The 115,343-nt window shown below is 37.2% G+C and carries 104 protein-coding genes, 1 other RNA gene, 3 pseudogenes and 1 riboswitch (2 of these 109 cut by a window edge); of the genes and pseudogenes, 43 read left to right on the top strand and 65 right to left on the bottom strand.

All coding sequences use genetic code 11. From position 1 onward, the window contains the following. The 7 genes and pseudogenes from ptsP to RFX69_RS02910 form a co-directional block, all read left to right on the top strand. A protein-coding gene (gene ptsP, locus RFX69_RS02880; RefSeq protein WP_289332571.1) for a phosphoenolpyruvate--protein phosphotransferase crosses the window boundary here: on the top strand, positions 1-723 show its end. The gene continues 2,136 nt to the left of window position 1, outside the view; only the last 723 of its 2,859 coding nucleotides appear in the window; the start codon falls outside the window, past its left edge; the stop codon is at positions 721-723. Positions 724-737: 14 nt separating this feature from the next. Continuing rightward, positions 738-1,685 (top strand): 1-phosphofructokinase, encoded by a 948-nt coding sequence (gene pfkB / locus RFX69_RS02885; protein ID WP_001062803.1) that lies wholly within the window; start codon positions 738-740, stop codon positions 1,683-1,685. Beyond that, positions 1,672-3,390: a fructose-specific PTS transporter subunit EIIC gene (locus RFX69_RS02890; protein ID WP_289332570.1), complete on the top strand. Its 1,719-nt coding sequence runs from the start codon at positions 1,672-1,674 to the stop codon at positions 3,388-3,390. Before pfkB ends, RFX69_RS02890 begins: the two co-directional genes overlap by 14 nt. Positions 3,391-4,055: 665 nt before the next feature. After that, positions 4,056-4,520, top strand: coding sequence for a MarR family winged helix-turn-helix transcriptional regulator (locus tag RFX69_RS02895; RefSeq protein WP_000163427.1), 465 nt, complete (start codon positions 4,056-4,058; stop codon positions 4,518-4,520). A 191-nt stretch (positions 4,521-4,711) separates the two neighbouring features. Further along, on the top strand, positions 4,712-4,927 hold the full coding sequence (locus RFX69_RS02900) for a hypothetical protein (protein WP_001129188.1): 216 nt from the start codon (positions 4,712-4,714) through the stop codon (positions 4,925-4,927). A 606-nt stretch (positions 4,928-5,533) separates the two neighbouring features. After that, positions 5,534-7,626, top strand: a pseudogene (locus tag RFX69_RS02905) (EAL domain-containing protein). A gap of 125 nt (positions 7,627-7,751) precedes the next feature. Continuing rightward, positions 7,752-8,195, top strand: a complete 444-nt coding sequence (locus tag RFX69_RS02910; RefSeq protein WP_000120225.1) for a universal stress protein — start codon at positions 7,752-7,754, stop codon at positions 8,193-8,195. Positions 8,196-8,249: 54 nt separating this feature from the next. On the opposite strand, the gene RFX69_RS02915 is transcribed toward RFX69_RS02910, so the two are convergent. Then, positions 8,250-9,692, bottom strand: coding sequence for a glucose/sorbosone family PQQ-dependent dehydrogenase (locus tag RFX69_RS02915; RefSeq protein WP_289332569.1), 1,443 nt, complete (start codon positions 9,690-9,692; stop codon positions 8,250-8,252). A gap of 354 nt (positions 9,693-10,046) precedes the next feature. Here RFX69_RS02915 and RFX69_RS02920 point away from each other — a divergent pair, with 354 nt between their 5' ends. Both RFX69_RS02920 and RFX69_RS02925 read left to right on the top strand, forming a co-directional pair. Continuing rightward, positions 10,047-10,676, top strand: a complete 630-nt coding sequence (locus RFX69_RS02920; RefSeq protein WP_163048024.1) for an SOS response-associated peptidase family protein — start codon at positions 10,047-10,049, stop codon at positions 10,674-10,676. Positions 10,677-10,922: 246 nt separating this feature from the next. Continuing rightward, on the top strand, positions 10,923-12,377 hold the full coding sequence (locus RFX69_RS02925; RefSeq protein ID WP_289332568.1) for a SulP family inorganic anion transporter: 1,455 nt from the start codon (positions 10,923-10,925) through the stop codon (positions 12,375-12,377). 47 nt (positions 12,378-12,424) lie between these two features. Here the strand turns inward: RFX69_RS02925 and RFX69_RS02930 are convergent, their stop codons facing one another. The 5 genes from RFX69_RS02930 to kynU form a co-directional block, all read right to left on the bottom strand. Then, a complete protein-coding gene (locus tag RFX69_RS02930) occupies positions 12,425-13,603 on the bottom strand; it encodes a S8 family peptidase (RefSeq protein WP_005128506.1) in 1,179 nt (392 codons plus the stop codon). 231 nt (positions 13,604-13,834) lie between these two features. After that, positions 13,835-13,948 (bottom strand): hypothetical protein, encoded by a 114-nt coding sequence (locus RFX69_RS02935; RefSeq protein ID WP_085916944.1) that lies wholly within the window; start codon positions 13,946-13,948, stop codon positions 13,835-13,837. Between the two features lie 870 nt (positions 13,949-14,818). Continuing rightward, on the bottom strand, positions 14,819-15,565 hold the full coding sequence (locus RFX69_RS02940; protein ID WP_005128505.1) for an alpha/beta hydrolase: 747 nt from the start codon (positions 15,563-15,565) through the stop codon (positions 14,819-14,821). A gap of 7 nt (positions 15,566-15,572) precedes the next feature. After that, entirely contained in the window at positions 15,573-16,979 is a 1,407-nt protein-coding gene (locus RFX69_RS02945) for an amino acid permease (protein ID WP_271055695.1), read from the bottom strand. Positions 16,980-17,019: 40 nt separating this feature from the next. Next, entirely contained in the window at positions 17,020-18,270 is a 1,251-nt protein-coding gene (kynU, locus tag RFX69_RS02950) for a kynureninase (protein WP_271055696.1), read from the bottom strand. A gap of 146 nt (positions 18,271-18,416) precedes the next feature. Here kynU and gigD point away from each other — a divergent pair, with 146 nt between their 5' ends. Together gigD and RFX69_RS02960 are read left to right on the top strand one after the other, a co-directional pair. Continuing rightward, positions 18,417-18,866 carry an Lrp/AsnC family transcriptional regulator GigD gene (gigD, locus tag RFX69_RS02955; protein ID WP_001099948.1) on the top strand — a complete coding sequence of 150 codons (450 nt, stop codon included), beginning with the start codon at positions 18,417-18,419 and terminating at the stop codon, positions 18,864-18,866. A gap of 46 nt (positions 18,867-18,912) precedes the next feature. Next, entirely contained in the window at positions 18,913-19,449 is a 537-nt protein-coding gene (locus RFX69_RS02960; RefSeq protein WP_000573225.1) for a GNAT family N-acetyltransferase, read from the top strand. Positions 19,450-19,500: 51 nt separating this feature from the next. Here the strand turns inward: RFX69_RS02960 and RFX69_RS02965 are convergent, their stop codons facing one another. The 3 genes from RFX69_RS02965 to RFX69_RS02975 form a co-directional block, all read right to left on the bottom strand. Next, the gene (locus RFX69_RS02965) at positions 19,501-19,794 is read right to left on the bottom strand and encodes a hypothetical protein (protein WP_000689660.1); all 294 of its coding nucleotides are present in this window, start codon (positions 19,792-19,794) and stop codon (positions 19,501-19,503) included. 114 nt (positions 19,795-19,908) lie between these two features. Next, positions 19,909-20,145 carry a hypothetical protein gene (locus tag RFX69_RS02970; protein ID WP_000525041.1) on the bottom strand — a complete coding sequence of 79 codons (237 nt, stop codon included), beginning with the start codon at positions 20,143-20,145 and terminating at the stop codon, positions 19,909-19,911. A 99-nt stretch (positions 20,146-20,244) separates the two neighbouring features. Further along, positions 20,245-20,604 carry a YcgJ family protein gene (locus RFX69_RS02975; RefSeq protein ID WP_199968925.1) on the bottom strand — a complete coding sequence of 120 codons (360 nt, stop codon included), beginning with the start codon at positions 20,602-20,604 and terminating at the stop codon, positions 20,245-20,247. A 171-nt stretch (positions 20,605-20,775) separates the two neighbouring features. Here RFX69_RS02975 and RFX69_RS02980 point away from each other — a divergent pair, with 171 nt between their 5' ends. The 4 genes from RFX69_RS02980 to RFX69_RS02995 all read left to right on the top strand — a co-directional run bounded on the left by RFX69_RS02980 (position 20,776) and on the right by RFX69_RS02995 (position 23,617). Continuing rightward, complete coding sequence (locus RFX69_RS02980; RefSeq protein ID WP_289332567.1) at positions 20,776-21,462, top strand: HAD-IA family hydrolase; 687 nt, start codon at positions 20,776-20,778, stop codon at positions 21,460-21,462. Next, positions 21,446-21,886 (top strand): RNA-binding S4 domain-containing protein, encoded by a 441-nt coding sequence (locus RFX69_RS02985; protein ID WP_000040963.1) that lies wholly within the window; start codon positions 21,446-21,448, stop codon positions 21,884-21,886. The genes RFX69_RS02980 and RFX69_RS02985 overlap by 17 nt, the downstream gene beginning before the upstream one ends. 145 nt (positions 21,887-22,031) lie before the next feature. Next, positions 22,032-23,081, top strand: coding sequence for a recombinase RecA (gene recA, locus RFX69_RS02990; RefSeq protein ID WP_000344169.1), 1,050 nt, complete (start codon positions 22,032-22,034; stop codon positions 23,079-23,081). Positions 23,082-23,134: 53 nt separating this feature from the next. Further along, positions 23,135-23,617, top strand: a complete 483-nt coding sequence (locus RFX69_RS02995) for a regulatory protein RecX (protein ID WP_005128499.1) — start codon at positions 23,135-23,137, stop codon at positions 23,615-23,617. A gap of 14 nt (positions 23,618-23,631) precedes the next feature. On the opposite strand, the gene ffs is transcribed toward RFX69_RS02995, so the two are convergent. Then, positions 23,632-23,728: signal recognition particle sRNA small type (ffs, locus tag RFX69_RS03000), an RNA gene on the bottom strand. A 316-nt stretch (positions 23,729-24,044) separates the two neighbouring features. Here ffs and RFX69_RS03005 point away from each other — a divergent pair. Further along, entirely contained in the window at positions 24,045-24,929 is an 885-nt protein-coding gene (locus tag RFX69_RS03005; protein ID WP_005128498.1) for a YbgF trimerization domain-containing protein, read from the top strand. A gap of 54 nt (positions 24,930-24,983) precedes the next feature. On the opposite strand, the gene lpxA is transcribed toward RFX69_RS03005, so the two are convergent. The 12 genes from lpxA to rimO all read right to left on the bottom strand — a co-directional run bounded on the left by lpxA (position 24,984) and on the right by rimO (position 37,328). Next, complete coding sequence (gene lpxA, locus RFX69_RS03010; RefSeq protein WP_000064875.1) at positions 24,984-25,772, bottom strand: acyl-ACP--UDP-N-acetylglucosamine O-acyltransferase; 789 nt, start codon at positions 25,770-25,772, stop codon at positions 24,984-24,986. Next, positions 25,769-26,254, bottom strand: a complete 486-nt coding sequence (gene fabZ, locus RFX69_RS03015; protein ID WP_000140523.1) for a 3-hydroxyacyl-ACP dehydratase FabZ — start codon at positions 26,252-26,254, stop codon at positions 25,769-25,771. The genes lpxA and fabZ overlap by 4 nt, the downstream gene beginning before the upstream one ends. Before the next feature lie 6 nt (positions 26,255-26,260). Further along, on the bottom strand, positions 26,261-27,331 hold the full coding sequence (gene lpxD, locus RFX69_RS03020) for a UDP-3-O-(3-hydroxymyristoyl)glucosamine N-acyltransferase (protein WP_000647296.1): 1,071 nt from the start codon (positions 27,329-27,331) through the stop codon (positions 26,261-26,263). 4 nt (positions 27,332-27,335) lie between these two features. After that, positions 27,336-27,839, bottom strand: a complete 504-nt coding sequence (locus tag RFX69_RS03025; RefSeq protein ID WP_001037943.1) for an OmpH family outer membrane protein — start codon at positions 27,837-27,839, stop codon at positions 27,336-27,338. A 41-nt stretch (positions 27,840-27,880) separates the two neighbouring features. Next, positions 27,881-30,391 (bottom strand): outer membrane protein assembly factor BamA, encoded by a 2,511-nt coding sequence (bamA, locus tag RFX69_RS03030; RefSeq protein WP_005128497.1) that lies wholly within the window; start codon positions 30,389-30,391, stop codon positions 27,881-27,883. Between the two features lie 37 nt (positions 30,392-30,428). Beyond that, on the bottom strand, positions 30,429-31,784 hold the full coding sequence (gene rseP / locus RFX69_RS03035; RefSeq protein ID WP_000992586.1) for an RIP metalloprotease RseP: 1,356 nt from the start codon (positions 31,782-31,784) through the stop codon (positions 30,429-30,431). A 1-nt stretch (position 31,785) separates the two neighbouring features. Next, entirely contained in the window at positions 31,786-32,982 is a 1,197-nt protein-coding gene (gene ispC, locus RFX69_RS03040) for a 1-deoxy-D-xylulose-5-phosphate reductoisomerase (protein WP_271055697.1), read from the bottom strand. Next, entirely contained in the window at positions 32,983-33,807 is an 825-nt protein-coding gene (locus tag RFX69_RS03045) for a phosphatidate cytidylyltransferase (RefSeq protein WP_000893489.1), read from the bottom strand. It abuts the gene before it with no gap. After that, positions 33,807-34,559 carry a polyprenyl diphosphate synthase gene (uppS, locus tag RFX69_RS03050; RefSeq protein WP_271055698.1) on the bottom strand — a complete coding sequence of 251 codons (753 nt, stop codon included), beginning with the start codon at positions 34,557-34,559 and terminating at the stop codon, positions 33,807-33,809. Before uppS ends, RFX69_RS03045 begins: the two co-directional genes overlap by 1 nt. A gap of 5 nt (positions 34,560-34,564) precedes the next feature. Beyond that, on the bottom strand, positions 34,565-35,119 hold the full coding sequence (frr, locus tag RFX69_RS03055) for a ribosome recycling factor (protein ID WP_000606428.1): 555 nt from the start codon (positions 35,117-35,119) through the stop codon (positions 34,565-34,567). Positions 35,120-35,204: 85 nt separating this feature from the next. Continuing rightward, complete coding sequence (gene pyrH / locus RFX69_RS03060) at positions 35,205-35,933, bottom strand: UMP kinase (RefSeq protein WP_000852257.1); 729 nt, start codon at positions 35,931-35,933, stop codon at positions 35,205-35,207. 51 nt (positions 35,934-35,984) lie between these two features. After that, a complete protein-coding gene (gene rimO, locus RFX69_RS03065) occupies positions 35,985-37,328 on the bottom strand; it encodes a 30S ribosomal protein S12 methylthiotransferase RimO (RefSeq protein ID WP_000856678.1) in 1,344 nt (447 codons plus the stop codon). Positions 37,329-37,669: 341 nt separating this feature from the next. On the opposite strand from rimO, the gene glnL reads away from it, so the two are divergent. The 5 genes from glnL (at position 37,670) to RFX69_RS03090 (ending at position 42,939) form a co-directional block, all read left to right on the top strand. Continuing rightward, on the top strand, positions 37,670-38,779 hold the full coding sequence (gene glnL / locus RFX69_RS03070) for a nitrogen regulation protein NR(II) (protein ID WP_032059358.1): 1,110 nt from the start codon (positions 37,670-37,672) through the stop codon (positions 38,777-38,779). After that, entirely contained in the window at positions 38,766-40,259 is a 1,494-nt protein-coding gene (gene glnG, locus RFX69_RS03075) for a nitrogen regulation protein NR(I) (protein WP_000089273.1), read from the top strand. The genes glnL and glnG overlap by 14 nt, the downstream gene beginning before the upstream one ends. A 275-nt stretch (positions 40,260-40,534) precedes the next feature. After that, a complete protein-coding gene (gene adeN, locus RFX69_RS03080; RefSeq protein WP_000543879.1) occupies positions 40,535-41,188 on the top strand; it encodes a multidrug efflux transcriptional repressor AdeN in 654 nt (217 codons plus the stop codon). Between the two features lie 112 nt (positions 41,189-41,300). Beyond that, complete coding sequence (gene argF / locus RFX69_RS03085; RefSeq protein WP_001207985.1) at positions 41,301-42,221, top strand: ornithine carbamoyltransferase; 921 nt, start codon at positions 41,301-41,303, stop codon at positions 42,219-42,221. Positions 42,222-42,414: 193 nt separating this feature from the next. Then, entirely contained in the window at positions 42,415-42,939 is a 525-nt protein-coding gene (locus tag RFX69_RS03090) for a protein tyrosine phosphatase family protein (protein ID WP_000209136.1), read from the top strand. On the opposite strand, the gene ispF is transcribed toward RFX69_RS03090, so the two are convergent. Continuing rightward, positions 42,936-43,418 (bottom strand): 2-C-methyl-D-erythritol 2,4-cyclodiphosphate synthase, encoded by a 483-nt coding sequence (gene ispF, locus RFX69_RS03095; RefSeq protein WP_000226512.1) that lies wholly within the window; start codon positions 43,416-43,418, stop codon positions 42,936-42,938. The genes RFX69_RS03090 and ispF overlap by 4 nt on opposite strands. A gap of 103 nt (positions 43,419-43,521) precedes the next feature. Between ispF and RFX69_RS03100 the strand changes: the two genes are divergently transcribed. Beyond that, positions 43,522-44,166, top strand: a complete 645-nt coding sequence (locus RFX69_RS03100; RefSeq protein ID WP_001139838.1) for a hypothetical protein — start codon at positions 43,522-43,524, stop codon at positions 44,164-44,166. A gap of 44 nt (positions 44,167-44,210) precedes the next feature. On the opposite strand, the gene RFX69_RS03105 is transcribed toward RFX69_RS03100, so the two are convergent. After that, entirely contained in the window at positions 44,211-45,455 is a 1,245-nt protein-coding gene (locus RFX69_RS03105) for a D-amino acid dehydrogenase (RefSeq protein ID WP_375143705.1), read from the bottom strand. Between the two features lie 177 nt (positions 45,456-45,632). Then, positions 45,633-45,720: riboswitch (glycine riboswitch) on the bottom strand. A 145-nt stretch (positions 45,721-45,865) separates the two neighbouring features. Further along, positions 45,866-46,357, bottom strand: coding sequence for a hypothetical protein (locus RFX69_RS03110; protein WP_000949167.1), 492 nt, complete (start codon positions 46,355-46,357; stop codon positions 45,866-45,868). A 312-nt stretch (positions 46,358-46,669) separates the two neighbouring features. On the opposite strand from RFX69_RS03110, the gene RFX69_RS03115 reads away from it, so the two are divergent. Further along, a complete protein-coding gene (locus RFX69_RS03115; RefSeq protein ID WP_001081041.1) occupies positions 46,670-47,131 on the top strand; it encodes a hypothetical protein in 462 nt (153 codons plus the stop codon). Positions 47,132-47,312: 181 nt separating this feature from the next. Further along, positions 47,313-47,609, top strand: coding sequence for a hypothetical protein (locus RFX69_RS03120; protein WP_000701848.1), 297 nt, complete (start codon positions 47,313-47,315; stop codon positions 47,607-47,609). A 133-nt stretch (positions 47,610-47,742) separates the two neighbouring features. On the opposite strand, the gene fumC is transcribed toward RFX69_RS03120, so the two are convergent. Together fumC and RFX69_RS03130 are read right to left on the bottom strand one after the other, a co-directional pair. Further along, complete coding sequence (fumC, locus tag RFX69_RS03125; protein WP_289332565.1) at positions 47,743-49,137, bottom strand: class II fumarate hydratase; 1,395 nt, start codon at positions 49,135-49,137, stop codon at positions 47,743-47,745. Positions 49,138-49,251: 114 nt separating this feature from the next. Further along, positions 49,252-50,259, bottom strand: a complete 1,008-nt coding sequence (locus RFX69_RS03130; RefSeq protein WP_000604789.1) for a UDP-glucose 4-epimerase — start codon at positions 50,257-50,259, stop codon at positions 49,252-49,254. A gap of 65 nt (positions 50,260-50,324) precedes the next feature. On the opposite strand from RFX69_RS03130, the gene tusD reads away from it, so the two are divergent. From tusD to RFX69_RS03150, 4 genes are read left to right on the top strand one after another with little or no spacing between them, the layout of a single operon-like run. Then, positions 50,325-50,693, top strand: a complete 369-nt coding sequence (gene tusD / locus RFX69_RS03135; RefSeq protein ID WP_000105719.1) for a sulfurtransferase complex subunit TusD — start codon at positions 50,325-50,327, stop codon at positions 50,691-50,693. A gap of 44 nt (positions 50,694-50,737) precedes the next feature. Further along, complete coding sequence (locus tag RFX69_RS03140; protein ID WP_000859779.1) at positions 50,738-51,088, top strand: hypothetical protein; 351 nt, start codon at positions 50,738-50,740, stop codon at positions 51,086-51,088. 17 nt (positions 51,089-51,105) lie between these two features. Next, positions 51,106-51,390, top strand: coding sequence for a hypothetical protein (locus RFX69_RS03145; RefSeq protein WP_000194628.1), 285 nt, complete (start codon positions 51,106-51,108; stop codon positions 51,388-51,390). Positions 51,391-51,409: 19 nt separating this feature from the next. Next, on the top strand, positions 51,410-51,721 hold the full coding sequence (locus RFX69_RS03150) for a TusE/DsrC/DsvC family sulfur relay protein (protein WP_271055704.1): 312 nt from the start codon (positions 51,410-51,412) through the stop codon (positions 51,719-51,721). Positions 51,722-51,725: 4 nt separating this feature from the next. On the opposite strand, the gene RFX69_RS03155 is transcribed toward RFX69_RS03150, so the two are convergent. After that, positions 51,726-52,589, bottom strand: coding sequence for a DMT family transporter (locus RFX69_RS03155; RefSeq protein WP_001168995.1), 864 nt, complete (start codon positions 52,587-52,589; stop codon positions 51,726-51,728). Positions 52,590-52,711: 122 nt separating this feature from the next. Between RFX69_RS03155 and RFX69_RS03160 the strand changes: the two genes are divergently transcribed. Further along, positions 52,712-54,115 (top strand): PLP-dependent aminotransferase family protein, encoded by a 1,404-nt coding sequence (locus RFX69_RS03160; RefSeq protein WP_119047974.1) that lies wholly within the window; start codon positions 52,712-52,714, stop codon positions 54,113-54,115. Here RFX69_RS03160 and RFX69_RS03165 read toward each other — a convergent pair. The 12 genes from RFX69_RS03165 to RFX69_RS03220 form a co-directional block, all read right to left on the bottom strand. Beyond that, positions 54,112-54,594, bottom strand: a complete 483-nt coding sequence (locus RFX69_RS03165) for a helix-turn-helix domain-containing protein (protein WP_000870671.1) — start codon at positions 54,592-54,594, stop codon at positions 54,112-54,114. The two genes, RFX69_RS03160 and RFX69_RS03165, sit on opposite strands and share 4 nt — an antisense overlap. Before the next feature lie 208 nt (positions 54,595-54,802). Further along, positions 54,803-56,038 carry a molybdopterin molybdotransferase MoeA gene (locus RFX69_RS03170; RefSeq protein WP_289332564.1) on the bottom strand — a complete coding sequence of 412 codons (1,236 nt, stop codon included), beginning with the start codon at positions 56,036-56,038 and terminating at the stop codon, positions 54,803-54,805. Next, positions 56,038-56,961: a bifunctional molybdenum cofactor biosynthesis protein MoaC/MoaB gene (gene moaCB, locus RFX69_RS03175; RefSeq protein WP_000799981.1), complete on the bottom strand. Its 924-nt coding sequence runs from the start codon at positions 56,959-56,961 to the stop codon at positions 56,038-56,040. Before moaCB ends, RFX69_RS03170 begins: the two co-directional genes overlap by 1 nt. Before the next feature lie 23 nt (positions 56,962-56,984). Then, a complete protein-coding gene (locus tag RFX69_RS03180) occupies positions 56,985-57,473 on the bottom strand; it encodes a molybdenum cofactor biosynthesis protein MoaE (protein ID WP_000657206.1) in 489 nt (162 codons plus the stop codon). A gap of 3 nt (positions 57,474-57,476) precedes the next feature. After that, a complete protein-coding gene (locus RFX69_RS03185) occupies positions 57,477-57,731 on the bottom strand; it encodes a MoaD/ThiS family protein (protein ID WP_001187658.1) in 255 nt (84 codons plus the stop codon). Beyond that, positions 57,732-58,772 carry a GTP 3',8-cyclase MoaA gene (moaA, locus tag RFX69_RS03190; RefSeq protein WP_289332563.1) on the bottom strand — a complete coding sequence of 347 codons (1,041 nt, stop codon included), beginning with the start codon at positions 58,770-58,772 and terminating at the stop codon, positions 57,732-57,734. It abuts the gene before it with no gap. A gap of 226 nt (positions 58,773-58,998) precedes the next feature. Next, a complete protein-coding gene (locus tag RFX69_RS03195; protein WP_289332562.1) occupies positions 58,999-61,272 on the bottom strand; it encodes a molybdopterin-dependent oxidoreductase in 2,274 nt (757 codons plus the stop codon). A gap of 149 nt (positions 61,273-61,421) precedes the next feature. Continuing rightward, on the bottom strand, positions 61,422-62,051 hold the full coding sequence (locus RFX69_RS03200) for a molybdenum cofactor guanylyltransferase (protein ID WP_001032655.1): 630 nt from the start codon (positions 62,049-62,051) through the stop codon (positions 61,422-61,424). Beyond that, positions 62,048-64,828, bottom strand: a complete 2,781-nt coding sequence (locus RFX69_RS03205) for a nitrate reductase (protein ID WP_289332561.1) — start codon at positions 64,826-64,828, stop codon at positions 62,048-62,050. Before RFX69_RS03205 ends, RFX69_RS03200 begins: the two co-directional genes overlap by 4 nt. Positions 64,829-64,846: 18 nt before the next feature. Next, positions 64,847-66,469, bottom strand: a complete 1,623-nt coding sequence (gene nirD / locus RFX69_RS03210; protein WP_001028494.1) for a nitrite reductase small subunit NirD — start codon at positions 66,467-66,469, stop codon at positions 64,847-64,849. A gap of 12 nt (positions 66,470-66,481) precedes the next feature. Further along, positions 66,482-69,028 carry a nitrite reductase large subunit NirB gene (nirB, locus tag RFX69_RS03215; RefSeq protein WP_000780165.1) on the bottom strand — a complete coding sequence of 849 codons (2,547 nt, stop codon included), beginning with the start codon at positions 69,026-69,028 and terminating at the stop codon, positions 66,482-66,484. Between the two features lie 11 nt (positions 69,029-69,039). Beyond that, positions 69,040-69,381 carry a hypothetical protein gene (locus RFX69_RS03220; protein WP_000114559.1) on the bottom strand — a complete coding sequence of 114 codons (342 nt, stop codon included), beginning with the start codon at positions 69,379-69,381 and terminating at the stop codon, positions 69,040-69,042. A gap of 384 nt (positions 69,382-69,765) precedes the next feature. Between RFX69_RS03220 and RFX69_RS03225 the strand changes: the two genes are divergently transcribed. Together RFX69_RS03225 and RFX69_RS03230 are read left to right on the top strand one after the other, a co-directional pair. Next, positions 69,766-70,356 (top strand): ANTAR domain-containing response regulator, encoded by a 591-nt coding sequence (locus tag RFX69_RS03225; RefSeq protein ID WP_001125253.1) that lies wholly within the window; start codon positions 69,766-69,768, stop codon positions 70,354-70,356. Further along, complete coding sequence (locus RFX69_RS03230) at positions 70,357-71,367, top strand: ABC transporter substrate-binding protein (RefSeq protein WP_289332560.1); 1,011 nt, start codon at positions 70,357-70,359, stop codon at positions 71,365-71,367. It begins immediately after the preceding gene. Between the two features lie 21 nt (positions 71,368-71,388). On the opposite strand, the pseudogene RFX69_RS03235 reads toward RFX69_RS03230, so the two are convergent. After that, positions 71,389-71,483 (bottom strand): annotated as a pseudogene (locus RFX69_RS03235) (hypothetical protein); the annotation flags it as partial. A gap of 216 nt (positions 71,484-71,699) precedes the next feature. Here RFX69_RS03235 and RFX69_RS03240 point away from each other — a divergent pair. The 4 genes from RFX69_RS03240 to accC all read left to right on the top strand — a co-directional run bounded on the left by RFX69_RS03240 (position 71,700) and on the right by accC (position 75,543). Further along, complete coding sequence (locus RFX69_RS03240) at positions 71,700-73,028, top strand: Y-family DNA polymerase (protein ID WP_000652014.1); 1,329 nt, start codon at positions 71,700-71,702, stop codon at positions 73,026-73,028. A gap of 235 nt (positions 73,029-73,263) precedes the next feature. After that, on the top strand, positions 73,264-73,719 hold the full coding sequence (gene aroQ / locus RFX69_RS03245; protein ID WP_000099412.1) for a type II 3-dehydroquinate dehydratase: 456 nt from the start codon (positions 73,264-73,266) through the stop codon (positions 73,717-73,719). A 17-nt stretch (positions 73,720-73,736) separates the two neighbouring features. Continuing rightward, entirely contained in the window at positions 73,737-74,156 is a 420-nt protein-coding gene (gene accB, locus RFX69_RS03250) for an acetyl-CoA carboxylase biotin carboxyl carrier protein (RefSeq protein ID WP_000354611.1), read from the top strand. Between the two features lie 16 nt (positions 74,157-74,172). Then, positions 74,173-75,543, top strand: coding sequence for an acetyl-CoA carboxylase biotin carboxylase subunit (gene accC / locus RFX69_RS03255; protein WP_000939648.1), 1,371 nt, complete (start codon positions 74,173-74,175; stop codon positions 75,541-75,543). Positions 75,544-75,597: 54 nt separating this feature from the next. Here accC and RFX69_RS03260 read toward each other — a convergent pair whose 3' ends face one another. Together RFX69_RS03260 and RFX69_RS03265 are read right to left on the bottom strand one after the other, a co-directional pair. Next, on the bottom strand, positions 75,598-76,101 hold the full coding sequence (locus RFX69_RS03260; RefSeq protein WP_001238660.1) for a hypothetical protein: 504 nt from the start codon (positions 76,099-76,101) through the stop codon (positions 75,598-75,600). Between the two features lie 147 nt (positions 76,102-76,248). Then, entirely contained in the window at positions 76,249-77,412 is a 1,164-nt protein-coding gene (locus RFX69_RS03265) for an MFS transporter (protein ID WP_270899835.1), read from the bottom strand. A gap of 503 nt (positions 77,413-77,915) precedes the next feature. Here RFX69_RS03265 and RFX69_RS03270 point away from each other — a divergent pair. The 6 genes and pseudogenes from RFX69_RS03270 to RFX69_RS03295 all read left to right on the top strand — a co-directional run bounded on the left by RFX69_RS03270 (position 77,916) and on the right by RFX69_RS03295 (position 83,378). Next, the gene (locus RFX69_RS03270; protein ID WP_001268518.1) at positions 77,916-78,632 is read left to right on the top strand and encodes a hypothetical protein; all 717 of its coding nucleotides are present in this window, start codon (positions 77,916-77,918) and stop codon (positions 78,630-78,632) included. 23 nt (positions 78,633-78,655) lie between these two features. Continuing rightward, positions 78,656-79,299, top strand: a pseudogene (locus RFX69_RS03275) (SOS response-associated peptidase). A 109-nt stretch (positions 79,300-79,408) separates the two neighbouring features. Beyond that, positions 79,409-79,909: a LexA family transcriptional regulator gene (locus RFX69_RS03280; protein ID WP_000022554.1), complete on the top strand. Its 501-nt coding sequence runs from the start codon at positions 79,409-79,411 to the stop codon at positions 79,907-79,909. Next, complete coding sequence (locus RFX69_RS03285; protein WP_270899836.1) at positions 79,906-81,204, top strand: Y-family DNA polymerase; 1,299 nt, start codon at positions 79,906-79,908, stop codon at positions 81,202-81,204. Before RFX69_RS03280 ends, RFX69_RS03285 begins: the two co-directional genes overlap by 4 nt. Positions 81,205-81,273: 69 nt before the next feature. Continuing rightward, the gene (locus RFX69_RS03290) at positions 81,274-82,419 is read left to right on the top strand and encodes a DUF6602 domain-containing protein (protein WP_000403359.1); all 1,146 of its coding nucleotides are present in this window, start codon (positions 81,274-81,276) and stop codon (positions 82,417-82,419) included. 161 nt (positions 82,420-82,580) lie between these two features. Beyond that, positions 82,581-83,378, top strand: coding sequence for a hypothetical protein (locus tag RFX69_RS03295; RefSeq protein ID WP_000682731.1), 798 nt, complete (start codon positions 82,581-82,583; stop codon positions 83,376-83,378). Between the two features lie 249 nt (positions 83,379-83,627). On the opposite strand, the gene RFX69_RS03300 is transcribed toward RFX69_RS03295, so the two are convergent. The 5 genes from RFX69_RS03300 to RFX69_RS03320 all read right to left on the bottom strand — a co-directional run bounded on the left by RFX69_RS03300 (position 83,628) and on the right by RFX69_RS03320 (position 86,515). Next, on the bottom strand, positions 83,628-84,398 hold the full coding sequence (locus RFX69_RS03300; protein ID WP_000668596.1) for a TIGR02594 family protein: 771 nt from the start codon (positions 84,396-84,398) through the stop codon (positions 83,628-83,630). Next, positions 84,395-84,673: a holin gene (locus tag RFX69_RS03305; RefSeq protein WP_001279705.1), complete on the bottom strand. Its 279-nt coding sequence runs from the start codon at positions 84,671-84,673 to the stop codon at positions 84,395-84,397. Before RFX69_RS03305 ends, RFX69_RS03300 begins: the two co-directional genes overlap by 4 nt. A 123-nt stretch (positions 84,674-84,796) precedes the next feature. Next, the gene (locus RFX69_RS03310) at positions 84,797-85,015 is read right to left on the bottom strand and encodes a hypothetical protein (RefSeq protein ID WP_000887468.1); all 219 of its coding nucleotides are present in this window, start codon (positions 85,013-85,015) and stop codon (positions 84,797-84,799) included. Next, the gene (locus RFX69_RS03315; protein ID WP_000627461.1) at positions 85,008-85,703 is read right to left on the bottom strand and encodes a hypothetical protein; all 696 of its coding nucleotides are present in this window, start codon (positions 85,701-85,703) and stop codon (positions 85,008-85,010) included. The genes RFX69_RS03310 and RFX69_RS03315 overlap by 8 nt, the downstream gene beginning before the upstream one ends. Continuing rightward, positions 85,703-86,515, bottom strand: coding sequence for a hypothetical protein (locus tag RFX69_RS03320; protein ID WP_006581950.1), 813 nt, complete (start codon positions 86,513-86,515; stop codon positions 85,703-85,705). The genes RFX69_RS03315 and RFX69_RS03320 overlap by 1 nt, the downstream gene beginning before the upstream one ends. A gap of 203 nt (positions 86,516-86,718) precedes the next feature. On the opposite strand from RFX69_RS03320, the gene RFX69_RS03325 reads away from it, so the two are divergent. Further along, positions 86,719-87,780 (top strand): hypothetical protein, encoded by a 1,062-nt coding sequence (locus tag RFX69_RS03325; RefSeq protein WP_309168634.1) that lies wholly within the window; start codon positions 86,719-86,721, stop codon positions 87,778-87,780. A 98-nt stretch (positions 87,781-87,878) separates the two neighbouring features. Here the strand turns inward: RFX69_RS03325 and RFX69_RS03330 are convergent, their stop codons facing one another. From RFX69_RS03330 to RFX69_RS03350, 5 genes are all read right to left on the bottom strand, one after another. Beyond that, complete coding sequence (locus RFX69_RS03330) at positions 87,879-91,709, bottom strand: DEAD/DEAH box helicase family protein (protein ID WP_023187840.1); 3,831 nt, start codon at positions 91,707-91,709, stop codon at positions 87,879-87,881. 75 nt (positions 91,710-91,784) lie between these two features. Further along, on the bottom strand, positions 91,785-93,296 hold the full coding sequence (locus RFX69_RS03335) for a hypothetical protein (RefSeq protein ID WP_023187841.1): 1,512 nt from the start codon (positions 93,294-93,296) through the stop codon (positions 91,785-91,787). Then, positions 93,296-95,248 carry a hypothetical protein gene (locus RFX69_RS03340; RefSeq protein ID WP_023187842.1) on the bottom strand — a complete coding sequence of 651 codons (1,953 nt, stop codon included), beginning with the start codon at positions 95,246-95,248 and terminating at the stop codon, positions 93,296-93,298. The genes RFX69_RS03335 and RFX69_RS03340 overlap by 1 nt, the downstream gene beginning before the upstream one ends. 73 nt (positions 95,249-95,321) lie before the next feature. Next, positions 95,322-95,975 (bottom strand): hypothetical protein, encoded by a 654-nt coding sequence (locus tag RFX69_RS03345; protein WP_309168635.1) that lies wholly within the window; start codon positions 95,973-95,975, stop codon positions 95,322-95,324. Then, positions 95,975-97,510, bottom strand: a complete 1,536-nt coding sequence (locus RFX69_RS03350; RefSeq protein WP_000098521.1) for a hypothetical protein — start codon at positions 97,508-97,510, stop codon at positions 95,975-95,977. The genes RFX69_RS03345 and RFX69_RS03350 overlap by 1 nt, the downstream gene beginning before the upstream one ends. A 159-nt stretch (positions 97,511-97,669) precedes the next feature. On the opposite strand from RFX69_RS03350, the gene RFX69_RS03355 reads away from it, so the two are divergent. Continuing rightward, positions 97,670-97,864 (top strand): hypothetical protein, encoded by a 195-nt coding sequence (locus RFX69_RS03355; protein ID WP_000786041.1) that lies wholly within the window; start codon positions 97,670-97,672, stop codon positions 97,862-97,864. 54 nt (positions 97,865-97,918) lie between these two features. Here RFX69_RS03355 and RFX69_RS03360 read toward each other — a convergent pair whose 3' ends face one another. The 12 genes from RFX69_RS03360 to RFX69_RS03415 all read right to left on the bottom strand — a co-directional run. Next, complete coding sequence (locus RFX69_RS03360; protein ID WP_000012463.1) at positions 97,919-98,581, bottom strand: hypothetical protein; 663 nt, start codon at positions 98,579-98,581, stop codon at positions 97,919-97,921. Continuing rightward, complete coding sequence (locus RFX69_RS03365; protein ID WP_001135547.1) at positions 98,581-98,901, bottom strand: hypothetical protein; 321 nt, start codon at positions 98,899-98,901, stop codon at positions 98,581-98,583. Before RFX69_RS03365 ends, RFX69_RS03360 begins: the two co-directional genes overlap by 1 nt. 44 nt (positions 98,902-98,945) lie before the next feature. Beyond that, positions 98,946-108,524, bottom strand: a complete 9,579-nt coding sequence (locus RFX69_RS03370; RefSeq protein WP_270899837.1) for an interleukin-like EMT inducer domain-containing protein — start codon at positions 108,522-108,524, stop codon at positions 98,946-98,948. 9 nt (positions 108,525-108,533) lie between these two features. Continuing rightward, positions 108,534-109,427 (bottom strand): hypothetical protein, encoded by an 894-nt coding sequence (locus RFX69_RS03375; RefSeq protein WP_151817904.1) that lies wholly within the window; start codon positions 109,425-109,427, stop codon positions 108,534-108,536. Continuing rightward, the gene (locus RFX69_RS03380; protein ID WP_151817903.1) at positions 109,427-109,876 is read right to left on the bottom strand and encodes a hypothetical protein; all 450 of its coding nucleotides are present in this window, start codon (positions 109,874-109,876) and stop codon (positions 109,427-109,429) included. The genes RFX69_RS03375 and RFX69_RS03380 overlap by 1 nt, the downstream gene beginning before the upstream one ends. Continuing rightward, the gene (locus RFX69_RS03385) at positions 109,876-110,523 is read right to left on the bottom strand and encodes a hypothetical protein (protein ID WP_151817902.1); all 648 of its coding nucleotides are present in this window, start codon (positions 110,521-110,523) and stop codon (positions 109,876-109,878) included. The genes RFX69_RS03380 and RFX69_RS03385 overlap by 1 nt, the downstream gene beginning before the upstream one ends. A 116-nt stretch (positions 110,524-110,639) precedes the next feature. Further along, positions 110,640-110,918, bottom strand: coding sequence for a hypothetical protein (locus tag RFX69_RS03390; RefSeq protein WP_016141716.1), 279 nt, complete (start codon positions 110,916-110,918; stop codon positions 110,640-110,642). 62 nt (positions 110,919-110,980) lie between these two features. Next, the gene (locus tag RFX69_RS03395; protein ID WP_125579126.1) at positions 110,981-111,748 is read right to left on the bottom strand and encodes a hypothetical protein; all 768 of its coding nucleotides are present in this window, start codon (positions 111,746-111,748) and stop codon (positions 110,981-110,983) included. 18 nt (positions 111,749-111,766) lie between these two features. After that, positions 111,767-113,062 (bottom strand): hypothetical protein, encoded by a 1,296-nt coding sequence (locus RFX69_RS03400; RefSeq protein WP_151817901.1) that lies wholly within the window; start codon positions 113,060-113,062, stop codon positions 111,767-111,769. A 117-nt stretch (positions 113,063-113,179) separates the two neighbouring features. After that, positions 113,180-113,467 (bottom strand): hypothetical protein, encoded by a 288-nt coding sequence (locus RFX69_RS03405; protein ID WP_151817900.1) that lies wholly within the window; start codon positions 113,465-113,467, stop codon positions 113,180-113,182. A gap of 4 nt (positions 113,468-113,471) precedes the next feature. Beyond that, a complete protein-coding gene (locus RFX69_RS03410; RefSeq protein WP_151817899.1) occupies positions 113,472-114,020 on the bottom strand; it encodes a hypothetical protein in 549 nt (182 codons plus the stop codon). Positions 114,021-114,082: 62 nt separating this feature from the next. Then, positions 114,083-115,343: the 3' portion of a hypothetical protein gene (locus RFX69_RS03415; protein ID WP_151817898.1), read on the bottom strand. Its footprint extends 518 nt past the window's final position; the window shows 1,261 of its 1,779 coding nt (coding positions 519-1,779); its start codon lies beyond the right edge, outside the window; its stop codon occupies positions 114,083-114,085.

Genomic DNA, 115,343 nt, shown 5'->3' on the forward strand with positions numbered 1-115,343 from the left:
CTTGCAGGTCGCCCGCTTGTGGTACGTACATTAGACGTAGGTGGTGATAAACCTTTACCTTACTTACCAATTGCTGAAGAAGAAAACCCATTCTTAGGTTTAAGAGGAATCCGTTTAACTTTAAGACGCCCTGAACTTTTAAAACAGCAATTAACCGCTCTACTAAAAGCATCTGATAATCGTCCGTTACGAATTATGTTCCCTATGATTGGACGCGTTGAAGAATGGCGTGCTGCCAAGGCAATTCTTGAGGAAGTAAGAGCCCAACATCCATGTGACAATTTACAAGTTGGCATTATGATTGAGGTTCCGTCTGCTGCTTTACTTGCACCGGTTCTTGCACAAGAAGTCGACTTTTTCAGTATCGGCACAAATGACCTGACACAATATACTTTAGCGATTGACCGAGGCCACCCAATACTCTCAGCGGAAGCAGACGGATTACATCCAAGTATTCTTAATTTGATTGATCAAACAGTGAAAGCTGCCCACAAACATGGCAAATGGGTAGGAATCTGTGGTGAGCTTGCAGCAGACCCTAAAGCTGTACCTATTCTCATGGGATTAGGTGTAGATGAACTGAGTATGTCCCCAAATAGCATTCCTTTAGTAAAAGCTCAAATCCGTACACTAAGCTATAGCCATGCTCAAAAGCTTGCGCAACAAGCTTTACTATGCGATAGCGCCCCTGCTGTGCGCCAGCTATCTGAACAAGACTTATAAGATTGGGAATAGTAATGGCTAAAATTTTAACAATTACTTTAAACCCTGCAATTGATGTAACCATTCAACTGAATGAGTTATTAGTAGGAGAAGTGAACCGACAAGAGTCGGTAGAAATACATGCGGCTGGCAAAGGCCTTAATGTTGCTCAAGTATTAAAAGACTTAGGTCATGATGTAATCGTAACCGGCTTTTTAGGTGAGCATAATCGACAAATTTTCGATACACATTTTGCACAAGCTCAATTTCAACCTGAGTTTATTTATATTGATGGTGAAACACGTCAAAATATAAAAATTGCTGAGCATTCTGGGCGGATGACAGATTTAAATGGCAAAGGTTTCTTTGTTTCTGAAACAGACAAACAAAGCCTATTTAATAAGATTGAAGCTCTGTTACCACAAGTCGAGGTTGTTGCAATAGCTGGTAGCCTCCCGCAAGGTTTTAGTATTGATGAGTTACAACAACTTATTCAACTGATCAAAAAAAATAATAAGAAAGTTGCCCTAGATACCAGTGGTAAAGCATTGGTTGCTGCAATTGAATGTCAACCTTGGATGATCAAACCGAATACCGATGAGTTGGTTGAAAGTTATCAACGTCCAGCAACAAGCTATGCTGAACAAAGAGAACTTTTTGATAGCTTAACCAATATTGAGCATGTGGTTATCTCAATGGGTGAAGATGGCGTAAATTGGTTACACGCCACTCACCCCTTACATGCTCAAGCACCAAAAGTTATCGTAAAAAGTACAGTAGGCGCTGGTGATTCACTCTTAGCCGGCATGATCCATGGGCTTGTTAACCAACTGCCCCCTGAAGAGACCTTAAAAACTGCGACAGCCATTGCAAGCCATGCTGTAACACAAATTGGTTTTCGAATCCCTACTTCTGAGGTTCTAAACCAATTAAAAGCACAAACTATTATCAATTCATTGAGTGAATCTGATGCAAACTGCTAAACATTTATTATTTGTCACTAATAGTCCGCAACAGCAAGTCAATGCTTTAATCTTGGCTCGTAAACTTGCTTTAGTCGCAACCCAACACGGCTATAAACACAGTGTCATTTCACTCGATGAGTTTGAATCAAGCGATCATTTTGATCATGTCATTATTATTGGACAGCAACCTAAAAATCTAAATATTTTTGGTCAAAACGCTTTATCTTTAGTTTCTATTGAAGATATTAAAGATGATGCAGACAAAGCACTTTTAACGGCACTTGAACACTCAAAACCAGCAAATGAGTGGGAACAAAAACCTAAGCAAGCTTCAAATACCGCAACTCATTTTGTTGCCATTACTGCTTGCCCAACTGGAGTTGCCCATACATTTATGGCAGCTGAAGCGTTACAACAAGGTGCAGAAAGACTTGGGTATCAAATTGATGTAGAAACTCAAGGTTCTGTAGGTGCGAAGAATATTTTATCACCTCAAGCGATTGCTGATGCCGATATTGTTATTCTTGCTACTGACATTGAAGTCAACACTGACCGCTTTGTAGGTAAACGTCTCTATAGATGTAGCACTGGTTTTGCTTTAAAACAAACCGACAAGGCTTTTGCTGAGGCAATTGCTAATGCTCAGGTTTTAGAACAAGGTAAACAGCAAGCAACAACGGAAAATAAGGATAAAACTGAAAAAGTTGGTGTATATAAACACTTATTAACTGGCGTTTCTTATATGCTACCTATGGTTGTTGCGGGTGGCTTGCTAATTGCACTTTCTTTATGTTTTGGCCTAAATGCAGCAGAACAAGCTGGTAGTCTGCCAGCCATATTAAAACAGATTGGCGCAGCAGCATTTACCCTCATGGTACCCATGCTGTCGGGTTATATTGCATATTCCATTGCAGATCGCCCTGGTCTTGCACCTGGTTTAATCGGTGGGTTATTGGCAGCACAGTTACAAGCAGGATTTTTAGGCGGTATTGTTTCTGGCTTCCTTGCAGGTTATATCGCGTTATTTATTGCTAAAAAAGTTAAGCTTCCAACTAGCTTAGAGTCCCTTAAGCCCATTTTGATTATTCCATTATTAGGAACATTATCTGTTGGACTGATTATGTTCTATGTGGTAGGTCAACCTGTAGCGCATATTTTTGAGTTAATGAAAGATTTCCTCAACAACATGGGCACAACAAATGCTGTATTAATGGGAATTATTCTGGCAAGTATGATGTGTATTGATTTGGGCGGACCAATCAATAAAGCTGCTTATGCTTTTACAGTCGGACTACTTACCACCAATACCTATATGCCAATGGCAGCCACGATGGCAGGCGGTATGGTTCCTGCAATTGGGATGGCAATTGCAACTTTCCTCGCTAGAAATAAATTTAGTACTGGTGAAAAAGATGCAGGTAAAGCTGCATTTGTGCTTGGTTTATGCTTTATTTCAGAAGGTGCAATTCCATTTGCAGCAAAAGATCCAATGCGCGTTATTCCAACCTGTATTCTAGGTGGCGCAGTAACTGGTGCATTAGTTGCTTTATTTCACTGTGAGCTTGTGACTCCACACGGCGGTGTATTTGTACTACTGATTCCAAATGCAATCAATCATGCGTGGTTGTATCTTGCAGCAATTGCGGCTGGAAGTATCGTAACGGGAGTAAGTTATGCCATTATTAAAAAGAATCAAGAAGAAAAATTATTAACAAACTCATAATTTAAAAAGGGAGAATATAAATTCTCCCTTTTTATTAGTGCTCAATTTTTTAGATTAATTTGAACCGCATGTATCATCAGTTGTTCTAAAGTAAAACACTAAAAATTTAATTTGAAGCCACACTCATCTTTTAATTTCAAAATTTGTAGAATTACATTTGAATCTTTGAGAAATAATTACCCCTTATTCACACAAATAATTTTAACATTTAAAATCAACAACTTACAAACAAATATTCATTAATTTTATAGATAATTCATCAATTGTGTTAAATGTATGGTAAATTTTCATCTTCAAAAAATCATTTAAACATATGATTAATTTAAATATTTACCTATTGAATGGATTTATTTTTTTAAGTTATGACTTTGTAGACAAAAAATTTTGATAGAAATGTCACGTTCAAAACGAGTTTTTTTTTCTACGATTCTCATGCAAATAAATATCGTTCATTTTACGACCAAGCGAGTAGCCAAGTTCAAATAAACGGTAAGGAATAAGTTTTATCAGAAGAGGAAAATTTATAGTTTGTCCTTGTTAATCAAACAATATAAATTTTGCTCATGACTTAAAGTCCTGATATAACTTGCTTAGTGAAACTATATTTTTCCACTATTAAAATAAGTTTCATAAAATGCGATCCACCAAGGTATGGGGAAAAGTCAATGACAAAGAAGTATGCGCGTTTTTTACCTACAACAGAATCTTTCACTCTTGAAGATTTTCCATATTATTGGATTACTCAGGTCCATGCTCAATATGTACAAAATATTGATAATGCCCTCAAAAAATATGGCCTAGATAATTCACGTCGACGTATTATGCTTGCACTAAGTAGTAAACCTCACGCTAGCGTATCAGAGCTATCTGATATGATTATTTCAAAAATGTCGACTACCACTAAAATTGTTTATCGCTTAAAAGATGAAGGTTTAGTTGAAACCTATTCTTGCCAATCAGATGGTCGTATTACACGTGTATATCTTACCGAACGTGGTACAGAAATGATTAATAAAATTAATGATCTAACGAGTGTAGTACTTGAACAATCATTCGAAGGTATCACCCCTCTTCAACTAGAAAAAATGATGGAAAGCTTAAAATTGCTTTTAAAAAATCTTTCTCGATAATTGTTGTTTTTAATATTTTAAAACGATTAATTCTCAAGCTCTCTCATGAGAGCTTTTTTTATTATTTTCTCTTATGTTTACAGGAATATAGACTTCATAAAGTAATCAATTAAACACTATGCTTGTTGACTTGTTCCTTCAACTCCAGTAGAAACTCTCTCTTAATATCTCTAACGTAATTTTAGGAAAAAATGGCTAAAAGAAAATATAAGAGTGATAAGTTTCAAGTACGTCGTATTAACCGTCAATGGTGGGTACTTGAAAAAGATTTAGAAACTAACTGTTACAGCAAGCATGAACAGGTAGCTACTAAGACATTAGCTAACAATTATGCTGACGATTATATAGAGCAGTATTATATGAACCTCTACATTCAACAACAGTTGAAAAAACCGGAAACCGTATAAAAAGCCTCCATGGCTTTTTTTATTTATAATTTAATAAGTTAAATAAAATTAAAATAATAAAATTTTGACATAAAAAAAACCTACATCTTGGGGAAAATGTAGGCTATAAAATGCACAAAAAGGAATTATATATCCTTTTTGATGAAAAGAATTCTACGATAATATAAGACCTTATTTTATATTACTTTTGTAAAGTTAATAGTATTTATTGTATTAACCTCTAATAACTTAAATGCTTTTTCTTTATAAATTTTTTCTCATAAATATTTAAATTAATTAACTCTTCACGAGTTAAAATGTTTTTGATGTATGAATTTTTTATAAAAAACTCTATTTGAATTTTATAAACAACTGTTTTAACAAGTTTTTTACAAAAATACGCATAATTTTTTCAAGTTAAAATTCTACATTTCATAATCTTTAGGAGATTAAAAGTTAATAAATAACATATGCATAGAGGATTAATAAAATTTTTATTTAAAAAAAACCTTTATTAGAGACGAAAAAAACATCAAATATTAATTTTTTATAGCTTTTGTGGTGACGACACAACTATTACAATACAGTTTATAAATAGTTTAACTCTTCAGCAGTTTTAGGCATGTTATGACTTCAATGTCGAACACTACCCAAAAGCATTTTATTGTTGAGCAGTTTCCTTTACCGACTTGGGTCAGTGATGAAAAAGGCTTAATTTTATACTGCAATACGGAGTGTACAAAGTACTGGCGCGATACTTCTCCTCCATTGTTTCAACAATGGCTAGATTTCGTGTACCCTGCCGATTTAGAAGAAGTTAAAAACAAATGGTTAGTGCGATACGACTCCGATCAAGAATTGAATTTAAATGCCGTCTTTTGCATAAAACCCATTATTATCGATGGTGTAAAATTTCTATTCAATTGTCGAAATACCATGAATCTTCTCAAGAAAATGAATGGTTTATTAGTTTTCTAGATATTGACCAAGATATACAAGAGCAGCAAAGCTTACGAAAAGATATCGATATACAAAATCAAATGCTCGATATCAGTGTCGATTGTATTAAGGTTTTAAATACAGATGGCACTGTATCTCATATGAATAAATCAGGATGCCTTGCATTAGGTATACCTGTAGATGAAAAAAAATTTGGCATGAGATGGTTAGATCTTTTACCCCCTCATATTCGTAAACGTGGAAGAGTTGCTTTAAAAAAAGCCCTACAAGGTAAAGTAGCCCGATTCGCCGGCATGAGTTGTTTACCAAATCAAGAGCCTGAGTATTGGGATAATATGCTCACCCCAATTCAACATACAAACGGCGAAATTATTCAGATATTGTGTGTTTCGCGAAATGTCACTCAACAGTATCTTACCGAAAACCGTCTAAGAGATATTAGCGAGAGAGATGAACTTACAGGATTATTTAATAGACGTTCATTTAAGCTACAACTAAAACGCACCCTAGCCTACTCAAGAGAAACCCAAACCAGTGTAGGGCTACTTTTAATTGATCTAGATCATTTCAAGCATATTAATGACACTATAGGTCATAGTGCTGGTGACCACTTATTAAAAATACTTTCTAAACGTTTTAATCAGTGCGTAGATCCTGAAAGATGTTCAGTTGCCAGATTAGGTGGTGATGAGTTTGCAGTTATTGTTAGCCATTTAGAAAATGAGAATGATGTTCGTGAACTTGCTGAAGTATTGCTTCAACAACTCAATCAACCCATTACATATGCTGGGAATGTGCTCAACGGCGGCATGAGCATCGGCTGCGCCATTTATCCTCAAGATGCAGTTGATCAATCGAGCTTATTAAGTTGTGCCGATATGGCATTACATGACTTAAAAGCCCGTGGTCGTGGCGGCATACGTATGTATAACCCAAGTATGATGCAGTTAACCGAGGCAATCGCCTCTCAACTCAACATTGCTCGCCAGCTTATTCGTCATCATACCATTCAGCCCTACTATCAACCCAAAGTCGATCTAAAAACTCATGCTGTAGTGGGCTTTGAAGCATTACTCCGCTGGCATACGACTTCGGCCCAAAGAGGTTTGCCTTCTCAGATTGCTGAAGCTTTTAAAGACTACGATTTAGCCAGTAAAATTGGTGAAATCATGCAACAACAAGTTTTGCATGATATTGCTAAATGGATAAAGTTAGGTTTTGAGCCGCTTCCTGTTTCTCTAAATGCCGCACCGGTTGAGTTTTTAAGAGATAACTATGCTGAACGTTTATTAAAAAAGATTAATCAACTTGAAATTCCTACCCATTTAATTGAAATAGAAGTTACTGAACATATGCTGGGTGACCGTGGTTCTGAATATGTTATTCGCGCGCTCAATAAACTAAAACAGCATGGGGTACGCATTGCTTTAGATGACTTCGGAACAGGTTTCTCTTCATTAACACATATAAGAGACTATCCGATTGATTGCTTAAAAGTTGATTGTAGCTTTATACAAAAGATGCAACATGATCCATCCATTTATGCAATTGTTCAGGCAATTGGCTTACTTGCTCCAAATCTCTCACTCGGATTAATTGCAGAAGGTATTGAAACACCAGAACAAGAAGAATTACTTCTTCAATTTGGATACAACATAGGGCAAGGTTTTTTATTTGAATCAGCTATTGACGCTAATCAGGTGATTTCTATTCTTAAACAGGGTCAGGCTTATCTAGAAAGTCACTATTCTATGAATTAATCATTTATCTTACACACTAAAAACAAACAATAAAAATTATAAAATTGGCGATAATATAACCATAACGATAACAAGTTTAGGTTCTTCAACAATAAATATTGTCACAAGACAATAAGGAGCAATATATGAGTTATCACCATATTTTAGTTCCGGTCGATGGTTCTCCTACTTCACTTATTGCGGTTAATCATGCTGCAAGTCTTGCTAAAGCCTTTAGTAGTAAAGTTACTTTGGTATATGCGCTCACTATTGATCCATTTATTTCAGTTGAAATTATTGATAGTACAGAAATTGCGCAAGATTATTTTAATAAAGCGAGAGCTTCGATTCAGAGCATTTTAGATCAAGCTAAAGAACAATTTAGCCAACATGGAATTTCTGTTGAAACCAAAATTGTTGAAGGTCAAACAATTCATACAGAAATCATCAAAGCAGCAACTGAGCTAAAAGCTGATTTATTAGTGATTGGTTCTCATGGGCGAAAAGGTTTTAAAAAATTCTTCTTAGGAAGTGTAACTCAAGCACTGTTAGGAGAAATTCATGTGCCAGTATTGGTCGTAACTGAATAAATCTAAACCTTTATATAAAAAACCCAGCTATATAGCTGGGTTTTTTGAAATAAGTTACTTACCGTTATATGTAAATTTAATGAGAGAACCGGGATTCTCTAAAGTATGAGTGACTGAACCATCATCTTTTTGTACATTCCCCGCTGTATCAGTCAGCACATATAAGGTATTACCTTCTGGACTAGCGATGACATCACGATAACGGTTATTGCTTTTAAACATTGGGATAGCATCATCCAAAGTCGTGCTATATGTCGGATCCAATTTAATACGGAAAATCACCCCACGTTTTAAAGATGGGACCAATAATGTATTTTCCCACCCTGGAATCGCTTTTTTGCCTCCCGTATATACATATGCCGATGACGGTGCAACCGTTGGCCAGCAAATATATGCCATCTCACCACAAGTAGGGTCATTATAGTTATAAGTATCTTGTACCGTATATAAAGTTTTCAAAGGTGGCACAAAGTTTTTACCAGTCCATTCAGACTCTTTAGTCACAGGAACACCTGTTGCTACTTTTATCCCGTTTTGAGCTAAATCTTTAATTTGTGATTTATTGGTTGCTGCCGAATAGTTTGCATAGGCATAACCACTGTCATCTTTATAACCAGCTACATTTGGCCAGCCATAGTTACCACCTTTTAATACAAGGTTAATTTCATCATCAGAATTTGGTCCTTGCTCAGATTGTAAAAGCTTTCCATTTGGGGCAAATACTAAACCTTGTGGATTACGGTGCCCTAAAGTGTAGATATGGCTCACTACGCCGTTAAAGCTTGGGTTGTCTTTAGGAATACTGCCGTCCAGATTTAAGCGTAATACTTTACCCATATATGTATGGTAGTCTTTACTATTGAGCTCTTGCTGAGTCGGAATATGCTGTGCCTGATTTGGTAAGAACAGATAAGCTAACTGATTACGGCCTTGGTCACCAATCGTATAGTAGATTTTTTGGTCTGGACCAATGACGAGACGACCAGACTGATGATCTTTTGATGACGGTAAACCTGCAATCAAATCAATAGGCTTTTCAAATGTATCTGTAGTTTTGTTATAGGTATATCTACGAATAATCGTCTGATTAGGTAACTCTTTATCTGTAGATTTTGGATTTTTAAAAGTACCAGAAATATAGATATAAGGGTTATGTTTAAAGTCAGGATGAAAAGCAAAGCCTAACAAACCATTTTGCCCATCAGCATCACTTACAATTTCAGGAACCTGAAATACTGTTTTCGCGCTACCAGATTCAGGATTTACTCTTAAAATTTTACCAGTCGCACGTTCGGTTAACCAAATTTGATTATCTGGCCCCCATAACAAAGCATGTGGTTTATTTAAGTTGGACAGAATCACTTTTTTATCAAAATTTTCTGTTTTCGCTTTTGCGAATTGAGCAGGTGTCAGAGGTATATCTGCAAATGCCGTATGAAACATAAATAGTTGTGCAGCACCTAAAAGAGTGATTTTTGCTAATAAATGTTTATTCATAGTTCCACCTTATAAAGTTTTCTAAAGAGTTACTTAAACCGCTGAAAACATTGGTTTGTATACGTTCTCTATATCTTTTGTATTATGATGATTAGCTCATTTATTAAAATCCAAATTTCTGCAAGGCTCTGTTGCATAAAAGTAGCTATTCAAAACAAATGAATATCTTATAAGTTGCCTTATAAATCATTGATCTCATTTTTAAGATAAATAATTTGAAAGAAAGCTTTAACAAAGTAATTGAAAAGTAAAATTTAATACTCAAATAGACAATTCAATCTATAAAAATATACATACCACATAGTTAAAAGATCCAAGCTAAAGGTTAAGGATCCTTACAAATCGAATTTCGCTATGTGTGCAAATTTTAAACCCCTTAAGAGAGAGCATTCTTATCAATTAGACTTACTTGAACCCACCTTTGATTACAAATCAGATGTCTATCCAAGTGATGATTGCCCAATAATCTTATCTCATCAAAATGAATGGGAATGGCGAAAAGTTAAATTTGGAATGTTGCCACCATATGCGAAAGAAGTTTCATTTAAATATGCAACTTATAATGCAAGAACTGAAACGGTTGATCACAAACGTTCATTTAAACATGCCTGGTCAAATGATCAATTTGGCCTAGTTCCTGTTGAAGCTATTTATGAACCGAAATATATCAATGGTAAAGCACATTGGTATGGCATCTTTCGTCAAGATGGGAAGCCATTTACGCTTGCAGCAATTTATGAAGAAACCATAATTGATGAGCAGAAAGTTAGAACAATGTCGCTGTTAACAATCAATGCAGATCGACATTCGTTTATGAAGCAGTTTCATAAACCTGACGATGAAAAACGTTCAATTATTGTAATACCTGACCATCTTAGAAACGATTGGTTAAACTGCAAACACACTGACGCTCCTGACTTTTTCTTAGATATGCCATTAAATGAATTTACGTCTCTGCTTAAAGCAGAAATGAACAAATCATAAAATAGTTAGATGCCTAATAAGTGAAAGTAGCAAGCTTAAATGGCTCCCCCTAAAAACTTATGTTATCCTTCGCACCTCTTTAAAACTTCAAATTTTCATTATCCATGACACTTACGCCACCTTAAGTTTATTTACCCTTCTCCTTTGTAAATAACTCATCACTGTCTAGTGATGTGGTGTAGTCGCTTGTGTGTTGGTATATCACATCACTAGCCTTTCTAAAATTTAAAATTCTAGGCTATTTCCATGTTAACGAATCTTCGAGAACAATGGTTCTCTAATGTCCGTGCAGATATTCTTTCTGGGCTTGTTGTTGGTCTGGCTTTAATTCCAGAGGCGATTGCCTTTTCAATTATTGCAGGTGTAGATCCCCAAATCGGTTTATATGCGTCTTTTTGTATTGCGGTTATTATTTCTTTTGTAGGTGGCCGTCCTGCCATGATTTCGGCAGCAACGGGTGCTATGGCCTTAGTCATGACGACCCTAGTGAAAGAACATGGTCTTCAGTATTTATTCGCAGCTACTATTTTGACGGGCATCATACAAATTATAGTAGGGTATCTTAAGCTTGCTAAGCTCATGCGCTTTGTCTCTAAATCGGTTGTGATTGGTTTTGTAAATGCTCTCGCCATACTCATTTTTATGGCCCAGCTTCCAGAACTAGTCAATGTAAGTTGGTACGTCTATCTATTAGTCGCTATTGGTTTAGCAATTATTTATCTATTCCCTTATGTACCAAAGCTTGGAAAAATTTTTCCATCTCCCCTTATATGTATTGTTATAATCACATTACTTGCCTTCTTTTTAGGCCTTGATGTGCGAACAGTTGGCGATATGGGAGCATTACCAAATACTCTACCTATTTTTTTAATTCCAGATATTCCTCTTAATTTAGATACACTTCTTATCATTCTTCCTTATTCATTGGCGTTAGCTGCAGTTGGCTTACTTGAGTCGATGATGACAGCCACAATTGTTGATGAAATGACGGATAGCCCGAGTAATAAATTTAAGGAATGTAAAGGTCAAGGTATTGCCAATATTGCCTCTGGTTTTATGGGTGGGATGGCTGGATGTGCCATGATTGGGCAATCAATGATTAATGTTAAATCAGGTGGTCGCACACGCTTATCTACTTTATGCGCAGGCATATTCTTGCTGATTTTAGTAGTATTTTTAAGTGATTGGTTGAAAGTTATTCCTATGGCTGCGCTTGTTGCTGTCATGATTATGGTATCAATAAGTACTTTTGAGTGGCGTTCGCTTACCCAATTTAAAACTAATCCTAAAAGTAGCAATACCGTTATGATTGCAACGGTTGTTGTAGTTGTAGCTACTCACAATCTAGCATTAGGCGTATTGACGGGTGTACTACTTTCCGCACTTTTCTTAGCCAATAAACTTGAAAATGATATACAGGTAATAAGTTCATTAGAAGGCAACGCTCGTTTATATGATTTAAGAGGACAAATCTTTTTTAGTTCTTCAGATAGATTCATGCAAAGCTTTAACTTTAAAGAGGAAGTAAAAGAAGTCATTATTGATCTGACTCATTCACATATTTGGGATGTCACTTCGGTTGCAATGCTTGATTCAGCAGTAGAAAAGTTCCAAAAGAATGGCATACAAGTTACTGTACGTGGTTTAAATGAAGCCAGTTCAATCATGATTGACAAGTATGGTACACATGCAAAAATTTAAAAAAAGGTCCTTCGGGACCTTTTCAATCATAGAGAATTATATTTTTATTAAGGAGATTTATATAACAAGCGGTTTGGGCTACCTGAAGGGTTTTTTACTACGTTACTGCTCGCTTGATTTAAAAGATTGGTAGAGATCGTTTGAGGTGAAGCCGTAGGTGTACTTTGAAGCATTTCAGCAACTACACCAGCAACATGCGGAGTTGCCATTGAAGTACCATTTAATATCTTGGTAGCTGTATTACTTCCAATCCAAGAAGAATTAATTTGGCTACCCGGTGCAAAAATATCAACACAGCTTCCATAATTAGAATAGCCTGCCCGAGTATCGGTATTATCTGTCGCAGCCACTGTAATGGCCTTACTTACTCTTGCTGGAGAAGATGTACATGCATCTGTATTTGAATTGCCAGCGGCTACGACCATGACATAACCATTATTATATAAATTTTCCACTGCACTATCTAAAGAAGAACTTGTTGCCCCACCTAAAGACATATTTACAACTGCAGGTTTTTTACCATTTTTTAATATCCAGTCTAAACCAGCAATAACATTACTTGAGGCCCCTGACCCATCACACCCCAAAATCCGGATAGGAACTAAATTGACATTTTTAGCAACACCATAGGTCGTACCCCCTACTGTTCCAGCAACATGGGTCCCATGTCCATTACAGTCGGTTGTACCATTGCCATCAGATATTGCGGTATAACCGCTTAACACACGTCCTGAAAACTCTTGGTGACTAGACAATATACCAGTATCCACGATATAAGCCGTAGTACCTGAACCCGTCTGTAAATAAGAATAAGCCGAATTTAATGGTAAAGCTTTCTGGTCTATACGATCTAGTCCCCAATCTGGATTACTTTGAGTAGTTGCATCAATATTTACTATTGTATCGCTTTCTACTGAAAGAACTTGAGGGTTCTTTTTCATCGCTTCAATAAAGGCTGTCCCTGCTGTATCAGGTAAATAAATTGCAAAACCTTTAAGAACAGTATCGTAGCTTTGTAAAACTTTACCAGCATGTTGTTTAGCAATATTTTGTGCGAAATCTTTAGAAGGACCTGCATCCTTATTTAATATAACAATATATTGATTTTTAATAATTCCTTTTGCTTGGGAAGAATCATTTACAGGATTTGCAACATTTGAAGCGGCATACACAAAATGAGTAGCTGCTATTGAAAGACAAATAGCAGACACTTGGCGAATATTCATGACTATCTCCATATATTATATTTCAGGTATTTTTATGATAATTAATAACTTTTTACTTCAGGATTAAAATTTTAGATGAGAACTTTGAGGAGTTTTATCTGCTTTTAAACCCCAACCATATTTTCATAATTTTTTAGGTTAAACAATATCAATCCACTTTTTTATAGAAAAATGTGACATCTATCTACTTATAATTTAAATATTTTATTTTTTTATAATTAAAATATCACTCTATTTGGGTTCAATAATATAAAAGAATATAACCATTATGATAAGAACTATAGTAGCCATTGCTAAGTAAGTACCAACAGTATTAAAACTTCTTAGAAACTTCAAAATATCCATAACAATATGATAATTAACAGGTTATAGACAATTATTTCAAAATATAAAAGTTCATACAACTATAAAAAATTAACAATTTCTTTAACTGTGATTAATATGTACAATAAATGTATAAATATATATTTCCTATTCTTTATTAATTAAGCTTATTAGAAATAAATTATTTGAATTTTCTTACCTAACTAAAATAAACCCTTTATATAAACTTAGCCAGTTTAAAAATATTTTTTAAATAAACATTTTTAATAAAAAATACCCACATATCTTAAAAATATGTGGGTATTAAAAAAACAAACAACTTTACAGACGCAGTATATGCATATATAAATATATACCTTTAAAGATATATTTACAATACTTCTTTAAGTTTTTCACTTGAATTGAACCGAATTTACTATTAACTGTCTTTTTAATGCGCGAATCTTTGTACCATTAACGAATTGTACAAAAATAAAAAAGTCCGCATCTTGGGAAGCTACGGACTATAAACTCATCTAAGCAACAGCTAAACAGTTTGTCGATTAGAGAGAAAACACTATCTTTTTAATCTAATCGAGATATTAGTTTAGGTCAACTTAAAATAGTATACAGCAGTAAAAAACTCAAAAAATTGTGACACACTCTACACTTCCTTATTGATTAAGCAAAAATCAATATATTTATTTAAATCTAATAAAACAATATATCAATTTATATGTTGTTCAACTTGGTTATTTAACATACTCAGTGCTCTTGTACTGAAATATTTTATTAGCTGAACTTAATATTATAAATAAGATAACTTTTCATGATTTTCCAGCCACCTATTGTTTCTATAATATTTAAATCAACTTACCCTATGTTTACCAAGGCTAACTCAAACTTAATTTCTCACTTAAATATAAATTTAAAATAGTGCTCTAAAATAGAGTAATGGTTAATTTCAGGAATAATTTCAAAAGAAATCATATCGTCACCTTGACTAAGTCGATACTCAAAATAATTTTGACTTTGCCATTTTAATTCACTAAGTTCTAATCCACCACACAAAATCGTACAAGGAATATTGATCTGTTCCTGCTGATGAATAGGACTATATTTCAAAATATCCTCTTGCGATAAGTTTAAAGCATGATTTAAATGAGTCTCTTGTATAGGTAATAAATCATAAATCCCACTTAATAAAGTTGCCTTGGATAATAACGGATGGTTTAAACATAAAGCACCAAGATGAGCACCTGCTGAATGGCCGACCAATACTACTTCGCCTGTTTTCCAATTTTGTTCAGCGATAAAATCGAGCGCTTGTTGAGTTTGAGCAACGATTTGTGAAATATGACTTTGAGGAGCCAAGTCATATTCTAAAAGTACACACTGCGCTCCTTTTGCTAATATGTACGGCGCTATAAAGGCAAAGTCCGATTTATCACACCACTGCCAATATCCCCCATGTATAAAAATTACGGTTTTATTGACATGTTCTAGAGGAAAAAAATCCAGAATTGATCGGTTCTTTGAACCGTACTTTATATCTTTTATATGATAATAGGCCTGATAACTCAGCAAGCTTCTGTATTGGAAGCCTGCTAGTATTTCACCTTCATTCTCTACCGTTGTAGCATTGTCATACCTTCTCATATACCAATCACCTCAATGTTTCTTCACTAGAGTTGAGATTTAACTTTACGGTAGAACGTTTCAAATAATAGAAAAATATAAGAACCAGAACTAAAGGTAGGCCAAATTGTAAAGTAGACTTAAATTCACTGGTAAACCAGGTAGTCACTGTAATGCTTAAAATCGCAATAAACCCAAACAAAGAGATAAATCGACTAGCAGGAATTTTAAATTTTAGTTGTATATTTTGCTGAACCATATGTCTTCTAAAAAATATATGAGTCACAAATATACTTCCCCACGTGAACAACGCACCAAACATGGATAGCGCAATCATAATTGGAAATGCGGAAGCTGGATTAATCGTATAAACAATACTAGCAATACCAATCCCTACCGCAGATAATAACAGCGCATTTACCGGTACCCCATTACTACTAATTCGACCAAAGACTTTTGGGGCATCACCTGCACGTGACAAGCTAAACAGCATACGAGTTGAAATATAAAGCATGCTATTCATAGCTGATAAGGCAGCTACAATTACAATAAAGTTTAAAATGCTATCCGCATACGGGATACCGACAATCTTCATGACCATAACAAAAGGGCTTGTTGCATCTGCTCCAATCAAAACAGTCCACGGCACCAAAGTAACGATTAGGAATAAGGACAATAAATAAAACAAAATGAGTCGAAGTGCTGTGCTTTTGAATGCTTTTTTAACTGCCTTTTCTGGGTCTTTAGCTTCGCCAGCCGCGACAGCAATCATTTCTATACTTAAATAACTAAATATTGAAATGATTACTCCAATCCAGACCCCACTAAAGCCATTTGGAAAAAAGCCCCCATGTCCTGATAAATGAGTTACAACTTGCGTCATTCCCTGATTGCTTTGCGTCAAGATACCAATAGACAAAAGAATAAATACGATAATGGCAAAAACTTTAATTGTGGAAAACCAGTATTCCACTAGTCCAAAAGCTTTAACACTATAGGCATTTACAACAAGTAAGGTCAGTGAAAAAAATCCAATCCAGACCCAAGAGTCTACATTCGGGAACCAGAGCTTCATATAATCAGCAACGGCGGTAATCTCTGTACCTACCGCCAGTACAATACAAGCCCAGTAACAGTAGCGAACTAAGAAGCCGGCAAGTGGACTCATATAATGTTCTGCATATGCACCAAATGAGCCCGAAGTAGGATGCTGAACTGTCATTTCAGCCAAACAAGCCATAAGCGCAAAAGCAATTAAACCACCAATCGCATAGCTGACTATGACTGCGGGACCTGCAAAGCTAATTGCAAATTTGCTTCCCATAAACAATCCGGTTCCAATTGCTCCACCAATGGCAATCATCCCCATCTGTTTTGCAGATAACTTTTTATGCAGCCCAGCTTCTCTATTTTGTATTTCATCAAAACTACTCATAAGCCCTCCTAGCCATTTGTTTTATTTTGATTCCTTAAAATCAGGTCACTTCACCGCGAACTAAATACTGCTTGTTTTTCCATTCACTATTCAGCATGGTTTCTTTTAAGTGCTGTACTGCATTCCAAACATCTTCAAAGCCCAGATACAAAGGTGTAATACCAAATCTCAAGACTGCAGGTTCCCGATAATCACCAATCACACCGCGTGCAATAAGTGCCTGAATAATTTCATAACCGAATTCATGACGATAACTAACATGACTACCACGATGCTTATGATCTAAAGGCGTAATTAACTCAAATCCAAATTCAGAACATTCTTGATGTACCAATTGAATAAATAAATCAGTTAATTTCAAAGATTTCTCACGGATTTTTTGCATATCAGCATGCAGGAAAATATCCACTCCGCATTCAATCAGACTCATAGAAATAACCGGCTGAGTCCCACATAAATATCGTCGGATACTATTCGCTGGCTCATAATGCTGTGCCATATCAAATGGTTTTTTATGACTCCACCAACCAGATAAAGGCTGCCAGAACTGATCACGGTGCTTTTCATTGACCCAGAGCAATGCAGGAGAACCAGGGCCACCATTTAAATATTTATAGGTACAACCAATTGCAAAATCACTATCAGTTTGATTAAGGTGCATAGGAACCGCACCGACTGAGTGGCATAAATCCCAAATCACCAAAGCATCTTTAGAGTGAATTTGTTCATTAATAGATGCCATATCATAAAAATAACCAGTGCGGTAATTCACATGGGAAAGTACTACTACAGCAACATCTTTCTCTAAAGCACGAGATAAGTCTTCTACGCCATCAATTAATTCAACCTGATAGCCCTTTTGAATTAAGTCAATGAAACCTTCAATAATGTAAATATCTGTTGGAAAAGCATCTTTTTCTGCCACAATAATTTTGTGTTCAGGGAATTTATCAGCCTGAATTTTTACCGCTGCAGATAAAACTTTAAATAAGTTCAGTGTAGTTGAATCTGAAATAACAACTTCACCTTGTTCCGCACCAATCAGTTTAGCGACTTTGTCACCCAGCCGTGTTGGTAACCCCCACCAGTCTGCCTTATTCCAGCTATTGATCAGATCTTCTCCCCATTCTTGGGAAATAATATGCTGAGCGACAGCCAAAGATTTCTTTGGTCTAGCACCTAAAGAGTTACCATCTAAATAAATAACGCCTTCTGGCAATGCAAATTCATCTTTAAATTTTTTGAGTTCATCTTCCTGATCCCAATACAAACACTGTTCACGAGTAATCATTTGGTATTGCACCTATTTCTACATTTCCTTTGTATTTGAATTTTATCACGTCAATTTGTACGATTTATTCGATAATATTTGATCAAAAATAGCTATTTTCGTATAAAATTCTAATTAAAATTAAAAAATATGGATGAAATTCGAAAATGAATGTAGATGCGATCGATCTAAAAATTTTGAAGTATTTACAAGACAATGCCCGTTTAAGTAACCAAGAACTTGCTGATCTTGTTAATCTTTCAGCATCTGCTTGTCACAGACGCGTCAAAATTTTAGAAACCAACGGAATCATTGAAAAATATCAAGCAAAAGTTAATTATGAAAAATTAGGTATAAAAATTGAGGCGATAGTTGAAATAAAACTTGCTCAACTCACCGAAAATGACCACAACTTTTTTTTAAGCCAAATCAAGAATTTTGATGAAGTCATCAATGCTTATATCATTACAGGTGAATCTAATTATGTACTGCACGTTGCCACTAAAGATCTAAACTCTTTTTCTCATTTTGTTATTAATACACTCAATAAAATTAAAGGTGTGGTAAGCATTAACTCAAAAATTATCTTACAGAAAATTATACAAAAGCCACTGTAGAATATTTAGCTAAAATTAAAAAAACTCTCGTTAAAGAATTTTTACTATGATCGAAACTGAACGTTTAATCTTAAGACAATGGAAAGAGTCTGATTCAGAGCCATTTATCAAAATGGGTTTAGACGAAGATGTTATGCGTTTTTTCCCAAAGCTTTTATCTGCTACTGAAAGTATAAGTTTAATTCAAAGAATATCAGCTCTTATTGATGAAAATGGCTGGGGATTTTGGGCGGTAGAATTAAAAGAAACTCAAGAATTTATAGGCTTTATTGGCTTACACAACCAACCAGAACAATTTGATTTTTCTCCCTGCATTGAAATTGGATGGAGAATTGCTACAGAACACTGGAAAAAAGGTTATGCCACTGAAGGAGCAAAAGCAGCATTGGACTATGCCTTTAATATTCTCAATAAAGATAAAGTGGTTTCTTTCACAGCAACAGTGAATAAGCCATCTCAAGCCGTGATGGAAAGACTAGGAATGCGCAAAGTTAAATACTTTAATCATCCCAAGCTTCCAGATGAACATGCCTTACAAAAGCATGTTCTTTATGAAATATATCATCCTAAACTTGAGTTATAATTCAGTTAAATAGTAATATAAATAAAATATTTCAATGAGTTAAAATGGTTGCTACTCATCAAAGTCATAACCTACAGAGGTGGAATACTCCCAATACTCATTAATCTTATCCGCAATATCTTCTTTGTCCATGGTAGTTAAAACGTAGAAAAGTTTTGCCTCTTTATTTTTTCTCAAAATTAATAAATTGTAATAGTCATATTCAGGGCCATTTAGCCCTAATGATGGCTGTTCTTCACAATGCTTCTCAGCCTTGTAATGCCATTCAAGTTTATAAGTATCAATACCATTGGCAGCATTGATCACTATGCCATCATTGGCTCCTCCAATAAATCCAATTTTCATCGCCTACTCTAAATTGTTATTCAAATGATTTTTAATATAACTTTAAATAAGTAGAGTTCAATTTATAAAATGTTTGCCAATACGTATCCTATGTAAATCAAAATAACGAGATGATTATTTCATTGTCCGTAAATACTCATAAGCTTCTTTTTCGTTGCTCTCAAGATGAACTTTTGCATCCGTTTCATCATTTAATGTTTCGTTTATTATTTTGCTCCCTTCATAAGAAATTTGATGACCAATTTGGAAGTCTGCTCCTAATGCATCAATCACAATAAACTGCCCAGCCGTGTTTGAAGCAATAAAAAAACTGTTGTTACGATAACCATATCTAATTGTATATAATCCCACTTTTATTCCAACTTTTAATAATATTTAAATAATGATAATTTCATATAAAGTATAGAAACGCAAAAAAAGTATCAAAAAACTAATTTACAACTCATACAACTACCTATTTTTAAAAATTTTATCAGTCATTTTTTTATCTACTCTACTTCTATGACCATTTTCAAAAAATTTATTCACATGGCACAATTTAGTAGTGGTATCACAAAATACACCATTAGAAAAAGTAAAAGCAGATGTATCAAAGTCACCTTGTGAAAAAGCTTGTTTTGCTTTTTTCGCACCTAAATATTGATTAGTTAAGGTTTTGGAAACACCCTTTCTATCCGCACAAATGTATTTATCACAGACTACACCTCTTTTAGGTGAAAAAACTGCAGCTGTATTTTGTGCCAATGTATTTGCACTAAACGCAAAACAAATAGAACCGATAAAAACAACAAAGAAATTAGAATTTTTCATTTTTTAATTCACTCGTTATCATTAATTATTGAAATAACATATCAAAAGTAAAATATCTTTAGAACTTTAAAATGATGAGATAACAACAAATCAATCTGTTTTTGAGGCTTTAATGTTTATAATCTTAAGCTAATTTCTTCCATGTATATTTAAAGCTGGAGCGTTCGCAACATGAATAAGGTAGTGCTGTTTGACATGGATGGAACTTTACTAGATTTGGCTTTTGATGACTTTATCTGGAACGAATGCTTACCTAAAAGACATTCCGAAACACATCATCTATCTTTAACTGAGAGTCAAGAAATATTAAACCAGTTTTATCGCAGCCATAAACATACGCTTGCTTGGTACTCATCAAACTTCTGGACACAAACAACTGGCGTGGATGTTTTAAAGCTCCAACAAGAATTTCAGCATAAAATTAAAGCGAGATCAGGATGCATGGAGCTGCTCAGCGCTTTAAAAACACAAGATTATCAATGTTGGTTAGTCACCAATGCTGACTGTGCGAGTTTAAAACTAAAACTTGATAACATTCCTATCCAAGATTTTTTTAAAGTCATCGTATCTAGCGAACAAATTGGTTACGCAAAAGAAGACATCCAATTCTGGAAAGAGTTGCAACGCTTGCATAATTTTGCACCAGAAAGCACTATTTTTTTAGATGACACACTTCCTGTTTTAAAAACTGCAGAAAAATTTGGTATAAGACACTTGTTTACTATCTTACAGCCCTCAAGTCTTAAGAGTAAAAGACAGCCACAAGATTTAGAGTATGAAGCTCTAGATCAGCTTACAGAGCTACTGTCTATTTTGAATCAAATTGATAGAAAGGATAATGATGTCAAAATTGCGTGAAAACGATGCTGTAGAAACCATGCGTGTCGACAAATGGTTGTGGGCAGCACGTTTTTTTAAAACCCGTTCTATTGCTAAAGCTGCAATTGAAGGGGGTAAAGTACATCACAATAATGAACGTGTAAAAGTTTCTAAAGAGATTCGTGTCGGTATGGAGCTCGTAGTTCAACAAGGTTTCGATAAAAAAACAGTTGTTGTTAAAGCGCTCTCCAATACCCGAGGACCGGCCCCTGTTGCACAACAACTTTATGAAGAAACAGAAGTAAGTATTGCAAGACGGGAGTTGATTGCTTCCCAACGAAAATTGCATAATCTAGCACGACCTGACCATAGACCAAGCAAGAAAGATCGGCGACAAATCAATCGGTTTAAACAGGATAATGATCAACATTATGAAGATCACTGGTCTTATAATGATGAATAAAAACGTCGAGTTGTGTCGCACTCACATATACAATATATAGAAGCTAGAGAAAAAATCTGTCACTATTAGCCCTGTGAAACAAGTTGAGATTCAATGCATCCACTTGGGTTAAACGTGATGAACATAGAGTATTGAGGTTTTTGAGATGGATGAGAATAAAAGCAAAGCATTACAAGCCGCTTTGAGCCAAATTGAGAAGCAATTTGGTAAAAATACGGTTATGCGTCTTGGTGATAACACTGTTCAAGCAGTTGAAGCCGTATCTACAGGTTCTTTAACTTTAGACATCGCATTGGGGATTGGTGGTTTACCAAAAGGCCGTATTATCGAAATTTATGGTCCTGAATCTTCTGGTAAAACCACAATGACATTACAAGCAATTGCTCAATGTCAAAAATCTGGTGGTACATGTGCCTTCATTGATGCTGAGCACGCCCTAGACCCTCAATATGCACGCAAACTTGGTGTAGATATTGATAACCTACTTGTTTCACAACCCGACAATGGTGAGCAAGCACTTGAAATTGCTGACATGCTTGTCCGTTCAGGCGCAATTGATTTAATCGTTGTGGACTCGGTGGCTGCACTTACACCTAAAGCAGAAATCGAAGGTGAGATGGGTGACTCTCATATGGGTCTACAAGCGCGTCTTATGAGCCAGGCACTTCGTAAAATTACGGGTAATGCTAAACGTTCAAACTGTATGGTTATCTTCATTAACCAGATTCGTATGAAAATTGGTGTTATGTTTGGTAGCCCAGAAACTACCACTGGTGGTAATGCTCTTAAATTCTACGCTTCAGTTCGTTTAGATATTCGTCGTATCGGTCAAGTAAAAGAAGGCGATGAAATTGTTGGTTCAGAAACTAAAGTTAAAGTCGTTAAGAACAAAATGGCTCCTCCGTTTAAAGAAGCTATTTTCCAAATTCTATACGGTAAAGGTACTAACCAACTAGGTGAACTTGTAGATTTAGCAGTACAACAGGACATCGTACAGAAAGCTGGTGCATGGTATTCATATCAAGGCAATAAAATTGGTCAAGGTAAAAACAATGTAATTCGCTATTTTGAAGAAAATACTCAAATAGCTGAAGAAATTGAACGTAATATCCGTGAACAATTGCTGACTACAGGCACAAATGGTGCAGTTCAAATTGAAGATGAAGAAGAGCCAGATCTTTTATTAGAATCGTAATTATACATGAGTCATAAAACGCCCTTCGGGGCGTTTTTTACAAGGAATTTTATATGTTCAAAAGAAACGATGAGCAATCTCAGCAGCGCCCTCCTCTTACTGGCCAACGTTTACGCTCATATGCTTTTGCTTTACTCACTCGCCGAGATTACTCTAAAGCAGAGCTTATCGAGAAATTAGCTCGTTATGCACAAAATATAGAAGAAGTAAAACAACTGGTTAAGGAGTTATCTGAACAAAATTACCAGAGTGATCAACGTGTTGCTGAGCAAATGCTAGCAAGCCAAATTCGTAAAGGTAAAGGACCGAAACGAATTCAACAAGCTTTAAAAACTAAACAAATTGAAAATGATTTAATTGCAGATGAAATTCAAGAAATTGATTGGGTAGAACAGGCTTATCAACTTAAAGTTAAAAAATTTGGAGAAGCTGTAGAGAAAGATCCAAAACTTAAAGCAAAACAGATCAGATTTTTACAATATAGAGGATTTGATTTAGATGTAATTTTAAAAGCAATCCAAAGAAAATTGGATTAAAAGAATGGTGGCAACCCCACTAGCAAAACTTCGGCACATCATAGATCTGCTACCGTTGCTACCTTCCGGTCCTGGCGGGGTTCACAGAGTACAATTGCGAAGCCACCAGCGGGGCTACCATTGCAAAACAAAGTATAGAGATTTTTAAAAGAGTTGCAACCCTTCTCTGCCTTTTTCGGCAAGTTTTTGTTTCGATTGATTAATTCCTCAGCAAAAATAGCTTTAAACCCCAAAAATGTAATTTCTTGAGCTTATGCTCTTTTCTTATTTTGCATAAAATATGCTTGAAGATTGTAAACTATCCTTGCATTTAAACTGTTAACTGCTTTAATTGCATTGATCAATGAAAAACCTTAGATATTTAGAGAATTGTTTTTTATATTCCTGTGTCAAGGTGGCTTTTATATAAAATTATGGATTTATACACATGCAAATGAAGAAGCATTCTTTATTATTTATTGCCTTAATGAGCACCACTTCTCTATACGCAAATATCCCTATCGAGTCTCGTGGTTTAAGTCAAAATGATGGTAGTGCATCTAATACTTCTTCAAGCAATATTTCAGTTCCTACAAATTTAAACTGGGAATTGATGCAAAAAAACCAACAATTAGAAAATGATATTCGTACATTAAGAGGTCAGCTTGAAGAACAAGCTAATGATATTGAGCAATTAAAGAAAGATCTAGCAAACCGATATACCGATTTAGATCAACGTTTAGAATTATTACACCAAAAAGTTGACCCTGACAGTGCTACACAAGACGATAGTTCGAATGCAACGTCCGATAACACTACTCCTGCTAGTGCACCAGCCCCTCAAACCACAGAGAGTAATAAAGTAGCTGTAGTACCAGCCACACAAACTTCTGAGCAGCAGCCTAGCGCACCAACAACCACTACTCAACCAGCACCAGCTGCTGCGCAAAACCAGTCAAATTCCCTCGAATTAGAAAAAGCTGCTTATACTGTAGCTTTAGATGCGTATAAACAAGGCGGTGCTAAAAAAGCAATTGCTCCAATGCAAAACTTTATAAAAAACCATCCTAATAGTATCTATACAGGTAATGCTTATTTTTGGTTAGCCGAGTTTCATTTAGCGACAGATCCAGTAAATTATAATGAAGCAAAGAAAAACTATAATGTCGTAGCTAACCAGTACCCAAATTCAAGTAAGGCACCTCGAGCATTGTACCAACTTTATAGTATCGCTAAAGATGTTGATAAGAATACTGTGTCAGCAAATCAATACAAGAACAAGTTACTTAGCCAATATCCAAAGTCTGAAGAAGCAAAATTCTTTAACAAATAATTTAGTTATAAAAAAAGACACTGTTAAAACAGTGTCTTTTTTATGTCTTCTTGATTAGCGCACAATTCCACGCTCTGATTGTTCAAGAGAATCAATCAAGAGTTGAGCTTCTGGAACTGAAGGTAAAATTTCACTTTTAATTTGGTCAATAGCTTGAACAGAAGTTAATCCAGATTTAAATATCAATTTATAAGCTTCTCTTAAGCCTTGAATTGTATTTTTAGACCAACCTTTTCTTCGCATACCTTCAATATTTATACCAAACGCATGTGCAGGGTTACCAGACGCCATCACATAGGCTGGAACATCTTTAAGGATCAAAGAAGCCCCACCAATCATGCTATAAGAATCGATCTTACAGAATTGATGAATTCCAGAATTACCACCCACAATAACGTGATCACCAATATGTACATGTCCAGCGACACCTACATTATTAGCAAAGATATTATGGTCACCTACGATACAATCATGTGCAATATGTGTATTTACCATTAATAGGTTATGACTACCTATCTTGGTTAATGCATTATCTTGCACCGTACCTCTATGTAAGCTGCAATGTTCGCGAATTAGATTATTGTTACCAATTTCAAGCCACGTTTCTTCACCTTTATATTTGAGGTCTTGGCAAACTTCGCCAACACTTGCAAATTGAAAGATTTCGTTATTTTGGCCAATTCTGGTAAAACCACCTACAACCACATGAGAATGTAATTTAGTACCAGCACCAATAGTCACTTGAGGACCAATAATACAATAAGGTCCTATTTGAACATCTGAAGCAATCACTGCAGATGGATCAATAATGGCGGTAGAATGGATTAAATCGTGATTGCTCATGCCTGCTCTGTTTTTTGGTGTGAAATCATAATCTCAGCGGTTGCTGCTACAATGCCATCAACGCTAGCTGTACAATTGTATTTGTAGATACCGCGCTTCTGCATTACCAACTCAGATTTTAATACAAGTTGATCACCTGCAACTACTTGTTTTTTAAATCTAACTCTTTCTGCACCAGCAAACAGAAATAATGAACCTGGTTTTGGCGTTTCATTGTTCATAATAAAACCAAGAACGCCTGAAACTTGAGCTAATGCTTCAACAATGAGAACACCAGGCATAATTGGATATTCTGGGAAATGCCCTTGTAGGAACTCTTCATTGATAGAAACATTTTTATAACCAACAATACTATTGTCAGTAACTTCAGTCACACGATCAACCAATAAGAATGGGTAACGATGCGGCAAATATTGACGAATCGTTTGAATCTGCATTGGTAATTCAGGGATGGCAAATTTAGGTGTAGTAGACTCGGTCATAATATTCTATTTACGCAAATTAAAAGTTGATTCAAGAGACTCTATTTGAGCTTGTATATGATCAAGTCGTTTAGTGATTTGGGTCAATGGCACATCTGCTAATTGTCGCAAGCGTACAATCGTCTTTTTCCAATGATTATTTTCAAATAATCCGGTTCCCGAAGAGTAAGTTCCAGCTTCAGAAATATTTTTTGTGACCATTGACATTCCAGTCAAAGTCACATTATCAGCAATTGAAAGGTGTCCTGCCACTCCACACGCCCCAGCTAGAATACAGTTTTTGCCAATTTTTGTACTTCCGGCAATACCGCACTTCGCTGCAATAGCAGTATTTGAACCAATATGGACGTTATGTGCAATTTGCACAAGGTTATCAATAATAACCCCATCTTCCAAAATTGTATTATCAAGTGCGCCTCTATCAATACTACAATTTGATCCAATTCGGACATCATTTCCAATTAAAACTGAACCTAATTGAGCAATACGATGCCACTTTCCTTGATATGGAGCAAAACCAAAACCTTCTCCACCAATGACAGTACTTGAATGAATACGCACCCGATCTCGTAATTTAGAACCACCTGTAATAGTGACATGAGAATCAATAAAACAGTCTTTTCCAACTTCTACATTATCATCAAGTTTGGTATGTGACTGAATGACGGTATTATCGCCAACTACACAATTTTCACCAATAACCACATAGTGACCAATATAAGCAGTTTCGGAAATAACAGCAGATGGATGAATTTGGGCAGTACTTTCTATGCCTGTTGAGCTAATCTTTTTATCAAATACATGGGTAAGGATTGCAAACGCAAGATAGGGATTATCAACAATAATAAAATTATCTTTTTCAGGAAGATGTTCTTTTAAAGCTGCGGTAACAATGTAAGCGCCCGCACGACTTACTTTAGCTTGATCGAGATGTTTCTCACCATTCACAAAAGTAAGATGGTTAACCTCTGCATTTTCCAAACTCGCCAAGTTTGAAAATTGAAGACTACCTTCACCAATTAGCTCACCTTTAACAAGGTGAGCTAATTCATCTAAACGATATTGTTGCGCTTTCATTAATTTATTTCATTGAATTAACCTTTTGTATCATTTTATCAGTTAAATCATACTTAGCGTCATAGGCAACAGTCGAATTTTTATTCAAAATAAAGTCAAGATTATTTTCTTTTCGTAATTGCTCAGCAGCTTGCTTAACTCTAGTCTCAAAAGTTGTATTCATACTTTGTAAGCTCGTTTGAACTCTTGACTGTAAGCCTTGCTGTGTTGAATTAAACTCATTTAATTTCGATTGATACTGAGATTGTAATTTTTTAATCTCATCTTCTTTCATTTTTTGGCCTTGAGTCTGCGCTTGACGTTGAAGCCCTTCTAACTCTTTACCTAATTGCTCAAGCTTAGTTGTAGTTGGTTTCACAGACTGGTTTAAGCTTGCATTTTGCTGTTTCAAATAAGTACTACTTTCAACAACTTTAGCAAGATCAATTACCCCATAACCAGCTGCATTAGCTGCTACAGAAGCCACTGTCAGGCCTAACCCTAACATTAATTTATTTAATTTATTCATGTAAATCTCTTTCCTTATTTCGTTATACAAAAAGATCGTACTTAGAAAGTACGACCAATTTCAAACTGGATTTCTTTAGTTTCATCACCCGGTTTATCATTTAACGGGAATGCATAGCTAAGTGACAATGGACCAATCATGGTAATCCAGGTTACACCAACACCCACACTATAACGTAAGTTACCTAAATCAAATCCATAATTATCTTCACAATATTTTCTGACATCCGTAATAGTCTGGCCTTTAATGATCATGCCTTTATTACCATAAGCTGAATTGTTGATATCACATTTTGTATCAAAAACCTGACCACCTTCCGCAAAAAGAACAGGGCGTACTTGGCGAGTCCAGTCACCTTTAAATGGCATTGGTAAAACTAACTCTGTACCAAATTGGAGAAGAGCATTACCACCTACTTCTTCAGGAGAACTATCATTTTGCTTAGTTTCTTGTAGATTTACACTTGGATATTTAGGTCCCAGGGTACTGTTGTCATAGCCTCGAACAGAACCGTAACCGCCTGCATAGAAGTTTTTATAGAATGGTAAGTCATTACCATAACCTAACTTGCCATAACCACGAAGTACAAAGCCGGTACTACCAATAGGGAAAAATGCTTGAGTATCATAAGTTACTTTTTGATAATCAACATCACTACCTGGTAAACCAATTTCAAGACCTACACGATGAGACATACCTGACGTTGGGAAAATTGGTCTATTTAAGGTGTTATAAGACCAACCCAAGTTCAAGTTATAAGTAAAAAACTCACCTTCGAATGCGCTTCCAAAAGGAGCAGAAGTTTGACCATCAGGACATTTCCCACTAGCATCTAGATCTACTAAACAATAAGTACTTGTTGAAGTAGTTTTTCCACCATTTGCCAACAAATAGTCACGTACATATGTAGAAACATAAGGGCCTGTGGTTACTTTAGTGTTATCAACGCCCACCGAAGCACTTAAACTTTGATTTTCGTCAATAGGGTAACCAAAACTTAAACTACCACCAAAACTATCCGTTACATAGTTGTTAACGTTATAGTCATCATTCAGCTTCGTTTTACGATAATACACGTTATAACCGCGGCTTACCCCATCAATGGTAAAGTAAGGGTCGGTAACACTTAAGTTGTAATAGTCTTGAGTTTCAGAACGAGATAAGTCAATTGCTACTCGGTTACCTGTACCCATAAAATTAGTTTGACTAAGTCCTGCTTGGAACGTAATACCACCACTTTGCGAATAACCAACCGCTAATGTAGTAGTACCTGAATGTTGTTCTTCAACATTTACGTTTAAGTCAACTTGGTCGGGAGAGTTTGGAATACGAGCAGGTTTAATATCAACTGTTTTAAAGAAACCTGTACGCTCTAAACGAACCTTAGATAAGTCAATTTTTTCATTGCTCGCTAATGCACCTTCCATCTGACGCATTTCACGACGTAATACTTCATCAGAAGTTTTGCTATTACCAGTAAAATTAATACGACGTACGGTAACTTGTTGACCTGGATTCACATAATAATTTAAGTCAACAACGCCAGTTTCATTATTAATCTGCGGCACAATATTTACATCTGCAAAGTAATAACCTGCATTACCATACTTACGTAAAAGTAATTGCTTAACCGCATTTACTTTTTCTTGTGAATAGGTATCACCGTCTTTATAAATTTTTAATGCTTGTAATTCTTCAGGCTTATAAAGCGCATCACCTAAGAATTTAGTTTGACCAAATTTAAATTGGCTACCTTCATCAACACCAACCTCAATAAAGATATGCTTTTTATCTTCACTAATATTGAGTTGGGAATTATTAATATTAAAATTAATATAGCCTTTGTTAAGGTACATGGCACGTAAAGCTTCAAGGCTTGCAGCCATTTTTTCACGTGCATAGCGGTCATTACGTGTGACTACAGAAGCCCAACCACTTTCTTTAACAGCAAATGCTTGTTTAATTTCACTGTCTTTAAAAACAGTATTACCAATTACATTAATATCAAAGACTTTTGCCGGCGTTCCTTCATTAAAATTAATTTTTAATTCAACGCGGTTATTTGGGCGAGCAACTGTATCAACTGTAACATCAGCATCATAACGGCCTTGTTGAGTATATTGTTGCTCTAATTCTGTCTCAATGGTTTGCAAAGCAGATTTCTTAAAAACCTCACCCTCAGCAATACCCATTTTTTTGAGGCCTTGTTCTAGAGCCTCTTTAGGAATAAGTTTATTACCCTTAAATTCAAGCTTTGAAATAATTGGGCGCTCAATAACATTAAAAACCAAAGTATCATTTTCTTTTGATGCTTTAATATCATCAAAAAGTCCAGTGGCATACAATGTTCGAATTGCTTCGGCGATCATCGGTTCATTAACGCGATCGCCACTGTTGATTGGCAACATGGTATAAACATTTGCAGGGGTAAGACGGACCAACCCGTTTACACGAATATCTCTAACAACGAAATCATCAGCTGCATATGCTTGTTGTACCGCTGCCATAGCGCTAACAAGTGCCAAAGGCATTAAAAAATGTGTGTGCCGCATGCCAGTTTTTTCCAGTAAGTTATAAATCCATATACGTTTACAAACGCATAAAGTCATTAAATAAAGCTAAAAGCATCATACTACCGAGCAGTACCATACCAATTTTTAGACCAAACATTTGTATTTGTTCAGAAACAGGCTTCCCACGAATAGCTTCAATAATGTAATACACTAGATGACCACCATCTAACATTGGAATTGGTAATAAGTTTAAAATTCCAAGGCTTACACTCATTAAAGCCATAAAAGAGATAAAGGTTTCCCAGCCCATTTCTGCACTTTGGCCAGCTACTTTTGCAATGGTAATTGGCCCAGAAAGATTTTCTAATCCAATTAGTCCCTTAACCATTTTTACTATTGAATTCAAAATCATGCTAGAGATTTGGCCAGTTTTATCAAGTGCCATTTCAAAAGCTTGTATTGGAGTATATTGAATTGTTTGCTTATATTCGTCAGGAATTGTAATTTTTCCAGCATCACTTTTTACACCAAGTACTCCATTTACCTGCCCCATGCTATCACGCTTACCTTGTGGCATAACTTGTAAATGTACTAGTTGTTCATGACGTAAGACATCAATCTTAAGTAACTTTTCTGGGGAACGCTGGACAACTTCTACCACGTCGAACCAATCTTTCATAGGCTGGCCATCAATCGCAACAATACGATCGCCCACTTTCATCCCTTGACGAATCGCCGCACCATCTTCCGTTAACTCTGTTACAACAGCAGGAATCACAGGTCGATAAGGCAAGAAACCTAATACGTCCAGTGCAGATTCATTTTGATTTTTTAAAAAATCTTTAATTGGTAATACAAAATTTTTTTCGGAACCAGCACGGTCCACATCAATATTTACAGTACCTGTTTCCCCAACTCGATCAATCAAAGCAAAGTTTAGCTTTTCCCATGTTGTTGTCTCTTTCCCATCAACAGCAATAATTTTGTCACCTACATGTAACTGGGCTGCTGCAGCTGGAGAGTTTGGAATAATTTTGCCAATTTTAGTATTTAATTGTTCTTGGGCTGGTAAAAACAAAATCCAAAAGAGGAGTACGGCAAAAATCAAGTTAATTAATGGTCCAGCAGCAACAATCGCTATACGTTTCCACGGTTTTTGCCGGTTAAAAGCATATGGTAGATCTTGTTCTGCCACATTACCTTCTCGCTCGTCCAACATTTTGACATAGCCACCTAAAGGTAAGGCAGAAAGCTGATATTTAATACCAGACTTCTTAGACGTCCATTTCAGTAAAGTTGGTCCAAACCCAATTGAGTAAACTAAAACTTTAACACCAAGTTTTCGCGCAACCCAGTAATGGCCAAACTCATGGATTGCAATTAGAGGCCCAAGTAAAAGAGCTGCCGCTGCAATCATAAACAGTGCATTCATTTCAGCCTCCAATACTTGATATATATTGCTGAGCTATAGATCGGGCCACTTTATCTTTATCTAAAATGCACTCGATGCTTTCAGCCGCTGCATTCTCTAATTTTTCCAAAGTATGCTCTACCACTTGCGGAATACTTGTGAATCCAATCCTTTCCATTAAGAATGCTTCAACTGCAATTTCATTAGCTGCATTCAAAATGGTGGGCGCCAAACCTCCCGCACGCATTGCTTGTCTTGCCAAATTTAATGCAGGAAATTTTTGGGTATCCGGTGCCTGAAAATTAAGTTGAGAATACTCAAATAAATCTAAAGCAGGAACATTAGTTTGTAAACGCTCAGGCCATGCCAATGCATGTGCAATCGGAGTACACATATCCGGGTTACCCATTTGTGCTAATGTTGAACCATCAACATACTGCACCATAGAGTGAATGATACTTTGTGGATGAACAACAACTGTAACAAAATGTTCAGATATTGAAAATAAATGACAAGCCTCTATTAACTCTAACCCTTTATTCATAAGAGTAGCTGAGTCAACCGAAATTTTTTGTCCCATTGACCAGTTTGGATGTTTGCATGCTTGTTGCGGCGTTACATGAGTCAATTGTTCTAAGGAGTGATTTAAAAAGGGACCACCAGATGCTGTAAGCAATATTTTAGATACACCTAGCTGTGGTTGCCCTGTTCTATCTGCTTGTAAATAATTATGAGGCAATGATTGGAAAATTGCATTATGTTCCGAATCAACTGGCAATAACAATGCCTGATGATCACGAGCAGCTTGCATCATGATTTCACCAGACATAACTAATGCTTCTTTGTTGGCAAGTAGTACTCTTTTACCTGCCTTAACAGCCGCTAAAGTTGGCAACAGCCCAGCTGCCCCTACAATTGCAGCCATAACAATATCCACATCAGTATGAGATGCGATATCGACTAAACCCTCTTGCCCAGCTAAAACATCAATATCCGATATATTTTGCTGAGCAAATAGTGTTTTTAGTTCAACTATTTTCTGTTCAGGAACAACAACAACTTTAGGTCGAAACTGTTTGCAGATTTCAACAAGTTCAGAAATTCGACTATGCGCCGAAACTGCAAAGACTGAATACTTATCTGGATGTTGACCTAAAATTTTTAAGGTACTTCGTCCAATAGAACCGGTTACACCCAATATGCAAACAGATTGTGTCATCTATAAATCTACACCAATAAGCTTTAATATATACATTCCCGTTGCAAAAATCGGGGCTGCTGCGAGTAAAGAATCAATACGGTCCAATACACCACCATGACCTGGCAAAACACGGCCAGAGTCTTTAATACCAGCACGGCGTTTGATCATTGATTCAAATAAATCACCTAATACTGAACCGAACACTGTAATTAAAGACAAAATCAAGAATAGAAGTTGTTGAACCCAAGTTAGGTTTAAATATTGATATTGCACCACAAGCATTACAATAATTGTAGTGAGAATACCGCCATATAAACCTTCTACTGATTTATTAGGACTTACTGTAGGCGCCAATTTTCTTTTACCGAATTTACGGCCTACAAAGTAAGCTCCACTATCTGCACCCCACACAAGCAAGAACAAATACATCAACCACCATGGTGAGCTTTGCCATACTACAAAGATTGCAGTCACTGCTGCACAGATAAGAATCAAACCAATGACATATAGGGTCGCGTTATACCACCCATCGAATTCAGGAAAAGACTTAACCCAATAAACACTAACGAGCCAAGTTAAAATTGAAGCAGACCATAACAGTAAAGCAATGTCATGAAAGAACAAGGCAACGCCAGAAACAAAGGCAACAAGTAGACCATAGCCCCAAGCTTTAGGTTTTACTACTGCACCAACTTCCCTAGGCATTAACTTATACCATTCATACCCCGCAACTCCTGCTGCTACAATCATAAGTACCAACATTGGATAATGTGATTGCGTAGCAAACATACAGCCCAAAACAACTGCAACAAGTACCAATGCGGTAACAATCCGCTCTAACATTATAATTTCTCGATTTTCTCTTGCTGAATTTGTTCAGATGTTTTACCGAAACGACGTTCACGCCCTGAAAAAACATTCAATGCATGGTCGAATTCTTCCACTGTAAATTCCGGCCACAAAGTATCCGTAAAATACAGCTCCGCATAAGCCGCTTGCCATAACAAGAAGTTAGATATACGGAAATCGCCACCTGTACGGATCAACAAGTCCACAGCTGGCAGATCGTTTAGACTGACATATTTTGCGAACAAATCAACATTTATTTGATCAGCGTCAATTTCGCCACGGGAAACTGCTTGAGCAACCTGCTTAGCTGCATTTGCAATATCCCACATACCACCATAGCTTACTGCAATAGTTAATGTCATGGCCTCATGATGTGCTGTTTGTTGCTCTGCATCTTCCATTAAGGCAACTAAATGTGAAGGTAATCGGGAACGATTCCCTATAAAGCGCAAAGCAATATTGAATTTCTTCATGCGAGGTATTTGCTCATGAATCGTTTCTTCAAGAAGTTTCATAAGCAGATCGACTTCATATTGTGGTCGATTCCAATTTTCACTCGAAAATGCAAAAACAGTTAAAGCACGAACGCCAGTTTTAACACAATGTTCAACAATAGGGTCAAGAACATTTTTACCCTCTCTGTGCCCATCGCCTTTTTGCATTTGATTTTTCTTTGCAAAGCGATTGTTGCCATCCATGATGATGGCAACATGCTGAGGAAGATGATACTCTTCTGAATCGGTCATAAAAATTAGACCTTCATCAATTCTGCTTCTTTCGCTGCTAGACGCTTGTCTACTTCTGCAACATATTTATCAGTGATTTTTTGGATATCATCGCCTGCACGACGCTCATCATCTTCAGAAATTTCTTTCTCTTTTAACAATGCCTTAATATCACCTAATACATCACGACGAATATTACGGATAGCAACTTTCGCATTTTCAGCTTCACTACGAGCGATTTTCTGCATATCACGACGTGTTTCTTCAGTTAAAGCTGGTAAAGGTACACGGATTGAATCAGCAGTAATAGGATTTAAACCTAAATCACTTTCACGAATTGCTTTATCAATTGCAGCAACCATCGTACGCTCAAATGGTTGAACGATAAGCGTACGAGAATCTTCAACACCAACGTTCGCTACTTGGTTTAAAGGCACATCAGAACCATAGTAAGGAACCATTACCCCATTTAAAATTGATGGGTGTGCACGGCCGGTACGAACTTTAGCAAACCCTTGTTCCAAAGACTCAAGAGTTTTTAACATACGCTGTTCGCTGTCTTTTTTCAGATCGTTAATCATATGATCTTCCTTACTTATTTATTCAAGGATGTATATAACAAATTTAATTTAGCGCTAGTATAAAGAGCTTTACGGCACACGTACATTATTTAGTAACGCGTGTACCCTCTTTTTCACCCATTACCACTGACAATAGCGCACCAGATTTATTCATATCAAATACTTGTAATGGAACATTATGGTCACGGCATAAGCAAATTGCCGTTAAATCCATAACACCCAGTTTTTCATCTAACACTTGGTCAAATGTTAAATGATCATATTTCACTGCATCTTCGTATTTGCTTGGATCTTTATTATAAACACCGTCTACTTTGGTCGCTTTCAAAATTAAATTTGCTTCAATTTCAATACCACGTAAACATGCTGCTGTATCAGTTGTAAAGAATGGATTTCCTGTTCCTGCTACGAAAACGCACACTTCGCCTTGGCTTAAATGACGAATCGCATCACGACTTGAGTAAGACTCTACAACAGTACCGATTGGTAGCGCTGACATAAGACGAGTTCTGATATTACGGCGCACCAATGCATCACGCATTGCCAAACCATTCATAACAGTTGCAAGCATCCCCATCTGATCACCTGTTACACGGCCAACCAAACCGTCTTTTTGTAACTGGCTACCACGATATAAGTTACCGCCACCCACAACGATACCTACTTGCACACCCAAGCCAACCAAATGTGCAATAGAAAGTGACATCTGATCTAAAACTTGAGCATCAATACCCATATCTTTATTACCTGATAAAGCTTCACCAGATAATTTTAATAAAATTCGTGAATAACGGGGGCTGATTGTTTCCGCCATGATTTTGCTCCAAGACCTCTTAAACTGAATGCTTTTTGAATCGCGATTCGATTAGACCGATTTAATTTTAATTAACTTTGCAAATAAGTCGTATTCATCCGCATCGGTAATTTCGACTTCCAACATATCGCCTGGTTGAATAGTGCTCTTATCGATATCTTCTACAAAGACATTACCGTCAATTTCCGGAGCATCGGCATAAGAACGTGCAACAGCAACAGGATATTCATCTTCCAAACTATCGACCAATACAGTCATCGTTTGACCAATACGTTTTTGTAATTTGGCAGCAGAGATTTGTTGCTGCACTTGCATAAAGCGCTCGTAACGCTCTTGCTTAATTTCTTCTGGCACATGATCTGGTAAATCATTTGCCGTAGCGCCTTCTACTGGTGAATAGGTAAAGCAGCCTACACGATCAAGTTGAGCTTCAACCAACCAATCGAGCAAAATCTGGAAGTCTTCTTCAGTTTCGCCTGGAAAGCCAACCACGAAAGTAGAACGGATCACAAGATCCGGGCATTTTTCGCGCCATAATTTAATTTTTTCTAATGTATTCTCACTATGCGCCGGACGTTTCATTAATTTAAGAACGCGTGGGCTTGCATGCTGGAATGGAATATCGAGGTATGGCAAGATTTTACCTTGAGCCATTAAATCGATTACTGCATCAACATGTGGATATGGATATACATAATGTAAGCGAACCCAAATTCCAAGCTGACCAAGTGCTTCACACATGTCAAAGAATTTGGTTTTTACGGGCTGTCCATTCCAGAAATCGAGCTTATATTTGGTGTCTACGCCATAAGCTGAGGTATCTTGGGAAATGACCAAGATTTCTTTTACACCTGCACGTTTTAACGCAGCAGCTTCTTCTAATACGCTTCCAACCGGACGTGATACTAAATCACCGCGCATGCTCGGGATAATACAGAAGGTACAACGGTGGTTACAGCCTTCAGATATTTTTAAATAAGCATAATGTTTCGGTGTTAAACGGATACCTTGCTCAGGAACAAGGTCAATAAACGGATTATGTTTAGGCGGTGCTGGGACATATTCATGTACAGCTTCCATAACGTCTTGATAAGCTGCTGCACCAGTAACTTTTAGAACATTAGGGTGCATTTGACGAATTTTATCTTCGTCTTTACCTAAACAGCCTGTCACAATAACTCGGCCATTTTCACTCATGGCTTCGCCAATTGCATCTAAAGATTCTTGTACTGCAGATTCAATAAAACCACAGGTATTAACAACAACTAAATCAGCACCATCATAATCTGATGCAACTTGATAACCTTCAGTCTTTAACTGAGTTAAAATTCGTTCAGAATCTACCAATGCCTTAGGACAACCTAAAGAAACAAAACCGACTTTGGGGGTCTTCATGAATCTGCGCTCCACTTGAATGCGCGTATTGTATGTCTTTTCTCGTCTCAAGCATAGGTGGAAACCCTACTCTTTGTGTAATGCACCAAAATACAACCAATATTTGCACCAAAACTCAATATTGCACCAAGTTGGATCATGATATTATTAATGTATACATCCGTATTTTTGACCAAAAGATATTAAGAACGATTTTAGAGCGCTTTAATTACGCTTAAAACCTTAAAATAAACCATAAACAAAGTTGGCGTACATTTTGCATCAATCATGTTCTATAACGGTGAAAACCGATAACCAATGAAGATGCCATTGCGCCATTTTAAGACAGGAACGATTCGCTAATGGATCAACACACACCTATCGACTATCGCCTATTGGTAGACAATTTAACCACTGCGATTTTATTAATCGATAGTAACTTTAATATTTTTTATTTGAATTCCGCTTGTGAAGCACTTTTTGACATTAGTTTGCTTCGCGCTTCTGGACAACCGGTTTTAAATTTACTTCATGCACCTGATGATACCTTTAATACGCATGAAGCCCTATTGAACACGTTAAAAACGGGACAACCTTATACACGTCGTGAAGCCATCATTAATGTCAATTTTAAAGATTTACATGTGGATTATACGGTCTCGCAATTAAATGCAGGTAAAAGCTACCACCCGCTCTTACTTATTGAGTTAAATCCTATTGATCGTATGTTGAAAATTTCTAAGGAAGAAAACTTAATTCAACAACATCAAGTGGCTAGACAACTGGTTCGAGGCGTTGCTCACGAAATTAAAAACCCTCTGGCTGGTATTCGGGGGGCAACTCAGTTACTTGCTCGTAGTTTAAATGACGAGAGCTATGCTGAATTTACGGATATCATTATTAACGAGGTAGATCGTCTCACCAATTTGGCCGACACCATGTTGGGCTCAAGACAACTGCCAAGTTATGAAAATGTAAATGTGCATGAACCTCTAGAACGGGTACGCTCTTTAATCGCAAATCAGACCAAGAAAAAAATCAAAATTACGCGTGATTATGATTTGTCTTTACCCGATGTAAAAGCCGATCGCGACCAACTCATTCAAGTCATGCTCAATATTAGCGTTAATGCCATTCAAGCTATTACAGAAAATAAATCATTTTTTATAGATCAAGAGCCTGAATTAATTTTACGTACCCGTATTCAACGTCTAGTCACCATTAATGGAGTACTCAACCGCTCTGCTGTACGAGTCGATATTGAAGACAATGGACCGGGTATTCCCGAAAGCATTTTAGAGTCTGTGTTCTATCCTTTGGTTACAGGACGAGCAAAAGGCACAGGGCTTGGCCTGAGTATTGCACAGAACATCATGCATCAACATAACGGAATGATTGAATGCCAATCAGTTCCTGGAAAAACAATGTTTAGCTTATATTTACCTTGGGAGTCAGACCGTGTCGCGAAATAAAATATGGGTTATTGATGACGATCGCGCCATGCGATGGGTACTTGAAAAGACCTTTAAAGAAGAAGGATTTGACGTCACCAATTTTGAAGAAGCTCAAACAGCACTTGAACGTTTACATCATGATGCGCCCGATGTCATCTTAACTGACATTCGTATGCCAGGTATTGATGGGTTAACTTTCTTATCTAAAGTGAAAAACTCTCACCCCGACTTGCCTGTTATCATTATGACAGCGCATTCGGACTTAGAGTCTGCTGTATCAAGCTATCAGACTGGTGCATTTGAGTATTTACCAAAACCATTCGATATTGATGAAGCTTTAGCTTTAGTCAATCGAGCAATTTTGCATATCAATAAGTTGCAGCAGCAAGAGGCGACAAAAACAGCTTCACCACTACAATCAACAGAAATTATTGGCGAATCTCCTGCTATGCAAGAGGTTTTCCGAGCGATTGGTCGTTTATCTCAGTCGCATATTACCGTTTTAATTAATGGTGAATCAGGCACAGGTAAAGAACTGGTTGCGCATGCTTTACATAAACATTCTCCACGACGCGCTAAGCCTTTTATTGCTTTAAACATGGCAGCAATTCCTAAAGATTTAATCGAAACGGAATTATTTGGTCATGAAAAAGGTGCTTTCACGGGTGCAAACACCCAACATCAAGGCCGCTTTGAACAAGCAAATGGCGGAACACTATTCCTTGATGAAATTGGTGACATGCCCTTTGAAACACAAACTCGATTGTTACGTGTGCTCGCAGATGGTGAGTTTTACCGAGTTGGTGGACATATACCCGTTAAAGTAGATGTCAGAATTGTCGCGGCAACCCATCAAGACTTAGAAAAACTGGTGAATGAAGGTCGTTTCCGTGAAGACTTATACCACCGTCTAAATGTTATTCGAATTCATATTCCGAAGCTTGCGCATCGCAGTGAAGACATCCCGATGCTGGCTCAACATTTCTTGGCTCGCGCGGGTAAAGAGCTAGGCGTAAGTCCAAAGATTTTACGCACTGAAACAACGGACTATATGCAACAATTACCATGGCCTGGTAATGTTCGTCAGCTTGAAAATACCTGCCGTTGGTTAACCGTCATGATTACTGGTCGTGAGGTTTATCCAGAAGATTTACCTTCTGAGCTTAAACAGGTTCCACTCCAAAAAAGTAGTGAGACTAGTCAACCAGCACCATCTTTTGAACGTATTTCTTTGCACCATTGGGATGAGCTACTAAGCCAATGGGCAATTCAAAAACTTAAAAATGGTGAAATGAAGATATTAGACATTGCTACTCCAATGTTTGAGCGCACCTTAATTAATGCAGCACTACAGCAAACTCGTGGGCGCAAACGCCATGCAGCCGAGCTGTTAGGTTGGGGTCGTAACACCCTAACCAGAAAGTTAAAAGAGCTGGGCATGGACTCTGCTGATGACGATGATGAGGACGAACATAAAGCAACTTTATCAGAAGCTTAAAACCGAAGCAAAAATCAAAAAGCGGCTAATTTAATTTAGCCGCTTTTCTTTATGACTATTTAAAACGGAATTAACTGCCAAACTAAAATGTGAACATACAGTTACATGATCAAAAAATTCTAAATTTCTACATAAATCATTATATTTTCTATATTTTCCCTAAAACTATGCTCTACTTATTGTTTACCAGATGACCTAAAAACATACCAATGACCATCGTTAAAGATAGATTTGCTATACTAGATAAGCAGTGTTAGCCGTCGTTATTAAATTTTATGCATGATCCAGTCCTTGAGTCACATCATCTCGTATGTGAAAAACCCCAAACACGCCGCGGTATAGAACGTCGTTTAGCTCTATTGCTAAGCGCAACCGAGCTGTTTTTGGAAAAAGGATATGATGCTGTCTCTCTTGACGACATCGTTAATCATGCTGGTGGTTCAAAAACCTCTATTTATAAATACTTTGGTAATAAAGATGGCTTATTTACTGCAATCTGCGATTATCGCCGTGAAATGTTTTTTAAAGATATCTGTATTGCATTTCAACCAGAGCAAACTTCTTTAAAAGATTATTTAATCCAAACTCTCATCCGTTTTTATAAGCACATTATTCAACCTGAACACATTGCCTTTTTACGTTTGGTTATTGAACAAACTCAATGTAATGCAACTTTGAGCCAATACTTATATGAAAAATGTGCTCTGGATGTCCAAAATACAATTGCTCAAGCCTTACTCATATCTCATCAATCAGGTGAAATTACCTGTACATCTCCTGATCATTCCTCTCTTATGTATTTTGGAATTTTACGTGATATTGAATGGCGAATGATTATGGGAATGCCTCTCCCACCTAATGAAACAGAAGTCATTGATTATATTAACTATTGTGTTGATATTTTCTTAAAGGGCCATCATAAAGTCTAATTCTTTTGCATTTTGAAATGCTTATAGTATAGTAGACTTCTTTTTTTCCACTTCCACCCAGCCAACAACAGATAATTGTTGTAATTCAAAACAATTATTATGGAGTAGCTACATGGCTCTAAGACATTTCCTGACTTTACGTGATCTATCCACTCTAGAACTTAATCGCATTTTGGAACGCGCAAGCGAACTTAAGAAAATGCAGCAAAGCAATAAGGTATATCAACCTTTTGTTGGTAAAGTATTGGGAATGATTTTTGAAAAATCGAGCACACGCACTCGTATTTCTTTTGAAGCCGGTATTAATCAATTTGGTGGTAGTGCCATTTTCTTATCACCACGTGATACGCAATTAGGCCGTGGTGAACCGATTGAAGATTCAGCACGTGTTATTTCAAGCATGCTTGATATCGTAATGATTCGTACTTTTGGTCACGATATCGTTGAACGTTTTGCATCTTATTCAAAAGTTCCTGTTATCAATGGCTTAACTGACGATCACCATCCTTGTCAGTTACTTGCAGATTTACAAACTTATATTGAACATCGCGGCAGTATTGAAGGCAAAACCGTAGCTTGGATTGGTGATGGCAATAATATGTGTAATTCATACATTGAAGCTGCACACATGATGGGTTTCAAACTCAAGATTGCATCACCAAAAGGTTATGAACCTAAACCTGAGTTTTTAGCAGAGTTTGGGCATTGTGTGGAACTTTTTGATAATGCGGAAGATGCGGCTGTAAATGCTGATCTTATCGTTACAGATGTATGGGCAAGCATGGGACAAGAAGAAGAACAGAAACTTCGTGAAAAAGCCTTTGCTAATTTTCAGGTTAACGAGAAATTAATGGGACTTGCACATCCGGACTGTTTATTTATGCATTGCTTACCTGCTCATCGTGGTGAAGAAATTTCTGAAACCATGCTCGACCATAAAAATGCCGTAGTATGGGACGAAGCAGAAAACCGTCTGCATGCACAAAAAGCTTTAATGGAATTTTTACTCAACGAAAATTTGAAAAAAGCTTAATTTCTAATTCAAAAAACAGCATCGTTAAGGTGCTGTTTTTTTATTTTTATAAGATCCCTATTACCCTCATTTATTATTTTAAAAATTTTTATGATGTTGCCCAATATATAAACAGCCTATATTTCAACTGTCACACATAATCGTGTATAACATTCTACACAATAAGCCAAGCCTACTCGTGTAGAGTGCGATTATGACAACCCTTGAACAATCATTATCTGAAATCACTGCATTTTCGATCATTCATGAACATTTATTTAGTTCAGCGCAACCTTCTATCGAACAACTTAAGCTCATTAAAGAGTATGGTTGTAGCACTGTTATAAATTTAGCTTTATCGAATTCACCAGATAGTATTAAAAATGAAGATCAGGTCTGTCTTGAATATGGTTTAAATTATATTCATATTCCAATTGACTGGGAAACACCCTCTTCTGACCAATGCTTATTAGTTTTAGATTTGATTGATCATTTAGTGCAGAATGAAATTGTTTGGATACATTGTGCCAAAAATAAACGCGTAAGTTGTCTTATGTATGTCTACAGACAATTTTATATGAATATGGATATGCCAACCTGTCAGGATTTGCTTCATGAAATTTGGGAGCCAAATGAAACATGGACAGGACTCATTCATAGTATTACCTTACAGCTTCAAGGCCGTAAGGCTACCTTAGAACTTCAACAATCTTTGCAACAAACCAATGATTTAGTTTAATGAGATATTAACACCGTCGCTGTTGCTAAAATTCCTTCTTGGCGACCAGTAAATCCAAGTTTTTCGGTTGTGGTCGCTTTGATACTAATTTGATTTAAATCTACATTTAAAACATCTGCAATGCTTTGACGCATTTCCAAATTGTATTTGGCTAATTTAGGACGCTCACAAGCTACCGTAATATCAGCATTATTTAAATGATAACCTCGGTCTAATATTAATTGATAAACATGTTTAAGTAGAACACGGCTATCCGCTCCTTTAAATTCTGGATCTGTATCCGGAAAATGCTGACCAATATCACCAAGTGCTAGAGCACCTAGTAAGGCATCACATAATGCATGTAGCACGACATCGCCATCAGAATGTGCCTTCAAACCATGCGTATGCGGAATTTGAACGCCAGCTAAGGTTACGAAGTTACCCTCTTCAAAGGCATGCACATCCATTCCTTGTCCAATACGAATTTGAGCAACCATATAAACTCTTCCCTTCTATTATAAAAGCTTAAGAAATCTTGTATTCAACCGTCGTGTTTCGCTATAGTACACTTAGCAAAGTAGACTGAAAGTATAAGCGATCATGCCGTCGAATACTGATATGAATCAATTGAAAAGATTAAGTTTTGTCGTGACATTGAGTTGTTTATGCTCATCGCTTGTTTTTGCAGAATCTATCGACTGCTCCAACTCAAAAGCAGAGCTAAAAATCTGTTCAAAAACCTTTAGCGAAGCACGAAAGCAGCTCAACAATAAATATCTTTCTGCATACTTGGTCACAGATGCCCCCCTGCAGCTTCTACAAGATACTCAAACATTGTGGCTTAGACAAACACAACAATGCAAAACCAATTCATGTATTCAACAACAGTTTGATGTACGTGGTGATGATTTAAATTTTTATGCTTCACTTAAACAAACCCTAACTCAGCATTATCTTAAATTTGAAAATGGACATATTGCATCTCAGCCCGTTCATTTACAAATACATCAACTTGCTAAAGATAAAATCAAAATTGAAGGTTTAGCTTACCGTAATCCGAATAACCGAAAAGAAACCCAAACGGTTTCACTTATGGCTTACAGCTCTCCTGAACAGAAAAGTGAAATTTTAGATAATGAACATAACTGTAAATATAAATTTGACTTTCAGAAAGCACTGCTCATCGTAAAAACCCAGCAAAAAGGTTGTGAGCGCTTCACAGGAATTTATCGTCTGTACGACTAGTGAATATAAAATAAAAAAGCCAGTGCATAGACACTGGCTTTTTTTTATGCTGGATACTTTTGTTGAATGTCTTGACTCACCAAAACAGCTGTAGCTGCTGACAAAGTCCAGCCTAGATGACCATGTCCCGTATTATAGAAAACTCGAGACTGTTTAGACTGTTTCACAACTGGTAACATATTAGGCATCATTGGTCTTAAACCCGCCCAAGGCACAACATGCTCAGTTGAAATGTCAAAATTACGGTTTACCCAATTTACCAAAGGTTGAATACGGTCGGCTCGAATATCTCGATTATAACCATTAAACTCGGCCGTACCTGCTACACGTAAACGATCTGGTCCTAAACGAGACGTTACAATTTTAGCGCTCTCATCCAACAAACTCACCCACGGTGCATTTTTTATACTTTTTTCATCTTTTAATTGGACGGTAATTGAATAACCTTTGACCGGATAAACATTTAAACGTTCACCAATCATATCAGCCAACTGATAACTTCCTACACCACCACAAACCACCAAAACATCACCTTCTAATTGAAAGCTGTCTGTTTGGGAAAGATGCGGATGCTCAGCACTTGGCTGACAATTCAGTACCACTTTATCTGTATGACACTTAATATCAGTAACTTCCAAACCGAATTTGTACTGAACGCCATATTGTTTAGTCTTTTCAGCTAAAGAGGTTGAATATTTATGGATATCACCGGTTGCATCGCTTGGTGTGTAATAGCCACCAAAGTACTCACCCGTTAAAGAAGGTTCGATTGATTTCATTTCCTCAGGTGAAACCGAGTAACGTTCTAAAGTCCCTTTATTTAGGACATCATTAACTCGCTTGGCGATGTCATAATCATCCTTAGTATGATACATATGAAGAATACCGCGTTTCTCCAGATCAAATTGAAGCTGCTCTTTTTCAGCTACGTCAAACAATCGCTTACGCGCAAGCAATGCCAAGCGAACGGTTTCTATTGTATTGGCTTCATAGTTTTTAATATGAGACAAAAACTCAACCAACCAACTATATTTATGTAGGCTAAAGGAAGGATTCAATAATAAAGGAGCATCTTTTTGCCTCATCCATTTAAAACCTTTTATAACGGTCGCTTTCTGGTTCCAGACTTCTGCATTACAAGCAGATAATTGCCCTCCATTTGCAAATGATGTTTCCATGGCTGGATAAAGATGGCGATCAATCACTGTGACTTGGTAACCTAATTGAGATAATTCATAGGCTGAAGTAACCCCTGTGATTCCTGCACCAATCACAATAACATGTGGCATAACAGACTCCTCTGAAATGCAAGAACATTTCATCAGTACAGCCCATCTGTCATTTGTACCTGAGAGTTTCGACCTAAATACTACCTTTTAGTATTTCGATCTTCCCCTTCGGTGAGTTTATGACTTATAAGTTTTTATTCTCCATGCTTATAAATCTTAAGCTGCTCTCCAGATTTTTTAATTATTACAGTCCTTTTGCCTGAGAGTTTCCGGGCCTGTTGCTCCTTCGGCGGGTTCTTAAGAACCTCTCTCCCGCAATAATTTTGTATTTATATAAGCAATGTATCTGCCACTTTTAAAAAAACGCATTCTTTTCTTGTAAACTTTTGTACAACCCACCAAAAAAACACACAATCTTTTGATTTGATTATAAAAAAGGTGAATTATAAGAATTCACCTTTTGATATTCATTAGAGCTTTCCATTAAGCACTTGGTCCGAAACGGTACCTTTCCATTGCTCCCGCAAGGTTGGCAAATAAAATTTCTCGCCTATTGTGAACAGTTCAGCATCAATGAGTGCATGAATTTCGTGCATAAAAATATAATCCAATGCAACTAGAGAAAGTTGATGATTTTTTTGTGCTACTTTTTTACGTTTCGCTTGAGCTTGTTTAATTAGCTCATTTGCAAAGTTTTTATCTTTATAAGCAGTAATGGCATTTAAACGAAGCTCAATTACACCCCAACCTGCCAATAACTTTTTGAAGATTTCAAAGTCTTTTGAGGTTGATTCCCAAGTTACATTTTCCAGATCATTATCTTCAGGTAAAACAGGTAATAATAAATCACCAGTACTTGGAAAAATCTTTTTAAGATTTAACAGAAATTTAACAGGCTGATCACTTGGGTAATCATTAAATTGCACATGTTGTTGAGTATCTGTTAAATAAATAGAGAGCATTCAAAAAATCCTTAACTAAGCGACTGTTTTTCATAATTAATTTAAAAACTGCAAGAACAAAAGCAATTAAAAAAATAATATAAAAACAGGATAAGGTGGGCATTTTAACAATTATGGCAGCTTATTCAACACCAAGTTGGTTTGATAAAGCTTAATAAGGAATAATTACAACCTAGAAACATGCAAAATAAACCTTATACAACTTTGAAAATTAAAAATATGTATATTTTAGATATATTATTTTTTAGTCCAATATTAAATTTAGTGTTATAATACAGTGATTTACTCACTTTCATCTGGGTTTCCAAAGAAATGAATAGATTACAATTAATTTTATTAGTTTTAAGTACTGCTACTTTTTCTCCTTTTGTATTTTCTGAAACAACTATCTCCCCAACCAAATATGAATTTTATGGACAAGAGTCAAAACGCCATAAGAGTATGCTTGAGGTAAATAATAGTTCAGATCATAAAATTAACGAATCACAACACAATCCTTTCCGCTCTGATTCAAACAAACAAAACGTAGATTTTTTTGAGATTGCAAAACACTACCAAGAACAGCAACCACAAAACACTTATTCTCACTCTCCCGACCATACTGTAAATATGAGTGATCATGAACGAAGTCTCTATTACATTAGAAATCATGACAATATGGGCCTTCAAAGAGATGTTCGTTATCAACAATATAGATCATTAAAACAACAATATGATAAAGGTGTCATTTCTCGTGATGAATATAAAAATAAAGTTTACAAAATCTCAAGATAAGCTTATCTATATTGAAGCCTTCTTTTAAAAAGGAGGCTTCTACAGTTAATTTTGATATAGATTGTTAAAAATATTTTAAATAACAAAGATTCATAGTAAACAAACAATAAAAAGTAAACAGTTTTAGCTTTTAAAACGCGCCACACTACTCAAATCTTCTCTACGAATAAAGGAGATAGCAATGAAGATTCGCGCTTCACGTACCTATTCAACTTATTCAAATAATTATTTTATTTCTAAAGAGTATGAATGCAGTGTTATTCCGCTAAAAGGAATGTGCTTTACTGATCTTGGTTTGACCGAAAATGGTGTAATTCAGCCAGTAGAAATTAATGAGGTCACTATAGATCCAGCATCTAATTCTTATCATATTCTTTTAGCTAAAGACTCACATGAATATACAAAAGAAGAATTAAAAAGAAAGTTTGAAGAGATGAAAGCTAATGGCTGGGAATATATAGAAGATCTATTGGTATAGCTCTTATTTTTAATAAATAACTTAGGGTAAATGAATGGCCCTAACTTTAACATCTTAAGCATAATAGCCATCAGTAGTTAAGAGTTTGTAAAATCGCTACAAAATATACTGCTGATGGCTATTGTTAAATCGCTTATTTACTATTTGGCGAAACCATTTTTTCAGGTTTAACCACTTCATCAAATTGCTCTGCTGTAACAAGTCCTAGCTCTACAGCAACTTGTTTTAAAGTTTTATTCTCTTTATAAGCAGTTTTCGCCACTTTTGCAGAGTTTTCATAACCAATAACCGGATTTAATGCCGTAACTAACATAAGAGAATTATGCAAGAAATGATCAATTTTCTCACGATTTGGCTCGATCCCTACTGCACAGTGATCATTAAAACTATTACATGCATCACCAAGCAACTGAATAGATTGCAGTAAGTTATAAGCAATTACTGGCATAAATACATTGAGCTCGAAATTACCCGAAGCACCAGCGACATTAATAGTGGTATCGTTGCCAAGCACTTGGGCAACAACCATGGTCATGGCTTCACTTTGAGTCGGGTTCACTTTACCTGGCATAATACTTGAACCAGGTTCATTTTCAGGAATACGGATTTCGCCGAAGCCACAACGTGGGCCACTTGCTAACCAACGAATATCATTGGCAATCTTGTTCAAGCTTACCGCTAGAGTTTTTAATGCGCCTGATGCAAAAACAGCAGCATCACGTCCTGCAAGTGCTTCAAATTTATTAGGAGCCGTAACAAATGGCAAACCCGTTAAAGCTGCAAGCTGAGCTGCTGCCTTAACAGCATAGTCAGGATGAGCATTTAACCCAGTTCCTACCGCTGTGCCACCTAATGGTAACTCATACAGACCACTTAAAGCTTGCTGTAAACGTACTAAACCATGCTCGAGCTGAGAAACATAACCGCTAAACTCTTGACCAAGTGTCAGTGGCGTCGCGTCTTGTAAATGGGTACGGCCAATTTTAACAATATCTTGAAATTCGTCCGACTTTTTTTGCAAAGTCGCTTTAAGCTGTTCTACGGCTGGAATCAGTAATTCATTAATTTGCAAACTTGCCGCAACATGAATAGCCGTTGGGAATGAGTCATTAGTAGATTGTGCGCGGTTAACATGATCGTTCGGATGTACCGGCTTTTGTGCTCCAAGCGCTTGGCCTAGCTTTTGATTTGCAATATTTGCCATCACCTCATTACAGTTCATGTTACTTTGCGTACCTGAACCTGTTTGCCAAACCACGAGTGGAAACTGAGAGTCCCATTTCCCTGCAATCACTTCCTCGGCTGCCCCCACAATATATTGGCTCAAATCTTGTGGTAACTGGCCTAACTCTGCATTGGTTATTGCCGCTGCTTTTTTTACCAAGCCCATCGCTCGAATCATGGCACGGGGTAAACGCTCCTGCCCGATTTTAAAGTTCTGTAAGCTACGTTGGGTTTGTGCACCCCACAGCGCTTCATTCGGAACTTCAATCTCACCCATTGTGTCATGTTCAATTCGTGTTTGCATAGAAACCTCGGTTATCTGGTTAAAGAACTCACGGGCTGAAGCAATTTATGCTTTGGCTAGTTAATTTTAGTATCGTACTCAAGCATTCCATTATTGTAAATAAGAATCATTATCTTATCTTCCATTTAATGTATTTTGATAAAATCTCCATTCATCTTCAATCATTTGTTTTAAAGTTCGCTTCGGTACCCATTGTAATAAAGTTTTTGCTTTTCCTATATTTGCACCAATCTGCGCTAACTCTTCATGCTTATAAATCGCAGATTGTGTCGGAATTTCGGCTTGGGTAACCTGTGAAATTTCATCTAATAATTGACGAATCGAATGCACTTGCTCATGAGCAATATTAAAAGCTTCACAGCAATGGCTTTGATCACGTAACCAATGTAAAGTTGAGCTTACTGCCTCACATACATCTAATACATGTAAAAAGCTACGTTCTACGGTATGGTCCTCGGTAGAAGACTGATCCTGTAACTCAATTAAATCACGTTGCATCGCTGCAACTTGCATGGCAAGCGGTACAATATTTTTAGGGAGCTGTGCTACATACTCACCTAATACGCCATGCTCAAAAGCACCTACAATATTTGATAGACGTAAAATTGCAATTTTCCATTCATGATCAATTTTGTAAGTATCACGGATGATTTCTTCAATCATCTGTTGCGACTTAATATAAGGGTTAGGATAAGCATAGTTGAAATCATCTGTTTCGCTTAACTGTGAACCAGATTTTCCATAGACTGCCAAACTAGATAAATGAATAAAATGACGGACGCCTGTACGTTGCATTGCACGCAATAGGCTCATGATACAACTGACATTATCATTATAATATTCAAGCGGTTTTAAATTAGACTCTTCAATAGATTTAAAACCAGCCGTATGAATGACTGCATCAATTGAGTACTGTTCAAATACTTTGTTCAATGCAGGCGTGTTACGTACATCAAGTTTAACAAACGGAACGTACATACCAGAGATGTATTCTAACCGCTCAAGCGTTTGCAAGGTCGAGTTAGCCAAATTATCGACAAGAACCACTTCTTGGCCTTGAGCCATGAGACTCAATGCAATATGTGAACCGATAAAGCCTAAACCACCTGTCACTAAAATCATTGTATACTTACCTTTCTCTTAATGTATCTACGCCCATTTAGACGTATGACCATAGTGAATTCTCAATGAGTACATTACTACTAATAACCTCTGCTCCTACTTCGATCCATGCTTGGCATGCGCTGGGCCTAGCTCAGGCACTCAAAAGTAAAAATGAAGACTTTCGTGTATTCTTTTACCAAGATGGCGTTCAAGTTGCGAATGATTTTCAGTGGGTTCCTGACGACCAGCGTAATTTAACGCATGAATGGCAAAAGCTCTCGATCAGACTTCCTGTTTGCGTTAGCGCTGCTCTTGCACGCGGGATTACCGATGCAGAAAATGCGAGCCGCCATCAACTTAGTCATCACAACCTAGCGAACAACTTTGAGTTGGTTGGTCTAGGTGAACTTGCTGATGCAGTACAGTCAGCCTCTCGTCTTCTTCAATTTTAAGTTACTTTGTTAACTTAGATTGTTGCTTTTAAAAGGTATATTGTGTGAAAACTGTACTCGTTATTTTGACCCAAGCCAATCTAACCAGCCTACAAGTCAATGAAAGCCTCGCCGCTACTATGGTTTTAGCAACCTTTGGCTCACCAGTCAAAGTATTATTAAAAGATGCGGCTCTTAGTCTTTTACAAAATGAACGTAACTTCGACCAATTGCAGCATGCTTTTAAAATTGCTTCAAACATGGTGGATAGCTTTGAGTTTTATGACTTAAGTCCAATCCTTGTTGAAGCCAAAAACAAACAGCATCCATTTGTTCAAAACAGCGAGCAGGAACTAGAATTTGTTCAGTTAGATACTGAACTCATCCAGTCTTTCGATCATGTCTTATATTGGTAGATAAAGGTGTAACTTTAATGACGCAATCAACTCTTTATCTTGTGCAAGCTTCTTATCACCATACTCCTCGCATTATTGAAGAACTTGCAAAGCTATTTCATAAAGATGATCAAATTGTTTTTATGGGTGACTCAACTGCTCAACTTTCGGTAAATATTTGTCAGCAGTTTGGCTCAGTTTCTTGTTTGTCTCATGAAAAAGATTTAATTGATGCAGAAACCTTGGCTCACGTTAAGGTATTGAACTATGACCAGTTTGCGGATCTGGTTTTACAATTTAATCGATGCATTTCTTTGAAATAATATAGTTAGGCTCATTTTTATGAATTTAGAATTAGATCAAGATGGTCATTTAGTCGACTATACGATTTGGAATCCCGAAGTAGCACAGGAACTCGCCAAATCTCTCGATCTTGAATTAACAGATTGGCATTTTGAAGTTTTAGCTGCGGTTCGCCAATTTTATCAGCAATTTGGGCATTCTCCTGCAACACGTCCTTTGATTAAGTTTTTAATGAAAACCGTCAGTCTAGATATTAATAATGCTGTTTTACAGCAAAAATTTAATACCGGTTTAGTTGCTCGCCATCTCAGTCGCTTGGCAGGTATTCCTAAACCGGCAAATTGTTTATAAATTTTTATGCGAATTTTTTAGCGGCAGCGACACATAAAATTGTTACTGCCGTTACCATTAACATCGACCAACTTACGTGTTCATGTAATAAAAGTGCGGCAATCGCAAGTCCCATTAAAGGCTGTAAAAGCTGTAGCTGGCTAATTGCAGCAATACCGCCTTGTGCAAGTCCTTTGTACCAAAAAAAGAACCCGATGAGCATACTAAATAAAGATACGTAAACCAACCCTGCTACCGCTGATGTAGATACATCTTGAAAGGAAACGGGCATATAAAAAAGAGTAGCAAGCAGCATAATCGGCAAAGCTAAAATAAGCGCCCAACAAATCACCTGCCATCCACCTATTTTTTTCGAAAGTACTCCGCCTTCTGCATAACCAAATCCACATAGAATAATTGCAATAAGCATGTATAAATCGCCGATGCCAAAAGAAGCTTCACCCGATAAGAAAAACATATAGGTAAAAACAACCAAACTGCCTAAAATTGCAAATATCCAAAAAAATAAATTTGGCTTTTCTCCACCTCTCACTACTGCAAATATGGCAGTAGCTAATGGCAGAAGGCTAACAAAGACAATCGAGTGGGCTGCGTTCATATACTGTAGAGCAAGCGCAGTAAATAAGGGAAAACCAACTACAACGCCTAAAGCCACAATAGCGAGTGGCCACCAATCTTGTTTAGCAGGCTTTTTTTCCTTAAGCAAAAAGATAAGAATTAAACCCAAAACTCCTGCAATGACAGCTCTTGCTGCTGTTAGAAAACCAGGCTCAAAACCTGTTACCGCAACACGGGTAGCCGGTAATGAACCAGCAAAAATTGCTACCCCAATAAAACCATTCACCCAACCGTTCATAAACTTTTGCATATTATTCTCCGCAACTATACGAAGAATTTAAGCTGTGATATGGTGTCAAAACCAGATACAAAGCAGTACAATTTAAAAAAACTGTTATGTATAAGCAAACAGTACAGTTAGAGATAATTAGTGTGAACCAGACCAAAACAAAAATTGAGCTTGTTATTTCACAGATTGAACAACAAATTAAGAATCGCTCTTTAACTCCAGGAACCCGACTTCCCTCTGTACGTAAACTAGCCAAAGATTTAGGTTTTTCTGTTTCTACTATTGTCGAAGCTTATGAGCGATTAATTGCCCTAGGTAAAATTGAATCACGTAGTGGTTCCGGCTTTTATGTAGTAGCACCCCTTGCACCTTTAGCCTTAAGTGAATTAGGACCCAAATTAGATCGCTCTATAGATCCGTTATGGATTTCACGTCAGTCTTTAGAAGCAGAACCTAATGCGTTTAAACCCGGTTGTGGTTGGTTACCAAATGATTGGATGCCACTTGAAAGTATCCGCAAAGCATTAAGGTCAGCCACACGTAGCGAAGACGATAGTTTATTGGGTTATTCTTCACCGTTGGGGCTGCCCGCATTAAGAGATCTACTGGCTAGACGGGCACAAAGTAAAGGTATAGAGGCAAACCTTAATCAAGTTCTTCTAACCGATTCAGGCACTCAAGCTATTGATCTGGTTTGTCGTTTTTTACTTAAACCAGATGATGTAGTTCTAATTGATGACCCTTGCTACTTTAACTTTCATGCTCTACTTAAAGTTCATCAAGTTAAAGTTGTTGGTATTCCCTACACTCCAAATGGCCCGGACTTAGAGGCATTTAAAGAAGCTATCGAGAGCTATAACCCTCGGCTTTATATTACAAATTCCGGAATACACAACCCAACTGGTGCAACACTCTCACTCTCGACAGCTCATCAATTATTAAAGTTGATTGATCAGTCTAATTTAATTGTGATTGAAGACGATATCTTCTCAGATTTTGAATATACTCCCGCTCCACGACTTGCAGCCCTAGACAACCTTTCACGCGTGATTTTTATTGGAAGTTTTTCTAAAACGCTCTCTGCTTCTATTCGCTGCGGCTATATTGTTGCGAAACCAGAATGGATTGATCAAATTACCGATTTAAAAATAGCCACCAGTTTTTCTCACAATGGACTCTCAGCCAAGATTTTACACACAGCTTTAACCGATGGTTCATATCGTAAGCATCTAGATTTATTAAAAGTTCGTTTAGCTCAAGCCATGCAAGAAACAATCGCGAAGCTTAAATCGATTGGGATAGAACCGTGGATTGAGCCCAAGGCTGGAATTTTTGTGTGGTGTCGTCTACCGGAAGGTGTAGATGCAGCGAAGATTGCCCAATTTTGCCTGAGTCGGCAAGTGATACTCGCCCCGGGTAATGCCTTTAGCCAAGCACAATCGGCAGGTCAATTTATCCGTTTTAATATTACACAATCAAATCATGATTACATTTATAAGACCCTTGCAGAAGCACTTCTACAAGAGTCATTAGAGAACCAAGTTTAAGCCTGTTTTTGCTTTTGTTCCATATAAGCAAAATAGCCCGGCCCAGCCGAAACCTGAACTTGTTTTGCATGTAATGGTTCACGACATACTGAACACACCATAACAGGTTCAAACTTATGTCCACATGCTTTGTGACGATATTCCAAAGGTTTACCTAAACCTTGGTCCATCCATTTATCTGCCCAGTTCGCCATAGATAAGATAATTGGATAAAGCTCAAAGCCTTTATCCGTGAGACGATATTCAAAGCGTTCCTGACGGTCAAAATAAGGCGCTTTCACTAAAATTTCGTATTCAACCAACCGTTTTAAGCGATCGGAAAGGACATGACGAGTGACACCTAATGATTTTTGAAAGTCATCAAAACGACGAATTCCCATAAAAGCATTACGTAATATTAGCATCGTCCATCGATCACCAATCACTGATAGCATACGGGCAACAGAACAAGGCTGATCACCGATGTCATCCCATTTCATCTTTATGCTTTCCTCAATATAAAACTGGCCTACTTGCCTTATTATTTATACCCTAAACCACTTAATATGTTATATGCAATATTCAGCTTAGAAATAAGTTTTTAGTATATTTATAAAGGTTATTTTTTAAAATAACAGTCACTAAAAATAGTTATAAAATATAATTAATCCATCAGTATGGATTAATTATATACAGCTTATTTATAAGTTAATTTGAAATAAAGAGTCCCTTTAGCACAGTTCCTGATGCTAGTTTTGTATTCGCAGGAATACGGACTAAACTATTGGCTTGCATAAGGTTACTCAGCATATGGGACTGCTGCTTGGCCAAACTTTTTACTTTAAGTTGCCCTGCATCAAAGTAAGCATACATTCGTAAAAAACGCTCACGTGCATCTTCTTTTAAATCATGCTCTAAAATTGCAGTAAACCATTCTGGTCCATGTCTATTGCCCTGCAATGCATCAAGCAAAGATTTACCGTAAACTTGCATTGCGACATATACCGCAGCCGGATTGCCCGGCAAACCTAGCAAATAGCAAGAATGGATAGCTTGTGAATTATGGTATTCGGCAAAGAATAAAGGTTTACCCGGTTTTTGTTTAACTTTCCAAAAGATTTGTTCAAATCCAACTTCGAAAGCACAGGGCCGAACAAAGTCGTAGTCTCCTACCGAAACTCCGCCAGTCGTTATAACAACATCATAGCTGTCTTTTAGTTGGTTAAAGTAATGGGTGACCTGATCTGCTTCATCTGCCACATGAATGAGTTCAACATCTAAACCATAATCTTCAAACCAAGCTTTTAGTAATGGACCATTTGCATCAAAGACTTTTCCATCGATTAAATCTTTTGCCGTTTGAGCAACTTCATCACCTGTGACTAAAACTGCAACTTTTGGTCTACGATAAACAGTAAGTTCTTGTACACCTGCCATACTTAAAGCAGCTAAGCTTCCAATATTTAGAAACTGTCCTACTTGAGCAAGTAACTGCCCTTGCTGGATTTCTTCACCAGTAAAACGGATATCAGCTTGAGGGCGTATATGCTCCGTTAAACAAATTTCTTGAGCCGAAATAACCGATACGATTTCTTGCCGTGCTACATGCGTTGTCCCTTCAGGAATTTTGCCGCCCGTAAATATACGAATCGCCTGACCTTCACCAAGTATGTCATGACTCTCGCTTCCGGCACGAATCTCACCTGTGACTTGAAACTTTTGATTATTTAAATCTTCTGCATGGCTACAAAGTGCATAACCGTCTACCGCACTTTGAGAAAAACTTGGTAAATTAATTTCAGAGTAAATATCTTTGGCAAGATAACTACTTAGGCTATTTATTAGAGTCTTTTGAATAGAGCTTAAGTTTTTAGGCTTATTAATAACTAAATCTAGCGCTTCATCTATACTGATTAATCCACGCTCAGCACCACAACCGGACATTATTCATAGCCTCCTGGATGTGGTAAATCACGGCAAACATCAAAAATATGGACTAATGCGGGTAAAATAGCGGCCATTGATTCGCTTGCTCCACCACGGCTTCCCGGTAACGTCACTACTAACGAACGGTCAATAAACCCGGCTACTCCGCGTGACATAGCAGCGTATGGCGTGCGTTTTTGTCCAAATGAGCGAGCAGCTTCCATTAAGCCATCTAATTTACGTTCTAAAAGAGGCTCTAGCGTATCAACCGTAATATCACGCTTACCAATTCCTGTTCCACCCACCGTCATAATACAAGCATACGATTTGGTGAGTTCTAGGACCAACTCTTTGAGATCATCTGCTTCATCAGGCAAAATTTGATAATGGATCGGATCAAATCCAGCTTCAGTTAAAGTTTCAACCACAGATTTTCCGGCAGTATCCGGCTTTCTACCCGCTGCTACGGTGTCTGACAAGACAATAACAGCAGCCGAAACAGGTTGACGCAATACCCGTTTAAAATGGGATTTTCCGCCTTTTTTCTTAAGTAGTTTACATTGATCCATCCAGAGTTCTTCTGGTTCACAATGAGGCTTTAACATATCGTAAATAGTTAAACCTGCAAGGCTTGCCGCCGTTAAAGCTTCCATTTCTACACCAGTTGGTCCAATGGTCTCAACGACAGCAATAATTTTTACAAAGTCATGTTCCAATTCATATTCTACATCTGCCCGATAAATCGGTAGCGGATGACATAGTGGAATCAGCTCATCAGTTCGTTTTGCTGCCAAAATTCCTGCAACACGTGCTGTTTTTAATGCATCACCTTTTTCCGTGTTTCCTTGTCTTAATAGTTCAATACAGTGCGGTGGTGCATATAAAATCGCTTGTGCTTCGGCAACACGATAACTTTCCGGCTTCATTCCTACGTTTTTCATTATTTATCCTAGTATTACATATTTCAGTGTGAGTGCTCATGGCCGGCATGATGATGGTGATGTTTGTGCTCGTGCGGTGCATCCTTACGAATACAACAGCCCTCTACATAATGACTTGTGCCATCTGTAAAAAACTCTTCTTTAAAGACAGGTACTTCATGCTTTACCCGTTCGACCGCTTCCTCACATGCCTGAAAAGCTTCACGGCGATGGGCTGCATAAGCAATTGCAATGATTGCTGTTTCGCCCACATCTAAATATCCAATCCGATGAACCACTCGCACATAAGATACCTGATACTTTTTCTCAATTTCTAGTTCAATTTCACGTATCATTTTTTCTGCAAGCGGTTTATACGATGTATATTTCAGCGCCTTTACCGCTTTACCTTCGTGGTGATTACGAACCGTACCCATAAAAATATCGATACCGCCACATTCAGGAAAAGACTGAATCGGATCAAAAGTATCCAAGCTTAAAGCCTGCTCTTGTATTCTTGCGAACTCTTTCATGACTCATCCTCCGGCAACGGGTGATAATAAAACCAAAGTGCATGGCTCACTTAAGACAGTTTGTCTGGTTATGACATTATCACCAATCGCACATGCACATTTTTCCATGGCTTTTGTAGATTCCGGATGCAATAAAACAATTTCATCCAATACATCTTTAACTAGACTATGGCTAGGACAAACTAACAAAAGATTTTCAGGAAGCAATTTTTCAATTGCACCAAATGCTTCGACTTTAATTTGGATAGATTGTTGCATTTATCCCCCAAGCATATGCATGCTGATTTTACGGGTTTGTTGATGTTGTAAGGCATGGAAACCTTTGGCTTTATGCCAGATATAAGGATGAACCAAATTCTTTAAATTTTGGATATACACACCATATTCTGGAGTATGTTGTTTGCTTAGCAGCGTTTGAAGCTGAGGCTTAATATTTAAGCCTTGCGACGCAAATAAACAGTTATATAGTTCGCCTTTTGCGGTAAGCCGTATACGGTCACATTGGTGGCAAAATGAATGCGTAATTGTTGAAATAATTCCTAAATGGTAGCTACCATTAATTAGATATTGACGCGCTGGCTCATGTTGCTGCTCAATGACTTGTACCGAATAATACGGTTGCAATACCTGTAAAATTTCAGCCTCACTTACCACATCTTTATTTGACCAAAGAGCATCACCATCAAGCGGCATAAACTCGATAAAACGCAAAGGAATATGATGAGCAATTGACCATTTCACCATAGGTAAGATTTGATCATCATTTCTATCTTTCATTAACACGCAGTTAATTTTAAAAGGTAATCCTACTTCTTTTGCAGCTTGTATCCCCTCTAAAACAGGCTCCAATTTTTTCTTGGTCAACTTTTTAAACTGAACAGGATCTAAACTATCTAAACTAATGTTTAAATCATCTAATCCAGCGTCTTTTAGCTGCTTGGCATGTTTAGCAAGGTAATGACCATTGGTAGTCATCGATATACGTTTTAAACCTAAACTTTTTAAAGACTGTAGATCTCGAATGAAATGAACAATACCTTGACGCATTAATGGTTCACCACCCGTAATGCGAATACTTTCGATACCTTGCTGCACCATAAAATGACAAAATTGAAAGAGCGCTTCAAAACTAAGCAAATCTTGTTTATTTAACCATTCTGGATGCTCAGGCATGCAATATACACACTTAAAATTACAGCGATCAGTTACAGAAATTCGTAACTTACGCTTGATACGCCCATATTGATCTTGCAGAAGGCTTGGCGCAGTTTCAGAGTGATATTGTTTCATCATTTGCACTCATATCGAGAACAGTTCAAATATTGCGAGCACCGATTATGAACAATCAAATACAAAAAATTGCGCCTAAATAGTGCTTTGCTTTTTATGCAAAATTTGTTCCAGCTCTACTTATCTTCCATAATATTTAACTTTTTATAGGTTTTTCACCGCACCGTCTCAAGAATAATTTAAAAATAAATCTCGAGTTAGCACGGTAAAATCTATGTTTTACTTGATTCTATTTCTAACACTTTTCTAAACGGATGGGTACATATTTATGGTATGGCGTTTTCGACAATGGATCACAATGTTCAGCAGAAATAAGTAAGTTTAATTGTGGCCCAATCGGTTCCCCATTTTGAAATCGCATACCATAGCCATGTGGAAGTGATACAACACCTCTTCTCATCCCATCATCCAACTCAATAACTACCTGAATTTCTCCATGCGCTGAGATACATTTAAGCTGCCCTCTTGCATCTACATTTAAGTGTCTTGCATCTTCAGGATGAATACGCAGTGCACCTTCTGCATCTACTTTTCGCCAAGCAGGGTCACGGTAAATTTGGTTGGCATTGTAACTACGGCGTTCACCTGACAAAAGGATGAAAGGAAACTCTTCAACGTTAACGTTATGGCTTTTCAAGCTTGCGAGTTCACTTAACATCTCGGGAATTGCAAGACGTATTTTCTTATCTTTATAAGCTACCAGTTTCCAGACTTCGTCATATTCATGTTGCGATAACACCATACCTGAACGTTGCTTTAATATCTGCTCAAATAGTTTGACACCTTGTGTTAACGGATTACCTTTATAACCTGCACGGCGTACTGCTTTGGTATGTAATACAGCATATTGAATAGATAGCGGCAATAAAAAAGCAACTGAATCTGCTGAATTGCCAAGTCGTTTGCCAAGAGTTCGATAAATGATAGAGGCAGCAAAAGGGATATATTTTTTATGGCGTGCCAAGGTAAGTCCTAGCGCCGACAAGTACGGTAAATAGGCTGTTTTTTTCGAGTCGACCGCAGCTATTTTTTCTAGAATTGGAAAATTCTTCGGAATAGCATTCATAGCTTCCAGTAATCGAGTATAAATTTCGGCTTCCGGTAAAGTGTTTGCTTGAGCAGCCAATACGGGATGACGCAGGTGAAAACCATTCTTAGGAAATTCCAAGTTAAAACCAGTAAATTCCCATTTTTCAAACTGAGTATGAGCAGGCAAAATATAGTCGGCGAGTCTCGCGGTTTCTGTCATCGCAACATCAACTACCACCAGCAAATCTAAGGCTTTAAAGGCTTCCTCAAAGGCAGGTGTATCAGGGTAAGTTAATAATGGATTACAACTATCTACAAACACAGCACGAATTCGCTTTTCCCCTGCTTTTAGGATTTCATCGGGTAAAATATTAGGTGGGAAAAACCCGGAAATCGGGAACATTTTATGATAAACGCTACGTCGATATTTTGGTTTTCTTTCATCCGTATCGGTCAAAATTGGAATAAACATGGTATGCAAATTATTGGTACCCTGTTTTCCAAAGTTCCCTGTCAGTAAGTATAAAAGCTTTTCTAAATAACCATTTAATGTTGTATTCAAAGTATGTTGAATACCTAAATCGATACGTATACAGCCGCTTTTTGCCTTTGAAAAATCTCGAACAACTTGATAAATCAAATCGACAGGTACATCAGCTTTAGCAATATAGTCTTCAATCGGGACATGGTTAAATGCAGCTTTTACTTCTTCAAAACCATGTGTATGCTGCTCAATAAACGCTGCATCATAAAGCTTTTCTTTAATAATGATCGCAATCATGGCCGACATTAAAAAAGCATCTGTTCCCGGTTTTAGCTGCACGTGAATGTCTGCTTGTTTTGCCGTTTCAGTAACACGCGGGTCGAACACCACCATGGTTCGGTTCGGATCTTTCTTAATATGTTTTAGCGTGTCTCGTGCGTTGGGAATACCATGTGCCTGAAACGGGTTCGTTCCAATAAAAAGTACGTAATCTGCGTATTCAACATCTTCTGTAGTATGGCAGGCCTGACTACCGAATAAACGTCCATTGAGCCAGAAATCACCTGTTTTTTCTTGGGCAAGTGAGTTATATGCATAATAACTTTTCATAGCCAATAAAAGTTGTCGGCCATAAGCCGCACCGAGGTGGTTACCCTGTCCACCGCCCCCAACCGAAGCAAAAGCAGTACCACCAAATTTATCTCTAATCTGAACCAATTGATCGGCAATTTCTTGTATCGCTACATCCCAACTAATTTCTTTAAATGAACCATCTGGTTGGCGTTTTAAAGGTGCGGTCAAACGGTCTGCATGTTTCTGGTAATGCTGTAATCTTGCGGCTTTTTGGCAAATGTAACCTTGAGAAAATGGATGCTCAGGATTACCTTTAATTTTGACAAATTGGTTATCTTTAATTTCTACGCTCAAACCGCAGTTTCTCGAACATAAGATACATGCGGTCACATCTGTTTTACTTTGCTGAGCTGCGTCCATCATTTTCTGGCTCCGTTTATTTTTATACATCTGGCTAGAACGAAAATAACAAGTTCCAAAATAGAACTTAAATTCTAAACAGTCAATAACTCAAAATTTAAAAAATGATTTCAGATTATCAATGTAAATTTTAAATCGATATGATTGAAGTTCTAATTTGTCGAAAAAATCTCTTTAAATGCTTTAATTTGTTTGTATTGTTGAAGTTCATCTAAAGAATTAATGCTATGGAAAAATAAGTTCTGCTTTTGAAAAATGGCTACTTGTGCATGTAAAAGTTTAAAGCAATTTTTTAAACTCAATTGTTGCTTATCAATTTGCTGCTCTAGAACCTCTAGACTTTCACGTTTTAACAAACAAAATGGGTATAAAGCATCTCCGTTAATTGAAACGTAAGCTGCCTGAGCCTGTTTATTTTTACGAAGTGCGCTGTGTAATTTCGCAACGACTTGCGTAGGTATGTAGGTCACATCACAAGGAATAAACAAAACATAATCTGCTCGTACATGAGACCATGTGCTTTTCATCCCCATAAGCGGACCAAAAAAACCGGAAGCATCATCTTGAAAACATTTAATATCTGGCACAATACTTTGATAGATTGAATAGTCTCGATGACTATTCACCCAAATTTCAGATACTGAAGATTTTAGCTTTTGGTGAATCTTAAGAAGTTGCGTATCGCCATCAAATTGCTGCAACAGCTTATTTAAACCATTCATACGGCGGGCTTGCCCACCCGCCAGAATGACCAGATCAGTTATGGGATATCCCTTATTCACACTTCTACCTCTTGCTGGCAAGCTTTAATTAAGCCACGGATTTCAGGTAAACATGATCCACAATTGCCACCAGCTTTTAAACAAGCAGTGACCTGTTTTTCATGGGTAATGTTTTGTGTTTTTATTGCTTCGATAATTTTATTCTTACCTACTTTAAAACAACTACACACCAAAGGCCCATCATTATTGGTAGCCGACATTGGCATACCTGCTAGTAAAGCTTTACGGTGCAAGGCGCTCAAACGTTCTCGTTTAAACAAACTTGCCACCCAGTCACGGTCTGGCAATAAATCTGGCGGTGCAATATATAGACTTGCAATTACAATGCCATCTTTCAAAATAATACTATGGCTCAGCTGTGAAGAAATATCTTCTATGCTTAACCATTCAAAGGTTTCATCAGCAAATGGCAAAAAGCTTTTCAGATTCTTTTGAGTATCATGAAAAGTTTGGCGGTCTGCAAGTTCATAGCGATTGGTTTTCACCATTTTGACTTTAGTCCACCATGCACAGTGATGTAGCGATTCTTGAATGTGCGAATCGTATCCTTCACGAATATAGAGCACGCCTTGCCAAGTGGTATAGAACGGCTGAATAGTTACAGGCGTATGTTTGAACTCGGGCTCACCTGAAATTGCATCAACTTCCGGATTCACGACTTTACCAATACGGGCGTCGGATGCGACCTGTTCAGTCCAGTGAATCGGTGCAAAAATTTGCCCACGACGGACACCTGATGAGAATGTCACGCGCAGTACACAACTGCCCCATTTCGAACGAACTTCTACCAGGCCTTGATCACGTACACCAAACTTTAATGCATCACTTGGATGAATCTCACAGAATGGTTCAGCACGGTGACTGGTTAAATTTGGCGACAAACCAGTACGGGTCATGGTATGCCATTGATCACGAATACGCCCCGTATTCAAAATAAGCGGATAATCTTCTGAAATTGCATGTACCGGATTAATAGCAACAGTCGGAATTAGTTTTGCCTTAGCATTTTTATGGCTAAACTGGCCCTTGCCAAACAGTTGTTGAACGGCTTTAGCGTCTTGTTTTTTATCCCATACTGGCCATTGCACTGGTTGCAGAGCATCGTACTCAGCAGTACTTAGGCTCATTAAACCTTTTAAGTTGAAATAACGAAACGTATCAGTTCGCTCACGTGTTTCAATATCCGCATTATCTTGTGCTGACAAAGCAGCATGTTCATTGAAGATATCAACAGCACTATTAAAGTCAAAACCTTTAAAGCCTAATTTTTTCGCAACTTGACTCATTGCCCACCAATCCGCTTTTGCTTCACCCGGCGCAGGTAAAAAAGCACGTTGACGTGAAATACGACGCTCAGAGTTAGTAACGGTTCCATCTTTTTCACCCCAACCTAAAGCTGGAAGCAAAATATCGGCGTAAGCCGTAGTATCGGTATCCGCACAGATATCTGACACCACAACCAATTCGCATTTCTCTAAAGCACGTTTCACCTGATCGGCATCTGGTAAACTTACCACCGGATTGGTTGCCATAATCCAGATGGCTTTAATTTTTCCAGCTTCAACAGCACGGAACAAATCAACAGCTTTTAAGCCAGCTTGAGTTGCAATAAATGGGCTGTCCCAAAAGGTTTGCACTACTTTTTGGTGCAAGGGATTATCTAAATCCATATGGGCAGCCAACATATTAGCTAAGCCACCCACTTCTCGACCACCCATAGCATTGGGCTGGCCTGTCATTGAAAATGGTGCAGCGCCGAGCTTTCCAATTTTGCCTGTTAATAAATGACAGTTAATAATGCTGTTGGCCTTATTCACACCCTGACTTGATTGATTCACACCCATTGAAAATAGCGTGATTACCTTTTCAGTCTGCGCAAACTTCTCAAAGAACTGCTGTAATTTGTCTAAAGAAATACCACTGCGTTTGGCAACATAGGCAATATCCGTTTCTTGCTGACTACTTGCCAAAACCTCTTGCAAACCTTCAGTATAGGCATCCACAAAAACCTGATCGGCATGACCATTTTGATATAAATATTGGAATAGACCATTAAACAATGCGACATCTTGGCCCGGTAAAATCGGTAAATGTAAATCCGCTTGCTCACAAGTACTGGTAAAACGTGGGTCAATCACCACCACAAACATATCTGGATTGTGGCTTTTAGCCTGCATAATCCGCTGATACAGCACAGGATGGCACCATGCGGTATTGGAACCAACCAAAACCACCATGTCTGAATGTTCAAAATCTTCATAACTTGCAGGCACAATATCTTCACCGAAACTACGTTTGTGACCTGCCACTGCAGATGACATGCAAAGACGTGAGTTGGTATCGATATTTGCAGTGCCCAAATAGCCTTTTACAAACTTGTTCACCACATAATAGTCTTCAGTCAAAAGCTGACCTGAAACATAAAATGCAATGCTGTCACGACCATATTTGTCGATACAAGACTGGAATTTATCGGCAATTTTATTGATTGCTGCATCCCATGTCGTTACAGTCCGATGTGGCTTACGACCAAACATCGGTTGAAGTAGACGTGTTTCTAACCCCAAAGTATCCGCAAGTCGGCTACCTTTAATGCATAAGCGCCCAAAGTTGGAAGGATGCTCAGCATCCCCCTCAACTTGCACCACAGGTCCTTGAGGTTTTTGTTGAACGTTTACACTAACACCACAACCTACACCGCAATATGGACATGTTGTTTTAGTTGTTTTTGCAACATGGTCGGAGCTATCGATTTCAACGCTTGGAATACTATTCATAACTGCTCCTTTCCCTATTTAGCCTGCATTTTTTAATGCAAAATCTCGACCAAATAGCAGCTTATTTCTAAATGAAGAAACAGGAGTTTGATCTGCAATTAACTCTGCATACCACATGCCATCTTCAGTATCACCGAACAGTACTGCACCGATTACCCGATCGTTTTGAATGATAATGCGTTTATAAATCTGGCGTTTTTCATCATTCAGAATAATGTCTTCATAATCATCTTTCGGTTCAAAATTGCCCGCAGAGAATACATCGACTCCACTCACCTTTAACTGAGTCGGTACGGTTGGTGCTTTAAAAGTTAAGCTGCCGTGCTCTGCTAAATGGGTCGCGCAAATAAAAGCTTGGCCCCACAGTGGTTCAACCAAACCGAAAGTTTGACCACGGTGTTCGATACACTCACCCACGGCATAAATACTTGGGTCAAATGTTTGCATGGTGTCATTCACCAATACACCACGGTTACAACGTAATCCTGCACTTTGCGCCAAAGCAATATTCGGACGGATACCTACAGCAAACACCACAAGGTCAGCATCTAACACTGTGCCATCTTTCAAACGGATTTGTTTGACATGACCATTTTCATCACCGATTAACGCTTCGGTATTGGCTTCGGTAATGATTTGAATGCCTTTTTGCTCAATGCTATGACGAAGTAATTGACTCGCACGCCCATCAAGTTGGCGTTCCATAATACGGTCCATTAAATGCAATACCGTGACATTCATACCACGTTGCTTTAAACCATAGGCAGCTTCTAAACCCAGCAAACCGCCACCAATCACGACTGCATTAGTTTTTGAACCACAGTATTCAATCATGGTGTTAACGTCATAAATATCGCGGAAAGTTAACACCCCTTTTAGGTCAACACCTTGAACTGGTGGAATAAATGGTGCCGAGCCTGTTGCCAGAATTAAACGGTCATAATCAACTGTCTGGCCTTTTTCGGTGTAAACCACTTTACGGGGACGATCAATTTTTACGGCTTTATCACCAGCAATAAATTTAATGCCTTTATCGTCGTACCACTTCGGTGGATGCAACATAATGTCTTCAATGGTTTTTTCACCCGATAAAACCGGAGACAACATAATACGATTATAGTTACCCCATGGTTCTTCACCAATCACCGTAACTTCATAACGGTCTGGTGCCATATCAAGTAAATCTTCCAGACAACGCATCCCTGCCAAACCATTTCCGATCAGCACCAGTCTAAGTTTGTCTTGTGATACACCTGTATTGGTAATATAAGTTTTTTGCGGCACCGCGTTGACCCAAACACGGCCATCAACAATTTTGCTCGGATAAACCGCTAATTTCTGGTCTTTATCTTCTAAACAACGGCCCGTAGCTAAACTGAAATGTTGTTTATAAATTGGTGATGCAACGACTCGTTCGCCTTGTAAATCACCAATAATCCCGCGGCTCATCACATTCGCTTGGCTAAACGGATCTTTATTGCTCAGTACATAAACACGTTTTTCATGCCCCACACGGAAGATTGCTACAGCTTGGCCGCCCACTAGCGCTCCTGCACCAGTGTTTGGGGTTAAATCATCGAGGGCACAAACGTCAATCCATTGATCATCAGGAAGCATATTTTTGTCTTGTACAATATTCATATAAGTTCTCCTTTATGCTTCAACCATTGGAATGCGGTCTTCTGAACGTTCAGCTTCAGTTAATGGGCGGATTTGACCACGTTCAGTTGTAAATTGAATGTGCGGATCAGCTTGTTCATTTGCTCCTGCATTGATATAAGTCTGGAAGCGTTTACGAACTTCTGGGTTTTCGACAGCTGTACGCCATTCGTCTTGATATGTACCAATAATGTGTTCCATACGGCGCTCAAGCTCGGCAGCTAAACCAAGAGAGTCATCAACGATCACAGATTTAAGGTAGTCTAGACCGCCTTCCATGTTGTCACGCCATACACTGGTACGTTGTAAGCGGTCTGCCGTTTGAATGTAGAACATAAAGAAACGGTCGATATAACGAATAAGTGTTTCTTTATCGAGGTCAGATGCAAGTAATTCTGCATGACGCGGTTTCATACCACCGTTACCACATACATAAAGGTTCCAACCCTTTTCAGTGGCAATCACACCTACATCTTTACCTTGCGCTTCCGCACACTCACGTGTACAGCCAGACACTGCCATTTTCAATTTATGTGGTGAACGCAAACCTTTGTAGCGGTTTTCAAGTTCAATCGCCAAACCAACCGAGTTATCTACCCCGTAACGACACCAAGTGCTACCTACACAAGATTTCACTGTACGCAACGACTTACCATAGGCATGACCAGACTCAAAGCCCGCAGCATTTAACTCTTCCCAAATAAATGGAAGTTCATGAACTTGGGCACCAAACATATCAACACGTTGACCACCAGTAATTTTGGTATATAAGTTATATTTCTTCGCAATTTGACCAATCGCAATTAAGCCATCCGGAGTGACTTCCCCACCTGCCATACGCGGTACAATAGAGTAAGAGCCATCTTTTTGAATGTTACCCAAGTAGTAGTCATTACTGTCTTGCAGGCCTGCATGACTTGGCTTAAGTACGAAATCATTCCAGCAAGATGCCAAAATATTTGCTGCCGCCGGTTTACAAATATCACAACCTAAACCATGACCATGTTGATGAATTAAATCATCAAATGTCTTGATTTCATTGACACGAACCAAGTGATACAACTCTTGACGCGAGTACGGGAAGTGTTCGCAAATGTGATTGTTAACAGTCACACCTTGACGTTGTAACTCTGACTTCAATACTTGAGTCACTAATGGTGCACAACCACCACATGCTGTTGCTGCTTTGGTGCATTTCTTTAATGCACCTAAAGAAGTCGAACCATCGCTAATTGCTTGGCAGATGTCTGCTTTTGATACATTGTTACATGAACAAATAGTCGCGCTGTCTGGCAGCAAATCGACTCCGCTACCACCAGATTTTGCTGCTGATTGTTCAAAACCCGGCATGATTAAACTTTCAGGTACTTCCGGTAAAGCCAGACCATTCAACATCATTTGTAAAAGGTCGTTGTATTCTTTGGCATCACCCACTAAAACCGCGCCAAGCAATTTGGTTTTGTCGGCATTTACAACAATCTTTTTATAAACCAGTGCATGTTCATCTGCATAGAAATAGCTTAATGCACCTGGGGTCATGGCATGTGCATCACCAACAGAAGCAACATCAACGCCCATCAACTTCAACTTGGTGCTCATGTCTGCGCCAGCGAAGCAATGACACTCTTCATCTAAAATGTGTTTTGCTGCAATACGCGCCATGTCATAGCCCGGTGCAACCAAGCCATAAATTTTATTTTGCCAAAGCGCACATTCACCAATGGCATAAATGTTTTGATCTGATGTTTGGCAATAATCATTAATTACAATACCGCCACGCTCACCAATTGCAAGTCCGCTATTACGCGCTAATTCATCCCGTGGGCGGATCCCCGCAGAGAATAAGATCACATCAGTTTCGAGTTCACTACCGTCGGCAAACTTCATCACATGAGTGGTATTTACCCCAGACTCAATAGACTGAGTCGCTTTTTGTGTATGGACTTTTACACCTAAATCTTCAATTTTACGGCGTAAAACCTTGCCCCCTAAGTCATCAATTTGAACTGCCATCAAACGTGGTGCAAACTCAACAACGTGTGTTTCTAAATCTAAATCACGTAATGCTTTGGCTGCCTCAAGTCCAAGTAAACCACCGCCAATTACTACGCCTGTTTTAGCCTTTAAACTTGCTGCACGAATGGCATCTAGATCTTCAATGGTACGGTAAACAAAACAGTTCTCGCGGTCATTACCCGGAATTGGCGGAACAAATGCATATGAACCGGTCGCCAGCACCAACTTGTCATAGCTAATCACATCACCATGATTGGTTGTTACGGTTTGTGCAGCTGTATCAATCGCCTCTGCTTTAGTATTTAAACGCAGGTCAATGCCATACGCATCAGCAAAATCAAAGCGTGCTAAAGATAAATCTTTTGCCGATTTCCCTGAGAAGTATTCAGTCAAATGTACGCGGTCATATGCGATACGAGGTTCTTCTGCAAGAATCGTGATTTCCAGTTCATCATCTGCTTTTTCTAAAATGGCTTCGATGAATTTGTGGCCCACCATACCATGACCAATCATTACCAATTTCATAGTGTTTCTCCTCAAATCACGTTGCTTTTAAGCTGCGTTCTTGCGTTCTCAAATAGACATTGTTGTTTTGCCTTGTGCTCTACCGAGAAACGTATCAACATCACAAAGCGTATAGCTGCTTGGAACCCATTTTTTCCACTCGTTGACGACACCCAATGCATAGCAAAGTCATAAAAACAAATAAAAAAAGCGAGCCCCCTCATACGGAAGGCTCGCATCGCTGAAACTGAAAAATTAGTTAATTCAGATGTAACTTTTTTATGCAATAAAAATAAAGACATAACCTTCACTCCGACTGAACGTAAATTTTCTGTGTGTACAGTTGCACTCACAAATTCGATCAGAACGGACATCGTTGGCCGTCTTTAAAACTTATGGTCGTCTTCGACCTGTAATTAACCAAGCATTTTGCATGCCAATTCTTTTTAAAATTAATATTAATAATTTTTTATTATTATTTTCAATAATTTAAAATACAGCCCATTTTTATACAAAAAGAATATTTAATTTCCCCTGCACTATTGCTGCTCGTCTATATGGTTTAAACAAAAATAAGTCTTGCCACAAAATGAATCGCTTTTTTGCACCAATATCGATCAAAACAATGCTTTAGCATAGTAAAGGACCACTCATGCCTGATTTTTTGTTTAAATTTGAATGGCACTAATCTTGCTTAAAACTTAATAACAAAAAACGCGTCGAATTGGCGCATTTTCTTAGCCTGATTTTCTGAACTTATGCCAAAACTCAAAATAGCTCTTATCGATGATGATCATGCGCGGGCCGACTATATAAAAAATAGTCTGCTTGAAAATGACTTTGAAGTGGTTGCCTGCCTTACTTTGGACCACTTAAATATTTTTCGTCTTGAAGATTTACAAGCCGATGTCATCTTGCTCGATATGGATCATCCCCATCGTGACATTATTGAAAGTTGTGTGAGTAGCTATGACCTACCAACTGTTCTATTCACTAAAAATTCAGATAAAGACACCATCAAACAAGCTATAGATGCAGGCGTAACGGCTTATATTGTAGATGGCATAGACCCCGCCCGCTTACATACCATTTTAGAGATTTCAATTGAGCAATATAAAAAACATAAAAAGCTCGAAGGTGACTTAAAAGAAGCTCAAACCAAACTGGCAGACCGTAAAGATGTTGAAAAGGCCAAAGTGCTACTCATGCAACTGCATGGTTTACCTGAAGACACAGCTTTTCAATTACTCAGAAAAAATGCCATGAGTCACCGTATAACGATTGGAGAAATGGCACGGCGTTTACTTGACGCTCAAAAATTACTAAATGATCAACTAAAGGATGAATAAATGAGCAAATTAGAAAAGACTCAATTGCAACTCGGCTATATTCCTTTACTTGATTGCATCGCTTTACTTTGGGCAAAGCAGCAAGGTTTCTTCGAAGAAGTCGATTTAGATGTTACCTTAGTCAAAGAAGCATCATGGGCAAGTCTACGCGACCGTTTAGCTTTTGGTTTATTAGATGCTGCACATTGTTTATCTGCGATGCTCCCTGCAGCAGTAATGGGTGCAGATCAAATTGGTATTGCACTGCAAACCCCGCTCGTTTTAAGTAAAAACCGTGCTTTTATCAGCTTAAGCCAAAAATTAATTCATCAATTGGCTATTCAAGAAAGCGATAATGCACAAACTACCGCCCAAAAAGTTATTCAATACATTGAACAAGATCATACTCTTTCTCTAGCCCATGTATTTAAACATTCAATCCATCATTATTGTTTAAGAGAATGGCTTGCCTTGGCAGACTCTAGAATAGCTCAAACGCTCAAACTCAAAGCACTTCCGCCACCGTATATGGTCGAAGCTTTAGATAACCATGTGATTGATGGTTTTTGTGTGGGAGAGCCTTGGAATACTCAAGGTGAACTTTTAGGTTTAAGTAAAATCGTCTGCTCAAGTCAAGACATTATTCCCAATGTGGCAGATAAAGTTCTCGCAGTAACTCAAGAATGGGCTGAACAACATCCTCAAACCTTAGTTGCCCTTACAACGGCAATTATGAAAGCTCAAAAAGAATTGAGTAATTTAAAAGATGTTGCACCTGTCTTAAAGTTATTGGTCGAGTTTGGGATTGTCCGATTTCACTGTTCTGAAGAAGTACATGTCGATAAATATTATATGATTCAAAATATTGTAAAGCACTTGGTTAAAGAAAATGCGGCTCCCCAACCTGAAGATTTCCATTGGTTATTTCAGCAAATGCAAAAATGGGAAAAACTTCAATTAGCCCCTGATCAAATCATAGAACTGAGTGCACAATGCATTAATCTCGATTGCTACAATCAAGCCAAACTCTAAAAAATACTTAAACACATTATAAAAAAAGCTGTCTTTATTAACAAAGACAGCTTGAAAGACCCATAAGACAAATGCGTTATACGCATTACTACATTTAAAAGACTCAACTCATCCATTAAATATAGCTCTTATGTTTCCGATCATAACCAATTAAAACTTATCATTTTCAGACATTTCCATATCAATAACTGACATTTCATAGACTTTATTTCCTACCTATAATTTCGACGAACAACCGAAACTCCCCTAGATATCAGTCCGTAATTTTGTTAACTTGATTATGTTACAAATTCAAAATACAGATTTGAGCTAATGAGTAAGGGGATGAAATAATGAAAGATATCTCACACCGTGAAGTTTATGCACTGGTTGATATTAATAATTGCTATGTTAGCTGTGAGCGTCTTTTCAACCCTAAACTCAATGATAAACCTGTAGTTGTTTTATCTAATAACGATGGCTGTGTGGTCTCACGTAGTGAAGAGGCAAAACTTTTAGGGATTAAAATGGGCGTACCGTGGTTCCAAATTGAAAAGGATGCTTTACAAGCAGGCGTTCAAGTCTATTCAAGCAACTACACTTTATATGCCGAGATGTCCCGCCGTTTTTTTGCTGTTCTCGGTGAGTTTTTCTCTCCAGATGATTTAGAAGCCTACTCTATAGATGAATGCTTTATTCATCTCACCCCTTACCTCCAATCTATCGATATCTCTGACTACTGCAACAAAGTGAGAAACACTCTCCTAAAATGGTTAGGCTTACCTTGTTGCATTGGAATTGGATATTCAAAGACACAAGCAAAACTTGCCAATCACTATGCTAAGAAAATTAAAAGTTTTAAAGGAGTATGTAATTTCATCACCTTAGATCCATTAATTATGGAAGACCTCATGCAACAGACATCAGTCAAAGAGGTATGGGGAATCGGCTATCAATTAGTCAAACAGCTACAAAGTTATGAGGTGTACACATGCCTAGACTTAACTTTTGCCAATGAACACCATATGGCAAAGGCATTTTCTGTGGTCATGGCACGCACCATTCGTGAGCTAAAAGGCCAATCCTGTATTGAACTTGATGATCCAGCTATTCCAACGAAACGGATTTTAGCATCACGAAGTTTTGCTCAAGCTTTATCCAGTATTGAGATTATTAAACAAGCACTTATCTTTCACCTTAACCGGGCACATCGCCGTTTAATGAAACAAGAACAACTTTGTGCCTGTGTTCAAGTTATGCTTTATGAAAAAACCGACAAACCGCCCTATAAAAAAGCCACATCTCAAGCAATTGGTCTTCATTATGCAACAGATGATTTATGTATACTTACTAAAGCAGCGATGCAGCAAATTGATGTTTTATATAAAGAAAATAAAAGTTACATAAAAATTGGAGTATTATTTTGTGCTCTACACGCACGTCAGCAACATATTGATGATTTATGGCAGCCTCTGGAACTTATTCATCAAAGACAACAATTGATGGAAACTTTAGGTACAGTCCGTAAGCGCTTTGGTAGCCACTATTTACAAGTTGGATATCACTCACGTAATCCATCTTGGCAAATGAAACAATGTCATCGCTCAAAAAATTACCTAACTCGCTGGAATGAAATGTTAACGATTGAAGATGCTTATACCCCCGTTACACAAAATACATGAACTGTTTTTGTCAATTCGGTTTAAAATAAGCTCCGTTAAATTACTTGAAATTTTGTCATTTTTTAACATTGCTAATTCGCCGCAAAATTTACAATATATAAGCCGAATTTGGTGTACCCTTTCTGCGACAATTAAAAGAAATTATAAAAAACTTGTAGAAACATATGCCATAATAAGCAAACTTTGCAGACATCTTGCAAAGATTATTTGCAACTTTAGAGCTGGAGCAATCTGAATGAGTTCGACCATTTTGGTAATTCATGGACCGAATTTGAATTTGCTGGGAAAACGCGAACCAGAAGTATATGGTCATCTTACCCTAGACAATATCAACCAACAACTTATTGCTCAAGCTGAACAAGCCTCAATTACACTAGATACTTTTCAAAGCAACTGGGAAGGTGCCATTGTTGACCGTATTCATCAGGCACAAACAGAAGGCGTAAAACTGATTATTATTAACCCTGCTGCCCTCACTCACACTTCAGTTGCTTTACGCGATGCCTTACTTGGCGTTGCCATTCCCTTTATTGAAGTACATTTATCAAATGTTCACGCACGTGAAGCTTTCAGACATCACTCTTATTTATCAGACAAAGCAATTGGCGTGATTTGTGGTCTAGGCGCAAAAGGTTATAGCTTTGCACTCGATTACGCTATTGAAAAAATTCAACCATCTAACCCAAACTAGTTCAGGAATAGTCGCCCATGGATATCCGCAAAATTAAGAAACTCATCGATTTAATGATTGAGTCTGACTTGCAAGCGATTGAAGTTAAAGAAGGTGATCAATCGATCGCTTTAACTCGTCGCAATCCTGTCGTTGCTGCGGCTGGTGTAGCACTTCCGGCAGCTCCTGTTGCTGAAGCACCTGTTGCAAAAACACCACGTGGAGCAGTTGAAACTTCTCCTATGGTTGGTGTGTTCTATGCTGCTCCAAGCCCAGGCGAAGCACCATTTGTCAAAGTAGGTCAAACAGTATCTGCTGGTGAGACTTTGGGTATTATTGAAGCAATGAAAATCATGAACCCGATTGAAGCAACTCAAAGCGGTGTGATTGAAGAAATTTTAGTGAAAAATGGTGAAGTGATCCAATTCGGTCAACCTTTATTCCGTTATCGCGCGTAATACCTCGGGGACATCTATGTTGCAAAAAGTTTTAATTGCAAACCGTGGTGAAATCGCTTTACGAATTACCCGGGCTTGCAAAACATTAGGAATCAAAACTGTTGGTATCTATTCAGATGCCGATAAAGATTTGATGCATTTACGTTTCGTTGATGAAGCAGTATGTATTGGTCCGGGTGCAAGTAGTGATAGCTATTTAAACATCCCGGCAATTATTACTGCTGCAGAAATTACTGGTGCCGATGCAATTCATCCAGGTTATGGCTTCCTTTCGGAAAATGCCGAGTTTGCTGAAATTGTAGAAAGCTCAGGTTTCACATTTATTGGCCCTCGCCCAGAACATATTCGTTTAATGGGTAACAAGGTTTCTGCAATTGTTGCAATGAAAAAAGCTGGCGTACCTACGGTACCTGGCTGCGACCATGCTGTAACTATCCATAACGCATTAGCTGAAGCGAAAGAAATCGGTTTCCCGCTTATTGTTAAAGCGGCAGCTGGTGGTGGTGGCCGTGGTATGCGTATTGTTGAACGTGTAGACACACTACTTGAGTCAGTTCAAGCGGCTCAACGTGATGCAGAAATGTGGTTCGGCGATGATACCGTGTATATGGAACGCTTCTTACAAAAACCTCGCCATGTCGAAGTTCAAGTTTTGGGTGATGGTAATGGCCACGCGATTCATTTATATGACCGTGACTGTTCATTACAACGTCGTCACCAAAAAGTGTTAGAAGAAGCTCCTGCTCCAAATCTACCGGAACAAGCACGTGCTGATATTTTACAAGCCTGTGTACACGCATGTCAGTTAATGCAATATCGTGGTGCTGGTACGTTTGAATTCTTATTTGAAGATGGTGAATTCTTCTTCATTGAAATGAATACTCGTGTTCAGGTTGAGCACCCTGTAACTGAAATGGTAACTGGGGTTGACATTATTGAACAGCAATTACGTATTGCAGCTGGTTTAGGCTTAGAGCTTCAACAAGAAGATATTGAAGTTCGTGGTCATGCCATTGAATGTCGTATCAATGCCGAAGATCCAACAACATTCTTACCTTCACCAGGTAAAATTGAAAGTTTCTATGCACCAGGTGGTGCGGGTATTCGTTTAGATTCTCATATCTATCCTGGATATAGCATTCCGCCATATTACGATTCAATGATTGCAAAATTGATTGCTCATGGTAAAGATCGTGAAACTTCACTTGCCCGCATGCGTCAAGCGTTAGATGAAATGATTCTTACAGGAATTAAAACCAATATTCCTTTACATAAAGATCTTATTTTGCAGGATAAAAACTTCTGTTCTCAAGCAATGGACATCCATTACCTTGAAAAACACTTGTTAAAGCAAGTGGAAGAAGAAAAGAAAGCTGAAACTGCTTAATCTGCTTCATATAAAAAAGCCTCTTAAATAAGAGGCTTTTTTATATCTACTTGTTTATGGCAACATTCGGCGTAAAGTTGCGAAACATTGCTCACCCTTAGCCGTTGAGCAGAAATTAATAGTATGGTCATTTTTCCATTGCACGAAATATTGAGAAATATCACCTGTCTGATCTTGCTTCTGACCAGAACAATCTACTTTATTATTATCAAACTTAATTTGCATTACTAAAGCCGATAGCTGCTCTTTAGGGTCATCAGATGGCTGATATTCATAAATACCGTATGACCACTCTTCACCACTTTTAATCACCACATCGTTACTACTGCGGAAATTATAATACTCTACACATTTTTTATTATTTGGAATCTCCATTCCCCATAATCCCATAATTTCAGGACGCGTAACAATACGTATAGCATTAGGATTACTTGCAGTGCGAACAGGTTGTGCTGTTGGCTGTTGAGTCGCTGTCTCAGCCATAGCAAAACCAGAACAAGCCAATAATAATCCCATAATATAAATATTTTTCATAGATTTATTAATCATTAAACGCATGGGTTTAAGTTAGCACATTTTTTTAGAAAAACATTGTTTCATAACCATATAAAAACAATATTTTTCAACCGTAACGAACCGATACTTCTCATCAAACAATTTCTATCTTTAACTCGGTATTCCTAACAATTTTTATCACTATTTAATCTAAGAAACTGAATTTTCGATTCGTTTAGGCAACCAATAGACAAAGCACAAACCAAATAGAACCACTAAAGCAGCGATCATAAAAATATGCTCGCCCGTAAGAATTTTCCAGTAATGACCAGCCAAAATGCTCCCAAACGCCACTCCAAGCCCCCACATGGTGCTATAAAAAGCCTGACCTCGACCTTGTTGCCCTATTGAAAATTTTTGAAAGATAAGCCGCATTGCGATGAGATGAAATAAGCCAAAACTAAAAGCGTGTAGGCACTGTGCAAATAACTGACCTATGAAATAGTGAGAGAAAATAGCAACTAATAACCAGCGTATACTTGTCAAAATCAAACATACTGCTACAAGGCTACGCCAAGAAAAATATTTAAAAAACGTAGTTGCATATGCAAACATCACAATTTCAGAAACCACGCCCATAGCCCATAAAAAACCAATTTCCGTTGTACTAAAATTTAACGATTTCAGAAAATTGCTATAGAAGCTATAAAAAGGTGCATGTGAAAAAAGAAGAATAAACTCAATTGTGAAAAAAGCAGCAACTTCAGGACGTTTCAGCACAGGCAATAAAGGTTCTAAATGCTTTTGTGAAGTTGGGGCCCCTTCTGGTTCACGTATCGTAAATGCCCAAATAAATGCTAAGGAGGCAATGATAAGCAATAATATAGGCAACATTGAAATCGGAATGATTTCTAAAATTGCCCCTATTGTAAATACACCTACAATAAACCCAACTGATCCCCATTTTCGAATCTTGCCATAAAGTTTCGCCCTTTGGTCTCCTAACCAAAATAAAGTTACTCCTTCAAATTGAGCTAAAATAGCATTCTGGAAAAAACTAAAAATAAGCATCAATAAAGCAACTGACTGAAAAGTATTAGGAATTATAAAAATAGCCAACCATATACATGCCTCCATCCATGTGGCAATCCGCACTAATAGCATTCTTTTACCGGATTTATCGGCGATCCAGCCCCAAACCAAAGGGGCAAAGAAGCGCGTCACAATAGCAATAGAAGATAAAATACCTATCTCTTGATAATTAAATCCCTGATCTTGGAGATATAAGTTCCAATACGGCATAAATGTGCCAACAATGGAATAATAAAAGAAGTAGAATCCTGACAGTCTAGCTGTAATTGTTAATAGTTGCATTCGGTTGCTTTATCTTGCATTTTCAAATAGTTAAACATAATTAAAGTTGCATCCGCTTGTACCACAATGCTGTATTTTGCATTTCATTAGTCTACAAATCAGTCTACAAATTTATTTTTCAATTAATTTAAAAAAATTTGTAGACTGCATGCTTTCTAAGCAAAACATATCCAACTTTCAAACCTGAGTAATTCTATCATTTTGAATAGTTTATAAATGAATTATTATCGATTCTTAGTTGATAGTTGTTTTTTATTAAGAATGAGTGAAGAACTTATGAAAGATTGGGTCTACTTCTATATCGAGCATACAATTAAATATGGTGAACCTTTCTTTAAAGAGTCAGGCTGGTCATTAGGTTTGAAAAATAATTATTTAGTTATGAGCGAAGTCCTAAGCTAAATAAAGAGAAATAATGCATTATTAATGCATATCTTATTTATAATTGAACAAAGAAATAAATAATCAATTTTGTCAAAAGACATAAATTTAGTTGGAAAATTATGCGCTATTTTAAAACACAATTTCAAATATGTTTAAAACATTTCCTTTATGCACAACCCAATTATTCAAATGGAGCTAATACACATTATTTAAAGGTAAAACCTGTTAATCATTATTTTAAATTATTGATAGATGAAAGCTTTAAGGACCTTCGCTCAAGTATTTATACAGAGATTGCAGAAAATCGTCGCGAACCTTTTGATCATGCAATAAAGTATCTAATTTCTTCAAATAAATTACTTGATGTTGATGGAATAGATATCTATTACACATATTTACCAAGTGTTTCTATTAGTGCCTTCAGTTGTGAATTATTTTTAAAAGCTTGGATAGCAGAGGATAAAGTCGAACATATTTATTCACCCTATCATCAAGTCACTCATGTTCGTTATATGGGATCTTTTGCCACAACTTTTCTAAAAAGTTTACCAAAAGGAAACTTACATAACCTTAAAGAAATCTTCTTAGCTCTACCTGAAGACATCCAAGATTTTCATATCTATATCTATGATTGCTTTTATAAAACTTCATTAAATTTATCTTTAGTTGATGCTTTGGAAAAAGTTAAAAGCTACTTTATTGACTCAAGATATTTTTTTGAGAAACCTAATGCTCAATATGATGCATACTTAGTAAATGATTTAGCAAATTTCTTTTATGAAGTATTCTTATTTTTAAATAACTGGAATGGAAAAGTACACACAGATATCAATTAAATTACTTTCTAAAGGATTTCAATATGTGCTCAAACTATGAACCAATTGCAAAAGATAGAATTCACTTGCTGGATCTGTTTGAGCCGACATTTGAATATAAATCTCACATATACCCTAACTATGAAGCCCCCTATTATTCTCTAAAAAAGAACAAATGGAATGGCGATTGGCTAGATTTGGTTTGGTCGCTCCATGGGTCAAAGAACTTAAAAAAGTTCATAACACTTACAATGCAAGAACGGAAACAGTTCACGAAAAGCCTAGTTTCAAAAATGCATGGAAGAAAAACCAATTCTGTTTAATCCCAGCTGATGTAATCTTTGAGCCAAAATATATAAATAATAAGCCTGAGTGGTGGGGAATTTATCGTAAAGATGCTATGCCTTTTACTATAGCTGGTATTTATGAATATGCTGTCGTAAACGGCGAAGAAATAAGATCTATGAGCATGCTCACAATTAACTCTGACCATCACCCTTTTATGAATCAATTTCACGCGCCCACTGATGAAAAGCGTTCTATTATTGTTATTCCTCCTAAATTAAGGAATGACTGGCTTCATTGTAAGCATGAGGAAGCAAATGACTTTTTCTTAGATATGCCAGCTGATGAATTCACCGCTCAACCCCGATCAGAACTGAAGAATTTCCGACCAAATACACTATAAGGAACGTCAACTTTTGACTTCTACTTGTTTATCCACATTTTTTTTAATTTGAATTTAAACGCTGCTCTAGCATATCATCTTGATTATGTAACGAAATCAAGGAGTAACTATGAGCATTATCCCCAATTCAATTATCGAAATTAAACCACATCTCAATGCTGGCAAGGTTTTGAGTGAGGTTGAATCCATAAAATTAGTTTCACCTACTACTTTTTTTTCAATACCTTTAGCTATAGAAAAAGTTTCAGCTGGTTTTCCCTCTCCTGCTCAAGATTATGTTGATCGAACTCTCGACATGAATGAGCACCTAATTAAAAATGAAGAAGCAACATTTATTGTTAGAGTGGCATCACTTTCGATGCTTAACGCTGGCATTGATATTGATGATGAGTTGATTGTTGATCGTAGTCTTGATGCTAAACACAACGATATTGTTGTTGCACTTATAGATAATGATTTTACTGTTAAACGCTTAATGATTGATGAAAATGAGCGTTGGTTAAAAGCTGAAAATCCAGATTATGATGATATTCATCTTCATGACGGGCAAGAACTAATAATTTGGGGCGTGGTTACCTATATTCTAAAAAATACAAGAAAAAAATCATGAGGCACGAAGATAAAGTCTTTTTTCTCATAGATGTAAATAACATGTATGTCTCATGTGAAAGAGTCTTTAATCCAAGCTTGAACAATAAGCCGGTCATCGTTTTATCAAATAATGATGGCTGCGCCGTTGCGCGCAGTAATGAAGCAAAAATCTTAAATATAAAAATGGGTGTGCCATTATTCCAAATCAGAGAAGTCGTACAAACGCACAATGTAATTGTTCTCTCTAGTAATTATGAACTTTACGCTGAAATGTCGCGCAGATTTCATAAAATTCTTGCATCGTATGTAACTGATGAAGATGTTGAGAAATATTCAATAGATGAGTGTTTTGTTGATTTTTCAGCTTATGAAAAAAATTTTGACCTAGAAAAGGTCGCTCAAGATATGCGCTTAAAAATATGGAAATGGCTTGGATTACCTGTGTGCGTTGGAATCGGTAGAAGCAAAACAGAATCGAAGATTGCTAACCATATAGCTAAGAAAAATCAATCGTTTAATGGCGTTTGCGATTTAGTAAACATGGATCCGTGCAACAAAGAATATTTCTTCGCGCAGATAGATGTTTCTGAGGTTTGGGGAGTTGGCCGTAAGCATGCTAAAAAGCTTCAATCAATGGAAATTAACACTGTATTAGATCTCGCATGTAGTGAACCCAGAGAGATGCAAAGAAGATTTTCTATTGTGATGGCTCGTACTATTAATGAGCTGCAAGGCATCTCTTGCCTTGAAATTGAAGACACCCCACCCTCTAAAAAGCAAATTATTAAGTCATGTTCTTTTGGTGCAAAAGTTACCGAACTTATTGACCTTCAAGAAGCGATAGCGATGCATGCTCAAGAAGCTTGTAAGAGATTGAGAGATGATGAGTCATTATGCGGCTGTCTAATTGTTTTTGTTCAATCTAGTCCTTTTGATGAAAATGTACCTTTCTATAACAAGTCAATAACCGGCTCATTTTCACAGCCAACAGATTGTGCATTAGATTTCGTAAAAGCTGCAACAAAGATGGTATCTCACATTTTTAAAGAAGGTATTAAGTATAAAAAATGTGGGGTCATACTAACTGGGCTAGAACCAAAAGATGGACACACTTATGACCTTCTCACGGATTTTGAAGCTATAGAAAAAAAAGAACAATTGATGAAAGCACTGGATAACGTTCACAACAAATTTGGAAAGAAAAAACTCGGTATAAGTACGTGTTATGTACCAGGACGGAACTGGTCTATGTCGCGGGATAAATTAAGCAGAAATCCTTTTTTGTGGGACGAACTGTTGACTATTAATAACTAATTTAATATTAAAGAATTACTTAAAATTTTAAAAACTCTATTCTCTATCCCAGCAATATCGAGAAAATCTATGGAAATCAAAAAAATCTTCAATTTGATAAGTCAAAAAATGATGGCTGAATTTTATATTTCTGCTGAATTTAATCATCATGGTGTTAAAGGTGATTATAGAGAAGATGCTTTAAAAAATTTTTTAGAAAATGGCAAACTTCCTAAACAATATAAATTAGGAAATGGAGAAATCATTAGTTCATATAGCCAAACTTCAAAGCAAACAGATTTAATTGTCTATGACAACAACAAGAGTATTATATTTCAAGCATCAGATAGTATTCAGATCTATCCAATTGAAACTATTTACGGAATTATTGAAATAAAATCAAAGTTAAGTAAACAAAAACTTAATGAAGGCTTAGAAAATATCAAATCTTTAAAACAAATACATTCACCTTCTTTTATTTCTAAAAAACTAGGGCCAACTTCCACAGTCACATATGGCAATACACCGCCTTTTGGGGTGATCTTTGCGTATGATCTTGGAGGTAATAGTCTTGATTCCCTCGAAGAAAACCTAAGAGAATGGTGCTCTAAGAACCCTGCTTCTGTATGGCCTAATATGATTTGTGTTTTAAATCAGGGGTTAATTTTATTTAGAGAAGGCTTAAAAGACAGACTACATTCTAATGAGATAACGGATGAATGCACAACGATTGGTCTGCATTTCAAGGAGGATTCTTTATTTGAATTTACATCAAGATTAATTTCCCTATGTAGTACAAGAAAGGTCGAGGTATTTGATATAAGCCAATATTCTGATATTGGACTAATTGTAGATGGATTAAGAGTAAAAGGTGTTAGAAGATGGAAACATAAAGATGACCCAAGCAAACAATTTTGCTTGAAACAAGAATTTATTAAAAAAGTATATTCAGAATGTAAAGAACAAATTTCAAGTAAAGAATTATTGATTAAGCGTCTTGGTAATATTTCTGGACTAGAGCAGCTTTATCAAGATACTAATGGATTAGTCTATTTATATAACCCTGAAAATTATAAAGGAATGGCGGATATCCTATCTACTCCTACCCAAAGTAGTGAAAGCATAATTGAAAGGTTACAAAATGAGAAAAATATAGCTAATGGTTTCTTTATGTATATAAATGAGGTTCCTTATTTTGTACCTTATATTTACGTAACGGATGAAGATTTAGAATAGTTATATCTTCCTACCAAAATACCAATCACTGGAATACATTAATAAACTAATTAAAAAGAAGATTTTTTAAATTTAACTTATGATGAACTCGTCGAGATTATTAGTAAGGCTCGGATGACGGGTCTACAGATGATTTCTATTTTAGGAACAGTTGGTGATTAATGAAACATAGGAAAGTAACTTTATCAGCAGTTTTATTATGGGGCGTAGTTGCTTATGCACTTGCACTTCTTACATATTGTACAATGAAGAGTGTATTAAGTGCTTCAGCAGATAATATTTCTGCTTTTGGCTCTATACTTGGGGCATGTGGTGCATTCTTTGCTGCTTTTGTAGCAACATATTTATTCAATGATTGGAGACTTCAAGCCTCTTTTGATTTAAAAAAACAACATGTAAATGAAATTAGTTATTTATTAGCCCAAAGTTATGACGAGCTTCATAAAATGGAAGAAATACTAGAAAATTTGAAAAATGTGAAAGACTATAAAATACTTTATGAAAAATATTATTCATTTAAAGCAAATGATTTAAGAGATGAGTTTTATAGCAAACAACTGAATGTTAAAATGCTTGATAGACTTAATAAAAGTCAAAATGAAATATTTGTTGTTTATGCAAAATACCAGAATCATCTTGTATATTTAGTAGATAACTTTAATCGCATTCAAAAATCATATATTCGATATTATGATAAATTTAATAGCGAAATGGGTAATGCCGAGCGTATACTTATGTTGAATAAGGGGTCATTCCCAAAGTATATACTTCCAAGTGAAAAAAATGCTGAAGAGGTCGGTCTTTTAAATACGCATATCTATCTTCCTATACAATTTGAGAAAGAAGATATATCTTATACTTTTAATAATATATTTGAGTTAATAAAAAAGCTAAGTGAAATATATAAAGATCTTGAAGCTAAAGTTCTTGACTCAATTGACCTTACAAAAAATGATTAGCCCTCGTCAAATGGCTTTTAAACGAATACCTACACTCAAAATGAGGAAATTCATTGATAGTATAAATGATGAAGCTCTAAAAGCCTCTTTAAAAACAGTCTACGATGCAGAAATAAATAATTAATAAAAAAGCCCTGAATATTCAGGGCTTTTTTTAAAGTGCTTTAACGCAAATAGATACGTTTACGTTGCTATTTATTGTATGGGCCGTACAGCCACATAAAAGAAAGCTCAGTAACAGTAACTTCATTAGGCTTCCAAAACCCTAGTAGCTGTTACGCCTTTTAATTGTGGCAATGTATAACGCTTACTTGCTGGTTGAGGAGTACGTCCATACCAACGGAACTCTTGGAAATCTGAATCACTATAGAGTGCGTAACACACTTTATTTGATTGATTACCACCAAGACAAACAAGTTTTCCAGTGGTCTTATCACGTCCTACGACAAAACAAACATGGCCTCCACCTTTACGGGTTTTAATAGCAACACAACCATAAGCAGGTTTTGTTAGTTTTGCGCCGTAATTCACGTAATCCAATGCACGGTACCAATGCTTAGGATAAGCAATTCCTGCTGCTTTCAAGCAATGAGCAACAAAAGTTCCACACCACGCAGTTTCATCATCCGCCCACCAAGCTTTAAGCTCTTTTAACCATTTCAAAATAGTTGGATTGTGCTGTTTACCTGGTATTTCTTGCAGACCAATATGTTTTTTTGCTTCAGCTATCCAAGCTAATTCATCAAGCTTTGTCGGTGTAGGAATATTCATTAAAGTGTTGATTCCTACTAACTGGCCTGTTAGTTGAGGGCCATTAAGTCGCGGCTGAGAAATTTTCTTACCGATCCATGAAAGACCAAGCATTAAAGTACCAGTTACAAATGCATGATACTTTTCAGGGATAACCTCATAATCAACACCCCATTGAAGTGCTGGCAACAAAATTAGCATGATGAATGCACCAATTGTCGGTAGCTTGACAGAAAGGTACTGCCAAGCATTATTTTCAATAAACTTCATTCATCTTTCCTTTTTCGTAAACTATCTTGCTCTAAGACTTTGATTCGTAACTCGCTTTCTTTTTCACGTAATTCACTTTCTTTACGTTCTCTGCGATCACGTCTCCACTGAAAAATGAAACTAATGAATAGGCCAACAACAGCCACAATTGCACCTGTATAGCTCAACCAATTAATTGAAGTTAAAGAACCAAAAGCACTTGCTAAACCACTCCAGAAAGTAGTTTTATTAGCAAAAGTTGTGACAGTGACTTCAATTGCCTGATGATCAGACATGACCTATTCCCCACGTTTCATTTGTGGTTATTTTTGCAAGTGTTGTTGTTCTAATTGGAGTAAGGTTCCAAACACAAAGCACGAAAAAAAAGCCCGAATTATTCAGACTTTTCTATGTGCAAACTATCTGCCTCTACTTGCTAGGGCATTTAATCCCTTAATGACTTCTTGACCTAATTTTAAGAATACGTTGTGACGTTCAATTTCGTTTTCTAAATACTTCTTGCGGTTTTCCCATGCTGATGAATTGAAGTAAGTACTTTCAAAACTCAAAGGCATTTTTAAAGCATCTGATAAAGGCATTGGGCAGTTTTCAGAAATACTACTTGCAGTATCAAGCAAAAGATCGGTCCAACTCTTTGATGATTCCTGTAAAGACGGAAGCGGTGCGAAATCGTGCAGGCGCGTCATCTGCACCTCTTTCCACTAAAATACCGTGGTTATCAACGCTTAACCGTAAATGAGTAAATAACTCATTGTTTAAATTATTAAAGTCTTGATAGCACAAATCAAAATCACTAGCTGGCATTTTCTTAATGAAATCTAGCCGCTGCTTAAATTGTTCTTCAAATAATTGAGGGTTTGTTCTATCCGGCAATAAAGCTAAGTGTTCATGATTAGAATAACTCAACTGAAAAGCCATCATGCAGGCAATCCATTCAGCGACGTTCTTACAATTTGCCTCTAAGAACTCCACTTCCATTCCAATAAGCTGTCTAACTGTAATTCCATTTTGAGTAGTTTCAGTTTTCCAATTATTTTCTGATTGAAGGAAAACTTTAGACCAGTCAGTGTTCACCTCCAACATAGTATTACTTTGTTTTTCAAGATATTTAAGCAGCAATAAATACCGTTCCTGAATTGATAAAAGTAAAGGATCCACATTGTCTAATGCTGATTTCAGAAAAGCTGAAAGTCTTTTTTCATTAAAATTTGGAGCAATGATAGATATTTTGAGACATTGCTCAAAACTAAGCTCTTGCATTTGGTAGGTATTTTCACCAACGTACACAGGATCAAAAGTAATCATTAGTTGCCTCCATATAATGAGTAAATATCCTTTGAGTCCCATGCAGTTCGACTCATTAAACTAATATTGACAGCTAAACTTAACCGGTTACCTTTTTCATCAATTGGCGCGACTATTGGTGCTGAAACACTTTCAAGAATAAAGGGTTTATAAGTTTTGCCATGAGTAGTGAGAGATACGAAAGGTGGGATAACCCCTGAAAACAAGCCTTCTAAGATTGTATTTGAATCATTAACGACATTTTGCAGCGTAGAATCAGACGATAATGATACTGGTACGCTCCAAGCCTCCAACTGCATGATCTTGTCTTCAACTTCGGATTTTGCATCACTAAAGGCCAAGAAAAAGATTGATAAATTAAGACGTACTGATGATGTAGATAGGAATACTTGAGTTGTATTCACTTTAGTTAAATTTGTTCGCCCTTCAACGCTCTTAAGTGCATTTTCAGCCGTTGCTAAAGGTCCTGATGCCATATCACTTAATGCTGAAATGAATGGTGAATTCTCACCTAACGTTGCTGCAGCTTGAAGCATTTGCCCAGTTTGCAAGTTAGCCATCAACATTGGCATCTTTAGTTCTGGATTGCTATTTTCAAATGGAGTTTGCCATTGGCTCTCAATACTTTTATCACCGTCAGTCAACAAAGCACGAATTACTGGTGAGGCTACTGGGTTACCATCTTTATCACAAAGTGAGAATTCAGCATATTTATGCTTTGAAATTGAGCCATAGAAAGGATCTGATTCAGTACTGGGCAACTTTGTTTTAGCTGTATTAACAGCTGGTGCATATGCTAAAGCTTTGGACATGTTTAAGTACTAATTCATAACAAATAAGCTATTATTAAATAAAAAATATGGACACTTATTAGCTTAGTTCCAGCATTAAAAACTGATAAGAAAGTATTGAAAATACAATAATTACTAATTTTAATATCAAGTTGATTGTGAGCAATTTTTTAGTATGATGGAAATGCGAATATTTATTTATGCTATTGTTTGAGAAATAAAAAATGTTAGATTTATTCACCCCAATTGTTGAGTCTGAAAAACAACATTATATTTTTAAAATTTTATCAAATGAAACAATGTATGCTGAAAGGAATGTAATATTAGATTGGGCTGATGGATTTGTAGATAGAGATAATAAATTTGTAAAAGAATTCCAAACTACTTTTGAATCTTCTTTGATGGAATTATATCTAAATAAAATCCTGAAATCAGAAAATATTGATATAGACTATAAACATAATGCACCTGACTTTGTGTGCAACAAAAATGGTTCATCTTTTTGTATTGAAGCGACTATTGCAAATCCTGAAAAAGATGGGCAGCCAGCCTATGGTTTTACAGAAGACTATTTAAATTTTGATATTGACTTTAAAGAGTTCAATAGGAAATCAATTATTAGAATTGCTAATTCTATTGTCACTAAATCTCAAAAATATACAAGATCTTATTGTAAATACCCGCATGTAATCGGTAAACCTTTTATTTTAGGTCTTAATTCCTTTGATCGTCCTCATTCCCATTTTATAGGACACCGCGGTTTAATGGCAGTCCTCTATGGAATTTATTTTAATGAAGAAAGGGCTGTTTCAGAAGAACTTTCCTATATTCCAAGAGAAAGAATGGATTTTATTGAGAAAGATAATGGAGCATCAATTCAACTCGGTTTTTTTACAACTTCGGAGTACGAGCACATTAGTGGCGTAATTTATAATCCATATGCTAACTGGGGGAAAGTCCAAGCATTAGCTGAATTATCTGAAGCAAATAAATATACATATTTTAATGCGCTTTACACTATGGATGAAGTAAATGAGGAAACGTTAACCCCAGATATCCGTCAAGGTATTCCTAAAGAAGAATATTCTGAATCGATCTTTGATGGTATGTATATTTTTCATAATCCTCATGCTAAATATCCAATTCCTAAATTTTTATTTAACCATCCTAAAATTGCTCATTTCAGTTTGGATAAAGCCGGGAATATTATTGAAAGAATTAGTGGTAAATTTTTACTTTCACGAAGTTTAATAGGTGCACGTGTAAGTTCAATGTTTCCCAAATAAAGAGAAATTCAAAGACATAATATTTATAAATTTAATTTTGCTGTATCCAACAATCCATAAAAAATACGCTCATCAAGAGCGTATTTTTATTACTTATATTAAGCAGCTAGATTAATATTATTCTCTTGCTCAAATTCATCAATCTTCTTAATAATTTCAGCAGACTTGTTATATGGCATAACAATCTCATCAAACTCATTTACTTCTGAACCCCAGAATTTGAGCATGATATTCTTAATCTGAGGTTTATCCACGCCGTCGCCATTGAATACATACTTGCTACGTTCAGTTCTGACATATAGTTGGTACTTAGCAAGCTGCTCATCAATACGTAGTTTTCTAGGAGGCATTGCGATATCACGAATTTCTGAAAAGAGGTCTTCAACACTTGTAAGGTGCGTAAAGTCTAATTCTCGTGTTATTGGAACATCATTAGAGCCTGCATGTTTTTCAATAATGATGATGCGAGTTGAAACGGCGGTACCAGCATTTTTAAAGGTTGATTGAGGTAACCAGATTTCAGCTGTCAGAATTGCACCAGGTGTGCTTTCAATAAATTCGTCCACTTTAGAATCCATTGAACCACGTGGTACCAAGGCCACAATCCGACCACCATCATAAAGATGACCAAAAGCCTTCTTGATATGTTGAATTGCCAAAGTGCCAGCATGACCAAATGGCGGATTCATCACAATCGCATGGTACTTATTCAATGATTCTAAAGATTCGAATGTATCAACAATTACTTTAGCACCTGTATTTGCCATTTGAGCACGACTAGCTAAAGACTCAGTCGGTTCAATCATTGTCAACTCTACATCCTGCGGAACAAAACGACCAATAGCTCCATCACCAGCACTAGGCTCAAGCACAGAATCGCCAGTGTGTACCCCTGCCCATTCAATCATTTTGAATCCTAGAGGTTCAGGCGTTGCATACCATTCCTTACCTTCGCGGTTATTACGACTTTCAGAACGTTTGCCTTTGGCATAGTAGAATGTTAGTGCTTGATCAAATGGGGTTAACTTAGCAATACGGGCATTTTCTTCATCATATGCTTTACCGCCAATACCATCATTTAGACTTGGCTCTTCATATTTAGCTTCTTCATAAGCCTGAATTAACGCTTCTTTGATACTTACTACAGCATCAGCACCTTTTGCAAAGTTATCTACTGTTTCTGCGCGTCCAGCAATCGTGTCTGCAAATGCAGCCCGTTCCCATGCAGTACCAGTAGTCAAGTATCTCTGAATAGCATTTGATGCTTGTCCGGTTCGATAGATACGCCCTTCCGTCTGTCTCAACTTGGCTGGCTTTGTTGGTTGACCAATATTAATGAGTACTCGCTGGTGTTTACCAGTTGTATCATGCAAGCTAATCCCAGTAGAACCAGCATCTGACTGCAGAATGAGAATATCGTGCCCGCTATCATCAGTATTAAATAACGCTACATTAGTTTCACGTTGTTGCTTTGAAAGACGGCCATTAAATAAAAGAGCATTAGGAAATGCATTCTTTAAAGTTTCAACAGGTGAATCATAATCAAGATTGAGATTTACTAGATCCGGTCTATTTTCTTTGAATGCATTATATTCAAGCTCAATATCTTCTCTAAGTGGGCTTTCATATTTTTCGATATCAAGCTTACTAATCAAGAAAGGTGCAAAACCACCGCCCTCGTTATAGTCATGAAAAATTACTACTTTACGACCTAATGCTAAGTGCTTTTTCACCATATCAACACAAGCTTCAGCTTTAATAGCTTCTAACAAACGGCGTCTTGCTAAGTAATCAAAGCGTTTTGCAATAATTTCGTATATTTTTTTAAATCGGTTGCCAGTAAATAGCCGATCATATTCTTGCATAGATGCATGACGTCCCCAGCCTGTTGTTGGTTTACCAGTCTGAGCAGCCCATTCTTCAAAAGTTCTTGTTTTGTGCCCTTCTATTTCTTTATAACCATTGCGAAGATAAGTTAAACCTTCATCAATAAGTTCACCAACACGAGAGCCAATTAGAATGAATTTACGATCATAGTCAAAATTTACTTCTAAATCCCGCCCAGACATAGCACCAGTGTTTTTAAGATTTTCAGCGAACTGTCTTTCAAGTACTCCTGTATCTACCTTAGCTTCAGGTCGGGTCAACTTACCATATCGCTTTCGATATCCAAGATTTCCCATATAGAAGTGCTCTCGAGCCTTACTAAAGCCTTCAGCTAAATTACCTTGGTCATCAACAGATACTGAAGGAGACATATAATCAAATAAATAGCCTTCCGCCCAATCAAGTGAAAAGTGATAACTAAATGGCGTAGCAGATAAGAAAACAACTTTGACCTTACTTTTCTGGTGTTTCCAATTCAAATTCCAGATCTTTCGTTGTTCATTTCGAAGGATCTGCATTTTGTTATAAGCACTTAGGTATTGTTCTGTTTCTTTACCATCTTCATCGAGCTCTTCAATTGGCATCTGATCAGCAAATTTATCTTCAAACCATTCACTAAAACCATGCAAATGCCCGGTTAATGCTCTTAGTTTGTTTAATGCTGCAGTTGCTTTACCATCGGATGATTGCGATAGAGTATGTGCCTCATCAATTAATATCAGGTCCCAATGTTTGTGAACTAAACTTTTATTTTGTCCAAAATTAGCAAAGGTTGTGACCACGACTGTGTGTTCATTACCGCCGTTATCTTTAATACTTTTTAATTTGTAAGCTTTGATATTCAACGGACTTGAGCTTTTTACAAAGTCATTTGCAATCTTATCATTCAAGGTAACAATCAAAATATTCTTGAGACCAGCATTAATAAAACGCTTTGCCACTCCAAGCCCAGTAAAGGTTTTACCTGTACCAGTGCCGTTAGTAAAAAGAATACCCTTCTTATTTTCCTCAATTAACCGCTTTTCAGTTTTTAAAACATCACCACGTTGTGCCAGTTGCAGATATGGCAAAGCTGCGTCAATATTTGAAGCATCGCTCCAAATTGTTTCTACATTATCTGCTTTTAATTGAGCTTCAAGCTTTTCATCTATGGCAGCTCTAACTGATTTAGCAGATTGTACAATTGATCGATCTCTTGCTCGTTTAAGAGATGATCTCTTACCAGATAGTTCACTGCTTCCGCTGCTGTTAATCCGGTTAGCACTGGTTCCACTATCTCCATTTGAAGATTCATTTCTAGGATTTCGGCCGCCAAGTAAACTTGCATCATCACTTTTTGGTAAGCCAGTATTACTGTCTCTGAGTACCCCAACTTCTCCATCATTTCTGACTGCTTCTGAAGCCTCAAGTTCATCTTTTCCTGATCCAGTTGTAGAAACAATTGGTCCTCTGGATCTGAGACGAAATTCGCCAACTGATTCCACATCTGAATTGGTATTTGATACATGTAAGAATAATCCTTTTACAAGTTGCTGATCTTCTGAAAGAAGAGAGTCTGGAATAGCTTTAAGATGTTTTGAGCGTACAAGAATTTCACCCTGATAATAAAAGGCATAGGGGTCAAACTCTTTAGCTTTGGTTAATTTGATGCCTTTAAGACCAATAACCTGTAATGTTTTATTCTTTTTAGTGGTGTATGGCTTCAGCTCTTTATCGCAAGCAAAAAGACTGACAATAGTCTCTAGCTGTTCAATAACATTTCTGGAACTGTTATTAAGGTGTTGGATAACTGATTCATCAATGTTTTTGATAGCCTCGTTATATAAGACTTCAATAACTTCATCCAATTTTGGAAAGTCACTTTCTTGACGGGCAAAAGCTAAAGCTTGCTTTGCTACAGACAAGTTAAGTTCTATTTGCTTATGGATTATAAGAAGGAAAAATCGAGCAATATTGCTCTGATAATGCATGAAATCAATCATGTAATAAATCGCAACCAATACTGTGTCTTTAGTGATTGGTTTGAGCTTTAAAATGGACATATATCCCTCAACATAGGAACTTTACATTCCTATGTTGAATGATCGTAAGTATCTAATTTTTAGTAGGTTCCAGATCTAAACATCTAATTCTTCGAAAAGAATGTCATTAATTTTGTTCCCTTCATGATTTTCTTTGTCATTACTTTGATCAATTTTAGCTTTCAAAGCACTGTGGAAACGTTCAGCTCCCTCTTTCGTTAATCGAATTATTTTAGGGCTACTTGAACTGCTGGAATCAACCAATGAATCGTACATTTGCACACTAATGAAATCATCACCAAGCACTTGTTGTGCATATTGGAGAGCATCTTTTACACTTACTGGTTCAGGTTCACCAAACAATCCTACATTGCTGCTATCTAAAGCTTGTTTCTCTGCAAATTCAGCTAAAGCTTTAAATAACATACTCATTTTTTTTGAACTGCGGCTATTCTTGGCGAGAAATACGGCGAGCTCAGCAACACCTTCTCCTAGATCCTCAAAAAGCCCTTGCTGCTTTACAAACTCAACAATATCTTGATCATTTTGCTTTGCAGATAAAATTGTATTTGCTGCATCAATAATTGCATTAGCAACACGTTGATCAATGGCTTGCTCCATTCCATCAACGATTTGATCTGATATATCTTGAACATTTCCACGACTTATGGCTTGCGCTTCAATAAATTTAGGGGCAGCAACACCAAGCGCATTAAGCATATTTTGAAGATCTGGTTTTGTATGATCAGCCATCATTTCTAGCAAACGATCATCATTGTACGCTTTACTAAAAATTGCGGCCTTGATTCTGTTTATCAGTGCTTGTGTTGGTTTTTTATCTTTCGTTGTGTACTGGGCAGCTTCTGTATCACCTAATTTACTTAAAAAACCTTGAATAAACTTTTGATTACTTACTGCTAATAAATCGCCATCTTCACTCGGATTAAAAAGTGCCAGTAAATTCTCATCTAAACGTTTAGCATCAGCTTTAGCACGTTCAGTTGCTGTAAAAGACAACTTATCATCTTGGTTAGCATCTATTGCAAATTGAGCTCTATCAATCTCGGTTGTACGAATACGTATCAAAATCGGTTGAGCTATTGCTTGGACCTGCTCACTACTAAAGCCAAAGTAATCAGCTTCATCAATCAACCATTGTTTATACTCATCTGCGGAACCGCGATCATAGGCAAGCTTGATTGCCATTGTTCGGCCATTTCCTGATTCAACCACTAAATCATCACCAGTAATCGGTGCTCCCGTATCTGCACGACCTGAGCGGCCTAGGCTTTCGGGATCTAAATCATTAGCAGTTTTCTGTACCCATGCTTGTGAGGATTCACGACTACGATCTCGTGGCTGCAATTCTTGCGGATAATTAGGGTTTTCCGCACCAGTTGCTGTATGAGATGCAATGACTTGATCAATATCAACTAAAGCGAATACAGTAGAAATCTTTTGTCCTTTGGCTGTTTTCACATTATTAGTTCTACCCTTCAAAAGCCCAGTGAAGGGCTGTTTAGGTTTAAAGAAGCTGATCATTTGATCAATTACAACTAATGGATTTTTAGCAATATCTTGAGTAGAAATTAGATTTAATGTTGTCATTAGATATTCTCCGCTTCCATTTTTTGTACTTGATTCAAGAGCTCTGTCACCGCTGGAATAAGAAGTGGATCATTTAAGTCTTTTTCTGCTTCATCTCGAATTTGCTCTAATAACTCAAGATTAACTTTAACCTGCCCTTCAATTACTGAACGGTAAAGTTGATTACCTTCATCATTTGTCGTACTAGGCTGAAGATCTTCAACTTCTGTCGGAGCATTTAGTTCTTTAAATTCTTCATTATCTGAATTTTGGGCTGGCTCTTTATTTCTGAGGCGATCCGCTAAATGTTCATCTGCCCATGCTCTTGAATATTCATAAAATGCTGTTAAATATTCTGGTGAACCTTCGGCACCATTCCAGTTTTTTAAGAATTCACCACGGCGATCTGAAACCCAAGCCATAAAGTCTATGTTGTTAGAATCTTCAGGATTTTCCAAAGTGTCTAACCATGCTTGCATCATTTTGTTTTCAGCTATACCAGCTGTACGTGCTGCTAATACTTCTTCATCTCTTTTTTGTTTAGCTTCATTTTCGGCATCAATAAGTTTTTTTGCTTCTAATTCTGCTTGCTGTTGAGCCAAAGCCTGGTCATCTAGATCAGAAATCCATTCACGTGCCCAAACTACTGCATCAGAACCCCCCTCTAGAGCCTTATTGATACGTTCAAAGAATGCTTGGTAACGTAAACCATCTTCACCTGCCCATTCAGGATCAGCATTTAAACGCTTTAAGTCGGCTTTTAAACGTTCGGCTTCTTCATCAGAAATACTATCTGGTAACTCATTATCGAGACTATTCTCTTTAATGATTACTTCATTTTCTTCAGATTGCTTGGTTAACAATGTATTTTGCAACTGATCCAATTCATTTAATAAATTGGAAATTTCTACACTTAAAGAATTTAATTGACTTTGTTTTTGCTCGAGACGTAGTTCAGCATCTGCTAAAGCCTTGGCCTTTTCTGCTTTTTTAGATTGTAACCGCTTAAAACGATTACTATTTTGGTTAATCAACTTCATAATTCGACCAGCGAGAACTGGAATTGATATTCCTTCTCCCTGATTAGGCTGAATTGCAGCCGTAATATCCCGATTGTTCATTAAAATCTTCCATGAAATTAATGCATCTGCTGGACTAATTTTTTTTGATAATCGATCTGGCTTATGAAAAAGGATTGTGAAGTTTTGACCATCATCAAAATCATAAGTAAGAGCAATTTGAAGGACTTTTTTATGCTTAAAGGGCTTACTTTCCGTAACGTTAACGATTTTGACGCCAGTTTTTGAAAACTGATCCATAGAGTGATGCAAAATTGCAGATAGCTGCTCTAAATGCTGGTAATCAACGATAATAGAGTCATAATGCGCTTCTTCTACGCCTAGACTAGATAAAAGCGTAGGTAACCCATCAAATTTACTTAATAATTGGCTGTGATCATCATTTCGTTGCATATCTAATAACAACTTAGAAGTATCACCCTCATGAGAAATTAAATTGATTCCATCCCATTCAGGTTTTTCAGCTGCGACAACATTTTGTAATTGTTCTAGTTGCCATCTTTGAATCGGTTTTGAACCCGTCAAATTAAATTGTTGTGAAGATAAATGGCGCTTAAGTCCAAATTGATTTGTTTCAATAACATCTGTAACACAAGCATCAAACATTCGGCCAAATTGCAGTATCGCTAAATCAGCTGCATGCTGGTCATCGATAGCGCCTAATACCGCAACAGAATCAAACGCATCTATCCCACCCTTTTTACCTTTTAAATTTACAACACGCCAGAAATCATTTTCCGTGTAATCTTCAGTGACTAAAGCATTAATTTGACGGTAATCACCCTTAATAAACCCAATTGAACAAGCACCACTATTCACCATAGAGTCAAAACCATGTACTAATCGGCTTTGATGTGGTGCGTGTGTTTGAATGAAAATTGATTTAACACTCACGGAGTTATCCTCATTTTAGTTTGAGGATATTTTCTCAATTAGGTGAATCTATAAAGGCAATGAGTTCCATAGCTTATTTTAAGTTGGGAAACATTTTGATGAAATTTAAAGTAACAATGGCATGTGCTTTATTAGAGGCATCAAGGGGCAAATTGCCTGCTTGAAGTGAAACTAGATGCTCAATTTCAAATTGGTTCTGATTTCTTGCAGCTTTATCAAAAGCATATATTTTTAATCTCATTAAGTATTCAATTGGTGGAGACTGAGTACCATCTTTATTAAACATTATTTCTTTTATAGCTTTAGCACTATTCGCAATAGCTGCTTCTTTAGTCTCAATAAATGAAATGTTCAACTCATTTGAAGCATTACCAGTTACATGGTTGAGTTGAAAATGCCCCACATGCACTGCATCGGTTTGGGCATCTAGTAGTGATACATCTACATTATTGGCTAACCAAGCAACTTTGTTTGAAGGATCAAAAATTGGAATATTTGCTTGAGCAATTTTACTGTTTGCACGGTACGGGCGAATTTCAATTCCAAAATGGGCCGCTGAAAGTGTCCCTAATGCGTAAAGTTCCTGATAATGTGAAACAGCTCGATCAACAGTTAGACCAAACCACAAGACAGGATTCTTAGCAAAACGTTCTTTAAACGGATTTAAAACGTTTCCCAAACTGTTATTTATAGTTTTATTCTGTGTTTCGTATTCAAAAAAAGCCATTATTCTTCATCCTCTGGAAATTTACGGCTTTTAGCAATACTTTCAGCTAACGTTAATGCTTCCTCATATTTCATACCTGTATCGCGCTCAAGAATGTACGCCATAATATCTACATCTAAATTTGATTCTTTCAATGACGCGATTACTTGTGTTTTAAGTAATGTTGTATTCATTCTTGATTGAGCATTGTTGATTTCTTCTGTAGCTGCTGCAGTTTGGTTTGAATAATATTCAACTTGCCAAGGGTAATCTTCAGGCTCAAATTGTTCGTTGTAAGCAAAACCCCAATCCAAATGAAGAATTTGATTAATCCCTTCGGAAGCTGCTGTTCGAATGTCTTGTGACCTACGCATGATTTGTGCAGAAGTATGGAATGCTCCACCTTCTCCAATACCGCCAGTTAACATATCAGCCCAACCAACCATGCTTGGATCTAGACCAATTCCGCCCATCAGCAAACGGACATTAATCATGAATTGTTCAATATTAATAGGTGAGCTTCGTTGATTCTTGATATCACCTACTGGATTTAGAACTTGTTTTTCATCAAATACCGGAAGCATGTGAAAAGCAGTATTCCAGACTGCTTCACCACCTGATAAAGCATCACGGACATAAGCCTCATGATTTTTCAGTAAACCTTCTAAACCACGGATATAGGCTTGACGTTGGGCTGGCGGCATTCCTGACATATTTACTGTCAAGAACATCTGATTTACGGTATCTGCGATTTGCTGGCTATTCATAGATGCCAAAGCGAGGATTACATCATCATAAATATCTTCAATCTCATAAAGAAATGAGCCGCCTAAATGCGCGGGTAAGATTGGTAGCTCATCTGGATCATCACCCTCCAACATTTTCGTGACAAGTCCAGTTTCAACAAGCTCATATTGAGCAATATTGCTCATACGGGGCATTTTGAAACGTACCATTTGAATAGTATTCAGCTTGGTAATAGTTTTTTGCCAATTGCGAGGATCTAAACAAAAAAAGGCGACAGTCTTACTGCCTTGTTCGAAAGGCTGTATTAATGGCGGATATGTATACTCATTACATACGAGGTCAATTACACCTTTATCTTTTTTCCCATAAATACGTGCATAGGAATCACCGAAAGAAATAGCATCTCGGGCAAGTTTGCTTAAATACTTATTGATAAGCTTTTCCATCTTTACACGGCGCTCATCTAGTTGTTTTTTTAGTTTTTCAGCTGCTGGTCCACTGGCCTTTTTCAAGCGTTCGGCAGGTGTAATAAAGACTTGTTGGCCGCTATAAGAATCTCCGCCTAATGCGGCAGAAACATGAATCCCCATACCCTCTGCGATAGGTGCAAAGCGTAACATTCTCTCCCATTTTGTAAGAATTTCTTTTCTAGTACGTTTTTTATTGGCTTTGGTTTGGTTAGTCCCAAGTGAAAACGGAGCCATAGTTTCATATAGCTGTGCTGTTGCATCCTGATTAGACGTATCGAATTGCTGATCATATGAATTAACATTTTCACCGAGTAACAACGATAAGAACCGAGAAGACATAACGAAGCCAAAATACCTAAATAATTATGTATTTTGAAGGCTGCTATTTTTTTACTTTTAGATGGGTTCCAAAGTGAATTGGAACCAAACAGATTTAATAAAAATCCAGCATGCAATTCTATCTGAACAAACTTACTTTACTGTTTAGAGGATTCGCTAATGGCTGATGTAAAAGTATTCACTGATATGGATATTGAATTAGCTCAAAAGACAAAAGATATTGTAAATAGTCAGCGTTACAATAATCGTCCAGCTTTCAAAACCTTAACCCTAGGCTGGGACCTTGAAACTGGTTCTATTGCAGTTAACTACACTTTTGTAGAAGAACCACAAAGTACTGATCAACCTGCATAACATGCTTTAATAAGTAAGCCCCCCAAAAAGGGGCTTTCTTATTATCTAGTAATCTTATGATGCAAAAGAGGTAATATGAACAGGAAGAGTGCCATTAGGCCCTAAATTTTCAATAATCCTTGAAGAGATATCATTTAATTTAGCAGCAGCCGCAAACTTTAGTTGTAACTGGCCATTAGAGTACCTACCAAACAAGCCCCCTCTATTTAAGTTATTCATAGGTCCCGGTCTAAACCACGAAGGTAAAGTATTTAATAAGATACCCACATTAGAACCAATGCTCAGCGTAATACCGTTTAATAAATTATCTGCTGTTAATTGATATGTTTGCACAATCCTTGGAACATTTTTAGCAGATATAGCAGACCAGATTAAATTACCTTGCTCATCATATACATCTAAATAACCAGAGATTTTAGTGTAGTCATAACTTAAAAATGAAATATTATTGTTATGCACACTATGCCAATATTTCCCACAAAACTCTGTTCCTTCAGATAGGTTTAAAATATAAAGAGTCTCTTTTGGTAAATCATTACGAAAAGAAGGATATACCAAACTAGGGGTTTGAATAAAACTAGGTGCCCAACCAGAAGATGCACCTATTGAACTAGGTGTACCACCATCTAACACTTGTACAGAATTTACACCTAAATGTCTGTAAGTGTCGCTAACAATAATTTCACCTTTATCATTACTTACTTCAAAGCCAGACATTATCCATACCTATAAATATCAACAGTAAGAAGGGCCAAACCAGATAATGCACTCACTCTTACTACATTAGGTGTATAAATAGACGCAAAAGGCCCACCATGGTAAGCAAGTGTAGGGTATTGCTGAGTCATATTACCTAAGCAGTTTTCTCTAACAATTGCTATATGAGTTTCAGATGTAATACCGTCATAAACATAATCCTTATAATACTCATTAGAACCTAAAGAGATTTCAAAAGTATGTATTAAGTGCATTTGACGATCTGTAACATCAACAACAATCTTCCCAGTTTCATCAAAACATTGTAAGCCTTGTGGCATATTGTCCTCCCAATATAAAGGGCTAGATAACTAGCCCTTCTTCACTACCACAGCCCTAATTTAACCCTGACAACATTATTATCGTCGTAAACTGTAATTAAACTGCCGCTTAAAACCATTCTTGCACCATTGGGTTTAGCCGGATCCTTGTAGGTAGTTAAGGTCCCCAACTCACCAGCAATCGCGCTCAATTTATCGACTTTAAACAGTTCAGCTGTTAAAGACTTCGCTTTGAAGTTTGCTGCGGTCAAATTTTTAATAAATACATCACTATTCATAATGACCTGATTGTCTTGAATTATGAACGGCATATATTTAGTAGAAGAAGTACCTGTTGTGAAAAAAATTCTATCAGCTTGGAAACCTATAGAAGTTTGGACAGTTCCATTATTTTGTTCACTTACCATGGATAAACCAGAGAAAACACCGTTGTTATCCATTCCCATTACGTATTTACCTTTCATCCCGTTGATCAAATCAACTTGAGACTTAAGATTAATTGCATTTGGCCCATATACTGAAGTGAGAGTTTGAAGTGAACCAGCGTAAGCTCCTACATCCGTGGTATATGTAGTTTTAAAACTCTCAAATTCAGCAATATTGTCTGCATCTTCAATATCGATGTAATCAAGATCCACTTCGCCTGCTTGAGCTGCATAATTGCCGATAAAAACAGGAGTAAAGAAAGCTGCTTTATTTGCAAATGTTTTGGGGTTTGTAAGCGTTCCAGCCCCACTACTTGCACCAGCAGATCTACCCTTGAAATACGCAACACCAGTAACCCAAGAACCCAATGCAGGTGCAGCACCACCAACCACATAATGACTTGAGCCAATATCTCCATTTATGTAATTCGTATCTGTAATAAATGCAGATTTTGCGGCATTAAAACAGGTGGCCCCCACATAAACTACACCAGCACCTGACACCCTTCTGTAGCGGTATTTAATCCGGTACATCTTATTATCATCAATTGGTAAGGTAGAGAACCAGTTTAGCCAGATTTCATCGTTGCCAGAATTATCACCCATCCGTAATGCATAACCTCCCCGACATGTTTGATCTTCAATTAAACGCATACCTATTCTTGAGCCGCTAGGCGTTCTGTTAATCCAATCTATCTCAAAAGTTTGCAAAGCAGACGCCATAATGGTTTGGCTATTTGCTGAATAGAGGGCTGATAATCGTTCACTGGATGAAGCAACTGCCTCATTCAATTTTGAAGAAGTCACATAATCTCTTTGTATGTCAGCAACTGTTCTAGATGCTGCAGCAGCTGTGTCTTGAGCTTTTACAATTTCTGCAAAAATTGGTACTGGTACAAGTGACGAATTATATTGAATTGGTTCAATAGATTGTCCCAAAGCTGTGAAAGACTCAGTTTTAATAAGTGGTGTAATCGTTTTATAGTGTGAAATATCATATCTCGCCCCACCCCGTAAAAAGACAGTTTCAATTGAAGAGTTAGGCATTTGTTTAATGTTTATTAAAGGTGATTGTGCAGTCCAGCTAAAAGAGAACTTATCAATAATTCTATTTTCTGCTTGAGTACCCCATCCATTAGCGGTAACACTCCATTCACAATTAAGACCGAAAGAGCGTGTACCATGTGTAGCCCAAGGCACATTACTATTATTTTGGCCGCCCAAAGTACAAAATACTTTAAAATCATACTTTTGCTTACCGGTAGCCAACTGAAAGATAACAGGATAGTAAATATCTGGATTCAAACCTGATAAGTCAACATTCGTTAAAATATTTTCTTTTAAGCTTTCAGTATTTTTCTGTAATGGATCAATATATTCTGACTTTAACTGATTTGACGATGCAGCAATTGCTCTTTCAATATTTGTATTAGTTAGGTCAGAATTAAGAATATATGCACTATTTGTTCTATCTAATTTAGAAGACATTTCAGTAAGTTTACTTGCCCATGTTTCCTTAAAATTAGTTAATGTCCCTAATGATTCTGTAGCTGTAGAAACGAAATCTTGTAAATTAGGATCTGCAGATGCATAGTCAGTTACGTCATAACATTCAATTTGAGCTAAAGTCCAGGATAGAGGGCTTTCAGGTGTTGGGGCTGGTCCACCCGCTACATGTACGAATCCAGAAGTATCGAATCTTCCGGTGGCACCGGATTTAACCATACGAACATAAACTTCAAATCTACCCGTCCCGTCAGTGCTCCCAATGAATTTATCTACTGATCCATCGCCCATTAAATTTGCTGCAGGATATAACTTGTAGCCGATAGGTAATTTAATCAGGTATTTAATGATGAAAATAGCATTTGAACGTGTGAAAAACTGTTGATGAAAACCGCCGAAATTCGGGCTTGCTGAACCAGTTGTAACGATTCTAACCTCATGAGTTGAAGTGGTCGGATTGTCAGCACTTTTAACTTCACGAGTAACACTAACTGTACCATTCTGAAGATTGTTGTAAGTGCCGACGTTGTTCATTCCTTTCTTGAAATTTACATCACCGTAAAGCAACTTACCGTTAGTAATCATCATTGCAAGCTTAGTTGTATTTTCTAATGCTGAACCCAGATTGTCGGTGCTTGTTTGGAGCTGAGTAATATCATTATTACGAAGATTAATTAAATCTTTTGATGTTTGATCCGCTGCTGCTTTAGTAGTTTTTAATACCGTTGAAAGTCCACCTGGTACAGAAGCGTCATATTGCTGAATTTGTTGTGCAATAACACCTTTGTTAACATCAGCATTGATAAATGTATCTTCAACAAATTTCGCATTTTGTTTAAGAGTAGTTTTAAAGCCTCCTTTGAAATTAGGAGCAGAATTGCCACGACTGATAAACATATTAGTGATGGTAATTGTCCCACCTACAGGTGCATTATCAAAACGTATGCCCAAAGGTACAAAGCCAAAGTCCGTAGCTTTAACATTGGTTGGGAAAAATCCTGTCAACTCTATTTCACCATTTTGTGAAATAGTAAAACTAGGCAACCCAAGAAGATAAGTAGCGCCATGAAATTGAATTATACACCCTGCTCCAACAAGTCCAGAAGTTGCTGTGTATTTAATGCGCATTACAATTGGATCACCAAGACCAATAGGTAAATTCTTATGTTCGTATTGTAATTCCCAGACTGGAAAAGTTTGATTTGTGCCTGTTGAAACATTTAATGTTTTGGTTTCATCTCCTAATAAAATCCAATTGTCTTCTGCGTATTGAATAGTATCCAGTTTTGCTGAAAAAGATTTTATTTCTTCTGCAAATACTTCTTTTGCATCAGATCGAGTAATTTTTTGTTGAAGAATTTGAGCGTGATTTTCTAAAACTTTTTGCAAGTTTCCACTGTTATTTGCCAAACCTAGAGGAATGCCACTAACGACCTGAACAGCAACCATTATCTGTTTTGCACCATTCAGACCAGAGTCAGGAATTGCGTGAAGTTCAATACCTCTTCCAGCCCCTATTCCTTTCTGACCAATAAGGATATATGCATCCCTTCCCGTAATCTGATCAAGAGTAAATTGATTTGCACCTAATGAAAGTAACGCAGCTTTAACTGTGTTTAAATTCATAGCAATGTAATCATAGTTAGTGATAATCACAAAAGTATCTTTAGGTATTTCATTAATAGCATTACTCATGGCAACGGCGTTTGCAGGGTCACCATATGTGTCATATCGAGTTGAAGTTGCAATCGAGCCATCTGCTGCTAAAACATGCACAGAAAAGCCGCGGTTAGAAGCTACAGATATAGTCTCACCTTTTAAGTTCTTGATTCCAGTAAAATCATTATTCCAGCCTGAAGAATAAACTCTGTAATTAAAGACTTGTCCTAGATCTTGATTTAACTGCTTGTAATTAGAATCTAAGCTATTAATTGATTGGGTTATATTTTGTTGATTATCACTAATTGTAGAGTTTATTTCCTGAAACTTCCCATCAACTGATAATTTATTCGTATCAACGGTAGATTTCAGAGTTGTATAATTTTCAGTTAGTACTTGGATCTTTTCTAAATTTTTCTGAACATCTGTTTTAGTACCTGTAATTGCTAATGAGTTAGCTTCTAAACCTTTCTCAATTTCACGAGGATTTTTTCTAAATCCTGTTGCTAACTCACCTTTCTCTAATTGAACTTCTCGAATTAAGAAATCAGGAGCATACCCTACTTGAGCACATAGGATAATATTAATATACTGTAAGTTATTGATATTTGTATCAAAAGTATAAGTACATAATACTTCTTTATCTGTTGCAATATTCCATTCATTAACAACCTGATTATTACTGCTACCATCATATCTATGGATGATTAATAGCAAAGTTTTTTGTGCTGCAGTTAGGGCTTTGGCTTTAAGTGACAACGTATAGGTTTGATTTATTTCTAAACCATCAGCTATCGTAATTGACTCGATAAAACCTTTAAAATATGTAGACGAATTCGTAGAGCGGAATCTCCCCCAGTTTGCGCCATAAGCATCCTTAAAAACTTCTAGAACATTACCTTCAACAACAGCATTCTGACGCCAGTTAGAGATTGAAAAAGGCGCATAGAAATCACCATTCTTGATTAAATTGTCTCCACCACTTGACGAGATTGTTGCTTTTAGAATTTTACTTTCTTCAGCTATAGCTTTATTTGTTTCTGCTTTTGTATAACGGGTGCTATCCAGTGTTGCTGAACTATCTGTCCATAAATTTCCGAACTTCTGCTTAAATTTTGCTTCCAATTCATCTGTAGCTGCGGCAACTGCTTTATTTGTGTCAGCAGTAGTCGAATAATTTTGTAGTTGTGTAGCGCGTACAAGTGATGTGTCTACATCTTTGTCAGTAAAAACGCTATTTACCCGATAAGCTTGTAACTCCCACCAACCGCCACTGCCATTGTGTCCAAGTGCAAAACCTAACTTCATTTGTGGATGAGTATTAAAAGTTACAACCTGTTCGATATATACCCATTCTTCGTTTGCTGGAATTCTGTTTAAAGCAATCACTGATGCAGTGATTGTAGCATTTGAAAAACTACCATCTGCTTTGCCATACATAGCCGTAATGCTGCAATCACCTGTAGAATCTGCACTTCGGCGAACCCAAAAGCTAACCTTATATGAACGATTTGTCGGTAAAGCTTTGCGGCTATATATCCAACATCCTGCTTGATTCGAAGAATCTTTTCTAAAGACAGTATTGCCAACTTTTCCTGTATTAGTTGTTTTAAAGTGGATTTTCAAATCATAACTATAGTAATTAATCCAATCTTCAGGGTTTTTTAAATTAAAATCTGGCAGTAATGAGTCACTATCATTAGCAGATTCAATAGATGCTTTAACATTTTTAATTTGAGCATTAAGCTGATTAGTTTGATTTGCTGTAGCTTCGTCTAACTTTGCTGTGGTTGCATAGTTCTGCAGTGCTTTTGCGGTGTTATCGATATTTTTTTCAGCATTTGAAAGTCCAGTTTCAAGACTTGATGTTCTCTTTGTTAGTGCCTCCTTTTCAGTCACATATGTTTGTTTGAAATCATTAAAGTTTGCATTAACTTGATCTACTGCAGCGTTGTAGTCATAAGCACTGGGGATCCACGATTCAGTAGTGATTAAGTCACCCCTGACAAGCACTGCCCAATAAACCGTTCCGACTGAACCTTGAGCAGCAGTAGGACTGTTAATCATGTAAAAATTTAAAGCACGTTTTTCAATAACTTGATTATTTTTAACAAAGGTTATTTTATTAATAACTTTGCCATTTGTATTAACAACGGATTGTAAGGCTTGCTGACCTCCCCCAGCATAAACTGCCAAATTAGAGTTTGTATCCGCACCATTTCTTTGATGTTCGGCACACCACATTAAAGTGTATTTTGCGCCTACCTCCCAATCCTCGCCTAGCTTATATGAAAGATGAGGATATGAAGTTCCGTTATATTTACCCACAACATTTGACTGGATAAGCAAATTCGAACCAGCAGCTGCGGCTCTACTCAAACTTGCAGAGAGTGCTGTTGCTTGCTCTGTAACTGCTTTAATCTGTCCAGCTTGTTCTGTTACATCTGATTTCGTTGCTTCCAATGCTTCTGACGAAGCCTTTTTATTTACTTCATTATTAGTTAAATTTAGATCATTTCTAAGCTTAGAAATATCTAAACTTTGAGAAGACAATGTTTCGCCGTGCTTCTTAACTTCCGCTTGAGTGATCTTAATCGCTTCTGCATTAGCATTTAATGAGCTTTGCGTATCCCGAGGGCTTGGGCTCCATGCTGTAGGTTTATTGCCGGCTTCGATCTGTAATTTTTGAATTGTTGGAATTCGGCCTGAGCCATAAGTACCGTAAAACTCAATTGTAGATTCAGTTGAACTGTCAGTGTTTAATTTAGGAAAAACCGTCACTGCAAATTTTTGAAATTCATTTGCTTTAGTTACTGTAACTGAAGTTGTGAAAAAGTGGGCAGAACCATTAGATGAGTAAACCTGAACCGAACCGGCAACAGGTACACTCACTTCAAATGAAATGGTAACCGGCTTATCTAAGTTTTCGTCATAAAAAACTTTTAACTCTTTGCTTCGTTCATACATTAAGTATTCACGACTTGTTGTAGCTGTCGATGTTCTAGGAGCTTCTGAATTAGCAACAGCATTAACACCACCGATTTTTAAATTATCTACAGCAGCTGTTATATCAGTCGATACACGGCCCATTGCACTTTCGAGATCACTCTTTGTAGCTGTTTTCAACAAAGCTTGAGCATTGCTCTGAATAACTGTTTCTGCATTCTGCATTCTTGTTTCAAGCTTACTGGTCCTTTCAGCTTCAGCTTCTGTTCTGTTAGTTGCTGTTTTGAATAAATCATTTGCTGTTGCAGTTGCATCATTAGCTGAAGCTAATGAGTTGTTATCTTCAACAATAATGTAATTAAGCTGACAAATTCCTGTCTGGAAGTTGTAGTTTGCAATAAAGATTGGGGCATAAAATTCAGCTTGCGCTGGGAAAGTACGCGGATTATCAATTGTCCCTAAGCCAGTTGCTGCCCCAGTAGATTTACCCTTCATGTATAGAACTACTTCTTGCCATTCACCTAAATTAGGTTTAATGGCCGACAATAAGTAGTTAGAAGAACCCATATCTCCTGCAAGGGTGTTTGTAGTCGTTACGTATTTACTTTGGTCTGCATTTTTACATGCAACACCAAGATAAATAGATCCATTTTCACCGAGTACACGGCGGAAACGTGCACGAACCCGATAAAGTGTATCTGGGTTAATCTTTACAAACTCATTCCAATGAACCCATGTTTCATCATTATCAGCATTATTCCCAAGCTCAAGAATATAACCACCTAGTGCATCAGAATCTTGAATTACTTTCACTTCTGCAGTGGTACGCCAACGTGTCCAGTCATCAATACCTTTTGTCGTAACGACTGCACGTACCCCAGAAGTTACTTGAGTTTGAGATTTTAGACTTAATAAATTTTGAGAAAGGGCTTCGGTAGCTTTTACAGCTGTTGTTCCTGTTTGCTGCGCTTCTGCTGCATTATCAAAAGCCAATTTTGCAAGATCATCAGTAGTTTTAAGTGATGATGAAAGGCCATTTATGCTTGTATTTGTATTACTTTCTAAGGTCGAAACACTTTTTTGAACATCAGTAATTTGCCCTTGTACCTTTAAATTTTCTTTAGAGATACTTGTATCAAGTTCACTAAATTTTGAAGCAGTAGACTGTTCCAACTCGGTAAGTGACTCAGTAACTTCTAAAATATTCGCATTAGATTTCCGATCAGCTTCTTCCAATGCTGCATTAGTTTGGTCGATACGTAATGATAAGGCTTTATCACCATCAGAAACTGATTGAGCAATTGTTGCTATATCTGAAGTTGTTTTAATTTTATTCGAATTATAGTCAGTTTTTAGTTCTTCAAGTTTTTTTGCTTCTGAAACAACCTTGTCATCAACCAGTTTTACTGAAGATTCTACTTTTTCGATGTTTGCGGCATTACCTTCTATTTGTTCTTGTGAGTTTTTAAGAGTAGATTCAATTTGTGAGGTTTTCTCAGCAATAGATTGATTCAAATCACTTACAGTACGTTCGACTTTATTAATAGCAGTTTTGTTGTCACCAATTTGTGATTGTGCGGTACTGATTTGATCAGTAAATGCTTTATCTTGAGCTGCAAGGGTTTTTATTTCTTCTGAAATTAAAGCGTTTGACTTACCGAATTCGTTTTGCATTTCAGCAAACTTAAGCTCAAAACTTTGAGTTAAAGCCTCTTTTTCATTTGCACGTGCTTCAGCTTCAGCTAGAAAACCAGAATCGACTTTCTTATCAAGATCAATATACTGAGCTGCAATTTGATCTACTTTTTTAACTGCAGCTTCAGTTTGATTTACAACAGGTTCAATTTTTTGATTAATGAGTGTATTGGTTTCTTCACCTAATGCTAATTTCGCGTCATCAATCATCTGACCAGCTTTAACTAAGTTTTGATCAATGTCTTGTTTTAAGGCGGCCTTAGTTTGATCAATAACATTCAGTGTGTCAGCTGCTTGTTTTTTACGGTCCAGAACTTCTTGATCTGCAATTTTTTTTGCGTTTTCTGCGACTAACCGAATTTCATTTGAATCACTTCTTACATCAGCTATGATTGAATCTGTTTCTCTTTTAATAAAACCGATTTTATCATCGAGTTCTTTCTCAGCACGAATTGCACGTTGTTGAGCATCAGCAACCAATGCTTCATTAGCTTGAATAGACTGATCGATACGTTGATTGGCTTCATCCAATCGTAGATTAGCCTCATTATTATGTTGATCTACAATTAATTTAGTATTATTAATTTCTTGATCTATATAAGCACGAACTTCATCGACTTTATTCTGAGCGATCTGATTAACTTCTTTAACTTGTTCATGAATTTTTTGAACTTCCTCATCAAAATGTTTCATTCCCTCTTCAAGCAACTTAAAAGCATCAGAATCTTTAATATTTTCAATTAAATCTTCTACTTCTTTTACTTTTTCTTCAATCTCTTGATTAATTTGCTCGTTATTTTCAATCTTCTCCCCTTGTTCTTTTAATTCCTCCTTAAGCCCTTCTAACTTATCAAGAGCGTCTTTAAATGCACCTTCAATGGATTTAGGATCGATTGGCACACCTGCAACTGTAAGAGTTGTGCCTACGGCCATACTGCCTGCAACAGAACTATTACCTGCAACTGAAGTATTACCTACTACTGTGCTATTTCCCGTTAATGTGCTATTACCAGTTTGTTGTGTATTAGCTTGTACATTCATCAACGGCGTTTTGATCGAAACGGTTGTGCCAGAATCAACTTTTAAATTTTCTTTAGATATAAACTCAATGTTATCTTGTCGAATTCGGCGCACACCAACAATAGCGCCATCTCCATGACTAACATAACTATGGATTACTGGGCGTTCTTCATTACCATTTTCAAAGAAGACATAGACGTCTTCCCCCTCCACAATTTGAATTTCTGTATCAAAATCACTATCACCGACTGGATAGGCAAAAGTTGCTGCAATGCCTTCACTCGCGCCATCAGTTAAACCATGAATGTGTACTTGTGCAGTACGACCTTTTGCGTTGTAACTTAAAATCTTTGCACGTTTAAAACCATTCATATATTTGACCTACAAATTAGCAATCCAGAACTTTGATGAAGTCCCCATTGATCCCCCTATTGCGCCTGTGTCTATATGATGTGCAGCTGTTAAAACGACATACTTCTTTCTATCTATTTCAAATATATCGCCTGCATTCCAGTTCAAATTTAGCGGTCTAATTATTGTCCCCCGCAAGATCAAAACTTTTTCCAAGTTTTTGACTTGTCGGGCATCTAAACCAGCTCTTTGCGTCACAGTATGGCCTGGGGTTATTGAGTCATCACCAACAACCGTTGAACCGTTATTCTCAACTGTGACAAAAGATGATTTTTGCATCAGTTCCAAAGGTTTACTGGATATCCAAACGACACTGCTAGGATCTAGTTTTGTGATAGGTTCCTTTTTGAAGAAAGAATCAATTTTTTGAGCAGACACTTTATTATTTTGAAAGCAAATTACAGCTGCTTCTTGTTGCAGATAATGAGCCAAGCGCTGTGTAGGCATACTCCCCTTTAAACAAACAAATTTAGGCAAAGGTAGATCATTACCTAAACTAATAGTTGCCCCACAGGCTCGAATTACAGAATTGAAAGAAGTTTCATTACTAATAATTGCTTGTTTTGAATATTCGATAAGTCTTTTACAACCAGCCAAAATACCAATACAAGATATCCCACCAACACGGCGATCTTGTTTAATAGTCTGAGTTTTTAGAGGAGTAACTTTGATAAGTTCGAAAGGATGAGAAATGTCATTTACAGTAAGTTGCTCCCCTTCTTTTAAAAGGGAGTCTAATTCAGTAGTAGATTGAACTGTGAACTCAATGGATGCGGGAATAGGTACGAGATCAGTTCTTAAAGTTGCACTAATAAGCTCAGAAGCAGGAATAATTTTACCCGCAGAAACTATGGTGATTTGCATTAACGGCTTCCCAAGTTAAAATTAAAACTTATAGGGGCCATACAAAATGCAAGCTTAGGTAAAGCTTCTTTCTTTTCGTTATAGATCTGTTGAGCTTCCGAGACAGATAATCCATAACTTTCGACACCGAGCCCACGGGTCGCCTCAACCAATCTTGCTTGTAAAAGATCACAATGAGCTTTAACTAAAGGTTGAATAATTACGTACTCATCGCCGCTAAGTTCAATAGTTTCATTCAGTTCAATACTAGTAGAAGCTTTAGTTTGACAATCTAATACCGCCCAGCCTGCATAGTATTTTGCTTCTTCTAAAAATGCCTTTACGATATCATCAAGCAAAATTGAATAGCCCGATAATTGATATTCTTTATAGAGCTCTTCTGATAGTTGCTGGATAGAACCAGCAACTACAGCATACCCTTCTGATTCAGGTAATAACTTCATTGCCATTACCCAAATAGATTGCCCAGTTGACGACCAACGCCTTGCACAGCATTTGCTAGATTAGTTGCCTGTTGAGCAGTATTGATCACTTGCTGAACTCGATTAACAAGATCAGCTGTACCATCAATTTGTTTTTTACCCGGTTGAACACTACCGTTGGTACCAATATTGGCAAAGCTACCAAAGTAGTTATAGTCAATTGGGCAAGAGACAGTCATAACTTGAGATCGGCTATCAGAATCATATTCAGCTGACTCAAAGCGTATAGCGCAGTTTTCAAGTGCATAAGAACGGGTAAAACTACCTAAACGGCCATCATAGTAATCTCCATGGATGATTCCCCCACTAGCTACGACATATTCAGCCAGAAGTTGATCATGTCCTGCTTCAGTTACAAGGATTTGAAGATTGCCTGTGTAATGGGTTTTCGGCGGCCCAGCAACAATTCCAGTAAAACCACCCGCATATTGGACTTCTGCAGGATCTTCATTACTCACAATTGGACGTGGGCAACTTTTAAATAAGAAGCGAAGGTCTTCCATGCCACGAGGAACAAACATCCCCTGACAAGCCAATAAGGGTGAACCAAGTTGCTGTAGAGCAATGTAATCTTGTTTAAGCTGATTTAGTAAAATCGGATTAGATTGTTGCATATTTCTGATGCTCAATAGCTTTAATATGCCCCAAGATTAAAAGGTTATATTCACTTAAAATTTGATTGGTTCCATAAAAAAAGCCACCCTAAAAGGTAGCTTTTTAAATCTGCTTTTTATCCAATATTTGGTGGTACTCGCAGAACCTGTACTGAAGGTACACCCCGATCTAGCGCATCTTGGACACAACGATAATCAGGATTATTTGGTTCATAACCAAGTTCACCACGGATATTACCCTTATGTATTGTCATCGGTGCATCAAAACGCCCACGCATAAAACGACCAATAATAATTGTGTCAGTTAATGATTGATTGGTCTTTGTTTCTGTTTTATCAGTTTTTTTCTGATATTGAATACCAGGCGCTTCACCTAAGATTTGAGTTGTATTCATGAGTATTTCCTTAATTAAAGGGATTATAGGTAAAGCCAAAAAATGACCTTACCTATGAGTAATTAGTAAATACCTAAGCGTTTACCTTTTTTGAATGAACGTAAACGCTTGTTGATTGCATTCGCAGTAAAAGCATGAAGTCGAGCTTTTTTCATTCCAGCTTTTTGTGCTGAAGTTAAACGGACCTTTTGACCAGGTAATCGTTTATTCACAACGGTTTTGACACCTTGACGAATAGCCAGCACACCACGGTAGTGAATTTTTCGCCCATTTACTTTCCGTTGGCTAAATGCTCCATTTCGAGCTTTAATTTTTTTAGCCATTGAATCGAAACCTTCTTCAGTTTCATCTGCTTCACCGAAAATAAACTCACGAACCAGTTCTTCAAGTTCAGGGCCTTCGTCTGGCATATTAGCAAGAACAGTATTGGCTGCTGCTTCTAACGCCGCATCAGCAACTTCTGTATCATCACTAAAGATCTCTTCAATATCAGTAGCGTCAACGCCAAATGTTAAGAAAGCATCGGAAAGAGAAGCCATTAAAGCGTTTTCATAGATGCCGTCTTCATCATCTGCACCATCTAATGCATCGACAATTAATGCGTCTAAATGATCAACGCCCAGTTCACCTTCTTCAAGCTTTCCTTCACTGATTGTATCTACCGTATCGGATAGAATGTTCAGAGCAATTTGTCGTACTTGTTCAATCACAGATTGCTGTTCTCGATCAGTACTTGAAACCTTACTCACAACGGTAGAAATATTCTCCGCTGCTGAATCAAAAGCACGTAAAGTTAATGGTTTTTCAGTAGTCGGTCCGAATGGATTCATCTTGATAGATCCTTAAAATTATTTAACTAAAACGTCGTCATCAAAAATTGCAGCACGAGTTGTACCAACAACTCCATGGGCTAAATAGAGTCGTACACGCTCATATGGATAGTCTTTGTCAGGTATTAAACTGAACTCAAAAGGTTTACCCCCTAGATCTTCAGCCGGTTGTAACCAACCGGTTGTTTCACTAGAAGCGCCCTCTAAAAACTCTTGAATGTCATCACCAGCTTTTTTGATATAGTCCGGTGTAGCTTGGAACATATAAGTCCGCAGGATCTCGATACATTTATTCGTAACCCGAGCCGAAATCTCCGCAGCGGGAACTAAACGCAAAGCACTATTTTTGCTTTGGTATTGCGTAAGCACATCACTTAATACAAATAATGTAGTTTCAAACTTAACTGGGCGAACTACATTTACTTTAGCCTTAGCCAACATTTCTTGAGTCTGTTCATCTTCAAGATCAATATTCGGCATCTGGCTTAAATTTTTTGCTGTAAATGGATAATCTTTCCAAGCTACTGCATTTTTTAACGGCGCAAATCCTTGTTTATTTAACTTTGCATTACGTAATAATTTATCGCCGATGTAATGGCCCAAATAATAAGCTGGTACCTTACGACCTCTTAGCGTGACAGCATCCGTTGGGCGGCAAAGGTTCGGGCTCCAAATGAATTGAACAAACTGTGATTGCGCATCTACGCTAGTCGCAAATTGAGCTGCTTGCTCAGCTGTAAAAGTTGGATTGATTTCAGCATCCAAAGGAATACGTAGCTTTGTAGCTGCACGTTGTGCCGCAACATAAATTGATAAATCATGAGGATTTGGTAAAGTCAGATATGCTGGTGTACTTAATTGACTCGTCAGAATCTTATATAGTTCATCTGGATTAAATGATGGTAACGATTCATCTTCCAATGCCAATGTTTTTGAAGCACGACCTAAGCTATTTGATTCGTTATAAGCATTTGATTTGAGGATTGCTTGTAACGCATCATTACCTAACGATAAATCAAAACGCTCAAAATATTCTTTTGCATCAGCTACAGCGACAATAGAAGCAGAATTTTCAATGTCTCCATCTACTAATCCCTGAACAGTAACAATTTGATCACCTGTTACCGCATCACGTATTTCCAAACGCATAGAAATATCTGCAGGACCGCGTGGGCTAGTTACTTTCGCAAAAAAGGCCACATTGATTTCTGCATTTGCAAGATAACTGTGAGTATCAAATTCTAATTTGAGTGATGGGCTGGCCCCTGCTACAAGGGATAGCTCACCTGAACTCGACAGAGCAAGTATATTCATTACATTACACGCCCAAGGCTATTTGTTTTAAGTATTTTGAGCCGTGGTTGTTTTTGATTTTCTGGCTAGTTCCAATGTAAAAAAACCACTCGAAAGTGGTTTTTAATTTCCTAAATTTTATAACCCGTTAGTAGGTTCTGTAGGTTCTTCTGCCTCAGTAGGTACAATTTGAAGTACATTACCTTTCAAGCCATTAATTTGATCTAGGTTATCTAGCAATTGTTTATGAGCTTCATCACCGATCAAAGTGAATGTTACCTTTTGATCAGCTTGTACCAAAACTTGCGTAAATGGTTCGGTAATGTCACTTAAACCGTTATTTTGAAGAGTAATACTTCGTTCAGTTGGTTTATCACCTACAGCTTCCAGAATTGGATTCGTGCCATCAATAATAAAAATAGTCATCTTGTTACTCAACAGTTAGATTCTTACCAAGCCCCTTCAACTGACGTAAATTTTCCAGTACTTGATGTTTAAATGTTTGGTTATGACACGTAATACTTGCTGTTTTACCTGCCTCAATAGCAACACGTGATAACGGTTCTAAAACAGTTGAAAATCCGTTATTAGTCACATTAATAACTAGAGGATCTACATTACTAATGGTAGAACCATATAGATTTTCCACAATTTGATGTTCGGCCATGGGAATATCAGTTTGTTGTGCCTTATTTGATGATTCAGTTGAATTTCCATTATCTTTAGTACTGGAATCTTCATTATCTGAATCGCCATTTTTCAAATTAGTAGGTTTCTTACCTTCATCTTGGGAAGCGCCGTCTTCAGGACCTTGGCTATTTAACAAATCACCTTGGTCTGAAGCTTTTTCATCACCAGCTTGGGTATTCTGTGTTTCTGTAGTTTTATTGGTTTTATTACGTGTGTTTTTTGGTTTATTAGTCGCTTGTTCGTCAGTTGAAGCTAAAGTTTCGTCAGTGTTTTGTGTTGCTGCAGCCATGAGATTTTCCTTTCAATAAATAAGGGAAAAGGCGCATCGAAATGCGCCTTAATTTGTATTACTTACGATTTTTTAAGAGATGGCATATTGATGCAGTGAATGACATAGCTTTGGTCAGCGTATCGATCCAATGGGTTCATTTCTGCAGCTTGAGAGCCAATTAAAGTAAGTACTGATTCACGTGCATCTGGACGTGTTTCAATAACTGAGAGTGGGGTTTGAATAAACCCAACAAACGGCGCTCGAATTGGCTCATTCCCACGACCAACTAAAAGCATATCAAATGCTGTATCTGCTTCAGCTACAAGCTCTTGTGCTGACGGTGCGTGGTAAACGTTTGTACCATCTGCAAGTTTACCAATACGAACAATTTGCCCATATCCAGCAGAGTACCCAGTTTTTGTCGGCATCTTATCGCTAGATAGTTGGTTAAAGAATACTGCACCACTATCCCCAACATACAAATCGTAAGCAACAGTAGAGCCACCGGTACGCTGATTAATATCCATTTTTGCAGCAGAAATAAACTTCATTACTTCGCCAAACAGATCGCCAGTGGTATTAAACGCTGCTGCTAATTTACCAGTCACACCACGAGAAGCATCAAAAGTAATTTCATGGCCTGAGTATTCAGCCAAATCTTTTGCTTCACCTAAAAGACGGACCGTTTGTTCCAAGAAAACTTTACCCTGAATAATTGCCAAAGCTTGACCTAAGAAGCCGAGTTTGAGTTCATTATTCAACTGAGTCTGCAATAAAGTTGCTGCGGTAACCTGTGCCATAATTGGTGAAGACACCAAATTTTCATATTCAGGTTCAAAATCAACACCTACAGGCGTCATTAAGAAGTTACCGTTACCATCACGCGCATCAAAATCAGCTACGAGATGAACTTCAACTTTAGCACCAGCTGGTAAAGCTTCATTTAAGGTCACGCTAATTTTGCTAGCAGAAAGGTCAATTTCACTACCAACAACGCGATACTCTACGCCGTTTACAATTACGTTTTTTTCAGCAATAGCTGAAATCTTGCCTGAAAATTTTGATTTACTGCGGTTTCGAGTATGCGCAACTTCTTTACCGTTGATTTTGATTGAAACATTACCAGCAATAAACGGCAGTAACTTCGCATTTACATCTGGCGTTTTTGCCTTGAAATCTTCATAGCCAGTTCGTGCTACCACTGAGTAGGTTGTACCTGCACCACCATTTGACAATGCAAAACGTAAACGGCCCTCTACATAAGGCTTTGAGGCATTTGCACCGTCTAAGTATTCTGATTTCTTCATTGCACCAAAATCACGATTGGTGACAAAACGAATA

It is taken from the genome of Acinetobacter sp. 148, from assembly GCF_031196675.1.
GTDB lineage: Bacteria > Pseudomonadota > Gammaproteobacteria > Pseudomonadales > Moraxellaceae > Acinetobacter > Acinetobacter baumannii.

Bases quoted from the DNA above. Each gene is read 5' to 3' on its own strand.
- RFX69_RS03325 (WP_309168634.1), top strand. From the start codon at position 86,719: ATGTTAGATTTATTCACCCCAATTGTTGAGTCTGAAAAACAACATTAT.
- rimO (WP_000856678.1), bottom strand. From the start codon at position 37,328: ATGAAGACCCCCAAAGTCGGTTTTGTTTCTTTAGGTTGTCCTAAGGCA.
- RFX69_RS02960 (WP_000573225.1), top strand. From the start codon at position 18,913: ATGATCGAAACTGAACGTTTAATCTTAAGACAATGGAAAGAGTCTGAT.
- RFX69_RS03045 (WP_000893489.1), bottom strand. From the start codon at position 33,807: ATGTTAGAGCGGATTGTTACCGCATTGGTACTTGTTGCAGTTGTTTTG.
- RFX69_RS03205 (WP_289332561.1), bottom strand. From the start codon at position 64,828: ATGAATAGTATTCCAAGCGTTGAAATCGATAGCTCCGACCATGTTGCA.
- RFX69_RS03230 (WP_289332560.1), top strand. From the start codon at position 70,357: ATGAGCAAATTAGAAAAGACTCAATTGCAACTCGGCTATATTCCTTTA.
- RFX69_RS03315 (WP_000627461.1), bottom strand. From the start codon at position 85,703: ATGATTACTTTTGATCCTGTGTACGTTGGTGAAAATACCTACCAAATG.
- lpxD (WP_000647296.1), bottom strand. From the start codon at position 27,331: ATGAAAGCGCAACAATATCGTTTAGATGAATTAGCTCACCTTGTTAAA.
- RFX69_RS03130 (WP_000604789.1), bottom strand. From the start codon at position 50,259: ATGATTTTAGTGACAGGTGGTTTAGGCTTTATCGGTTCACATATTGCA.
- RFX69_RS03350 (WP_000098521.1), bottom strand. From the start codon at position 97,510: ATGTCTTCTCGGTTCTTATCGTTGTTACTCGGTGAAAATGTTAATTCA.
- RFX69_RS03170 (WP_289332564.1), bottom strand. From the start codon at position 56,038: ATGTCCGGTTGTGGTGCTGAGCGTGGATTAATCAGTATAGATGAAGCG.
- RFX69_RS03320 (WP_006581950.1), bottom strand. From the start codon at position 86,515: ATGTCCAAAGCTTTAGCATATGCACCAGCTGTTAATACAGCTAAAACA.
- tusD (WP_000105719.1), top strand. From the start codon at position 50,325: ATGAGTACATTACTACTAATAACCTCTGCTCCTACTTCGATCCATGCT.
- kynU (WP_271055696.1), bottom strand. From the start codon at position 18,270: ATGATTACTCGTGAACAGTGTTTGTATTGGGATCAGGAAGATGAACTC.
- RFX69_RS02980 (WP_289332567.1), top strand. From the start codon at position 20,776: ATGAATAAGGTAGTGCTGTTTGACATGGATGGAACTTTACTAGATTTG.
- RFX69_RS02945 (WP_271055695.1), bottom strand. From the start codon at position 16,979: ATGAGTAGTTTTGATGAAATACAAAATAGAGAAGCTGGGCTGCATAAA.
- RFX69_RS03005 (WP_005128498.1), top strand. From the start codon at position 24,045: ATGCAAATGAAGAAGCATTCTTTATTATTTATTGCCTTAATGAGCACC.
- ispC (WP_271055697.1), bottom strand. From the start codon at position 32,982: ATGACACAATCTGTTTGCATATTGGGTGTAACCGGTTCTATTGGACGA.
- RFX69_RS03270 (WP_001268518.1), top strand. From the start codon at position 77,916: ATGCGCTATTTTAAAACACAATTTCAAATATGTTTAAAACATTTCCTT.
- RFX69_RS03400 (WP_151817901.1), bottom strand. From the start codon at position 113,062: ATGAATATACTTGCTCTGTCGAGTTCAGGTGAGCTATCCCTTGTAGCA.
- gigD (WP_001099948.1), top strand. From the start codon at position 18,417: ATGAATGTAGATGCGATCGATCTAAAAATTTTGAAGTATTTACAAGAC.
- RFX69_RS03260 (WP_001238660.1), bottom strand. From the start codon at position 76,101: ATGCGTTTAATGATTAATAAATCTATGAAAAATATTTATATTATGGGA.
- RFX69_RS03380 (WP_151817903.1), bottom strand. From the start codon at position 109,876: ATGGCAATGAAGTTATTACCTGAATCAGAAGGGTATGCTGTAGTTGCT.
- RFX69_RS03290 (WP_000403359.1), top strand. From the start codon at position 81,274: ATGGAAATCAAAAAAATCTTCAATTTGATAAGTCAAAAAATGATGGCT.
- RFX69_RS03370 (WP_270899837.1), bottom strand. From the start codon at position 108,524: ATGAATGGTTTTAAACGTGCAAAGATTTTAAGTTACAACGCAAAAGGT.
- accB (WP_000354611.1), top strand. From the start codon at position 73,737: ATGGATATCCGCAAAATTAAGAAACTCATCGATTTAATGATTGAGTCT.
- RFX69_RS03180 (WP_000657206.1), bottom strand. From the start codon at position 57,473: ATGAAAGAGTTCGCAAGAATACAAGAGCAGGCTTTAAGCTTGGATACT.
- rseP (WP_000992586.1), bottom strand. From the start codon at position 31,784: ATGAATGCACTGTTTATGATTGCAGCGGCAGCTCTTTTACTTGGGCCT.
- RFX69_RS02995 (WP_005128499.1), top strand. From the start codon at position 23,135: ATGTTCAAAAGAAACGATGAGCAATCTCAGCAGCGCCCTCCTCTTACT.
- bamA (WP_005128497.1), bottom strand. From the start codon at position 30,391: ATGCGGCACACACATTTTTTAATGCCTTTGGCACTTGTTAGCGCTATG.
- RFX69_RS02900 (WP_001129188.1), top strand. From the start codon at position 4,712: ATGGCTAAAAGAAAATATAAGAGTGATAAGTTTCAAGTACGTCGTATT.
- RFX69_RS02915 (WP_289332569.1), bottom strand. From the start codon at position 9,692: ATGAATAAACATTTATTAGCAAAAATCACTCTTTTAGGTGCTGCACAA.
- ispF (WP_000226512.1), bottom strand. From the start codon at position 43,418: ATGGTTGCTCAAATTCGTATTGGACAAGGAATGGATGTGCATGCCTTT.
- pfkB (WP_001062803.1), top strand. From the start codon at position 738: ATGGCTAAAATTTTAACAATTACTTTAAACCCTGCAATTGATGTAACC.
- RFX69_RS02965 (WP_000689660.1), bottom strand. From the start codon at position 19,794: ATGAAAATTGGATTTATTGGAGGAGCCAATGATGGCATAGTGATCAAT.
- RFX69_RS03155 (WP_001168995.1), bottom strand. From the start codon at position 52,589: ATGCAAAAGTTTATGAACGGTTGGGTGAATGGTTTTATTGGGGTAGCA.
- RFX69_RS02985 (WP_000040963.1), top strand. From the start codon at position 21,446: ATGTCAAAATTGCGTGAAAACGATGCTGTAGAAACCATGCGTGTCGAC.
- recA (WP_000344169.1), top strand. From the start codon at position 22,032: ATGGATGAGAATAAAAGCAAAGCATTACAAGCCGCTTTGAGCCAAATT.
- RFX69_RS03395 (WP_125579126.1), bottom strand. From the start codon at position 111,748: ATGAATCCATTCGGACCGACTACTGAAAAACCATTAACTTTACGTGCT.
- RFX69_RS03025 (WP_001037943.1), bottom strand. From the start codon at position 27,839: ATGAATAAATTAAATAAATTAATGTTAGGGTTAGGCCTGACAGTGGCT.
- RFX69_RS02930 (WP_005128506.1), bottom strand. From the start codon at position 13,603: ATGAATATTCGCCAAGTGTCTGCTATTTGTCTTTCAATAGCAGCTACT.
- RFX69_RS03115 (WP_001081041.1), top strand. From the start codon at position 46,670: ATGAATAGATTACAATTAATTTTATTAGTTTTAAGTACTGCTACTTTT.
- pyrH (WP_000852257.1), bottom strand. From the start codon at position 35,933: ATGGCGGAAACAATCAGCCCCCGTTATTCACGAATTTTATTAAAATTA.
- RFX69_RS03165 (WP_000870671.1), bottom strand. From the start codon at position 54,594: ATGAAATGGGATGACATCGGTGATCAGCCTTGTTCTGTTGCCCGTATG.
- frr (WP_000606428.1), bottom strand. From the start codon at position 35,119: ATGATTAACGATCTGAAAAAAGACAGCGAACAGCGTATGTTAAAAACT.
- RFX69_RS03345 (WP_309168635.1), bottom strand. From the start codon at position 95,975: ATGGCTTTTTTTGAATACGAAACACAGAATAAAACTATAAATAACAGT.
- RFX69_RS03305 (WP_001279705.1), bottom strand. From the start codon at position 84,673: ATGTCTGATCATCAGGCAATTGAAGTCACTGTCACAACTTTTGCTAAT.
- RFX69_RS03195 (WP_289332562.1), bottom strand. From the start codon at position 61,272: ATGATGGACGCAGCTCAGCAAAGTAAAACAGATGTGACCGCATGTATC.
- RFX69_RS03335 (WP_023187841.1), bottom strand. From the start codon at position 93,296: ATGACAACATTAAATCTAATTTCTACTCAAGATATTGCTAAAAATCCA.
- RFX69_RS02910 (WP_000120225.1), top strand. From the start codon at position 7,752: ATGAGTTATCACCATATTTTAGTTCCGGTCGATGGTTCTCCTACTTCA.
- RFX69_RS03145 (WP_000194628.1), top strand. From the start codon at position 51,106: ATGACGCAATCAACTCTTTATCTTGTGCAAGCTTCTTATCACCATACT.
- adeN (WP_000543879.1), top strand. From the start codon at position 40,535: ATGCATGATCCAGTCCTTGAGTCACATCATCTCGTATGTGAAAAACCC.
- RFX69_RS03410 (WP_151817899.1), bottom strand. From the start codon at position 114,020: ATGGCTGCAGCAACACAAAACACTGACGAAACTTTAGCTTCAACTGAC.
- RFX69_RS02895 (WP_000163427.1), top strand. From the start codon at position 4,056: ATGACAAAGAAGTATGCGCGTTTTTTACCTACAACAGAATCTTTCACT.
- RFX69_RS03220 (WP_000114559.1), bottom strand. From the start codon at position 69,381: ATGTCCGTTCTGATCGAATTTGTGAGTGCAACTGTACACACAGAAAAT.
- RFX69_RS03110 (WP_000949167.1), bottom strand. From the start codon at position 46,357: ATGCTCTCTATTTATTTAACAGATACTCAACAACATGTGCAATTTAAT.
- RFX69_RS03385 (WP_151817902.1), bottom strand. From the start codon at position 110,523: ATGCAACAATCTAATCCGATTTTACTAAATCAGCTTAAACAAGATTAC.
- RFX69_RS03240 (WP_000652014.1), top strand. From the start codon at position 71,700: ATGAAAGATATCTCACACCGTGAAGTTTATGCACTGGTTGATATTAAT.
- fabZ (WP_000140523.1), bottom strand. From the start codon at position 26,254: ATGACCGAGTCTACTACACCTAAATTTGCCATCCCTGAATTACCAATG.
- nirD (WP_001028494.1), bottom strand. From the start codon at position 66,469: ATGAATATTGTACAAGACAAAAATATGCTTCCTGATGATCAATGGATT.
- aroQ (WP_000099412.1), top strand. From the start codon at position 73,264: ATGAGTTCGACCATTTTGGTAATTCATGGACCGAATTTGAATTTGCTG.
- RFX69_RS03295 (WP_000682731.1), top strand. From the start codon at position 82,581: ATGAAACATAGGAAAGTAACTTTATCAGCAGTTTTATTATGGGGCGTA.
- fumC (WP_289332565.1), bottom strand. From the start codon at position 49,137: ATGCAAACACGAATTGAACATGACACAATGGGTGAGATTGAAGTTCCG.
- argF (WP_001207985.1), top strand. From the start codon at position 41,301: ATGGCTCTAAGACATTTCCTGACTTTACGTGATCTATCCACTCTAGAA.
- RFX69_RS02925 (WP_289332568.1), top strand. From the start codon at position 10,923: ATGTTAACGAATCTTCGAGAACAATGGTTCTCTAATGTCCGTGCAGAT.
- RFX69_RS03185 (WP_001187658.1), bottom strand. From the start codon at position 57,731: ATGCAACAATCTATCCAAATTAAAGTCGAAGCATTTGGTGCAATTGAA.
- RFX69_RS03150 (WP_271055704.1), top strand. From the start codon at position 51,410: ATGAATTTAGAATTAGATCAAGATGGTCATTTAGTCGACTATACGATT.
- RFX69_RS03375 (WP_151817904.1), bottom strand. From the start codon at position 109,427: ATGCAAATCACCATAGTTTCTGCGGGTAAAATTATTCCTGCTTCTGAG.
- RFX69_RS02890 (WP_289332570.1), top strand. From the start codon at position 1,672: ATGCAAACTGCTAAACATTTATTATTTGTCACTAATAGTCCGCAACAG.
- RFX69_RS03280 (WP_000022554.1), top strand. From the start codon at position 79,409: ATGAGCATTATCCCCAATTCAATTATCGAAATTAAACCACATCTCAAT.
- RFX69_RS03100 (WP_001139838.1), top strand. From the start codon at position 43,522: ATGCCGTCGAATACTGATATGAATCAATTGAAAAGATTAAGTTTTGTC.
- RFX69_RS02975 (WP_199968925.1), bottom strand. From the start codon at position 20,604: ATGAAAAATTCTAATTTCTTTGTTGTTTTTATCGGTTCTATTTGTTTT.
- uppS (WP_271055698.1), bottom strand. From the start codon at position 34,559: ATGACCGATTCAGAAGAGTATCATCTTCCTCAGCATGTTGCCATCATC.
- moaCB (WP_000799981.1), bottom strand. From the start codon at position 56,961: ATGAAAAACGTAGGAATGAAGCCGGAAAGTTATCGTGTTGCCGAAGCA.
- RFX69_RS03225 (WP_001125253.1), top strand. From the start codon at position 69,766: ATGCCAAAACTCAAAATAGCTCTTATCGATGATGATCATGCGCGGGCC.
- RFX69_RS03390 (WP_016141716.1), bottom strand. From the start codon at position 110,918: ATGAATACAACTCAAATCTTAGGTGAAGCGCCTGGTATTCAATATCAG.
- RFX69_RS03265 (WP_270899835.1), bottom strand. From the start codon at position 77,412: ATGCAACTATTAACAATTACAGCTAGACTGTCAGGATTCTACTTCTTT.
- RFX69_RS03090 (WP_000209136.1), top strand. From the start codon at position 42,415: ATGACAACCCTTGAACAATCATTATCTGAAATCACTGCATTTTCGATC.
- RFX69_RS02920 (WP_163048024.1), top strand. From the start codon at position 10,047: ATGTGTGCAAATTTTAAACCCCTTAAGAGAGAGCATTCTTATCAATTA.
- glnL (WP_032059358.1), top strand. From the start codon at position 37,670: ATGGATCAACACACACCTATCGACTATCGCCTATTGGTAGACAATTTA.
- accC (WP_000939648.1), top strand. From the start codon at position 74,173: ATGTTGCAAAAAGTTTTAATTGCAAACCGTGGTGAAATCGCTTTACGA.
- RFX69_RS03300 (WP_000668596.1), bottom strand. From the start codon at position 84,398: ATGAAGTTTATTGAAAATAATGCTTGGCAGTACCTTTCTGTCAAGCTA.
- RFX69_RS03405 (WP_151817900.1), bottom strand. From the start codon at position 113,467: ATGACTATTTTTATTATTGATGGCACGAATCCAATTCTGGAAGCTGTA.
- RFX69_RS03330 (WP_023187840.1), bottom strand. From the start codon at position 91,709: ATGTCCATTTTAAAGCTCAAACCAATCACTAAAGACACAGTATTGGTT.
- RFX69_RS02935 (WP_085916944.1), bottom strand. From the start codon at position 13,948: ATGGATATTTTGAAGTTTCTAAGAAGTTTTAATACTGTTGGTACTTAC.
- RFX69_RS03105 (WP_375143705.1), bottom strand. From the start codon at position 45,455: ATGCCACATGTTATTGTGATTGGTGCAGGAATCACAGGGGTTACTTCA.
- RFX69_RS03360 (WP_000012463.1), bottom strand. From the start codon at position 98,581: ATGTCTGGCTTTGAAGTAAGTAATGATAAAGGTGAAATTATTGTTAGC.
- lpxA (WP_000064875.1), bottom strand. From the start codon at position 25,772: ATGAGCAATCACGATTTAATCCATTCTACCGCCATTATTGATCCATCT.
- RFX69_RS03365 (WP_001135547.1), bottom strand. From the start codon at position 98,901: ATGCCACAAGGCTTACAATGTTTTGATGAAACTGGGAAGATTGTTGTT.
- nirB (WP_000780165.1), bottom strand. From the start codon at position 69,028: ATGAAATTGGTAATGATTGGTCATGGTATGGTGGGCCACAAATTCATC.
- RFX69_RS02940 (WP_005128505.1), bottom strand. From the start codon at position 15,565: ATGAGAAGGTATGACAATGCTACAACGGTAGAGAATGAAGGTGAAATA.
- RFX69_RS03285 (WP_270899836.1), top strand. From the start codon at position 79,906: ATGAGGCACGAAGATAAAGTCTTTTTTCTCATAGATGTAAATAACATG.
- RFX69_RS03355 (WP_000786041.1), top strand. From the start codon at position 97,670: ATGGCTGATGTAAAAGTATTCACTGATATGGATATTGAATTAGCTCAA.
- RFX69_RS03120 (WP_000701848.1), top strand. From the start codon at position 47,313: ATGAAGATTCGCGCTTCACGTACCTATTCAACTTATTCAAATAATTAT.